The 115343-nt window shown below is 52.8% G+C and carries 105 protein-coding genes and 5 tRNA genes; 40 read left to right on the forward strand and 70 right to left on the reverse strand.

What is annotated here, in order from left to right; all coding sequences use genetic code 11:
- Positions 1 to 157 precede the first annotated feature (157 nt).
- The 5 genes from CWI71_RS01580 to CWI71_RS01600 all read right to left on the reverse strand — a co-directional run bounded on the left by CWI71_RS01580 (position 158) and on the right by CWI71_RS01600 (position 7567).
- Positions 158 to 2098, reverse strand: a complete 1941-nt coding sequence (locus CWI71_RS01580; protein WP_126753514.1) for an alpha/beta hydrolase family protein — start codon at positions 2096 to 2098, stop codon at positions 158 to 160.
- A 54-nt stretch (positions 2099 to 2152) separates the two neighbouring features.
- A complete protein-coding gene (locus CWI71_RS01585; protein ID WP_198678707.1) occupies positions 2153 to 4594 on the reverse strand; it encodes an EAL domain-containing protein in 2442 nt (813 codons plus the stop codon).
- Positions 4591 to 5514 (reverse strand): type 2 periplasmic-binding domain-containing protein, encoded by a 924-nt coding sequence (locus tag CWI71_RS01590; protein ID WP_126753516.1) that lies wholly within the window; start codon positions 5512 to 5514, stop codon positions 4591 to 4593. The genes CWI71_RS01585 and CWI71_RS01590 overlap by 4 nt, the downstream gene beginning before the upstream one ends.
- Positions 5515 to 5623: 109 nt before the next feature.
- The gene (gene ssb / locus CWI71_RS01595; protein ID WP_126753517.1) at positions 5624 to 6166 is read right to left on the reverse strand and encodes a single-stranded DNA-binding protein; all 543 of its coding nucleotides are present in this window, start codon (positions 6164 to 6166) and stop codon (positions 5624 to 5626) included.
- A 15-nt stretch (positions 6167 to 6181) separates the two neighbouring features.
- Positions 6182 to 7567 carry an MFS transporter gene (locus CWI71_RS01600; RefSeq protein WP_126753518.1) on the reverse strand — a complete coding sequence of 462 codons (1386 nt, stop codon included), beginning with the start codon at positions 7565 to 7567 and terminating at the stop codon, positions 6182 to 6184.
- A 129-nt stretch (positions 7568 to 7696) separates the two neighbouring features.
- Here CWI71_RS01600 and uvrA point away from each other — a divergent pair, with 129 nt between their 5' ends.
- Both uvrA and glsB read left to right on the forward strand, forming a co-directional pair.
- Positions 7697 to 10528, forward strand: coding sequence for an excinuclease ABC subunit UvrA (gene uvrA, locus CWI71_RS01605; protein WP_126753519.1), 2832 nt, complete (start codon positions 7697 to 7699; stop codon positions 10526 to 10528).
- A 4-nt stretch (positions 10529 to 10532) separates the two neighbouring features.
- Positions 10533 to 11489 (forward strand): glutaminase B, encoded by a 957-nt coding sequence (gene glsB, locus CWI71_RS01610; protein ID WP_126753520.1) that lies wholly within the window; start codon positions 10533 to 10535, stop codon positions 11487 to 11489.
- On the opposite strand, the gene CWI71_RS01615 is transcribed toward glsB, so the two are convergent.
- From CWI71_RS01615 to CWI71_RS01765, 31 genes are all read right to left on the reverse strand, one after another.
- Positions 11486 to 12262 carry a hypothetical protein gene (locus CWI71_RS01615; protein ID WP_126753521.1) on the reverse strand — a complete coding sequence of 259 codons (777 nt, stop codon included), beginning with the start codon at positions 12260 to 12262 and terminating at the stop codon, positions 11486 to 11488. The two genes, glsB and CWI71_RS01615, sit on opposite strands and share 4 nt — an antisense overlap.
- Positions 12263 to 12472: 210 nt before the next feature.
- Positions 12473 to 13657: an elongation factor Tu gene (tuf, locus tag CWI71_RS01620; RefSeq protein ID WP_126753522.1), complete on the reverse strand. Its 1185-nt coding sequence runs from the start codon at positions 13655 to 13657 to the stop codon at positions 12473 to 12475.
- A 59-nt stretch (positions 13658 to 13716) separates the two neighbouring features.
- Positions 13717 to 15840, reverse strand: a complete 2124-nt coding sequence (fusA, locus tag CWI71_RS01625; RefSeq protein ID WP_126753523.1) for an elongation factor G — start codon at positions 15838 to 15840, stop codon at positions 13717 to 13719.
- A gap of 27 nt (positions 15841 to 15867) precedes the next feature.
- The gene (gene rpsG / locus CWI71_RS01630) at positions 15868 to 16338 is read right to left on the reverse strand and encodes a 30S ribosomal protein S7 (RefSeq protein WP_126753524.1); all 471 of its coding nucleotides are present in this window, start codon (positions 16336 to 16338) and stop codon (positions 15868 to 15870) included.
- Between the two features lie 78 nt (positions 16339 to 16416).
- Positions 16417 to 16791, reverse strand: a complete 375-nt coding sequence (rpsL, locus tag CWI71_RS01635; protein WP_126753525.1) for a 30S ribosomal protein S12 — start codon at positions 16789 to 16791, stop codon at positions 16417 to 16419.
- 171 nt (positions 16792 to 16962) lie between these two features.
- Entirely contained in the window at positions 16963 to 18486 is a 1524-nt protein-coding gene (locus CWI71_RS01640; protein ID WP_157981031.1) for a serine hydrolase domain-containing protein, read from the reverse strand.
- A gap of 217 nt (positions 18487 to 18703) precedes the next feature.
- The gene (gene rpoC / locus CWI71_RS01645) at positions 18704 to 22942 is read right to left on the reverse strand and encodes a DNA-directed RNA polymerase subunit beta' (protein WP_126753527.1); all 4239 of its coding nucleotides are present in this window, start codon (positions 22940 to 22942) and stop codon (positions 18704 to 18706) included.
- Positions 22943 to 22977: 35 nt separating this feature from the next.
- Positions 22978 to 27006, reverse strand: coding sequence for a DNA-directed RNA polymerase subunit beta (gene rpoB, locus CWI71_RS01650; protein WP_126753528.1), 4029 nt, complete (start codon positions 27004 to 27006; stop codon positions 22978 to 22980).
- Positions 27007 to 27221: 215 nt separating this feature from the next.
- Positions 27222 to 27596 (reverse strand): 50S ribosomal protein L7/L12, encoded by a 375-nt coding sequence (gene rplL / locus CWI71_RS01655; RefSeq protein ID WP_126753529.1) that lies wholly within the window; start codon positions 27594 to 27596, stop codon positions 27222 to 27224.
- 53 nt (positions 27597 to 27649) lie between these two features.
- The gene (gene rplJ / locus CWI71_RS01660; protein ID WP_126753530.1) at positions 27650 to 28168 is read right to left on the reverse strand and encodes a 50S ribosomal protein L10; all 519 of its coding nucleotides are present in this window, start codon (positions 28166 to 28168) and stop codon (positions 27650 to 27652) included.
- A gap of 257 nt (positions 28169 to 28425) precedes the next feature.
- Positions 28426 to 29121: a 50S ribosomal protein L1 gene (rplA, locus tag CWI71_RS01665; RefSeq protein ID WP_126753531.1), complete on the reverse strand. Its 696-nt coding sequence runs from the start codon at positions 29119 to 29121 to the stop codon at positions 28426 to 28428.
- Position 29122: 1 nt separating this feature from the next.
- The gene (rplK, locus tag CWI71_RS01670; protein WP_126753532.1) at positions 29123 to 29554 is read right to left on the reverse strand and encodes a 50S ribosomal protein L11; all 432 of its coding nucleotides are present in this window, start codon (positions 29552 to 29554) and stop codon (positions 29123 to 29125) included.
- A gap of 233 nt (positions 29555 to 29787) precedes the next feature.
- Positions 29788 to 30330 carry a transcription termination/antitermination protein NusG gene (nusG, locus tag CWI71_RS01675; RefSeq protein ID WP_126753533.1) on the reverse strand — a complete coding sequence of 181 codons (543 nt, stop codon included), beginning with the start codon at positions 30328 to 30330 and terminating at the stop codon, positions 29788 to 29790.
- Positions 30331 to 30333: 3 nt separating this feature from the next.
- Positions 30334 to 30714 (reverse strand): preprotein translocase subunit SecE, encoded by a 381-nt coding sequence (gene secE, locus CWI71_RS01680; protein ID WP_126753534.1) that lies wholly within the window; start codon positions 30712 to 30714, stop codon positions 30334 to 30336.
- A 123-nt stretch (positions 30715 to 30837) separates the two neighbouring features.
- Positions 30838 to 30914 (reverse strand) — tRNA-Trp (locus CWI71_RS01685).
- Between the two features lie 216 nt (positions 30915 to 31130).
- Positions 31131 to 32315, reverse strand: coding sequence for an elongation factor Tu (gene tuf / locus CWI71_RS01690; RefSeq protein ID WP_126753522.1), 1185 nt, complete (start codon positions 32313 to 32315; stop codon positions 31131 to 31133).
- A 99-nt stretch (positions 32316 to 32414) separates the two neighbouring features.
- Positions 32415 to 32490 (reverse strand) — tRNA-Thr (locus CWI71_RS01695).
- Positions 32491 to 32503: 13 nt separating this feature from the next.
- A tRNA-Gly gene (locus CWI71_RS01700) sits at positions 32504 to 32578 on the reverse strand.
- 60 nt (positions 32579 to 32638) lie between these two features.
- Positions 32639 to 32723, reverse strand: a tRNA-Tyr gene (locus CWI71_RS01705).
- 15 nt (positions 32724 to 32738) lie between these two features.
- Positions 32739 to 32814: transfer RNA gene (locus tag CWI71_RS01710), tRNA-Thr, on the reverse strand.
- A gap of 89 nt (positions 32815 to 32903) precedes the next feature.
- Positions 32904 to 34202: an adenylosuccinate synthase gene (locus CWI71_RS01715; protein WP_126753535.1), complete on the reverse strand. Its 1299-nt coding sequence runs from the start codon at positions 34200 to 34202 to the stop codon at positions 32904 to 32906.
- 81 nt (positions 34203 to 34283) lie between these two features.
- The gene (locus CWI71_RS01720; protein ID WP_241967576.1) at positions 34284 to 35354 is read right to left on the reverse strand and encodes an aminotransferase class V-fold PLP-dependent enzyme; all 1071 of its coding nucleotides are present in this window, start codon (positions 35352 to 35354) and stop codon (positions 34284 to 34286) included.
- 223 nt (positions 35355 to 35577) lie between these two features.
- Entirely contained in the window at positions 35578 to 36462 is an 885-nt protein-coding gene (gene hflC, locus CWI71_RS01725) for a protease modulator HflC (protein ID WP_126753537.1), read from the reverse strand.
- A 3-nt stretch (positions 36463 to 36465) separates the two neighbouring features.
- The gene (gene hflK / locus CWI71_RS01730; protein ID WP_126753538.1) at positions 36466 to 37653 is read right to left on the reverse strand and encodes an FtsH protease activity modulator HflK; all 1188 of its coding nucleotides are present in this window, start codon (positions 37651 to 37653) and stop codon (positions 36466 to 36468) included.
- Between the two features lie 54 nt (positions 37654 to 37707).
- Complete coding sequence (gene hflX / locus CWI71_RS01735; RefSeq protein ID WP_126753539.1) at positions 37708 to 39003, reverse strand: ribosome rescue GTPase HflX; 1296 nt, start codon at positions 39001 to 39003, stop codon at positions 37708 to 37710.
- A gap of 29 nt (positions 39004 to 39032) precedes the next feature.
- Positions 39033 to 39287 carry an RNA chaperone Hfq gene (hfq, locus tag CWI71_RS01740; RefSeq protein WP_126753540.1) on the reverse strand — a complete coding sequence of 85 codons (255 nt, stop codon included), beginning with the start codon at positions 39285 to 39287 and terminating at the stop codon, positions 39033 to 39035.
- A gap of 156 nt (positions 39288 to 39443) precedes the next feature.
- Positions 39444 to 40394, reverse strand: coding sequence for a tRNA (adenosine(37)-N6)-dimethylallyltransferase MiaA (gene miaA, locus CWI71_RS01745; protein WP_126753541.1), 951 nt, complete (start codon positions 40392 to 40394; stop codon positions 39444 to 39446).
- Positions 40391 to 42082, reverse strand: coding sequence for a DNA mismatch repair endonuclease MutL (mutL, locus tag CWI71_RS01750; RefSeq protein WP_126753542.1), 1692 nt, complete (start codon positions 42080 to 42082; stop codon positions 40391 to 40393). Before mutL ends, miaA begins: the two co-directional genes overlap by 4 nt.
- Positions 42083 to 42090: 8 nt before the next feature.
- Positions 42091 to 43404 (reverse strand): N-acetylmuramoyl-L-alanine amidase, encoded by a 1314-nt coding sequence (locus CWI71_RS01755; protein ID WP_126753543.1) that lies wholly within the window; start codon positions 43402 to 43404, stop codon positions 42091 to 42093.
- Entirely contained in the window at positions 43404 to 43880 is a 477-nt protein-coding gene (tsaE, locus tag CWI71_RS01760; RefSeq protein ID WP_126753544.1) for a tRNA (adenosine(37)-N6)-threonylcarbamoyltransferase complex ATPase subunit type 1 TsaE, read from the reverse strand. The genes CWI71_RS01755 and tsaE overlap by 1 nt, the downstream gene beginning before the upstream one ends.
- Positions 43877 to 45388 carry an NAD(P)H-hydrate dehydratase gene (locus tag CWI71_RS01765; protein WP_126753545.1) on the reverse strand — a complete coding sequence of 504 codons (1512 nt, stop codon included), beginning with the start codon at positions 45386 to 45388 and terminating at the stop codon, positions 43877 to 43879. Before CWI71_RS01765 ends, tsaE begins: the two co-directional genes overlap by 4 nt.
- 63 nt (positions 45389 to 45451) lie before the next feature.
- On the opposite strand from CWI71_RS01765, the gene queG reads away from it, so the two are divergent.
- Positions 45452 to 46567, forward strand: coding sequence for a tRNA epoxyqueuosine(34) reductase QueG (queG, locus tag CWI71_RS01770; RefSeq protein ID WP_126753546.1), 1116 nt, complete (start codon positions 45452 to 45454; stop codon positions 46565 to 46567).
- On the opposite strand, the gene CWI71_RS01775 is transcribed toward queG, so the two are convergent.
- The 4 genes from CWI71_RS01775 to CWI71_RS01790 all read right to left on the reverse strand — a co-directional run bounded on the left by CWI71_RS01775 (position 46564) and on the right by CWI71_RS01790 (position 48890).
- Entirely contained in the window at positions 46564 to 47115 is a 552-nt protein-coding gene (locus CWI71_RS01775) for a DUF1415 domain-containing protein (RefSeq protein ID WP_126753547.1), read from the reverse strand. The two genes, queG and CWI71_RS01775, sit on opposite strands and share 4 nt — an antisense overlap.
- Positions 47116 to 47157: 42 nt before the next feature.
- Complete coding sequence (locus tag CWI71_RS01780; protein ID WP_126753548.1) at positions 47158 to 48072, reverse strand: M14 family metallopeptidase; 915 nt, start codon at positions 48070 to 48072, stop codon at positions 47158 to 47160.
- A gap of 109 nt (positions 48073 to 48181) precedes the next feature.
- Positions 48182 to 48601 (reverse strand): MAPEG family protein, encoded by a 420-nt coding sequence (locus CWI71_RS01785; RefSeq protein ID WP_126753549.1) that lies wholly within the window; start codon positions 48599 to 48601, stop codon positions 48182 to 48184.
- 19 nt (positions 48602 to 48620) lie between these two features.
- On the reverse strand, positions 48621 to 48890 hold the full coding sequence (locus CWI71_RS01790) for a YheV family putative zinc ribbon protein (RefSeq protein ID WP_241967577.1): 270 nt from the start codon (positions 48888 to 48890) through the stop codon (positions 48621 to 48623).
- A gap of 27 nt (positions 48891 to 48917) precedes the next feature.
- Here CWI71_RS01790 and CWI71_RS01795 point away from each other — a divergent pair, with 27 nt between their 5' ends.
- Together CWI71_RS01795 and CWI71_RS01800 are read left to right on the forward strand one after the other, a co-directional pair.
- Positions 48918 to 50819 (forward strand): ATP-binding cassette domain-containing protein, encoded by a 1902-nt coding sequence (locus CWI71_RS01795; RefSeq protein WP_126753550.1) that lies wholly within the window; start codon positions 48918 to 48920, stop codon positions 50817 to 50819.
- Positions 50819 to 51040: a YheU family protein gene (locus CWI71_RS01800; RefSeq protein ID WP_126753551.1), complete on the forward strand. Its 222-nt coding sequence runs from the start codon at positions 50819 to 50821 to the stop codon at positions 51038 to 51040. Before CWI71_RS01795 ends, CWI71_RS01800 begins: the two co-directional genes overlap by 1 nt.
- Here the strand turns inward: CWI71_RS01800 and cysQ are convergent.
- Positions 51009 to 51851, reverse strand: a complete 843-nt coding sequence (gene cysQ, locus CWI71_RS01805) for a 3'(2'),5'-bisphosphate nucleotidase CysQ (RefSeq protein ID WP_126753552.1) — start codon at positions 51849 to 51851, stop codon at positions 51009 to 51011. The genes CWI71_RS01800 and cysQ overlap by 32 nt on opposite strands.
- Entirely contained in the window at positions 51838 to 52395 is a 558-nt protein-coding gene (gene nudE / locus CWI71_RS01810; protein ID WP_126753553.1) for an ADP compounds hydrolase NudE, read from the reverse strand. Before nudE ends, cysQ begins: the two co-directional genes overlap by 14 nt.
- A gap of 124 nt (positions 52396 to 52519) precedes the next feature.
- On the opposite strand from nudE, the gene sthA reads away from it, so the two are divergent.
- The gene (sthA, locus tag CWI71_RS01815; protein ID WP_126753554.1) at positions 52520 to 53926 is read left to right on the forward strand and encodes a Si-specific NAD(P)(+) transhydrogenase; all 1407 of its coding nucleotides are present in this window, start codon (positions 52520 to 52522) and stop codon (positions 53924 to 53926) included.
- On the opposite strand, the gene envZ is transcribed toward sthA, so the two are convergent.
- The 4 genes from envZ to CWI71_RS01835 form a co-directional block, all read right to left on the reverse strand.
- Entirely contained in the window at positions 53923 to 55260 is a 1338-nt protein-coding gene (gene envZ / locus CWI71_RS01820) for a two-component system sensor histidine kinase EnvZ (protein ID WP_126753555.1), read from the reverse strand. The genes sthA and envZ overlap by 4 nt on opposite strands.
- 3 nt (positions 55261 to 55263) lie before the next feature.
- Positions 55264 to 55989 (reverse strand): osmolarity response regulator transcription factor OmpR, encoded by a 726-nt coding sequence (gene ompR / locus CWI71_RS01825; RefSeq protein ID WP_126753556.1) that lies wholly within the window; start codon positions 55987 to 55989, stop codon positions 55264 to 55266.
- A 130-nt stretch (positions 55990 to 56119) separates the two neighbouring features.
- A complete protein-coding gene (locus CWI71_RS01830; protein WP_126753557.1) occupies positions 56120 to 57598 on the reverse strand; it encodes a class I adenylate-forming enzyme family protein in 1479 nt (492 codons plus the stop codon).
- 21 nt (positions 57599 to 57619) lie between these two features.
- Positions 57620 to 59290 (reverse strand): isovaleryl-CoA dehydrogenase, encoded by a 1671-nt coding sequence (locus tag CWI71_RS01835; RefSeq protein ID WP_126753558.1) that lies wholly within the window; start codon positions 59288 to 59290, stop codon positions 57620 to 57622.
- Between the two features lie 132 nt (positions 59291 to 59422).
- Between CWI71_RS01835 and greB the strand changes: the two genes are divergently transcribed.
- The gene (greB, locus tag CWI71_RS01840) at positions 59423 to 59914 is read left to right on the forward strand and encodes a transcription elongation factor GreB (protein WP_126753559.1); all 492 of its coding nucleotides are present in this window, start codon (positions 59423 to 59425) and stop codon (positions 59912 to 59914) included.
- Between the two features lie 90 nt (positions 59915 to 60004).
- Positions 60005 to 62341, forward strand: a complete 2337-nt coding sequence (locus tag CWI71_RS01845) for a Tex family protein (protein ID WP_126753560.1) — start codon at positions 60005 to 60007, stop codon at positions 62339 to 62341.
- A gap of 73 nt (positions 62342 to 62414) precedes the next feature.
- Here CWI71_RS01845 and CWI71_RS01850 read toward each other — a convergent pair whose 3' ends face one another.
- On the reverse strand, positions 62415 to 63551 hold the full coding sequence (locus tag CWI71_RS01850) for an acyl-CoA desaturase (RefSeq protein WP_126753561.1): 1137 nt from the start codon (positions 63549 to 63551) through the stop codon (positions 62415 to 62417).
- 186 nt (positions 63552 to 63737) lie between these two features.
- On the opposite strand from CWI71_RS01850, the gene fabR reads away from it, so the two are divergent.
- Positions 63738 to 64361, forward strand: coding sequence for an HTH-type transcriptional repressor FabR (gene fabR / locus CWI71_RS01855; RefSeq protein WP_126753562.1), 624 nt, complete (start codon positions 63738 to 63740; stop codon positions 64359 to 64361).
- Here fabR and CWI71_RS01860 read toward each other — a convergent pair.
- Positions 64327 to 66105, reverse strand: a complete 1779-nt coding sequence (locus CWI71_RS01860) for an SLC13 family permease (protein ID WP_126753563.1) — start codon at positions 66103 to 66105, stop codon at positions 64327 to 64329. The two genes, fabR and CWI71_RS01860, sit on opposite strands and share 35 nt — an antisense overlap.
- A gap of 111 nt (positions 66106 to 66216) precedes the next feature.
- Between CWI71_RS01860 and CWI71_RS01865 the strand changes: the two genes are divergently transcribed.
- Both CWI71_RS01865 and CWI71_RS01870 read left to right on the forward strand, forming a co-directional pair.
- Positions 66217 to 68229, forward strand: coding sequence for a S9 family peptidase (locus CWI71_RS01865; protein ID WP_126753564.1), 2013 nt, complete (start codon positions 66217 to 66219; stop codon positions 68227 to 68229).
- Entirely contained in the window at positions 68210 to 69274 is a 1065-nt protein-coding gene (locus tag CWI71_RS01870; RefSeq protein WP_126753565.1) for a GGDEF domain-containing protein, read from the forward strand. The genes CWI71_RS01865 and CWI71_RS01870 overlap by 20 nt, the downstream gene beginning before the upstream one ends.
- Positions 69275 to 69318: 44 nt before the next feature.
- Here the strand turns inward: CWI71_RS01870 and pckA are convergent, their stop codons facing one another.
- Positions 69319 to 70920 (reverse strand): phosphoenolpyruvate carboxykinase (ATP), encoded by a 1602-nt coding sequence (gene pckA / locus CWI71_RS01875; protein WP_126753566.1) that lies wholly within the window; start codon positions 70918 to 70920, stop codon positions 69319 to 69321.
- Positions 70921 to 71048: 128 nt separating this feature from the next.
- A complete protein-coding gene (gene coaD / locus CWI71_RS01880; protein WP_126753567.1) occupies positions 71049 to 71543 on the reverse strand; it encodes a pantetheine-phosphate adenylyltransferase in 495 nt (164 codons plus the stop codon).
- Positions 71544 to 71656: 113 nt separating this feature from the next.
- Between coaD and CWI71_RS01885 the strand changes: the two genes are divergently transcribed.
- Genes CWI71_RS01885 through ubiA form a run of 6 tightly spaced genes read left to right on the forward strand, consistent with a single transcriptional unit; the run spans position 71657 to position 76507 of the window.
- Complete coding sequence (locus CWI71_RS01885; protein WP_126753568.1) at positions 71657 to 72850, forward strand: glycine C-acetyltransferase; 1194 nt, start codon at positions 71657 to 71659, stop codon at positions 72848 to 72850.
- Positions 72851 to 72877: 27 nt separating this feature from the next.
- Positions 72878 to 73906 carry an L-threonine 3-dehydrogenase gene (gene tdh, locus CWI71_RS01890; RefSeq protein ID WP_126753569.1) on the forward strand — a complete coding sequence of 343 codons (1029 nt, stop codon included), beginning with the start codon at positions 72878 to 72880 and terminating at the stop codon, positions 73904 to 73906.
- On the forward strand, positions 73906 to 74229 hold the full coding sequence (gene glpE, locus CWI71_RS01895; protein WP_126753570.1) for a thiosulfate sulfurtransferase GlpE: 324 nt from the start codon (positions 73906 to 73908) through the stop codon (positions 74227 to 74229). Before tdh ends, glpE begins: the two co-directional genes overlap by 1 nt.
- A 2-nt stretch (positions 74230 to 74231) precedes the next feature.
- Positions 74232 to 75083: a rhomboid family intramembrane serine protease gene (locus tag CWI71_RS01900; protein WP_126753571.1), complete on the forward strand. Its 852-nt coding sequence runs from the start codon at positions 74232 to 74234 to the stop codon at positions 75081 to 75083.
- Position 75084: 1 nt separating this feature from the next.
- The gene (locus tag CWI71_RS01905; RefSeq protein WP_126753572.1) at positions 75085 to 75666 is read left to right on the forward strand and encodes a chorismate--pyruvate lyase family protein; all 582 of its coding nucleotides are present in this window, start codon (positions 75085 to 75087) and stop codon (positions 75664 to 75666) included.
- Positions 75659 to 76507, forward strand: coding sequence for a 4-hydroxybenzoate octaprenyltransferase (ubiA, locus tag CWI71_RS01910; RefSeq protein ID WP_126753573.1), 849 nt, complete (start codon positions 75659 to 75661; stop codon positions 76505 to 76507). Before CWI71_RS01905 ends, ubiA begins: the two co-directional genes overlap by 8 nt.
- Positions 76508 to 76510: 3 nt before the next feature.
- Here ubiA and plsB read toward each other — a convergent pair whose 3' ends face one another.
- The gene (gene plsB / locus CWI71_RS01915) at positions 76511 to 78958 is read right to left on the reverse strand and encodes a glycerol-3-phosphate 1-O-acyltransferase PlsB (RefSeq protein WP_126753574.1); all 2448 of its coding nucleotides are present in this window, start codon (positions 78956 to 78958) and stop codon (positions 76511 to 76513) included.
- A gap of 145 nt (positions 78959 to 79103) precedes the next feature.
- Between plsB and lexA the strand changes: the two genes are divergently transcribed.
- From lexA to CWI71_RS01945, 6 genes are all read left to right on the forward strand, one after another.
- Entirely contained in the window at positions 79104 to 79724 is a 621-nt protein-coding gene (gene lexA / locus CWI71_RS01920; protein ID WP_126753575.1) for a transcriptional repressor LexA, read from the forward strand.
- A complete protein-coding gene (locus CWI71_RS01925) occupies positions 79721 to 80137 on the forward strand; it encodes a hypothetical protein (RefSeq protein ID WP_126753576.1) in 417 nt (138 codons plus the stop codon). The genes lexA and CWI71_RS01925 overlap by 4 nt, the downstream gene beginning before the upstream one ends.
- A gap of 325 nt (positions 80138 to 80462) precedes the next feature.
- The gene (coxB, locus tag CWI71_RS01930) at positions 80463 to 81557 is read left to right on the forward strand and encodes a cytochrome c oxidase subunit II (protein WP_126753768.1); all 1095 of its coding nucleotides are present in this window, start codon (positions 80463 to 80465) and stop codon (positions 81555 to 81557) included.
- 14 nt (positions 81558 to 81571) lie between these two features.
- Positions 81572 to 83179: a cytochrome c oxidase subunit I gene (gene ctaD, locus CWI71_RS01935; RefSeq protein WP_126753577.1), complete on the forward strand. Its 1608-nt coding sequence runs from the start codon at positions 81572 to 81574 to the stop codon at positions 83177 to 83179.
- Position 83180: 1 nt separating this feature from the next.
- Positions 83181 to 83759: a cytochrome c oxidase assembly protein gene (locus CWI71_RS01940; RefSeq protein WP_126753578.1), complete on the forward strand. Its 579-nt coding sequence runs from the start codon at positions 83181 to 83183 to the stop codon at positions 83757 to 83759.
- 11 nt (positions 83760 to 83770) lie between these two features.
- Positions 83771 to 84652, forward strand: coding sequence for a cytochrome c oxidase subunit 3 (locus CWI71_RS01945; RefSeq protein ID WP_126753579.1), 882 nt, complete (start codon positions 83771 to 83773; stop codon positions 84650 to 84652).
- 39 nt (positions 84653 to 84691) lie between these two features.
- Here the strand turns inward: CWI71_RS01945 and CWI71_RS01950 are convergent, their stop codons facing one another.
- The gene (locus CWI71_RS01950; RefSeq protein ID WP_126753580.1) at positions 84692 to 84907 is read right to left on the reverse strand and encodes a DUF2909 domain-containing protein; all 216 of its coding nucleotides are present in this window, start codon (positions 84905 to 84907) and stop codon (positions 84692 to 84694) included.
- Between the two features lie 27 nt (positions 84908 to 84934).
- Between CWI71_RS01950 and CWI71_RS01955 the strand changes: the two genes are divergently transcribed.
- From CWI71_RS01955 to CWI71_RS01975, 5 genes are read left to right on the forward strand one after another with little or no spacing between them, the layout of a single operon-like run.
- Positions 84935 to 85660 carry an SURF1 family protein gene (locus CWI71_RS01955; protein WP_126753581.1) on the forward strand — a complete coding sequence of 242 codons (726 nt, stop codon included), beginning with the start codon at positions 84935 to 84937 and terminating at the stop codon, positions 85658 to 85660.
- Positions 85657 to 86202, forward strand: coding sequence for a hypothetical protein (locus tag CWI71_RS01960; protein WP_126753582.1), 546 nt, complete (start codon positions 85657 to 85659; stop codon positions 86200 to 86202). Before CWI71_RS01955 ends, CWI71_RS01960 begins: the two co-directional genes overlap by 4 nt.
- Before the next feature lie 5 nt (positions 86203 to 86207).
- Positions 86208 to 87191: a COX15/CtaA family protein gene (locus tag CWI71_RS01965; protein WP_126753583.1), complete on the forward strand. Its 984-nt coding sequence runs from the start codon at positions 86208 to 86210 to the stop codon at positions 87189 to 87191.
- A 36-nt stretch (positions 87192 to 87227) separates the two neighbouring features.
- Complete coding sequence (gene cyoE / locus CWI71_RS01970) at positions 87228 to 88124, forward strand: heme o synthase (protein ID WP_126753584.1); 897 nt, start codon at positions 87228 to 87230, stop codon at positions 88122 to 88124.
- Positions 88125 to 88143: 19 nt separating this feature from the next.
- Positions 88144 to 88767, forward strand: a complete 624-nt coding sequence (locus tag CWI71_RS01975) for an SCO family protein (RefSeq protein ID WP_126753585.1) — start codon at positions 88144 to 88146, stop codon at positions 88765 to 88767.
- Positions 88768 to 88771: 4 nt separating this feature from the next.
- Here CWI71_RS01975 and CWI71_RS01980 read toward each other — a convergent pair whose 3' ends face one another.
- On the reverse strand, positions 88772 to 89833 hold the full coding sequence (locus tag CWI71_RS01980) for a polysaccharide deacetylase family protein (protein WP_126753586.1): 1062 nt from the start codon (positions 89831 to 89833) through the stop codon (positions 88772 to 88774).
- On the opposite strand from CWI71_RS01980, the gene CWI71_RS01985 reads away from it, so the two are divergent.
- Positions 89799 to 91166, forward strand: coding sequence for an MATE family efflux transporter (locus CWI71_RS01985; RefSeq protein ID WP_126753587.1), 1368 nt, complete (start codon positions 89799 to 89801; stop codon positions 91164 to 91166). The two genes, CWI71_RS01980 and CWI71_RS01985, sit on opposite strands and share 35 nt — an antisense overlap.
- Here the strand turns inward: CWI71_RS01985 and CWI71_RS01990 are convergent.
- The gene (locus CWI71_RS01990) at positions 91134 to 92534 is read right to left on the reverse strand and encodes a DUF4397 domain-containing protein (protein ID WP_126753588.1); all 1401 of its coding nucleotides are present in this window, start codon (positions 92532 to 92534) and stop codon (positions 91134 to 91136) included. The genes CWI71_RS01985 and CWI71_RS01990 overlap by 33 nt on opposite strands.
- Before the next feature lie 78 nt (positions 92535 to 92612).
- On the reverse strand, positions 92613 to 93191 hold the full coding sequence (nfuA, locus tag CWI71_RS01995; protein WP_126753589.1) for a Fe-S biogenesis protein NfuA: 579 nt from the start codon (positions 93189 to 93191) through the stop codon (positions 92613 to 92615).
- A 144-nt stretch (positions 93192 to 93335) separates the two neighbouring features.
- On the opposite strand from nfuA, the gene CWI71_RS02000 reads away from it, so the two are divergent.
- Positions 93336 to 95948 carry a M14 family zinc carboxypeptidase gene (locus tag CWI71_RS02000; protein ID WP_126753590.1) on the forward strand — a complete coding sequence of 871 codons (2613 nt, stop codon included), beginning with the start codon at positions 93336 to 93338 and terminating at the stop codon, positions 95946 to 95948.
- On the opposite strand, the gene CWI71_RS02005 is transcribed toward CWI71_RS02000, so the two are convergent.
- The gene (locus tag CWI71_RS02005; protein WP_126753591.1) at positions 95945 to 96643 is read right to left on the reverse strand and encodes a ComF family protein; all 699 of its coding nucleotides are present in this window, start codon (positions 96641 to 96643) and stop codon (positions 95945 to 95947) included. The two genes, CWI71_RS02000 and CWI71_RS02005, sit on opposite strands and share 4 nt — an antisense overlap.
- 32 nt (positions 96644 to 96675) lie before the next feature.
- On the opposite strand from CWI71_RS02005, the gene bioH reads away from it, so the two are divergent.
- On the forward strand, positions 96676 to 97458 hold the full coding sequence (gene bioH / locus CWI71_RS02010; protein ID WP_126753592.1) for a pimeloyl-ACP methyl ester esterase BioH: 783 nt from the start codon (positions 96676 to 96678) through the stop codon (positions 97456 to 97458).
- Here the strand turns inward: bioH and mutM are convergent.
- Complete coding sequence (gene mutM, locus CWI71_RS02015) at positions 97455 to 98270, reverse strand: bifunctional DNA-formamidopyrimidine glycosylase/DNA-(apurinic or apyrimidinic site) lyase (RefSeq protein ID WP_126753593.1); 816 nt, start codon at positions 98268 to 98270, stop codon at positions 97455 to 97457. The genes bioH and mutM overlap by 4 nt on opposite strands.
- Positions 98271 to 98338: 68 nt before the next feature.
- On the opposite strand from mutM, the gene CWI71_RS02020 reads away from it, so the two are divergent.
- On the forward strand, positions 98339 to 99004 hold the full coding sequence (locus CWI71_RS02020; RefSeq protein WP_126753594.1) for a 2OG-Fe(II) oxygenase: 666 nt from the start codon (positions 98339 to 98341) through the stop codon (positions 99002 to 99004).
- 49 nt (positions 99005 to 99053) lie between these two features.
- On the opposite strand, the gene rpmG is transcribed toward CWI71_RS02020, so the two are convergent.
- The 3 genes from rpmG to radC form a co-directional block, all read right to left on the reverse strand.
- Positions 99054 to 99209, reverse strand: coding sequence for a 50S ribosomal protein L33 (gene rpmG / locus CWI71_RS02025; RefSeq protein WP_126753595.1), 156 nt, complete (start codon positions 99207 to 99209; stop codon positions 99054 to 99056).
- A gap of 11 nt (positions 99210 to 99220) precedes the next feature.
- Positions 99221 to 99457 (reverse strand): 50S ribosomal protein L28, encoded by a 237-nt coding sequence (gene rpmB / locus CWI71_RS02030; protein ID WP_026861340.1) that lies wholly within the window; start codon positions 99455 to 99457, stop codon positions 99221 to 99223.
- A gap of 160 nt (positions 99458 to 99617) precedes the next feature.
- Complete coding sequence (gene radC, locus CWI71_RS02035) at positions 99618 to 100295, reverse strand: RadC family protein (RefSeq protein WP_126753596.1); 678 nt, start codon at positions 100293 to 100295, stop codon at positions 99618 to 99620.
- A 172-nt stretch (positions 100296 to 100467) separates the two neighbouring features.
- Between radC and coaBC the strand changes: the two genes are divergently transcribed.
- Both coaBC and slmA read left to right on the forward strand, forming a co-directional pair.
- Positions 100468 to 101712, forward strand: a complete 1245-nt coding sequence (gene coaBC, locus CWI71_RS02040; RefSeq protein ID WP_126753597.1) for a bifunctional phosphopantothenoylcysteine decarboxylase/phosphopantothenate--cysteine ligase CoaBC — start codon at positions 100468 to 100470, stop codon at positions 101710 to 101712.
- A 46-nt stretch (positions 101713 to 101758) separates the two neighbouring features.
- Complete coding sequence (gene slmA / locus CWI71_RS02045) at positions 101759 to 102343, forward strand: nucleoid occlusion factor SlmA (protein ID WP_126753598.1); 585 nt, start codon at positions 101759 to 101761, stop codon at positions 102341 to 102343.
- Here slmA and gpsA read toward each other — a convergent pair.
- The 3 genes from gpsA to CWI71_RS02060 are packed head-to-tail and all read right to left on the reverse strand — an operon-like array spanning position 102335 to position 104328.
- A complete protein-coding gene (gpsA, locus tag CWI71_RS02050; protein WP_126753599.1) occupies positions 102335 to 103336 on the reverse strand; it encodes an NAD(P)H-dependent glycerol-3-phosphate dehydrogenase in 1002 nt (333 codons plus the stop codon). The two genes, slmA and gpsA, sit on opposite strands and share 9 nt — an antisense overlap.
- Before the next feature lie 22 nt (positions 103337 to 103358).
- On the reverse strand, positions 103359 to 103862 hold the full coding sequence (secB, locus tag CWI71_RS02055; RefSeq protein ID WP_126753600.1) for a protein-export chaperone SecB: 504 nt from the start codon (positions 103860 to 103862) through the stop codon (positions 103359 to 103361).
- 37 nt (positions 103863 to 103899) lie between these two features.
- Positions 103900 to 104328, reverse strand: coding sequence for a rhodanese-like domain-containing protein (locus CWI71_RS02060; protein ID WP_126753601.1), 429 nt, complete (start codon positions 104326 to 104328; stop codon positions 103900 to 103902).
- Positions 104329 to 104503: 175 nt separating this feature from the next.
- Here CWI71_RS02060 and gpmI point away from each other — a divergent pair, with 175 nt between their 5' ends.
- From gpmI to CWI71_RS02075, 3 genes are read left to right on the forward strand one after another with little or no spacing between them, the layout of a single operon-like run.
- A complete protein-coding gene (gene gpmI / locus CWI71_RS02065; protein ID WP_126753602.1) occupies positions 104504 to 106036 on the forward strand; it encodes a 2,3-bisphosphoglycerate-independent phosphoglycerate mutase in 1533 nt (510 codons plus the stop codon).
- Positions 106033 to 107199, forward strand: a complete 1167-nt coding sequence (locus CWI71_RS02070; protein WP_126753603.1) for a murein hydrolase activator EnvC family protein — start codon at positions 106033 to 106035, stop codon at positions 107197 to 107199. Before gpmI ends, CWI71_RS02070 begins: the two co-directional genes overlap by 4 nt.
- Positions 107200 to 108009: a divergent polysaccharide deacetylase family protein gene (locus CWI71_RS02075; RefSeq protein ID WP_126753604.1), complete on the forward strand. Its 810-nt coding sequence runs from the start codon at positions 107200 to 107202 to the stop codon at positions 108007 to 108009. It begins immediately after the preceding gene.
- Position 108010: 1 nt separating this feature from the next.
- On the opposite strand, the gene CWI71_RS02080 is transcribed toward CWI71_RS02075, so the two are convergent.
- From CWI71_RS02080 to ftsY, 5 genes are all read right to left on the reverse strand, one after another.
- The gene (locus CWI71_RS02080) at positions 108011 to 108262 is read right to left on the reverse strand and encodes a YkgJ family cysteine cluster protein (protein WP_126753605.1); all 252 of its coding nucleotides are present in this window, start codon (positions 108260 to 108262) and stop codon (positions 108011 to 108013) included.
- A gap of 3 nt (positions 108263 to 108265) precedes the next feature.
- Positions 108266 to 109132: an RNA polymerase sigma factor RpoH gene (gene rpoH, locus CWI71_RS02085; protein WP_126753606.1), complete on the reverse strand. Its 867-nt coding sequence runs from the start codon at positions 109130 to 109132 to the stop codon at positions 108266 to 108268.
- A gap of 161 nt (positions 109133 to 109293) precedes the next feature.
- Complete coding sequence (ftsX, locus tag CWI71_RS02090; RefSeq protein ID WP_126753607.1) at positions 109294 to 110274, reverse strand: permease-like cell division protein FtsX; 981 nt, start codon at positions 110272 to 110274, stop codon at positions 109294 to 109296.
- The gene (gene ftsE / locus CWI71_RS02095; protein WP_126753608.1) at positions 110271 to 110948 is read right to left on the reverse strand and encodes a cell division ATP-binding protein FtsE; all 678 of its coding nucleotides are present in this window, start codon (positions 110946 to 110948) and stop codon (positions 110271 to 110273) included. The genes ftsX and ftsE overlap by 4 nt, the downstream gene beginning before the upstream one ends.
- Positions 110945 to 112189, reverse strand: coding sequence for a signal recognition particle-docking protein FtsY (gene ftsY / locus CWI71_RS02100; protein WP_126753609.1), 1245 nt, complete (start codon positions 112187 to 112189; stop codon positions 110945 to 110947). The genes ftsE and ftsY overlap by 4 nt, the downstream gene beginning before the upstream one ends.
- Before the next feature lie 123 nt (positions 112190 to 112312).
- On the opposite strand from ftsY, the gene rsmD reads away from it, so the two are divergent.
- Together rsmD and CWI71_RS02110 are read left to right on the forward strand one after the other, a co-directional pair.
- Positions 112313 to 112948, forward strand: a complete 636-nt coding sequence (gene rsmD / locus CWI71_RS02105; protein ID WP_126753610.1) for a 16S rRNA (guanine(966)-N(2))-methyltransferase RsmD — start codon at positions 112313 to 112315, stop codon at positions 112946 to 112948.
- Entirely contained in the window at positions 112945 to 113226 is a 282-nt protein-coding gene (locus CWI71_RS02110) for a DUF1145 domain-containing protein (protein WP_126753611.1), read from the forward strand. Before rsmD ends, CWI71_RS02110 begins: the two co-directional genes overlap by 4 nt.
- On the opposite strand, the gene CWI71_RS02115 is transcribed toward CWI71_RS02110, so the two are convergent.
- The gene (locus tag CWI71_RS02115; RefSeq protein ID WP_126753612.1) at positions 113223 to 113840 is read right to left on the reverse strand and encodes a YjaG family protein; all 618 of its coding nucleotides are present in this window, start codon (positions 113838 to 113840) and stop codon (positions 113223 to 113225) included. The two genes, CWI71_RS02110 and CWI71_RS02115, sit on opposite strands and share 4 nt — an antisense overlap.
- 133 nt (positions 113841 to 113973) lie before the next feature.
- Here CWI71_RS02115 and CWI71_RS02120 point away from each other — a divergent pair, with 133 nt between their 5' ends.
- The gene (locus CWI71_RS02120; protein WP_241967578.1) at positions 113974 to 114903 is read left to right on the forward strand and encodes a pyridoxal-phosphate dependent enzyme; all 930 of its coding nucleotides are present in this window, start codon (positions 113974 to 113976) and stop codon (positions 114901 to 114903) included.
- On the opposite strand, the gene CWI71_RS02125 is transcribed toward CWI71_RS02120, so the two are convergent.
- Positions 114900 to 115334 (reverse strand): VOC family protein, encoded by a 435-nt coding sequence (locus tag CWI71_RS02125; RefSeq protein ID WP_126753614.1) that lies wholly within the window; start codon positions 115332 to 115334, stop codon positions 114900 to 114902. The genes CWI71_RS02120 and CWI71_RS02125 overlap by 4 nt on opposite strands.
- Between the last annotated feature and the right edge of the window lie 9 nt (positions 115335 to 115343).

A 115343-nucleotide genomic window follows, 5' to 3' on the forward strand; every position in this document is an offset into this window, starting at 1 on the left:
GCCATTGCCAGCGCTGTAGTAAGTTGCATAAAAAAATCCGTAGCCAGTGTTAACTAACTACGGATTCTGATCTATTGGGAGGATCGGTCAAGCGATCGCTAAAATATTTCTTAACTGATCGGCATTAGGCATCCCGTGCCGCTCTTTCTCTGTTTTTCTACTGCATTGGCTCTTGTTTAAGATAAGTGTTTAAGAAGTTCAGGTAAGCTTCTTGTGCTTCTATCCGGTTTTCTTTATTGCGAAAGCCGTGGCCCTCGTCCTCAAACAGAACGTATTCGACCGGCACGCCATTCTCACGAATGGCCGCAACCATCTCATCACTCTCGACCTGCAATACGCGCGGGTCATTCGCGCCCTGTACAATCAACACCGGTGCCTGCACCTGATCGGCATGGAATAGCGGTGATATGCGGCGCAGGCGCTCGGCATGTTCCGCAGGGTCGCCGAGCTCATCGTAAAGGGACTGACGGAAGGTGGCCCACCAAGGAGGAATGCTTTCCAGCGTGCGCACCCAGTTGGTCACACCAAAAATGTTAATACCGGCGTCAAATTCGTCAGTGAACGCAAGTGCCGCCATGGTCAAATAACCGCCGTAGCTACCCCCCATAACAGCTATTTGATCGTTAGCTACCCATGGCAGGCTTTGCAGATACTGCTTACCGTAAACAATATCCTGCAAATCGTCTTCACCGTGACGGCGATCATCAAGGTGGTAAAAGGTAGTGCCATAACCTGACGAACCGCGGTTATTGATACCCAAAATGGCATAGCCATGATTTACCAGGTGTTGCAGCAGCGGGCTATAACCCTTGCGCGTCTGTCCACCCGGCCCACCATGAATGAAAATAACTGCCGGCACGGGGTTTTCTGCACTGGCCTGATGCGGACGGTAAAGAATGTTCGGGATCTCAATACCGTCAAAACTCTCAAAACGCACGACCTCACTGGCAACCAGATGCTGTGGATTGATGGCTGGGCTTAGCGTGTCAGTAAGGCGACTCACCTGGTCACTGCCGACTTGCCAGACGTAAAGGTTTGACGGAGACGTGTCTGAGTTAAGATAAAATATCAACAGTGACTCGTCGTCGGAGAAGTTTACTCCCTGCAAATCGCCCGCCGGGAAGTCGGGCATCGCGATAGGTTCACCAGTGTCCCGATCCAATATCGTGAGTTCAGTACTGGCATCGGCGTTCACGCCAATCACCTGGTAACTGCCCCGATCAGAAAAATAGACAAACATGACATCCCAGTCATCGGCATATTCAACTGCGTGCTGACCGGTGTTCAGCTCATAGGCCCAGGCTTGCACGAATTCACCATATGCATTGGTGCCGTAAATAAGTTGCTGGCTGTTGGGCGTGAAGCTAAAAATAGTATGGGCAACTTCTTTGTCACTGTCAGTGATCAGCTGCGGCTGTGCCGCTTCGCTTGTCATATTTAACAGATAAATGTCCGTATCTTTATTACTGTTGACCTTTGCCAATGCTAACCACTCGCCGTTAGGCGAAAGCTCCATTCCGGCCCAACCGCCTTCATTTTTGAAGACCATTTCACGGCTATAATCACTGACCTGGTAACGGTAAATATCAAAGCTGGCGGGGTCGCGCTCATTGGTCATTACGAAAAAGGCCTGATCATCAGCGCGCCAGCCCAGAAAAGATGCCTTCAGATTCTCACCCGGCGTGAGATCCTGAACCGAACCATCCAACTCACGTACATAAAGGTGATTCAACTCATTGCCGCCCTGGTCGGCGGTATACAAAAAGCGTTTATCGTCCGGGAACCAGCTAATGCCGGCATAAGCGTCGGCAGTGGACTGGGTTAACTGCGTTTTGCTGCCATCATTAACGGCATAGCTGTAGACATTAAAAATGCCATCAGCATCGCTGGTAACCAGGACCTCTTTGTTGTCATGGCTAACGGATGAGCCAAACAACGTCGTCGTGGCAAAAAAAGTTTCAGCGTCGTACTGCGTCACTTGGCGGGTGGGCTCTGACCGGGTCGTGCCAGCGTCCGCCGGGGCGTTCTCCTGTGCTGGGCTACAGGCCAGCACAAGCGAACTTAAGAGAAGAGAAAACAGCCATTTATTGTTAGACATTTGCGTATCCTCCGGTGAAATTCCGACTAAGTTTAGTCCAAATTTCACCCGACGCTAGTCGCCCTGCAGATACTTGCTCTGGAAAACTTTTACCGGTAACGGCTTCTCGTACAAATAGCCCTGTAATACGATCTCGGGGTCGCGTTCGGCCAGGTAATCTGCCTGTGCCTGGGTCTCCACGCCTTCAGCGACAATGCGTAACTTCAGGTTTTTAGCGATGGCAATCACCGAGTCGACAATCGCACGCTGTTCACTGTTACTGATCGCCTGCACGAAGCTTTTGTCTATCTTCAGCTCCTGAATCGGTAGTTTTTGCAGATACGACAACGAGGAGTAACCGGTACCGAAATCATCAATTGAGAATTGCACACCGGTTTGCTGCAAGGCGGTCATTTTACTCACAATGTCTTTCACATCTTCTACAAAAAGGTTTTCGGTCACTTCCAGCACCAGCCGACTGGCATCAACGCTGCTCGACTGTAACTCGCGCTCGATAAAGTACACGAAATCATACTTACGGAACTGCCGCGGACTGATGTTGATTGCCAGCGTGATCGGTTCTGGCAAACGTTTCAGCTCGGCCAGGGCGTGACGGACAATCCACTTGCCCAGGTCAACAATCAAATCGGTCTGTTCCGCGACCGGAATAAATTCAGCAGGTGACACCAGGCCGCGCTCCGGATGATTCCAGCGAATCAGCACCTCTACGCCGACCAATTCGGCGGCTGTCGACATTTTTGGCTGTAAATAAAGCTCCAGTCCGCCTTCATTTAGGGCAGTGCGCAACTCGCGCTCAATGTCGTATCGTTTTTCCAGCTCATGACTAAAGGCAACGTCATAAACAGCGGTCTGGTTGCCGCCCGCGTCTTTAGCTGTATGCACCGCAGTTTCAGCGTGCCGGATAATGGCCTCAGCTGACTCAGAATTTTCCGGATAAATTACGATGCCGGCACTGGCGGTGACCGAAACATGTTCGTCATTGACCATAATTCCCTGATTAATTTCAGAAAGGATCAGCTTCACCAGCACTTGCGTATCTTCTAATAAGGCACGGGTGGTTTTCGGCTGCGGCGCCAAAATCACGCCAAACAGGTCGCCGCCAAGGTTACCAACAAAGCCGTCTTTCTCATTAGCGACAAGATTGCGTAACCGATTCGCCACGGTCTGCAAAATGGCATCACCAAACTGAAAGCCACGTACGTCGTTAATTCGTTGCAGGCCATCAAGATCAAACAGAATGACCGCGCCATGCTGTCCGGTCTCTACCGCCGAGAGAAGTCTTTCCAGATGCCGGGTACAACTGGTACGGTTGGGAAGGCCGGTCAGTACATCGTTATAAGCCAGGTATTCGATTTGGGCCTCAGCTTCGACGCGCTCGGTAATATTCAGTTTACTTGCCAGATAATGCGTCACCCGGCCGTGCTCGTCACGCAGAGGAGAAATCGTCGCCCACTCGCGATACTCAACGCCATCTTTCGTCTGGTTGTACAGCTCGCCCTGCCAGGTTTCGCCACGCAGCAGGCTTTGCCAAAGCTGCTGGTATTCCTCTGCGGGGGTGCGGCCCGATGCTAAAAAGCGCGGGTTACGACCTTTGATTTCGTCAAGCTGGTAGCCCGTGGTTTCTTCAAATGCTGGATTCACATACTCAATATTACCTTTCAAGTCGGTAATCATGATGTTCTCATTGGCCTGCTCAACGGCCGCAGAGAGTTGGCGTAATTTCGCTTCGCGCTGACGGCGCTCGCGAGCGGCCAGCAACAAGGTTTGCGCAAGCACCCCAAACTCATTCGGTACGCGCACCGGCAGCTTACTCGCGGTTAGCCTGCCGTCCTGACCAAACTCTGTCACTGCATCGGCGAGTTGGCGCGCCGGATGGGCGATATTGCGCTGTGAAAGCCACCACAGCACAAAACCAACCACCACAAACAAAAATGCCAGCAGCGTCAATGGTAACCAGGGAATCGCGGCCCACTGATAAAATTGCGGGTCGTGCAAATACTCCACTATCAGCATATTACGCCGGGCCTGACGGTTAATCTGATGGCTCTCAATAATAGGTACCAGGGCAACGATATGCTTATGCTGCGGATGAAACTCAATCAGTGTTTGTCCGGTCTGGGACACGCGCTCAAGCGTGGCGCTTTCGAGCTCACTGACAAAATCTGGTAAGGCCCCCGTCATGAGCTTGGGTTCGTAAACAGCAACGAGCTCCTTATCGGGTTGGATGATAGCGGCATTGTTGACGCGCGGATGCACATGAATCTCACTTAGCAGCTCGGGAATGAGCTGCGTTCGATCATTGCTGTACATGCGGTTCAGTGAGCCCTGCGCGGCCGATAAACTACTGCGCAGCTCCAGCTCTGCAGAGCGCAATGCCGCACGCTGTTGCGCCTCAAGCATGAAATAGCTAAGTCCTGCCAATAGCAGCACTACCGCTACTAAAATAGGAATGGTGATTTGTACGCTTAAGCGCTGCCACCATGCCAGTCGCCTCATGAGTCTGCCCCGCATTGAGTCAGTGGCGTCACCCGATCGTAAACACCAAATTCTACCAGGTGAGCGGCGATTGCCGGTGTTGAGATACCCAAGACATGTTCAAGCGCCTGCATCTGCTGTCCGGCACCAATAAACTCGATGCCCTGCAACCCCGCCTGGAGTTCAGCCTCATTCGTATCGGTCAGTGCTTGCAGGGCCAGCCAGAATTGCGGCGATTGCTCGGCAAGCAGACGTTGCGTTTGTGGCCATGTCTGCTCGCGCAACGACAGAATAGCGCCTGACAGTTCGGGCCAGCGGTGCTTCTCGACAATCAGCACGTCAAAGATTTCCAGACGATGCTGACGCGATGAAAAAATGACATTAGCACCCACCTGCTTCAGCCGTTCGACAAAAGGCTGATAAGTCACAATGAAATCGATCTTATTTTCAGTAAATGCCTGTAATTGCTCGGAAGGCAACATAATGCTGCTTTGCACTTGTCGCGGAGGAATATTTGCAGCCTTTAGCCAACTGGTCAACATATAGCGGGCCAGGGTACTGTCTTCAAGCCCAACACGCAGCGGCCGATGAATGTCGTAGCTCCAGTCAGCGCGAGCCAGAATGGCATCGGCACCGCGCGAGTGGTCAACAACCATAGCGATACAATAGTCGCCCTCGGTCAGCGTGTTGATGCCAAGTGCATTATCCAGCGTAACAATGGCTCCCGCGGCAGCACCGTTGCTCAGCATGCGCAACACACTTACATCAGATGCCAACATCACAGTTTTCAGCTGCGCGGGAAATGATTCGGGCTCGGTAGTGACGGTTGCAAATAGAGGCGCAGCCCCGAGCCACGAGTTAGCAACAATTACAGCTTTTTGCTGCTGTTGCTGACACCCTAACAGTAAGAAACTACACAGAATTAACAGAGTTCGCTGCATGCTATGACTTTACGAGTCGCTTTGTTGATGAATGATACCATCAAGTGTAGCAAGCGCTAAAGATTTCTGCGGCGCCGGCCGGCAAAACGAGAAAAGCCCTGAATCAGGGCTAGAACGGGATATCGTCGTCGAAGTCCTGATCCGGGATAAATGGGTCGTTATCCTGCTGCTGCGGTTGCTGAGCCGGGCGCTGCTGGCCGCCTTGATTGAAGCCGCCTTGTGGCTGCTGAGCAGGCTGACGCTGTTGGCCACCGCCCTGTGAGTACTGGCCACCACCGGATGGCTGGCCTTGATAACCGCCACCCTGGCCGCCGCGGCTGTCGAGCATTTGCAGATCATTAATTACGACCTCAGTGGTGTAGCGTTCAACGCCGTCCTGGCCTTGCCATTTACGCGTTTGCAGACGACCTTCAACATAAACCTTTGAGCCTTTATCCAGGTACTCGCCAGCAATTTCTGCCAGACGGCGATAGGCCACACAACGATGCCATTCGGTTTGTTCACGCGGTTCGCCCGTTTGCTTGTCTTTCCAGGTTTCACTGGTGGCAATCGACAGGTTGGCAATCGCTGTATTATTTTGCGTGTAACGGATTTCTGGCTTTGCGCCTAAGTTTCCGATAAGAATGACTTTATTGATGCCGCGACTGGCCATGCCTTGCTCCTTTGCTCATGATTGATACGGCTTAACAATAGCCGTAACTTGTTCTTCATTGTAATCAGTTTTATGTACTTTTAAATAGGCGATTTGCTCATTCGCCACCAGCCTCACCTCTTCCACACCCGGGGCGTTAGCAAGTGATGTTGTCAGGGCTTCCACGTCGGTGGGCGGTAATTCTTGCAGTTTGAAACTGACATTCTGCCACTGGGGCGGCGGCAACATGCCGAAACTAATCATCAGCCAACATACTAGCAGGATCAGCGCAAAGGCAACAACGCCGATAACGCCTGCCGACTGTAAAATGGCACCGCCAGCGGCACCACCCACAAATGCCCCGGCAAACTGTGCCGTCGCGTAGATACCACTGGCACTGCCTTTGCGGCCAGCGGGCGCGAATCGTGTCAGCGTCGACGGTAATGTAGCTTCGAGAAAATTAAAGCCGGTAAAGAACAGGACAATAGCAGCGACATAAATCAGCCACGAGCCCTGGATAAATCCGATAATGGCGACCGCCAGCATTAACAATACAATGGCGACGCGGAAAAAAGCTGGTTGCTGCCGGCGCTTTTCGGCAACTATCAACATTGGAATCATAAAGGCGAACGATACAATCAGCGTTGGCAAATAAAGCCAGGCGTGCTGCGCGCTTGCCAGGCCTCCCAGTACCAGTTGCGTCGGTACCACCACAAAAAAGGCGGTAAGCAGGCAGTGCAGAATAAATACGCCCGCGTTTAAGCGCGCCAGCTGTGGGTGCTTAGCTAATGAGGCGAACTCTCGTTTATTCGGCAACACATCACCGCGCGGCGCACGTACTTCGACTTTAGGTACCGCAAAATAAAAAACCACCAGACCAAACACCGCACTCACTGCGGTGAATAAAAAGAGTCCCGACAGTCCAATATGCGGACCCAATAAAGGTCCGAGGATTAATGCCAGAGCGAATGCCAGACCGATGCACATACCGATCAGCGCCATTACTTTGGGGCGCTGTGAATCACGGGTAATGTCGGCCGCGAGGGCCAGAATAGCGGCTGCAATCGCACCCATGCCCTGCAAGGCGCGGCCGATCACCACGCCAGTTAACGTTTCTGCATAAGCTGCGACCAGACTGCCCAGCACAAAAACCAGTAAACCGCCTATAATAACGGGTCGACGCCCTATTTTGTCCGACAACATGCCCATCGGAATTTGTAATAACGCTTGCGTTAAACCGTAGGCGCCGATGGCCAGTCCGACCAATAGTGGCGTGTAGTCCGGATAGGCCTGACCGTAGATCGCCATGACCGGCATGATCAAAAACAGTCCCAGCATCCGTAGTCCAAAAACAGCAGCTAAAGCTCCGGACGAGCGGCGTTCAATTGCACTAAGGCGTTGTTCACTGGAAGGTTTTGGCATCAATCTCTCATTTATTTGAAACAGTGTGCTCGAGCTTGCGACAAAATTTTGAGGGTGATTGTACCAGAAGGTGGTCACTGTGCGATAATGCTCGTTTCACATTCGCCAACGGAGTTACAGGTTATTACTATGGACTTTATTGAAGTACGCGGCGCACGCACCCATAACCTTAAAAATCTGCAGCTTAAAATGCCTCGCGATAAGCTTATCGTCATTACCGGCTTATCCGGTTCCGGCAAGTCGTCGTTGGCGTTTGATACGCTTTATGCAGAAGGTCAGCGTCGCTATGTCGAGTCGCTTTCAGCCTACGCACGGCAGTTCCTGTCACTGATGGAAAAACCCGATGTCGACAGCATCGAAGGCTTATCACCGGCTATTTCGATTGAGCAAAAGTCGACCTCGCACAACCCGCGCTCGACCGTCGGTACTATTACCGAGATTTATGACTATCTGCGGCTGATGTATGCGCGGGTCGGCGAGCCACGTTGTCCAACCCATGATGAGCCACTGGCCGCGCAAACGGTTTCGCAGATGGTAGATAAGGTGCTTGAGCTACCTGAAGGCGAAAAATTAATGATCCTGGCGCCGATTATTCAGGACCGTAAAGGTGAGCACACCAAAGTGCTTGATAATTTGGCAGCGCAAGGCTTTATCCGCGCGCGTATCGACGGTGAGCTTTGCGATCTGAGCGATCCGCCAAAACTGGAACTGCAAAAAAAGCATACCATTGAAGTGGTTGTCGACCGCATTAAGGTTCGCGAAGGCCTTGAGTTGCGCCTCGCCGAGTCATTTGAAACCGCGCTTGAGCTTAGCGGAGGCACAGCAATTGTAGCGCCTATGGATGACGACGCAACGTTAGTGCCGATGATCTTCTCGGCCAACTTTGCCTGTCCGCATTGCGGTTACAGCATGCAGGAGCTTGAGCCTCGCCTGTTCTCATTTAACAACCCTGCCGGTGCCTGTAGCTCATGTGATGGTTTAGGTATTGAACAGTTCTTCGATCCGCAAAAAGTGATCAACAATGCCGACCTGAGTCTCACCGGCGGCGCCATTCGCGGCTGGGACAAGCGTAACTTTTATTACTATCAGATGCTGCAGTCACTCGCTAAGCATTACGGCTTTGACCTGAATAAGCCGTTCAATTCGTTGAGTGACAAGCACCGTGAAGTCATTCTTTATGGTAGCGGGCGCGAGAATATCGAATTTACCTATATGAATGACCGGGGCGACCGCGTCGTACGTCGTCATCCGTTTGAAGGTATTATTCCGAATATGCAGCGCCGTTACCGCGAGACCGACTCGACCGCAGTGCGCGAGGAGCTGGCGAAGTACCTCGCGGCACAGCCCTGTAAGAGCTGTGGCGGTACCCGCCTGCGTGAAGAAGCGCGCCACGTATTTGTGCAAAATACTACTTTGCCGCAGGTCGTTGAGCGCTCCATCGGCGAAGCGTTGCAATTTTTCAGCGAGCTTAAACTTGACGGCCAACGCGCTCAGATCGCCGAGAAAATCTTAAAAGAAATTAACGATCGTCTGGGCTTTCTGGTGAACGTCGGTCTGAATTACCTGAGCTTATCGCGCAGCGCTGAAACCCTCTCTGGTGGTGAGGCCCAGCGCATTCGTCTGGCCAGTCAGATTGGCGCCGGTCTGGTTGGCGTTATGTACGTTCTGGACGAACCTTCGATTGGTTTGCATCAGCGTGATAATGAACGCCTGTTGAATACGCTCACCCGCCTGCGTGATCTTGGTAATACCGTGATTGTGGTTGAGCACGACGAAGACGCGATTCGTGCGGCGGACTATGTGATCGATATAGGTCCTGGGGCTGGCGTTCATGGTGGTGAGGTCGTGGCACAGGGCGACATTAATGACATTCTAAAAAGTGAGCGCTCGCTTACCGCTGACTATCTGTCAGGTCGCAAGATGATTGAGGTGCCTAAGCAACGACATCAGCCGGGAGAGAACTGGCTGACGCTCTCTGGCGCCACTGGCAACAACCTCAAAGATGTCACGCTGAAGCTGCCGGTAGGACTGATGTCCTGTGTCACCGGGGTCTCGGGCTCGGGCAAGTCAACACTGATCAATGACACTCTGTTCCGCATCGCCCATCGCGATCTCAACAAGGCAACGGCCAACGAGCCAGCGCCTTATCGTGACATTGACGGCATGCAGTACCTCGATAAAGTTGTCGATATTGATCAAAGTCCGATTGGTCGTACACCGCGCTCCAATCCGGCAACTTACACTGGCATTTTCACCCCTATCCGCGAGTTATTCGCGGGCACCGAAGAGGCGCGCTCACGTGGTTACAAGCCGGGGCGCTTCAGTTTCAATGTCCGCGGCGGTCGCTGTGAAGCCTGTCAGGGCGACGGCGTGATTAAAGTCGAGATGCACTTCCTGCCCGACGTGTACGTGCCTTGTGATATCTGTAAAGGTAAGCGCTATAACCGTGAAACGCTGGAAATTACCTACAAAGGCAAAAGCATTCACGAAGTGCTGGAAATGACCGTGGAAGACGCGCACGGGTTCTTTGCGCCGGTACCGGCCATTGCCCGTAAGTTGCAGACCTTGATGGACGTTGGCCTGAGCTACATTCGTCTGGGCCAGTCCGCAACGACCTTGTCAGGTGGTGAGGCGCAGCGGGTGAAGCTGTCGCGCGAACTCTCCAAACGCGATACCGGTAAAACCCTGTATATTCTTGATGAGCCGACCACCGGCCTGCACTTTCATGATATCCAGCAGTTGTTGACGGTGCTGCATCGTCTGCGTGACCATGGCAATACTATTGTCATTATTGAACACAATCTGGATGTCATTAAGACTGCCGACTGGATTGTCGATCTGGGGCCTGAGGGCGGCGCCGGCGGCGGTGAAATTCTTGCCGAAGGCGCGCCTGAATCGATACTTGATTGTGAGCGTTCACATACAGCGCGCTTCCTGGCACCCATGCTAAAACAAAGTTAGGTTTATGACACAAGATGTGATTAGTGGCGGCCAGCCGATACACGCGCCGGATAATTTGAAGTCGCTGCTGCAGGAAATTCTGCAGCAAGCGCGTGAAATTACTGACGGCAAGGTTGCTGATTACATTCCTGCCCTTGCCGAAGTGTCTCCCGAGTGTTGCGCCCTAACGGTCGCAACGCTCGACGGCAAGGTCACCTCGGTCGGTGATGCCCATCAGCCTTTCTCCATTCAGTCCATCTCAAAGATTTTTGGCCTGATGCTGGCGATGGAGCGCATGGGTGACGCACTGTGGCAACGGGTACAAATGGAGCCCTCCGGACAACCCTTTAATTCCATTGTGCAGCTGGAGTGGGAACGCGGCATTCCACGCAATCCGATGATCAACGCCGGTGCCATTCTGGTTAGCGACGTGCTGGTAAGTCATTACTCAGCCAGTAAGTCAGCCGTTCGTAGCATGGTGCGGGGGCTGTGTAACCGCGACACGGTAACAGCTGATCCGCGCGTGCATGAGTCTGAGAAAAACCATGGCGCGCGTAATGCTGCGCTGGCCTACCTGATGAAAAGCTTTGGCAATATTGAAGCCGATGTTGAAGAGGTCTTAGATCACTATTTCTGGCAATGCGCGCTTAGTATGTCTACCGAAGATCTTGCCCGCAGCTTTGCCTTTTTGGCCAATCGCGGCAAGTGTCCCCGTAGCGGTCAGCAAATTACTTCACACCGTGATGCCCAGCGCATTAATGCGCTGTTGAGCACCAGCGGCATGTATGATCAGTCGGGACAGTTTGCCTTTACCGTGGGCCTGCCAGCGAAAAGTGGTGTGGGCGGCGGCATTGTCGCGATCGTGCCTGACTATGGTGTGATTGCTGCCTGGTCACCACCGCTGAATGCTTACGGTAACTCGGCACGCAGTATGGCGATGATCCGTAGTCTGGCAAATCAGCTTGGCCTGAGCGTCTATTAAAGTTCCAGCGGCCGCGGCGGCCAGGGTAAATGATAGCGGGCCAGTAAGGCGACAAAACTACCGTCGTCAATGCGTGGCTGCAACACGGCTTGCCATTCACTAAGGGTGAAACCTTTCCTGGGGTTAATGACGCTACGCAGGTCATACTCCATGTAAGGTTCGCTTTGCAGTAACAGCTGATCAAACCAGGGCTCATCCTGCAGTTGCACCAGATACTGATCATGGGTCATCACCACATCCAGGCGATTATTCAGCAACATCTTCAGATTCACCTGATGGCTCAGCGACAGATAAACATTGTATTTCTGTTCAAGCAGTTCCGCGTCAGTGCGGTTATTCAGAAATGAGTAGTGATAGCCGATAATACCGCCAAACCGCAGGCCCTCGCGGTTGAAAAACGCCTGATCCCGACGCTGTTGTTTGTTCAGTGCTATCAGCCGGCCCGCCCCCTTCACCAGGGTCTGCCCGAACTCCACTTCAGGCAAACTCTCCGACCAGCCCCATCCCGGTGACTCAAATAGCATCATATGACAGCAGCCAGAGCTGCTTAGCGCTCTAAAGCGTGCCTTCGAGGGGATGTCATGGATAACAAATTCATAGTCGTGCTGCGAGCGATTGAGGAGTTCGACCAAATCACCCAGCAAATGCGTTTCGCTGAAGGTTGAGAAATAGGGAGGGTACTCGTAAGCGGCAATATGGATCCGTTGCGCCGCCCTGCTGGAATTTGGAAGTAAAGCAAGTGCTAGAATAGCGAGTGCTATGAAATAACGCACGATGTCCTCAGCGCCACCTAAATTGAAATTTATCTTCCGCAACCCAACCACAAAAGTCAAGGCAAAAAACCAACCGCGTTATTGGTTATCGGATAATGGATATTGGTTTGCAGTATCTAATATCCAGTAACTATTAACGGGGTTGCCTTTGACAACGAAAAAAGGGAGCCAAGGCTCCCTTTTCAATTGCGTCAGATAAACGCCGCGCTATTAATCTAAGATTTTAGATACAACGCCGGCGCCTACTGTACGGCCACCTTCACGGATTGCGAAGCGTAAACCTTCGTCCATCGCGATTGGGTGAATCAGGTCAACAACAAATTTCAGGTTGTCGCCTGGCATGACCATTTCCACGCCTTCTGGCAGCTGTACTGCACCAGTTACGTCAGTTGTACGGAAGTAGAACTGTGGACGGTAACCTTTGAAGAATGGAGTGTGACGACCGCCTTCTTCTTTGGTCAGTACGTACACTTCTGCTTCAAACTTGGTGTGTGGAGTGATTGAACCTGGCTTCGCCAGTACCTGGCCACGCTGGATCTCGTCACGCTTGGTACCACGCAACAACGCACCGATGTTCTCACCTGCACGACCTTCGTCAAGCAGCTTACGGAACATCTCAACACCAGTTACGGTAGTCTTAGTGGTGTCTTTGATACCTACGATTTCTACTTCGTCACCCGTGCGAACGATACCACGCTCTACACGACCAGTTACTACAGTACCACGACCTGAGATCGAGAATACGTCTTCGATTGGCATGATGAACGGCTTGTCGATATCACGCTCTGGCTCTGGGATGTAAGTATCAAGAGCTTCTGCCAGCTCAAGAATTTTCGCTTCCCACTGCTCTTCGCCTTCCAGTGCTTTCAAAGCTGAACCTTGAATAACTGGCAGGTCGTCACCTGGGAAGTCGTACTCAGAAAGAAGTTCACGAACTTCCATCTCAACCAGCTCTAACAGCTCTTCGTCGTCAACCATGTCACATTTGTTCATGAATACAACGATGAAAGGTACGCCTACCTGACGTGACAACAGGATGTGCTCACGTGTTTGTGGCATTGGGCCGTCAGTTGCAGCTACTACCAGGATAGCGCCGTCCATCTGCGCAGCACCGGTGATCATGTTTTTCACATAGTCAGCGTGTCCTGGGCAGTCAACGTGTGCGTAGTGACGCGTTGGCGTGTCATACTCTACGTGTGAAGTAGAGATGGTGATACCACGCGCTTTCTCTTCTGGAGCGTTATCGATCGCAGCGAAGTCTTTCGCTGAACCACCGTAGGTTTTAGCCAATACAGTAGTGATCGCTGCAGTCAGAGTGGTTTTACCATGGTCAACGTGGCCGATAGTACCAACGTTAACGTGCGGTTTGGAACGTTCAAATTTTTCTTTTGACATGACTTTTCCTTAACTTAAGTTAAAAGTCCGGTCCCGTAGAGAACCGGACCAGACTCTACTTAATCTTTAGCTTGACGAGCAGCAATAACCTGCTCAGCAATGTTGTTTGGTGCTTCGTTGTACTTCAGGAATTCCATTGCATAAGATGCACGGCCCTGAGTCTGCGAACGCAGGTCAGTAGCGTAACCGAACATTTCTGATAATGGAACTTGAGCACGCACTTCTTTCAGATCACCTGGGGCATCTTCCATGCCTTCGATGATACCGCGACGACGGTTCAAGTCACCAACTACGTCACCCATGAACTCTTCAGGAGTAACAACTTCGACTTTCATCATCGGCTCAAGAACCGCTGGGTTTGCTTGCAATGCACCTTTCTTGAAAGCCATGCTACCAGCAATTTTAAACGCCATTTCTGATGAGTCGACATCGTGGTATGAACCATCGTACAACGTCGCTTTAACACCTAGCAGTGGGTAACCAGCAAGTACACCATTTTGCATTTGCTCCTGGATACCTTTGTCTACCGCTGGAATGTATTCCTTCGGTACTACACCACCTACGATTTCGTTGACGAATTCGTAGTTAGGAGTTTCGTCGTCAGAAGCGTCGAATTCCATCGGTTCAAGTTTCAGCCAGACGTGACCGAACTGACCACGACCACCTGATTGACGTACGAACTTACCTTCAACTTCAACCGCTTTGCGGATAGTTTCACGGTAAGCAACCTGTGGTTTACCTACGTTACATTCAACTTTGAACTCACGCTTCATACGGTCAACGATGATATCCAGGTGAAGCTCACCCATACCAGAGATGATCGTCTGACCTGATTCTTCATCAGTCTTCACGCGGAACGACGGATCTTCTGCAGCCAGTTTACCTAAAGCAATACCCATTTTTTCCTGGTCAGCTTTGGTTTTTGGTTCTACAGCAACAGAGATTACCGGCTCTGGGAATTCCATACGCTCAAGGGTAATCACGTTGTTCGGGTCACACAGGGTGTCACCAGTCGTTACGTCTTTCAGACCGATAGCTGCAGCGATGTCACCAGCCAGGATTTCTTTGATTTCCTGACGGTCGTTCGCGTGCATCTGTACCATACGACCAATACGCTCACGCTTGTCTTTTACCGGGTTAAATACGGTGTCACCTTGTGACAGTACGCCCGAGTAAACACGTAAGAAGGTCAAAGTACCAACGAACGGGTCGGTTGCGATTTTGAACGCCAACGCTGAGAACGGCTCAGCGTCGTCAGACTTACGCACGCCTTCTGATTCGTCTGGCAGGATACCGCGAATCGCTTTAACTTCTGTAGGTGACGGCAAGTACTCGATAACAGCGTCAAGTACCGCTTGTACACCTTTGTTCTTAAATGCAGAACCACACAAGCACAATACGATTTCGTTGTTCAGGGTACGCTGACGCAGACCTTGCTTGATTTCAGCTTCTGACAGTTCACCTTCTTCAAGGTATTTGTTCATCAACTCGTCGTTTGCTTCCGCTGCCGCTTCAACCAACTCGTTGTGATACTGTTCTGCTTCATCAACCAAGTCAGCAGGGATGTCTTCATAAGTGAAGGTCATGCCCTGGTCTGCTTCGTTCCAGTTGATCGCTTTCATTTTGATCAAGTCAACAACGCCTTTGAAGTTATCTTCAGCACCGATCGCCAAATGAATGGGTACCGGAGTTGCGTTCAAACGTGATTTGATCTGCTTAACAACACGCAAGAAGTCCGCACCAGCGCGGTCCATCTTGTTCACGAAGACCATACGTGGTACTTCGTATTTGTTGGCCTGACGCCAAACCGTTTCGGTTTGTGGCTGTACACCTGAAGATGCACACAGAACAACAACAGCGCCATCAAGTACACGCAGAGAACGTTCTACTTCGATAGTGAAGTCAACGTGTCCCGGGGTGTCGATGATGTTAACGCGGTGCTCTGGGAATTGTGCATCCATACCACGCCAGAAACAGGTAACCGCAGCTGAGGTAATGGTAATACCACGCTCTTGTTCCTGCTCCATCCAGTCAGTGGTTGCTGCACCGTCATGTACCTCACCAATTTTGTGAGACAGACCAGTGTAGAACAACACACGCTCAGTGGTGGTCGTTTTACCTGCGTCTACGTGAGCACAGATACCGATATTACGGTAGCGCTCAATCGAAGTTTTACGAGCCATAAATTCCTCTTTGGGTTAACTGTGAATTTACCAGCGGTAGTGGGCGAACGCTTTGTTCGCTTCGGCCATACGGTGGACGTCTTCACGCTTCTTCACAGCAGAGCCTTTATTTTCTGATGCGTCTAGCATTTCACCTGCCAGGCGCTGAGCCATGGATTTTTCACCCCGAGTACGCGCGGCATCAACTAACCAACGCATAGCCAGTGCATTACGACGCACCGGACGAACTTCTACAGGTACCTGGTAAGTTGAACCACCCACGCGGCGTGACTTAACCTCTACCGTAGGACGTACGTTGTCCAATGCTGTTTCAAATACTTCTAAGTGCTCTTTCTTGGTCTTTTCAGCCATGATATCTAAAGCACCGTAGATAATTTTCTCTGCGACAGATTTTTTGCCGTCTACCATGACGACATTGATAAATTTAGCCAACAACTCTGATCCGAACTTAGGATCCGGCAGGATTTTACGTTGACCAATGACGCGTCTTCTAGGCATCTTAATATTCTCCGATTAATTCAGGGTATTCCCCAAAACTTACAAATTACAGTGTTTGGCCTTACTAACGGAGAACCGTTAAGACTTCGGCCGCTTCGCGCCGTACTTCGAACGGCCTTGTTTCCGATCGTTTACGCCGGCACAGTCAAGCGCACCGCGCACTGTGTGATAACGAACACCTGGCAAGTCTTTTACACGGCCGCCGCGAATCAATACGACAGAGTGCTCTTGCAGGTTGTGACCTTCACCACCGATGTACGAAGAAACTTCGAAACCGTTGGTCAGACGCACACGACAAACTTTACGTAGCGCTGAGTTCGGCTTTTTAGGGGTGGTTGTGTAAACACGGGTACATACACCGCGTTTTTGTGGGCAAGCCTCAAGTGCCGGAACGTTGCTCTTAACAACCGGCTTTTGACGACCTTTGCGCACCAGCTGATTAACTGTTGCCATTCATAACTCCTGATTTTGTTGATGTCGCTCAACAGAGTGAAAAAATCCAAGTCCCCTGCATCCACGAGCTAAACGCCCGCCAATTACGGGGAGGCCGAATTTTAATGGTCAATAATTGGACTGTCAAGGAAAAGCGATGATTGGCGGCGCTTTGGCCGCCTGTTTTGTGCCTTAGCGGTCGGTTAATCGTTGTTGTGCCTCAGCATTCATTGGCCGGGCCTGGTTATTGAGGAAAATAACGGCGCGCGAGCCATCGGGATAAAAGCCGACGTAACTGCTAAAGCCAGCTGTTTGGCCATTATGCCAAACAAAGGTGTTGCCGTCGTCATCCTCTTGTAAAAACCAGCCAAGTGCCTGTTGGCAACAGTCACCAAAGTCAGCGCGGGGCGTCAGTAACACCTCCCGTAACTGCGGACTATCTGCAAGCGCCTGGTTCAGCCCCTGCACGTAGGCAATCATATCAGGCAAGGTTGCCACCACAGCACCGGCACCGGCCAGCGCCTGAAAACGCCAGGGTGATACCACATTACCTAAGGTATCATGCGGAATCGCCAGGGCCTCACGGTGCGGCGCATCAGGAGTAGCAACATACGCACTGGTCATATTGAAAGGCTTAAATACCCTTTTCCGAACCAGCTCTGCAAACGACATGTCATAGGCAACGGCCAGTGCTTCAGCAAGCGCTCCCACCGCGAAATTGGAATACAAATGTCCCTTGTTGTGCAGCTCAACGCTAGCAAGTGCTTGCGCAAGCATCTGTCGATCGTAATGTGCATAGGGGTCATGCCCCGTGGCCTGAGCAAACAGATCGGCAGGCAATCGCGGTAACCCGCTGGTATGTGTCGCCAGCGACTGCAGCGTTATCCCCTCAGGAGCGGATGGGAAGAAGCGCTGTAACGGCGTAGTTAAAGCAACCTTGCCCTCAACTACCGCACTGGCGAGCAGATAACTGACGATAGTTTTACTTACCGAGCCGATCTCGTACAACGTCTGCGAATCATGCTCGCCAAAATAATTCACCTGCGGGTCGCCACCTGAGATGATTGCTGTGGCACCGCCAAACTCGCCAAAGTCGTGCTGTTTCACTTGCGGTGCAGGAGTGTCTTCGGTTACCCGGGTCAGCGTGAGCGGCATGGGCAGGCCCTGATGCCAGGCGCCCACATAACTGCCCTCGCTTTGTGCTTCCCCCGCATAAGCCGCCTTGATGATCGGCGAAGTGAAGCTCAGACGCATGGCATCGATTTTTACTTCAGCCAGCGGCAGGCCGAAAGTTTGTTGGGCCGGACTGTCCAGGGTTCCCAGGTAGCCGTCTACGAGCACCGCAATATTTACCTGCAAGGGTAATTCATTGCCGTTGACATCAAGCGCGCCAGCGTATTGGCCTTCGTACTGCAGGCGCTGCAGTGCCGTAGCGTCCAGACGGGTCAGCGTTAACGGAAAACTTTGGCCCTGCGTGAACTCGCCGACCATGCGCTCGTGACTGACCACGCCCCGAAAAGCGAGGTTCAACTCGGCCACTTGCACAGTGACGGTGTCGCCATCCACCTCAAATGCACTGACCGGCTGCGCGTACAGGCCCTGATTCGGGCTGGCAAACGTGGCTTCACCATCTTCGATAGTGATGCCTATCACCATACTCAAATTATCCTGGTAGTTAAGCTCGCCTCGCCAGGTGCCATCTAAAGAACTAGCCATCGCAGTGCCAGACACTAGTATGGCGCCCAGCCAACACAGCAGTTTCGAAAGTAAACCTGATTGCGAAGATTGTCGAAGGGAATTCATGGGCCTCGGCTCCTTGTTGTTTGGCGACCACGTTGCATCAACATAGGATTTACGTTAGCCCAATAAAAAAGGCCAGTCGAGTTAGCGACTGGCCTTTTATGTTACAAATTACGTAACAAACTACGAACGCTTATTCTGCGTTATCGCCGTTGTCCTTTTCTTCGTTACCGAAGTTCAGTGCGTCAGCAAGTTGCTGCTCAGCTTCCTCTGCAGTCAGCTTCGGAGCTTCGCCCTGCGCTAATGCTTCCATACGCTTGCGCGCACGGTCGCGGTGGTAAGCGAAACCGGTACCGGCTGGGATCAGACGACCCACGATAACGTTCTCTTTCAGACCACGCAGTGGGTCTTGCTTACCCTGTACCGCAGCTTCGGTCAGAACGCGGGTCGTTTCCTGGAACGACGCCGCAGAGATGAACGACTCGGTCGACAGTGACGCTTTGGTAATACCCAACAGCTGACGCTCATAGGTCGCTGGGATCTTACCGTCGGCTTCCGCCTTCGCGTTCGCCGCCAATACGTCAGACAGTTCCATCATCTCGCCTTCGAGCAGTTCCGTTTCACCCGGGCTCAGGATAATCGCCTTACGCAGCATCTGACGAACGATCGTTTCGATGTGCTTATCGTTAATTTTTACACCCTGCAGGCGGTAAACTTCCTGTACTTCGTTGACGATATAGTTGGCCAACGCGCTTACACCACGCAGACGCAGAATATCGTGCGGCGCTTCAGGACCATCGGCAATGACTTCACCTTTGGTCACTTGCTCACCTTCGAAGATGTTCAACTGACGATACTTAGGAATCATCTCTTCGTACTGGTCGCCACCCTCAGCAGGAGTGATGATCAGACGACGTTTACCCTTGGTTTCCTTACCAAAGCTTACCGTACCGGTAATTTCGGCAAGAATCGCAGGCTCTTTCGGACGACGCGCTTCGAACAAGTCGGCAACGCGCGGCAGACCACCGGTAATGTCGCGCGTTTTCGAGCCTTCTTGTGGAATACGTGCAACCGTATCACCTACTTTCACTTCGGCATTATCTTCAAGGTTAATGATCGCGTTGCCTGGCAGGAAGTACTGCGCTGGCATATCGGTACCGGCGATATTCACGTCGTTACCTTTTTCGTCGACCAGTTTCACCATTGGACGCATGTCTTTACCGGCGCTGGTGCGCTGACCGGTTTCAAGTACTACGATACTTGACAGACCGGTGAGCTCGTCGGTTTGACGGGTCATCGTAACGCCATCAATCAAGTCGACGAACTTCAGACGACCGGCAACTTCAGTGATGATTGGGTGCGTATGCGGATCCCAGTTCGCCACGATTTCGCCAGCATCAACGCTGTCACCTTCGCTCTTCTTCAGTACCGCACCGTATGGCAGTTTGTAACGCTCGCGCTCGCGACCGTACTCATCGATTAACGTCAGTTCCGTTGAACGTGAAGTGATAACGATGTGGCCATCAGTGTTTTCAACATACTTCGCGTTATGCAGCTTCAGTGTACCTTTGTTCTTCACCTGAACACTGCTTGCCGCAGAGTCACGTGATGCCGCACCACCAATGTGGAAGGTACGCATGGTCAGCTGGGTACCCGGCTCACCAATCGACTGAGCAGCAATAACACCCACTGCTTCACCCTGATTCACGATGTGGCCACGGGCCAGATCACGACCATAACAGTGTGAACACACGCCAAAGTCGGTGTCACAGGTAATCACCGAGCGTACTTTCACTTCGTCAATCGAGTTTTGCTCTAACAGGTCACACATCTTCTCATCAAGAAGCGTATTACGAGTAATCAGCACCTCGTCTGAACCAGGCATCAGTACGTCATCACAGACGACGCGACCCAAGACACGCTCGCGCAGCGGCTCAACCACATCACCACCTTCAATCAGCGGCTTGATAAAGAGACCTTCGTGGGTACCACAGTCTTCCTCAACAATGACCACGTCCTGGGCAACGTCAACCAGACGGCGGGTCAGATAACCTGAGTTCGCAGTCTTCAATGCGGTATCGGCCAAACCTTTACGTGCACCGTGGGTCGAGATGAAGTACTGAAGTACGTTCAGACCTTCACGGAAGTTCGCAGTAATCGGCGTCTCGATGATGGAGCCGTCCGGCTTCGCCATCAAACCACGCATACCGGCCAACTGACGAATCTGTGCGGCACTACCACGAGCGCCTGAGTCCGCCATCATATAGACCGAGTTGAACGAGTCCTGCTCTTCTTCTTCACCTTCACGGTTGACCACAACTTCTTTCGAGAGGTTTTCCATCATTGCTTTGGAAACTTTCTCGTTCGCGGTCGACCAGATATCGATAACTTTGTTGTATTTCTCGCCGGCAGTCACCAAGCCCTGCTCGAACTGTTCCTGAATTTCAGCAACTTCTTCTTCAGCAGACTCAATGATGTCTTTCTTCGCGTCCGGAATGACCATGTCATCAATACCAACCGATGCACCCGCCACCATTGCATAATGGAAACCGGTGTACATAATTTGGTCAGCGAAGATAACTGTCGGCTTCAGACCCAGATCACGGTACGAGGTGTTCAACAACCGGCCGATCTGCTTCTTGCCCATCGACTGGTTAATCATTTCAAACGGCATACCTTCCGGTAAGATTAACGACAAAATGGCACGGCCAACCGTCGTATCATAAATCGTAGAAGTATGGGTACGCTCGCCTTCTTCACTGATGCTCACTTCGGCAAGGCGAACCTTGACGCGGGCGTGTAGCTCAGCAACGCCAGTACGGTAAGCTTTTTCTGCTTCCTTGGCGTTTTTGAAGACCATGCCTTCACCTTTCGCGTTTACTTTTTCACGCGTCATGTAGTAAAGACCCAAGACAACGTCCTGTGAAGGGACGATGATCGGGTCACCACTAGCTGGTGACAGGATGTTGTTGGTTGACATCATCAGCGCACGTGCTTCTAGTTGCGCTTCTAAGGTCAACGGCAAGTGAACCGCCATTTGGTCACCGTCAAAGTCGGCGTTATAGGCCGCACACACCAATGGGTGCAGCTGAATCGCCTTACCTTCGATCAGTACCGGTTCGAACGCCTGGATACCCAAACGGTGCAGGGTTGGTGCACGGTTTAGCATCACCGGGTGTTCTTTGATGACTTCGTCCAGCACGTCCCATACTTCAGGGATTTCGCGCTCAACCATTTTCTTGGCTGCTTTGATGGTCGTTGCCAGGCCACGGCCTTCCAACTTACCGTAGATAAACGGCTTGAACAGCTCCAATGCCATTTTCTTCGGCAGACCACACTGGTGCAGACGCAGCTTAGGACCAACAGTAATTACTGAACGGCCTGAGTAGTCAACCCGTTTACCAAGCAAGTTCTGACGGAAACGACCCTGCTTACCTTTGATCATGTCAGCAAGCGATTTCAATGGACGCTTGTTGGTGCCGGTAATGGCACGGCCACGACGACCGTTATCCAGCAGCGCATCCACCGCTTCTTGCAACATACGCTTTTCGTTACGCACGATGATATCTGGCGCAGCCAGATCAAGCAGGCGCTTCAAACGGTTGTTACGGTTGATCACACGACGGTAAAGGTCGTTCAGATCGGAAGTTGCGAAACGGCCACCGTCAAGCGGTACCAATGGACGCAAGTCAGGCGGCAGCACTGGCAGTACCTTCAGAATCATCCACTCAGGCTTGTTGCCTGACTGATGGAATGATTCAAGCAGCTTCAGGCGCTTGCTGATCTTCTTCCGTTTGGTTTCCGAGTTGGTTTCTGGCAGCTCTTCACGCAACTGTTTGATATCGGCTTCGATATCAATGTGGTGCAACAGGCTCAGAACAGCTTCGGCACCCATCTTGGCTTCGAATTCGTCGCCATGCTCTTCAAGTGCGTCGAGGTATTCTTCTTCAGTCAGAATTTGCCCACGCTCAAGCGACGTCATGCCTGCTTCAGTGACGACATAAGATTCGAAATACAGTACCCGCTCGATATCACGCAATGTCATATCAAGCATCAGGCCGATGCGGCTTGGCAATGATTTCAGGAACCAGATGTGCGCTACCGGGCTCGCCAATTCAATGTGGCCCATACGCTCACGACGCACCTTGGTCAATGTAACTTCAACGCCACACTTCTCACAGATAACGCCACGATGCTTCAAACGTTTGTACTTACCGCACAAGCATTCGTAGTCCTTCACCGGACCAAAGATACGCGCACAGAACAGGCCGTCACGCTCCGGCTTGAAGGTACGGTAGTTGATCGTTTCTGGCTTTTTAACTTCACCGTAAGACCAGCTACGGATCATGTCCGGCGAAGCAAGTCCGATGCGAATCGCATCGAACTCTTCAGTCTGGTTTAACGGTTTTAAAAACTTCAATAAGTCTTTCACGATTTATCTCCTGGCAATTAGCGTCCGGTGTGGTCTCAGTCCTGGTCCAACTCAATGTTGATACCCAGTGAGCGGATTTCCTTCAGCAATACGTTGAAGGACTCCGGCATACCAGCTTCCATGCGCAAGTCGTTGTCGACGATATTCTTGTACATCTTCGTCCGACCATTTACGTCGTCCGATTTCACCGTCAACATTTCCTGCAAGGTGTAAGCTGCACCGTATGCTTCCAATGCCCACACTTCCATCTCACCGAAGCGCTGGCCACCGAACTGTGCTTTACCACCCAGCGGCTGCTGAGTAACCAAGCTATACGAACCGGTAGAACGTGCGTGCATCTTGTCGTCAACCAAGTGGTTGAGTTTCAGCATGTACATGTAACCGACCGTTACATCACGCTCAAAGCGTTCACCAGTACGTCCGTCATACAGAGTGATCTGGCCTGACTCAGGCAGGTCACCAAGTTTCAGGAGTTCTTTAATTTCACTTTCAATTGCACCGTCGAATACAGGCGTTGCCGTTGGCAGGCCTTTCTTCAGGTTGTTCGCAAGACGCAATACTTCGTCATCGCTGAAGTCACTGATATCGACTTTCTGACGTGTGTCACCCAGGTCATAAACCTTCTGCAGGAACTCACGCATCTCAGCGACTTTCGCTTGGTGCTTCATCATTTTTTCGATCTTGGTACCGATACCACGAGCCGCTAAGCCCAGGTGGGTCTCAAGAATCTGACCGATGTTCATACGCGAAGGTACACCCAACGGGTTAAGTACGATATCGACCGGGTTACCGTCGGCGTCGTAAGGCATGTCTTCAACCGGCTGAATGGTTGAGATAACACCCTTGTTACCGTGACGACCCGCCAGCTTATCACCTGGCTGGATGCGACGACGGACCGCAAGGTAAACCTTAACGATTTTCAGTACACCTGGCGCAAGGTCATCACCCTGGGTGATCTTGCGACGCTTGTTCTCGAACTTGGTGTCGAAATCGTTACGCAGTTCTTCGTACTGCTGAGCAATCTGCTCAAGCTGTTGCTGTGCATCTTCATTTTTCAGGTTCTGCGTCAACCACTTGCTTTGCTCAAGGCCGGCAAGTTTCGACTCGTCGAAGCCGTTTGCTAACAGCAGGCTGCGCGCACGCTCAAAGATACCGCGCTCAAGAATCTTGAATTCGTCGGTTAAATCTTTCTTCACCTGTTCAAGCTGCATGTTCTCGATATCAAGTGCACGCTTGTCTTTTTCGACGCCGTCACGGGTGAATACCTGAACATCAATAACAGTACCGGTGACACCATTAGGTACACGCAGTGAACTGTCTTTCACGTCCGAGGCCTTTTCACCGAAAATGGCACGCAGTAGTTTCTCTTCCGGAGTCAGCTGCGTTTCACCTTTTGGCGTTACCTTACCAACCAGAATGTCACCACCGCTTACTTCGGCACCCACGTAAACCACGCCCGACTCGTCAAGCTTGTTCAGGGCGGACTCACCGACGTTTGGAATGTCAGAAGAAATTTCTTCTGCACCCAACTTGGTGTCACGCGCCACACAGCTTAATTCCTGAATGTGGATGGTGGTTAAGCGATCTTCCTGAACCACACGCTCCGAGATCAGAATCGAGTCCTCGAAGTTGTAACCGTTCCACGGCATGAACGCCACGCGCAGGTTTTGGCCCAGCGCCAGGTCACCCATATCGGTTGACGGACCGTCGGCCAGTACGTCACCGCGAATCACCGGCTCACCAACATTCACAGTTGGGGTCTGGTTAATACAGGTGTTCTGGTTCGAACGGGTGTACTTAATCAGGTTATAAATATCGATGCCCGCTTCGCCTGGCACCATTTCTTCTTCGTTCACTTTCACCACGATACGGCTGGCGTCAACTTTGTCGACGACACCACCACGTTTCGCCACGACCGTAACACCTGAGTCAACCGCTACCGTGCGCTCTATACCGGTACCTACCAGCGGCTTATCTGCGCGCAAGGTTGGTACCGCCTGACGTTGCATGTTCGAGCCCATCAAGGCACGGTTCGCATCGTCATGCTCAAGGAACGGAATCAGGCTCGCAGCGATCGAAACGATCTGCTGTGGCGACACGTCCATGTACTGAACCTGCTCTTTTGACATCAGGGTCGTTTCGTTCTTGTGACGACACGGCACCAGGTCTTCGGTCAGTTCACCTTTATCATTGGTCTTCACGTTCGCCTGAGCGATAACGTACTGACCTTCTTCAATCGCTGACAGGTAGTCAACGTCGTCAGTTACGACACCGTTTTCAACGCGGCGGTACGGCGTTTCAAGGAAACCATACTCGTTGGTACGGGCAAAGGTCGATAATGAGTTGATCAGACCGATGTTCGGACCTTCCGGAGTTTCGATTGGACATACGCGACCATAGTGGGTCGGGTGTACGTCACGTACTTCGAAACCTGCGCGCTCACGCGTCAGACCGCCCGGACCTAAGGCCGAGATACGACGCTTGTGCGTGACTTCTGACAACGGGTTGTTCTGATCCATAAACTGCGACAACTGGCTTGAGCCAAAGAACTCTTTCACCGCAGCGCTAATTGGCTTCGCGTTGATCAGGTCCTGCGGCATGATGTTGTCCAGATCACCCAGGCTCAGACGTTCTTTCACAGCGCGCTCTACACGCACCAGACCGACGCGGAACTGGTTCTCTGCCATTTCACCCACCGAACGAATACGACGGTTACCAAGATGGTCAATGTCGTCAACCTCATCGATACCGTTACGGATTTCGATCAGCTTGCGCATGACATCAATGATGTCTTCGTTGGTCAGCGTACCCGGACCGGTCAGGTCTTCACGACCTAAACGACGGTTGAACTTCATGCGACCTACTGCCGACAAGTCGTAACGGTCATCACTGAAGAACAGGTTGTCGAATAACGCTTCGGCAGCTTCCTTGGTAGGTGGCTCGCCAGGACGCATCATGCGATAGATTTCAACCAAGGCTTCCAGACGGTTACTGCTTGGGTCAATGCGCAGAGTTTCGCTCATGTATGGCCCATGATCGAGGTCATTCACGAACAGCGTTTCAAATTTCTTAAAGCCTGCTTCACGCAGCTCCGCCAACAACTCAAGGGTCAGTTCAGCGTTCGCTTCCGCAACCACTTCACCGGTCTTCTTGTTAACGTACTCTTTCGCCAGCACTTTACCAACCAGGTACTCAAGTGGTACTTCCATTTCTGGCTGATTAAGGCCTTCAATTTGTTTGATATGACGCGCGGTAATGCGACGGCCTTTTTCGACGATGGTTTCGCCATCATCGTTTTTAATATCAAACTTCGCAGTTTCGCCACGCAGACGCTCTGGCACCAACTGCATAAATACTTTCTTGCCACGGAATTGGAAATACGTGGTCTCGAAGAACATCGCCAGGATTTCTTCGGTAGTGTATTCCAAAGCACGCAGAATAATTGACGCCGGTAATTTACGACGACGGTCAATACGCACGAACACGTTGTCCTTCGGGTCGAACTCGAAGTCTAACCATGAACCACGGTAAGGGATCACACGCGCGTTATACAGAACTTTTCCTGACGAATGGGTTTTACCCTTGTCATGGTCAAAAAACACGCCCGGCGAACGGTGCAACTGAGAAACGATAACACGCTCGGTACCGTTAATAACAAAAGTACCGTTATCAGTCATTAATGGGATTTCGCCCATGTAGACCTCTTGCTCGCGCATATCTTTAACTGTACCTGCGGCAGCTTCTTTATCATAAAGAACCAGACGCAGTTTCACTCGCAATGGAGCAGAATAGGTAATACCGCGAATTTGACATTCCTGAACGTCAAATACCGGCTCACCTAAGTGATAGCTCACGTACTGCAACTCCGAATTGCCTGAATAAGCGGCAATCGGGAATACTGAGCGAAAAGCTGCTTCCAGACCATTGTTGGCTTCTGGATCCAGCTCAATAAATTTTTTGAATGAATCTAATTGGATTGACAACAAGTAAGGTACTTCAAGTACATGAGGTCGCTTACCAAAATCCTTGCGAATACGTTTTTTCTCAGAGTAGGAGTACGCCATGGGGTTCCTCAGCTAGCTGATTGATGACCCTAACCACCGGGGAGTCGATGGTTAAAAACAAACTTGTTAAAGCTTGTCGTTCCCGTTTTTGTCACCGCGAGCATGCACCCCAATAACGGGCAAAAATGATACATGCTTAACAGCGCAAAAAGCCTGGTGACTCAAAAAGTCACCAGGCCCAGGCCTATGCGGCCAGTTTTTGTGTCAGTCGTTGCTTATTTAACTTCAACTTCTGCACCAGCTTCTTCAAGCTGCTTTTTCAGTTCTTCAGCGTCGTCTTTGCTGATGCCTTCTTTAACGGCAACAGGTGCAGACTCAACCATAGCTTTCGCTTCTTTCAGGCCAAGACCAGTTGCTGCACGAACTGCTTTGATCGCGCCAACTTTGTTTGAACCAGCTGATTTCAATACTACGTCGAATTCAGTTTTCTCTTCTGCAGCTTCAGCAGCGGCAGCTGGACCAGCAGCTACTGCAACAGCAGCAGATGCGTCAACGCCGAATTTCTCTTCTGCAGCTTCAATCAACTCTACCAGTTCCATTACTGGCATTTCAGCGATTGCATTCAAGATATCTTCTTTAGTAAGAGCCATAACTCTAAACTCCTGGGTTAAAAATTACAAAAAATTGGTTAAAAAAACCGCTTCTATTTAGCGTCTTTAATTGCCGCCAGCACACGCACAAACTTAGTAGGCACTTCGTTAACTGTACGAACGAACTTACTAACAGGTGCTTTGAAGGTGGCCAGCAATTTCGCCAATGCTTCGTCACGCGTCGGAAGTGATGCTACTGCATCAAGTTTGTCTGCACCCATTACACCGCTACCGATGTGAAGTGCAGTTACTTTCAGGTGCTTGTTTTCTTTAGCGAAGTCTTTGAACAAACGAGCTGAAGCGCCCGGTGCGTCCAAAGAAAAGCCATAAACAAGTGGACCTTTCAGTACTTCGTCCATGTCGTTGAACTGCGTACCTTCAAAAGCACGTTTCGCCAGGGTATTCCGAATAACTTTCAGATATACGCCTTGCTCACGCGCTTTACGGCGCAGCACGGTCATGTCCGCAACTTCCATACCGCGATACTCAGCAACAGCGACGGATAGAGCGTTTGAAGCAACTTCGTTAACTTCTTTAACGATTGCTTTTTTTGCTGCTAAACCTAGTGCCACTGATATCACCTCTTTTTTTAGTTCTTGGCAGAGCCGCGAACTATCGTTACACATAGGCAGACCGGAACTGCATCTGCCACGTTGTCACGGTGAATCTCTTACCCAGAGAGTCTGAGCCGGATTACACCATCTGCGCAGGAAATTAAGTGTCGCTAATCATTTCTTCGCAGAAATCACCGCGAGACACCTGCGGTCTTGGACGGGAGCCACATTCACTTAGCTTCTACACTGAAGTGGCGACTCCAACCCACAAACCTTTACTTAGTCTCCAACGAACCTTGGTCGATGGCTACGCCAGCACCCATCGTTGTCGACAAGCTAACTTTCTTGATGTACTGACCCTTGGCTGAAGAAGGCTTCGCTTTCTTCAGAGCAGCCAGTAATGCTTCTAAGTTTTCTTTCAGTTTGTCGTTATCGAAATCAACTTTACCGATAGTCGCGTGGATGATACCCGCTTTATCGTTACGATAACGAATCTGACCCGCTTTCGCGTTTTGAACCGCAGTGGCAACGTCAGGTGTTACGGTACCAGTTTTCGGGTTTGGCATCAGGCCACGTGGACCTAAGATTTGACCCAACTGACCGACCACACGCATTGCGTCAGGAGAAGCGATAACAACGTCAAAGTCCATTTCGCCTTTCTTAACTTTCTCTGCAAGGTCTTCCATACCTACCAGGTCAGCACCTGCTTCTTTCGCTTTGTCTGCGTTGGCGCCGCTGGTGAATACAGCTACGCGAACGTCACGACCGGTACCGTTAGGCAGTACAGTTGCACCACGAACGTTTTGATCAGATTTACGAGCGTCGATGCCGAGGTTGACGGAAACATCAACGCTTTCTTTGAATTTTGCAGTTGCCAATTCTTTCAAAAGAGTGATTGCTTCGTTGATTTCATAATCACGAGCTTCAACTTTCTCTTTGATCAGGCGAGCGCGCTTGCTTAATTTAGCCATCTTACAGACCCTCCACATTCAGGCCCATCGCACGAGCTGAACCGGCGATAGTGCGTACTGCTGCGTCAAGGTCAGCCGCTGTTAAGTCTGGCTCTTTAACCTTGGCGATTTCTTCCAACTGAGCACGGGTAACAGTACCCACTTTCTCAGTGTTTGGACGACCTGAACCACTCTTGATACCTGCAGCTTTTTTCAGCAAGAATGCCGCTGGAGGAGTCTTGGTGATAAAAGTGAAAGAACGGTCTTCGAAAACTGTAATTTCAACTGGAACTGGCGCGCCTTTTTCAAGCTCCGCTGTTGCCGCGTTGAATGCTTTACAGAATTCCATGATGTTCACACCGTGCTGACCAAGTGCTGGACCAACAGGAGGTGACGGGTTTGCTGCACCAGCTGCGACTTGCAGCTTGATGATAGCGCTAACTTTCTTAGCCATGTTTTATACCTCTTGGTTTGGGTCTAACGCCTTGTAAGTCTTCAATTTTCGCACCTGCGAAAACCAAGGGGTGACTTACTCAAACGGCTCCCCGACGTAAAAAAGGAGGCGAAGTATAGCTCTTCTCGCCCCCAATTGCAATATATAAACGCAAGAGCGTTCCTGGATATTAGTTACTGGTTATTGGTTGCAACTATTAACCAATATCCAATAACGAGTAACGCTTTTGGTTTTTAAGCTTTTTCTACCTGGCTGAATTCGAGTTCTACTGGTGTGGCGCGGCCGAAAATCGAAACCGATACCGTCAGACGGCTCTTCTCGTAATCGACGCTTTCAACGGTACCGTTAAAGTCTGCAAACGGACCATCGTTAACGCGTACCACTTCACCTGGTTCGAACAGGGTCTTCGGCTTCGGCTTGTCGACTGATTCTTGCAGGCGATTCAGGATAGCGTCTGCTTCTTTTTGCGTGATCGGCGTTGGGCGATCTTGTTTACCGCCAATAAAGCCCAATACGCGTGGAATGCTTTTCACCAGGTGCCAGGTCTCGTCGTCCATGGCCATTTCCACCAGCACATAACCCGGGAAGAATTTGCGCTCGCTCTTACGGCGCTGGCCGGCTTTCATCTCGACCACCTCTTCGGTAGGAACCAGAACTTCACCGAACTTGTCTTCCATGCCGTGCATTTTGATATGCTCACGCAGTGACTGCGCGACACGGGATTCGAATCCTGAAAAGGCTTGTACTACGTACCAACGCTTTTTAACTTCGCTCATCGCTTAAAACTCCAGTCCGGTGAAGAAACCAACTACGCGCACCAGAATCGCATCCATGCCCCAAAGAATCAATGACACAATGGCGGTTGCGACAACAACGATAATAGTTGTCTGAGTGGCTTCCTGACGTGTTGGCCATACTACACGACGCACTTCGGTGCGGCTTTCTTTGGCAAAGCTACGGAAACGGCGGCCTTTATCGGTCATACCGGCAACAATACCTGCAATCGCAACAAGCACGACCACGGCGATAGCGCGGTACAGTACTGAAACTGTTTCACCGTAATAGTAGTTGCCTATTACAGCAGCAGCTAACAGACCGATAGCGATGATCCACTTGATGCTATCGAATGAACTGCTTTGCGTTTCGGAAGTAGCACTCATTATTCAATCCTGTATTTATTAAAAACCCGGTTATTCGTTATTCGTTATTCGTTATTCGTTATTCGTGAAAACTAATAACGACAAGCGTAGCGTTCGAGTAACGAATAACGCTTTTGAATTTCATGGCAGGGGTGGAGGGATTCGAACCCCCAACCGTCGGTTTTGGAGACCGCTGTTCTACCAATTGGAACTACACCCCTAACTTTTCCCGTAAAAACGCCGGAAAATGGACGCTGTATTATACCGATCAAGGCGCTTAAAACAAGAGCGTTGTTGGTTATTGGATAATGGATATTGGTTACTGGTTATTGGTTTGCAGTATCTAATATCCAGTAACCATTAACGGGGTTGCCTTTGACAACGAAAAAAGGGAGCCGAGGCTCCCTTTTCAATTGCGTCAGATAAACGCCGCGCTATTAATCTAAGATTTTAGAGACTACGCCCGCGCCTACTGTACGGCCACCTTCACGGATTGCGAAGCGTAAACCTTCGTCCATCGCGATTGGGTGAATCAGGTCAACAACAAATTTCAGGTTGTCGCCTGGCATGACCATTTCCACGCCTTCTGGCAGCTGTACTGCACCAGTTACGTCAGTTGTACGGAAGTAGAACTGTGGACGGTAACCTTTGAAGAATGGAGTGTGACGACCGCCTTCTTCTTTGGTCAGTACGTACACTTCTGCTTCAAACTTGGTGTGTGGAGTGATTGAACCTGGCTTCGCCAGTACCTGGCCACGCTGGATCTCGTCACGCTTGGTACCACGCAACAACGCACCGATGTTCTCACCTGCACGACCTTCGTCAAGCAGCTTACGGAACATCTCAACACCCGTTACGGTAGTCTTAGTAGTGTCTTTGATACCAACGATTTCTACTTCGTCACCCGTGCGAACGATACCACGCTCTACACGACCGGTTACTACAGTACCACGACCTGAGATTGAGAATACGTCTTCGATTGGCATGATGAACGGCTTGTCGATATCACGCTCTGGCTCTGGAATGTAAGTATCCAGTGCTTCTGCCAACTCAAGGATTTTCGCTTCCCACTGCTCTTCGCCTTCCAGTGCTTTCAAAGCTGAACCTTGAATAACTGGCAGGTCGTCACCTGGGAAGTCGTACTCAGAAAGAAGTTCACGAACTTCCATCTCAACCAGCTCTAACAGCTCTTCGTCGTCAACCATGTCACATTTGTTCATGAATACAACGATGAAAGGTACGCCTACCTGACGTGACAACAGGATGTGCTCACGTGTTTGTGGCATTGGGCCGTCAGTTGCAGCTACTACCAGGATAGCGCCGTCCATCTGCGCAGCACCGGTGATCATGTTTTTCACATAGTCAGCGTGTCCAGGGCAGTCAACGTGTGCGTAGTGACGCGTTGGCGTGTCATACTCTACGTGTGAAGTAGAGATGGTGATACCACGCGCTTTCTCTTCTGGAGCGTTATCGATGGCGGCGAAGTCTTTCGCTGAACCACCGTAGGTTTTTGCCAATACGGTTGTAATGGCAGCAGTCAGAGTAGTTTTACCATGGTCAACGTGGCCGATAGTACCAACGTTAACGTGCGGTTTGGAACGTTCAAATTTTTCTTTTGACATGACAGCCTCTCTTTGGACAACGTACGGTGGTTTAACACCAGCAATAGTCAAGTTAATTACGTAACCGAACGAATGAGCTGAGGGGATGGACCGAAGAGATGGTGCTGATAGGCGGATTTGAACCGCCGACCTCACCCTTACCAAGGGTGCGCTCTACCAACTGAGCTATATCAGCACTAACAGATTATTGGAGCGGGTAGTGGGAATCGAACCCACATCATCAGCTTGGAAGGCTGAGGTAATAGCCATTATACGATACCCGCATGCCTTGAATCGGGCCACCTCAAACCATTCTGAACTCACCGCATTCAACAGATGCAAATTGGTGGAGGGGGCAGGATTCGAACCTGCGAAGGCTGAGCCGTCAGATTTACAGTCTGATCCCTTTGGCCACTCGGGAACCCCTCCAAACAAATTTTGAGTTGGTGCCGGCACCAAGAGTCGAACTCGGGACCTACTGATTACAAGTCAGTTGCTCTACCAACTGAGCTATGCCGGCACCCCGGTTAGGTGGAGCGCATTCTATTGTATCGATTTTGATGATGCAATAGCTAATGCCGATTTTTTTACGATTCTGCGTTTGTTTGGTTAATTTGCGAACGGATGGCGCAAAATAATCGTTTCAGCGCGGTCCGGACCTGTCGAAATAATGTCCACAGGAACACCGGTTAAAACTTCAATACGCTTGATATACGCAAGCGCTGCTGTCGGCAATTCTTTATGTTCAGTAATACCTACAGTGCTTTCATCCCAACCTGGCATGGTTTCATACACAGGCTCAACACAGTCGTAGTCTTCTGCCGCCAACGGTGGGTACTCGGTCACCGAACCATCAGGCAGCTTATAACCAATACAGATCTTCAGTTCTTTCAGGCCATCTAAAACGTCAAGCTTGGTCAGACAGAAGCCACTGACGGAGTTAATCTGTACCGCGCGGCGGGCCGCCACCGCATCGAACCAACCGGTACGACGCTTACGTCCGGTGGTAGCACCGAACTCATGGCCTTTTACGCCCAGGTGCTCACCGACATCGCAGTCAAGCTCAGTTGGGAATGGGCCGCTACCAACACGGGTCGTGTAGGCTTTAACGATGCCCAGCACGTAGTCGATATAACGCGGGCCAAAGCCGGCGCCGGTAGACACACCGCCTGCGGTGGTATTCGATGAGGTTACATACGGGTAAGTACCGTGGTCGATATCCAGCAAGGTACCCTGCGCGCCCTCAAACATAATGTTCTCACCCGCTTTACGGGCATCATCCAGTAGCGCCGGGATATCAGCAACCATGCCTTCGAGCTGTTGGGCAATCTCACGACAATAGGCAAGTACTTCCTCAACGTCGACCGCTTCCACCTGATAGTAGTTGGTCAGGGTAAAGTTGTGGAATTCGACCACTTCGCGAAGTTTTTCTTCAAAGCGACTGAAGTTAAATAAGTCACCCACTCGCAGCCCGCGACGTGCAACCTTGTCTTCATAGGCTGGACCGATACCACGGCCGGTGGTACCAATTGCTTTGTTACCGCGCGCTTTCTCACGCGCCTGGTCCAAGGCTATATGGTAAGGCAGAATCAACGGGCAAGCCTCACTAATCAACAAACGCTCAGCAACTGGAACGCCGCGCTTTTCAAGCATTGCGATTTCTTCCATCAGCGCTTCCGGCGATAACACCACGCCATTACCGATGACGCATTTTACGTTGTCACGCAAAATGGCAGATGGAATTAAATGAAGAACGGTTTTCTCGCCATTAATTACCAGCGTATGACCAGCGTTATGGCCCCCCTGATAGCGAACCGCTAACGAAGCTTTGGCGGTAAGTAAATCGACAATCTTACCTTTACCTTCGTCACCCCATTGTGTGCCGAGAATTACGACGTTTTTACCCATGATTTGTGATACCAGCGTTACTGTTGAAAAAACAGGCGGCGATTTTAACAGGTATTTACCGGCTTCGGTAGCCCAACCCGCCTAGCTTAATGCTTTTTTCAAACAGTCAAAGTCGTCTGCGTCATGGTACAGGGCAAAACCAAAACGTAAGCGCTTACCGCGGTAATCAGTTTCCACGCCTTGCGCGCGCAATTGCGCGGCAAATTCGGCAACCTGCCCGGCACTTTCCAGCGCGAAGGTAAAGAAATGCCCATGCTGGTCGGCGTCATGTAAGAGCAAGGTCTGCCGGTTCAATAGCGGATGCTGCACGTCATCAAGCATTGCCAGGAAGTTTTGCTGCAAGCGTTGTACATGCTGGTGAATTGCATTAATCGTCAGGCCGTCGTCGTGCCACCACTGTAAAACCGCTTCAAGTCGATAGAGCGCGCTGTAGTCCATGGTAGCGCCGGCGAATCGCATGCCATCGTCGGCATAGCCAACCGGGCCCTGCTGCGGCTTCGCTAAATTCGCAAAGTCAGCAAACCAGCCGGTATATTCCGGGCGCAATAGTGTACCTTGCGGAACGCTCATAAAGCAGCAGCCTTCGCCGGCTTGCAGATATTTGTAGCTTCCGGCCAGATAAAAAACCCTGTCTGCAACATCTTTCAGCGAGGTAGGTAGTGCGCCACACCCGTGGTAACCGTCGATCACCACCTGCGTCTGCTCAGGTACCAGATGCAGCCAGTCGTCCACCCAGGGCGCAACGACCCCCGAGTTAAAAAAGACCTGGCTGATAAAAATAAGATCATAGCTTCCCGCGCGAAGGGCTTTTTCCCACCGCTGGCCAAAAGTTGCAAAAGGTTCGCAAGCCACGCGCTCGACCGTCACATTGCCGCGCTCTTCAATGCGTCGCAACTGGCGCGAAAAACTATGAAACTCTCCATCGGTGGTGAGAATGCGCAGCGGCTTACCGGCATCAAAACAACTAAAGATACGGTACACCAGCTCATGGGTATTGGGGGCAAACACGAACTGTTCGGGATGTGGATGTCCCAGCATCTGTGCCAGCAATTGCTGCACCCGCGGAATCCGCTCACCAAAGATAATATCCCACTTCTGGTCGGCCCCCTGCGCGCTGTCCTGCCAGTAAGCAAGGTGCGCTGCTCTGGTCACGTCAGGCCAATAGTGATGGCTATGAGGCGAACAATGAAGCGTTTCAGGGTGCTCAGCCAAAAAATAAGAATAAAACTTTTTAAAGGACATAAAAAAAACCAACTGCGTTAGTGGATATTAGATATTGGATATTAGAAAAGTGATTCACCAATAACTAATATCCAATATCCAACAACGCTTTTGCTTTTCAAAAAAGAAAAGCCGGCGTGAGCCGGCTTTGCTGTTAGCTTCCTGAGATGTTCTTCAGGTATTTAAAGAAGTCGCTGTCTGGCTCAAGCACCAGCACATCGTTGCCGCGCTCGAAGCTCTTCTCATAAGCCTGCAGGCTACGGATGAACTGATAGAACTCAGGATCCTGCTGGTAGGCTTCAGCGTAGATGCCGGCAGCTTCCGCGTCACCTTCACCGCGAATCTCGCGCGATTGACGGGTGGCATCAGCGAGCATTACCGTTACCCGTGCGTCGACATCAGCACGGATAAACTCAGCCTGCTCACGACCTTCAGAGCGGTGTTCGCGGGCAACAGCCTCACGCTCAGCACGCATACGCTGGAAAATCGACTGACTGACTTCGGTCGGCAGGTTAATCTGCATCACGCGCACGTCAATCACTTCGATACCTAATTCCTGCGCACTGTCAGCACCACGAATCAAGGCTTCGCGCATCAGGTTATCACGCTCGCCTGAGACGATTTCCTTAATGGTACGGCTACCAAACTCAGCGCGTAGACCACTGTTCACCCGACGGGTCAACAAGGCTTCCGCCTGGGCCTGGTTACCACCATTGGTCGACAGATAATAATTAGCGAAGTCAGAAATACGCCACTTCACGTAGGTGTCGACGATAAGATCTTTCTTTTCACTGGTAACGAAGCGATCCGGGTCACCATCGAGAGTTTTAAAGCGCGCGTCGAGCCGCTTTACTTGCTCAATCAATGGTAGCTTAAAGTGCAGTCCCGGCTCATAAACTGTCGGAAGACCCGTATCTGCATCCCGCTGTACTTTACCAAACTGAATTACAATTGCTCGTTGTCCCTCATTCACCACGAACAGCGATGAGAAGCCGAGAATTACAGCAATAATCACTAATACGGCAATTAAATTTTTCATGATTTAGCCTCGACCTCCGTTAAAACGATCACTGGTGCGGCCGGTTCTGTTCGAACTAGCGTCCTGACGGACGTCAGGGTTACGGGTCTCGCTTGGTGAAGTACTGCCCTGCCCGTCTGCCATGCCTGCCGCGCCACTGACATTTTGACGTTGGCGCTCAAGAATTTTATCTAATGGCAGATACATCATGTTGTTACTGCCCTCAACATCGACCATGACCTTGGCGGTGTTAGCGTAGATCTTTTCCAACGTCTCCAGATACAAACGGTCGCGCGTTACTTTAGGTGCAGCCTCATACTGTGGTAACAGCTCGTTAAAGCGCGCGATTTCACCTTGCGCTTTTAAGATTTGCTGCTCGCGATAGGCTTGCGCTTCTTGCAGAATCCGGCGTACCTGACCCCGTGCAGTCGGTTCTTTTTCCCGCGCGTAGGCTTCAGCTTCGCGGATAAAACGCTGCTCGTCCTCTTGTGCCGCAATAGCGTCATCAAACGCATCTTTCACTGCTTCGGGTGGACGTGCCGGCAACAGGTTCACATCAACAATCTGAATACCCAGCTGATAAGGCGCTACGATATTTTCCAATAACTCAAGGGTTGCGGTGCGAACATTTTCCCGACCCACGGTCAGAACTTCATCCATAGTGGTATGACCGACAACGTAACGCAACGCACTGTCAGTTGCCTGTGCCAGGCTATTATCGGCGTCCTCTACGGCGTACAGATAATCGCGCGGGTTGATAACGCGATACTGCACGTCCAACTCGACATGCACCACGTTCTCGTCCTGGGTCAGCATGAAGCCTTCCGACTGGAACTGGCGGACATTACTTACATCGACCATTTGGACTGTATCGACAAAAATCGGACGCCAGTGCAGGCCTGACTCAACCAGGTTATGGAAGTTACCAAAACGCAGAACAACGCCACGCTCTGCTTCTTTTACGGTATAGAAGCCAGCAATAAACCAGACCACCACCAGTAATACAGCAATGATACCCACGCCTTTACCGGGGAAGCCACCACCTGAAGACGACTTGCCGCCGCCCTTTTTGCCCGAGCCGCCAAGGCCGAGCTTATTTAATAAATTGCGCACCGCTTCATCAAGGTCAGGTGGACCCTGATCGCGGCCGCCTTGGTTTTTCCATGGATCACGGTCATTGTTATTACCGTTTCCCGGTTGATTCCAGGCCATTGACTACTCCAACTATCGATCGAGTTAATAAATAGAAATCTGTATGTATGACAACTATTCTACAAATCCTTGCAAGCTATCGCCATACTCATCGGCAACTTGTTTGCATAAACGTTGCCAGTCTACCGCGGACATGCGTACTTTTAAGGCCAGCGCGCCGTCCTCACAGGTGGCTTCTTCGGTCACGCTGTTAAGGGCATAAAGGCGCCCACGCAATTTACCCATGGAGGGAGGAATGCGCAATACCACATTCACCATATCGGGGCGTAACCGCTGCTCCAGAGCCTGTTTCAGAAGGTCGACGCCCTCACCGGTCTGCGCCGACAACCAGACGCGGACGGGGCGATTCTGATCATCATAATCAATTCGTGCCGCGCCGTCGTCCAAACGGTCAATTTTATTGCAAATCAGCAGTTGAGGTACTTCATCGGCACCAATTTCTTCCAGTACTTCGCTGACCTGCTCCATGTTTTCCTGCTGCCGCTCATCACTGATATCAATAACATGCAGCAACAGATCAGCGTCCTGCGTTTCCTGCAAGGTCGCTTTAAACGCCGCTACCAGCTCGTGCGGCAAGTGTCTGATAAAACCTACCGTGTCAGCCAGAATAATCGCACCCACATCGGGTACCTCAATTTTACGTAATGTCGGGTCAAGTGTCGCAAACAGCTGATCGGCAGCGTACACTTCAGCCTCAGTAATGCGATTGAACAGGGTTGACTTACCGGCGTTGGTATAGCCGACCAGCGAAACCGTCGGTATCTCTGCCCGCTGTCTTGCACGCCGGCCCTGTTGCCTTTGCTTCTGGACTTTTTCCAGACGCGCGAGAATGTTCTTGATACGACCACGAATTAAGCGGCGGTCCGTCTCAAGCTGAGTCTCACCCGGCCCGCGTAAACCAATACCACCTTTTTGTCGTTCAAGGTGGGTCCAGCCGCGAACCAGACGCGTGGAGATATGACGCAACTGGGCGAGTTCAACCTGCAATTTACCTTCATGGGTGCGCGCGCGTTGGGCGAAAATATCAAGAATCAGTCCGGTACGATCGAGCACCCGGCACTGACAAAGCTTCTCGAGGTTACGCTCCTGAGTCGGCGATAAACTGTGATTGAAAATAACAATATTGGCATTGTGCAGCTTCACTGCCTCAGCGATTTCTTCTGCTTTGCCGCTACCGACAAAAAAACGTGAACTGGGCGTTGAACGCGCAGCGGTCACCACCGCCAGTGTTTCTACACCTGCGGAAGCGACCAATAATTTAAGTTCAGAGAGGTCTTCCCGATCTGTTTCTGCGGGAAAATCGACGTGCACCAGGATAGCCTGTTCACCACTTTCAAACCTTTCAAACAAGCTACCACTGCTCCTTCAAGAATCGTTGCTTAATCAATTGCCTCATCGCCCGCCGCTTCTTGTTGCGGCAAGTAGTTTTGCGGTATCCGAGCTGGTACCACGGTGGAAATGGCATGTTTGTAAACCATTTGGCTGACGGTATTTTTCAGTAGAATAACAAACTGATCAAACGACTCAATCTGGCCTTGCAGTTTAATACCGTTAACTAAATAAATAGACACGGGTACGCGCTCCCGTCGTAAAGCGTTCAAAAATGGGTCTTGTAACGTTTGCCCTTTAGCCATCTCTCGCTTCCTTTTCTTGTTATTGTTCTAGAGTGTGGCAGTTTACTACAGACCACAGCTACCCGAGAGGTCTACTATAGTCTAACCGCACCAATTTACCAGCCATACCAAATTTTCTTATTAACTACTTTAACTATAAGGCCTATTTGTCGGCTTTCAAGGTTTAAACCGGGTAAAGTTTTCAGGTGTGCGCTGACAATAGGCCATGACTTGCTCTGACAGGTCCGGTGCCAGACTGTCAAACCACGCTACGCCCGGCCATTTGCGCAGCCAGGTGAGCTGGCGTTTTGCCAGTTGCCGGGTCGCAAAAATACCCTTGTCGACCATGGTTGGGTAGTCATCATCGCCATCAAGGTATTGCCAGACTTGGCGGTAGCCGACACAGCGCAACGCTGGCAGATCCAGATGTAAGTCGTTGCGGGCGCGTAACGCTTCAACCTCGGCAATGAAACCTTCCTCCAGCATCTGCTTAAAACGCTGGGCGATGCGCTCATGCAACACCTGCCTTTCCTGCGGTGCTACTGCCAGTTGAATCACCGGGTAAGGCAGTGCACCGGCACGGGTGGCGGTAAGCTCGGTCATGGTTTTTCCGCTTAAATGATAAACCTCGAGCGCGCGGATCAGGCGTTGTGGATCATTAGGATGAATGCGCTGCGCGCTGGTCGGGTCAACCCGGACCAGTTCATCATGTAGTGCCTGCGCGCCTTCGGCAACCAGACGCGCGGTAAGCTGCTGACGCAGATCTGCATCCGCCTCAGGTAATTGCGACATGCCTTCGAGCAATGCTTTAAAGTAGAGCATGGTGCCGCCAACCAGGAGTGGAATTTTGCCGGTCGCTAGTATTGCCTCAATCTCACGCCGTGCATCACTGGCAAACTGCGCCGCGGAGTAACGCTCCGCGGGGTCACAGATATCGATCAGCCGATGGGGTGCTGCCGCAAGTTCAGCTGCGGTAGGCTTAGCGGTGCCGATATCCATACCGCGATAAATAAGCGCGGAATCCACAGAAATAATTTCTGCGTTCAGGCGTTGGCTAAGTTCTATCGCCAGTCCGGTTTTTCCGGCGGCAGTCGGACCATACAGGCAAATGACATAAGGCTCACTCATCGTAATGGCTCCGGTAACTCGGGTAGCGCCACCGTCAGCAAATAGTCTGCTGCGCTTTGCAGTTGCTGTTGCCAGACCTGCCACCAATGCTCAGCCTGAACTTTTGAGTAGCTAACACTCAGTTGCTGGCTTGCCAGCCAGTCCCAGAATGTATCAGGCGGCTGTTGGTGGTGTTCCAGCATACTGACCACCTCGGTAAGGCTGGCGGTGATATTGGTGTGGCGCAAGGCGCTTGGGACCTGTTTCACCAGCCACTGGCGACCTTCCTGCGCGAGCAGGATACCCAACTGCGCAACACGCACGTTATCAATCGCTTTAAAACGCTGTAACAATGCCTCGTCGGTAATCTTGACGGGAGTCAACAGTGGCTGCCCCGACAGTCCGGTTTGAAACTGGCGCTGCCACTGACGCGCCAGGTAGTCGCGCTCAATCGCCTGCAAATGTAATAGCGCCAGTTGGGTTGATTGCTCGGGCTGATGAATCAGCGCAAAGCGCTGGTCCACCACACTTAACAGGCGCGCAGCGCTTTCCGGTTGCGGCGCCTTCACTGCTGGCTGGGCAGCACTTGTTGTCGGCTGCGTACCGACTGACACAGCGCCGGGCAATGGATTTGCAGAGCGTGGCCGCAACTCGGCGACCTGTTGCTGAAGGTTAGTCGATGCTGCCTGATACTGATGACCCGGCGCTGCCGCCGCGTTCTGATGCAATACCTGACGAATACTTTGCAGGACGAAGTCGTGGATCTCCCGCGCCTGATGAAAGCGTACCTCGTGCTTTGCCGGATGCACATTGACATCAACGTCCTGCGGTGCCAGCTCCAGATAAAGCACGTAAGTGGCCGAGCGCTCATCGGTTAGCCCGTCGTCATAAGCCTGACGAATGGCGTGATTTAACATGCGATCACGCATCATCCGCCCGTTGACATAAAAGAACTGCGCATCAGCCTGATGCCGACAGCCTTCAGGTGGCGCCACCCACCCCCATAAACGCACCCCCAGATGCTCAGCGTCAATGAACCTGGCACAGTCGGTAAAACCTGTACCCACCACTTTGGCGATACGCTCGAGCGCGTTTTGTTTCGTCACCGCGGGGTAATTGCGGACGGTTTTCTGGTTATGGTTCAGCACCAGTCGCACGTCATAACGGCTCAACGCAATGCGTTTTAACAGATCATCGATATGTCCGAACTCAGTTTTGTCGGTACGTAAAAATTTACGCCGCGCGGGCGTGTTAAAAAACAGATCTTCGACATCGACGGTGGTGCCATCAGGATGACTGGCGGGCGCTAGCTCGGCGGTCATATCACGGCCTTCGACCCAGGCCCGCCACGCCTGGCTCTGACTGGCAGGTTTCGAGGTCAGGCTCAGGCGCGCCACCGAGCTGATACTCGCCAGCGCTTCGCCCCGAAAGCCCAGACTCTGGATCGCCTCAAGGTCCGCCAGACTACTGATTTTACTGGTCGCATGGCGCGCCAGTGCTAACGGCAGTTCGTCTTTCACAATACCCGCGCCATTGTCACGAATGCGAATACGGCGGCGCCCGCCTTTCTCAATATCAATTACCAGGCTGTCGGCACCGGCATCGAGACTGTTTTCAATCAGTTCTTTGACCACCGACGCCGGACGCTCAATGACCTCGCCTGCAGCGATCTGGTTCGCCAGACTAATCGGTAGAAGTTTGATGGGCATGGTGAAACCTATTCCGGACTCGGTATTTCCAGCACCTGGCCAATCTGAATGACCGAGCTGTTCAAGTTGTTGCGCGCCTTAATTGCCGCAATAGAGGTGTTGTAGCGTTGCGCCAGCACTGACAATGACTCGCCCGAGCGTACCACGTGCCGGCTGCTACGATTATTAGCGAATATGGTGCCATCTGGTGGGCGGCGCAGAAAGTAACTGCGCACCCCCTGATAGATAGCGCGCGCCAGCTTCTGTTGGTGTTGATTACTGCGCAACAGCTGCTCTTCGGTTGGATTCGAAATAAATCCTGTTTCCACCAGCATGGAGGGCATAGCGGTTGAAGTTAATACCGCCAGGCTGGCATGCTGCGGTTTGGTTTTGTGCATTTTCGTAATACGGCCTAACTCAGCCAGCACTTCGTTGGCTGCTTCGTAACCGCTGGCCATGGCATGATCCATACTCATGGACACCAGGGTTTCATTCAGAAAGCTATCTTCCATCTCCACTGCAGGTACGCCACCTAGCACATCAGACAATCGCTCTTTGTTCTCCAGTAAGCGACCCATTTCAGTACTGGCGCGACGGTTTGATAAGACCCAGATGGAGGCCCCGCGCGGTTGCGGGGTAGTGAACGCATCCGCATGAATTGAAACGAACAGGTCTGCTTTGACGCGCTCTGCTTTGCGCGGGCGATCGTTCAGGTTCACGTAATAATCATCCGAACGAATGAGATAAGCCTGCATGCCCGGATCTTCATTAATCATATTCGCCAGCGCGCGGGAGATTGTCAGTACCACATCTTTTTCGTAAGTTCCGCGCGGACCGATTGAACCCGGGTCTTCGCCACCATGACCCGCGTCAATCGCTACGGTCACTTTGCGTTCCTGTAAATCATCGGCGCTCAGAGCGTGGCCTTCGCGCTTTAATGACGTACCGGGCAAATCGACCACCAACCGATGGCCGTACATATCTTGTGGCGTTAACACCTGTAAGATCGGGTCCACCTGCTTATCCAGCTCCACCACAATACGCGTACTACCCGGTAACTTCGGGGTGCTGGTGCGGATGTTCTTCACCAATAACGAATTAGACTCCAGATAGTCGAGGTTTACTTTTAGTTCTGTGCTCGGAAAGTCGATCACAAGGCGGTACGGATGGGACTGGTTCAGGGTGAAATAGCTGTACTCTGCGGCATTTGCCATATCGAACACAATCCGGGTGTTGTCTGGCGACGGCCACATCCGGATATTTTCAATACTGTTTGCGCCATGGGCCGGAACCACGACCAGCGCCAGCAGTAGTGTGATGACAAAAGCAAAGAAACGTTGCATCAGAGTTTATCGAGAAGCTCCCGACCTCTTGTTGTTAGCGCACCTAATGTCATTGTACGGGCCGTATCGGCATACTCAATGACTATTTTAATATCTGGCTCTGGTAGCATGCCCGCTCCGCGCTGGGGCCACTCGGCCAGTAGAATAGTATTACTGTCAAGGTAATCACGAATGCCCATAAATTCAAGTTCTTCAGGATCAGCCAGGCGGTAAAGATCAAAATGATGAATCTGCCAGGGTGGCAATTCGTAACTCTCTACCAGGGTGTAAGTAGGGCTTTTTACATTGCCCTGATGACCAAAGGCCTGAATAAAACCACGGCTGAAAGTGGTCTTGCCGGCACCCAGCTCGCCAATTAAATAAATTGCAAGCGCCTGTTCAGCTGTCGTCGGTTGCTGCTTAACAACAGTGGCAAAACGCGCTGCCAGCGCCAATAACTCAGCCTCTGACGCCAGGTAAAACTGCTTCTCTTTCATGGATTCACTAACTTCCGCAACGGCCCGAATAAGTCGCTGGGTAGTGTACCACGTTCGCCGTCAATTGCAGCGTGTTCACCGGCAACCGCATGGAGCCAGGTCGCTACCGGAAGTACCGCTTCGGCCGGTAAGCCCTGCGCAATCAGACTGCCGGCAATACCACTTAAAACATCGCCGGCTCCGCCGACAGCCAGTGCCGGGCTACCGCGATGACAAATGCGTAAGTGCCGGGCAACGGGATTGGCAATCAACGATCCTGCCCCTTTCAGTAACACCTGCGCCTGATAACGATTACCCAGTTCATTTACCGCCTGGTAGCGGTCCTTTTCGACCTCACTGCTGGAGCTATTTAACAGCCGCGCGGCCTCTCCCGGGTGAGGTGTCAGCCAAAGTGGCGCTGAACGCTCCTGCCAGGCTTCCTCAGCACTGAGTAAATTCAGGCCATCGGCATCGAGCAGCAAGGGCAGCTCGCTGGCGATCAGAAAATCAAACAGACATTTCGCCCAGTCGCTCTTGCCAAGCCCGGGTCCTAATACTACGGCATCAACACCAGCCAGTGCTTGTTCCAGCTCTGCTGTCGACGCTGCGTCCGTTGCCTGCACCATGAGCTCGGGCTGAGCCGCAGCAATGATGCCCTGGGTATCAGGGTGGGTCAGTACTGAGACCTTGCCGGCGCCGGTTCTTAACGCCGCCAGACCCGCCAAAATAGCGGCGCCACTCATACCTGGCGCGCCACCGACGATCGCCAGATGCCCGTGTCGGCCCTTATGACTGTTGCGCTGGCGCGGCGGCAAATGGCGCGCCACTTCGTCCTGTTCAATCAGCGTCGCAAATGGGCGTTCGAGCTGACGGAACGCGGGAGCGATTCCCAGCTCAGCCAGTTCCAGCTTGCCACAGTAATGCCCCGCCTGCCCGGTAAGCAGCCCCGGCTTAAGCGCAACAAAGGTCACTGTATAGTCCGCCTCAACGGCCACCGGTAAGGCGGTGCCGGTGTCGCTTTGCAGTCCGGTCGGGCAATCAATACTCAGCACCCATAATTTATGGAAATTTTTTGCATCGTTCAGGGTCTCGACAGCCTTTCGGTAGGTGCTGTCCAGCTCACGGCTAAGGCCAGTGCCTAACATGGCATCGACAATAATGTCGCATTCAGCAAGGTGTGCACGATCAAGCTCTTCTAACGGCTCAACATTGCCCTGTTCATCGCGCCAGGCCTTCGCCGCTTGCTTCGCCAGGTCTGATTTTGCCTGCGCGGCTACCACCGTTACCTGGTAGCCGACGCGGCGCGCCAGTCGTGCCAGAACCCAGCCGTCGCCGCCATTATTTCCCGGGCCACATAAAATCATCACCCGCGCCGGCGCCGGATGTTGCCGCTCCAGCGCCGCCAGACAGCTCTGGGCTGCGCGCTGCATCAGTTGGGCTGGGCTTACCCCCAATGTTTTCGCGGCCTCTAACTCGCGTTCCCGAACCTGCTTTGTGCGAAATACCAACTGCTGCATACTTAAACGCATCGGTGCATCTCCATGGCTTTTTTGTTATTTTAAAGACTCCTGTGTAAGCATAAGACGATTTTTATGGATTTGCAGCAACTTGCGGCAGACATCAAGCGCTGGGGGCACGAGCTCGGTTTCCAGAAAGTGGGAATTACCGATCTGGACCTGAGCAGTGAGCGCGCGGCACTGCAGCAGTGGCTGGCAGAAGGCATGCATGGCGAAATGGCCTATATGGAACGCCACGCCGATCTGCGTACCCGCCCCGATGAACTGCATCCCGGCAGCGTCCGCGCAATTTCAGTACGGATGAATTACCTGCCTGCCGAGGCGGGCTTCGCCAAGACCCTGAAAAATCCACGATTGGGTTATATCAGTCGCTACGCGCTGGGTCGCGATTACCACAAATTGATGCGCAAACGCTTGAAGCAATTGGGCGAGCGCATCAAACAAGCCTGTGCCGAACTCGATTTCCGTCCCTTTGTCGATTCAGCACCGATACTTGAGCGCCCGCTGGCCGTGAAGGCCGGACTTGGCTGGACCGGCAAACATACCCTGGTGCTTGATGAACAAGGCGGCTCATGGTTCTTTTTAGGCGAGCTGCTGATCAATTTGCCGCTGCCTGTTGATGCACCTGTCGAGGAGAAGTGTGGCAGTTGCAAGGCCTGCATTACCATTTGCCCGACACAGGCGATTGTCGAGCCCTACAAACTCGATGCCCGGCGCTGCATTTCGTACCTGACTATTGAATTAAAGTCGGCTATTCCGGAAGAGCTGCGGCCACTGATGGGAAACCGTATCTATGGTTGTGATGACTGTCAGCTCATCTGCCCCTGGAACCGCTATTCACAACTCACCGCCGAGGACGACTTCGCGCCGCGCAAAGATCTTCACGCACCAGAGTTACTGACGTTATGGGAATGGGATGAAGCGACCTTTCTCAAACGCACCGAGGGCTCGCCCATCCGGCGTATTGGTTTTGCCTGCTGGCAGCGGAATCTGGCGGTAGCGCTTGGCAACGCGCCGCATGACCCGGCAATTATTGCCGCTCTTGAAGCGCGCCGTGGCAGCGTCAATGACATGGTCGACGAACATATTGACTGGGCCCTAACGCGTCAGCATAACAAAAGTGCCAGCACGTCAAAGCAAGTGTTGCGTTTGACCCGCGCGGTGGAAAAAGGCTTGCCGCGCGACGCCTAATCAGTGTTCCGCAAACGCAGCAGAATGTCATCGAAGAAGGCGGCGCCAAGACGTTCAGCGGTTGCCATATTCGCTGCCGGAATTTGTTCCGGCTGCGGGTAACGTGTCAGTACCTTTTCAAGGCTGGCTTCACGCAGCAGATGTAATACCGGATAGGGTGCACGGTTGGTATAGTTACTGACATCATCCGCTGCAGTATCAGCGAACTGATAATCCGGATGAAAACTGGCGATCTGAAAAGTCCCTTCCAGTCCGCTTTCCTGCAGCAGCAGTTCAGCGTAATCAAGCAGCTCAAGGTAGTCATCGAAATCACTGAATCCCGCGCTGAAAACCAGCAACAGCGTCTCGATCTCCGGTCTGACACTCAGCAGCTCAACAGCTTGCGCGAAATCATGGAGGGCTGGTTCCACCGTGGTCGCGTTGCTTTCATCGTAACGGACGGTGCGCCGCTCAACCTCACGATGCGCAAAAGGACAAAAATTGAGGCCAACGACAATTTCTGCAACCCACTGCTGTACCGCCCTACATGGTGCCGATACGTCGTCCACTTATCGCCCTCTCTATATTAAGAAAGTTACACTCATTGCGCGTCAAAGTTCTTTTGCGGCGTACTCCAGCGCGCCCCGAACTGCGGCAACCTGCGCATCAACACACTCCACCGAATTGGTATTAGCACTATCCGGGTAAACTTCAGTGGTGGTCACAAAACGCGCGTCGGTCATCCCCATACAAAGTCCAAGCGGCTTTGCTTCGTACTCAATCACACCTTCTTGTACCATCGGCGCGCCAATCAGGCAGCCTTCATCATCGGCAGGGGCTATATGCGTCACTGGCTTCACTGTCTCAATAATTGCACGCTGGAAACCAGGTTCACTACGCTGCTTGTCAGCCACCAGGTAAAAGCCGTCAGGAATGTTCCAGTTCGTGTTGGTGGTGCCGTCGCGCGCAGCCTTGGCCGGGCGGAATTCGCTGTTATCGGTATCGGTGGTTTCGTGTAAGTCGATATGTACGTCCGGATTAATCTGATGCTTGTCCAGATACGTCATGATCAATTCGCATTCCTGCGCCCGGCTGTCACTGACAAAGGAACGGTTGGGATCAACTGCGTCGGGATTCCAGCGATTAATGGTTTCGTAACCCCATGGACTGATGCATGGCGCGACTAAAATATTAAACCGCGACAGATGGTTCACCGCTTCAGTTTCCAAAAAGTACAGTGCCCCATGCACGCCGCTGGTTTCATAGCCATGCACACCGCCAGTAACCAGAACGGTAGGATTATTTACGCGCCAGTTACGGCTGCGCACAACAAACAATGGGAAGGTTTTATCGTCATAAATGAGCTCACCGTAGGTTTCCACGTCAAACTGCTCGCGCAGATGATCAATACGGCGAATCACATCATTGGCGTAATCGCGCTGCTTTTCCTGCTGCGCTAACCACTGTTGCTTATTAGTATCATCCCACTTCTCACCGGGGGTTCCGATTGGATAATCCTGGGCCATTAGCTACGACTCCTAGCAAAACTTAACTATGTTCAGGTCTGTGGGTATCTAGTGTAGGTCATTTCAGCTTTGCGCTCCAGACCCCACACAAGCCAATACCGTGCGCCGGTTAAAACCACATGACCATTGCGCATTGCACCAGTATGGCAATATTGGCAATGGCACCAATGACGAAAAACCAACTGCGGGGACTTGGGTTTTTCTCGGTGGCAATGGCGTAGTAGAGCACCATGTGAATAATACGGGCCAAGGCAAAGATGATCACCCAGTAACCGAACCAGTTCGAGGAAAGCCCGAGGAACAGCGCCAGAAATACCGTTGCCAGAAACATTGGCACATTTTCCAGGGAGTTCATAAAGGTGCGGTGGGTGCGAAACACGAACGAGTCGTGGCTGAGTCCTGAGGGCACTTTGCCCGGAATGGCATTGGGCTGCTTGGCTTTGACCGCAGCAGCAATAGCCCACTGCAGCATGAGGGTGACAATGATAATCCAGATACCGCTAAAGACGAGCGGGTTATAGTCAGTCATAACAGTTCCTTAGGGTTGGTTAAGGTTTAAACAGACCAATAATACTGCCATCATTTTTGTCTTTGGCCACATCTTGTTTTTCAGCTTTTGCTTCGCGCTCAGTAAATTTGTGCCCGCACGCCACGCATTTAACCTCTTCGTGGGCGTCGCCCTGCGCGTCGGTCACAATGGTTAGTTGCAAGGTATCCTGTGCGCCGCAGGCGGGACATTCTGCGCCAGCGATAAATCGTTTACGTGTGCGTGCCATATTCACCTCGGGTTGCTTCAGGTATAATTGTCGCAGATTCATTTACTAACACCAAGTACAAGGTTTGTCATGATTTCAATCCGGGGCATGGCGCTCATGCGCGGCGGCAGCGTGTTGCTGAAAAATACCGATCTCACGATTTTCCCCGGCCACCATGTCGGCGTGGTCGGTCGTAACGGTACCGGAAAGTCGTCGCTCTTTGCCTTGTTACGTGGCGAGCTGCAGGTTGAGGAAGGCGAGTGCGAAGTTCCGAGACACTGGCGCATTGCCAGTGTTAAACAAGAAACCCCGGGGCTACCTCAGCCGGCGCTAGAGTATGTGCTTGATGGTGATACTGAACTGCGCGCGCTTGAGGATCAGTTGCGTCACGCAGAAGCCGCCGAAGATGGCCATGCCATGGGCAGGTTACACGATCAGCTGGCCGCCATTGGGGCTTATGAGGCACCGGCGCGGGCGGCGGCATTATTGTCTGGCCTCGGTTTTTCCGACGCTCAGTTTCAACAACCGGTGAAAGCTTTTTCCGGCGGCTGGCGGATGCGCCTGAACCTGGCTCAGGCACTGATTTCCCGGGCTGACTTACTGTTACTTGATGAGCCCACCAACCACCTTGATGTCGACGCTATCTTCTGGCTCGAAGACTGGTTACAACGCTTTCCGGGCACCCTGTTGCTGATTTCACACGACCGTGACTTTCTCGATGCCATATGCCAGCAAATCATCCATATTGAGCAACAGACAGCCACCGCTTTTTCCGGTAATTACAGTAGCTTCGAGCGTCAATACGCCGAGCAACTTGCCCAGCAGCAGGCGCAGTTTGAAAAAGAACAAGCGCAGCGTAAGCACCTGCAAAGCTATATTGACCGTTTCCGCTATAAGGCCAGTAAAGCGCGTCAGGCCCAAAGCCGCATTAAAGCGCTGGAGCGGTTGACCAGTAGCGCTCCGTTAGTGGCCAACAGCCAGTTCCAGTTTCAGTTCCGCAAGCCGGAGCAACTGCCTACGCCACTGTTAGCACTCGATAATGTGCAAGCCGGTTATGGCGACAAGGTCATTCTTGAACATATTAAATTTAATCTGGTGCCAGGTAGCCGTATCGGTTTGCTCGGTCGCAACGGTGCCGGTAAGTCGACACTGGTCAAATTGCTCGCGGGCGAACTCGCGCCGCAACAGGGGCAACTGACGCTGAACCCTGGCATCAAGCTTGGCTACTTTGCCCAACATCAGTTAGAGACACTCGACAGCAAGGCCACTGCCTTACAGCATCTGCAGCGCCTCGATCGCCATGCCAGTGAGCAACAGTTGCGTGACTTTCTCGGTGGCTTTGGCTTTTCCGGTGACCAGGCGACGCGCGAGGTCGCGCCGATGTCGGGCGGTGAAAAAGCCCGTCTGGTACTGGCACTGATCGTATACCAAAAACCCAACCTGCTGTTGCTCGATGAGCCGACCAACCATCTTGACAGCGTCATGCGCGAGGCGCTGGTCTACGCCCTTCAAGACTTTGAAGGAGCTATGGTCATTGTCTCGCACGACCGTCACTTATTGCGCACCAGCGTCGATGAATTTTTGTTAGTCGCCGACGCACGGGTGCAGCCGTTTGACGGCGACCTTGACGCTTATCACGCGTGGTTACAACACCAGCAAAAAGGCTCAGCGCAAGGTACTGATACGAGCACCGCGAATTCAGGCAAGTCGGATCGCAAAGCCGAGAAACGCGAGGCAGCCGAGCGCCGTCAGCGACTGAAACCTTTTAAAGATGCCGTCAGTAAATACGAGTCACAGGTTCAGCAGTTTGAAACTGAGCTGTCTCGCCTCAATGAGCTGCTGGCTGACAACCGTCTTTACGATGAGGCGAACAAAGCCAAACTCACCGAGTTATTGCAGCAGCAGGCCAGTCAGCAACAGGCATTGGCGCGTGCCGAAGAACAGTGGATGGCGGCCGAAGAGGCCTTACAGCAAGCGGAGGCAGCCGACTGATGCAAATTCCCTGGCAACAACTCGACCCGCAAACGCTTGATGCTATTATTGAGTCCTTCGTTTTACGCGAAGGTACTGACTATGGCGATGAAGAAAAGTCATTGGCTGAAAAGGTTGCCGACGTGCACGCACAGTTACGCTCAGGCGAGGCAATACTGGTGTGGTCCGAGCTACATGAAACCGTCAATATTATGCCTCGCGATGACTTCGGTGACGAATAAAAACGTCCTTCCAGGGCACCCCGGGGTCACCTAAAATCATAAAATTGGGGTTCCCCAATTCGGTTTCTTCGTTGTAAGTCAGTGGCTTGAACTGCTCACTCACAATGCTGCCCCCGGCCTCACCGACAATGACATCCGCCGCCGCAGTGTCCCACTCGCCGGTCGGCCCGACCCGTAAGAAGCAATCTGCCTGCCCTTCGGCAATCAAGCACGCTTTTAGCGAGCAGCTACCGGCTGGCAAGGTGCTGAGATCGCGATCGGGATTCATCCGCTGCATGACCCGTTCACGCGGCTGGCGCCGGCTGATAGCGAGAATAATTGGATCAGTTTCAGGCACCGCAAGCTTGCGCACCCGCAGTCGCTGCTCACCGCTGATATCACGCCTGTACGCGCCCTTGCCCCGCTCTGCCAGGTATAACTTATCGCCCGCCGGCCAGTAAATGACACCGAAACGTGGCTGGTGCTGCTCTACCAAAGCAATCACCACGGTAAAATCGCCACTTCGGGCAATAAATTCCTGGGTGCCATCAATCGGGTCAATAAGCCAGTAGCGTGGCCATTGCTGCCGCTCTGCCAGAGTCAGGTGTGCGCCCTCTTCCGAGAGCACCGGGATATCAGGCGTCAGCTTGTTTAATTGCTCAGTGATTAGCTGGTGCGCGGCGTAATCGGCGCTGGTGACCGGTGAGTCATCAGCTTTCTCAAAGGTGGCGTACGCCTGTTCCTCGTACAATTCCATAACCAGGTCGCCGGCGCGCTGCGCGATGGAGGCAGCGCCCTCTAACCACGCGTGTAACTGCTCAGTCGCGGCCACGTTCAAGCTCCCTTAGGGTCATCAGTAGCGCAGCGATACTGCGCGCTTCGGTAAAATCTTCCTGCTCAAGTAAGGCTTCTGCCTTACTCAGCAACCAGGGGACCTGCTCCAGTGGCTCTGGCTCGTCACCGGGCAAACGCTCGGGATACAGGTCGCGGGCAATAAAAATATGCATAGTGGCGGAGAAGAATTGCGGTGCCATAGTGACGCTTTTGAGCGGAATCAGGGTTTCTGCGCCAAAGCCGATCTCTTCTTTAAGCTCACGGTTGGCCGCTTCTTCCGGCGTCTCTCCAGGATCAATCAGCCCTTTGGGAAAACCTAACTGATAGTTGTGTAACCCGGCCGCGTACTCACGCACCAACATGAGGGTTTGCGCGTCGACAAATGGCACAATCATCACTGCGCCGCGCCCGCTGCTCTGCATACGTTCAAACTGGCGCTCCACGCCATTACTGAAGCGTAAATCGACCGCTTCAATGCGTAATAGCCGACTACGGGCTACAATTTGTCTTTGTAAGATTTCGGGAGTGGGTTTTCGGGCCATGATCTTCCGCCAACGGAATCTATTCTGCGAATGTCGGGCATAAGCTTGGATAGCTGGCTCTACCCCGACCGTTTCGGTTACTATAGCGACTCGTTATTTAGGGTACAACCAACAGGAGCTTTTCATGAGCGAAGTTACGACATCATACGACGCGGTAGTCATCGGCAGTGGTCCTGGCGGCGAAGGTGCAGCCATGCAGTTAGTGAAAAACGGTCGCAACGTCGCCATGATTGAAAAGTATCGCTCGTTAGGTGGCGGTTGTACGCATTGGGGCACCATTCCCTCGAAGGCATTGCGTCACTCGGTCAGCCGGCTGATTGAGTACAATACCAATCCGCTCTTTGTTGGCGCCTGCGCGCCACGCAGCATGTCCTTTGCCGATATCCTCAAACACGCCCAGGGCGTGATTGAAAAACAGGTACAGATGCGCAGCGGTTTTTATCAGCGCAACGGCGTAACGGTCATTCATGGCACCGCCAGTTTTGAAGATGCCAACACCATTAAAGTCACCCAGGACGATGGCACCATTGAATACATTGGCACCAAGCAAGTAGTAATCGCCACGGGTTCGCGCCCTTATCACCCGCCCGACGTCGACTTCAGCCACGAACGTATTTATGACTCCGACACCGTGCTGTCGCTGAAATACGAGCCGCGCAGCATTATTATTTACGGTGCTGGTGTGATCGGCAGCGAATACGCCAGCATTTTCCGCGGTCTGGGTGTTAAAGTCGACCTGATCAACACTCGTGATCGCCTGTTGTCCTTCCTTGATGCCGAGATTTCCGACGCGTTGAGCTATCACCTGCGTAATAACGGGGTGGTGATTCGCCATAACGAAGAATACGACCGCATTGAAGGGCATGAGGATGGTGTCACCTTATACACCAAGTCAGGCAAGCGCCTGGATGCCGACTGCCTGCTCTATGCCAACGGCCGCTCGGGCAACATTGAAGAACTCAATGTGGAAGCTTTGGGCCTGAAGCCTAACTCCCGTGGCCAGCTTGATGTGTCTAAACAATACGAGACCGACGTCGATAATATTTATGCGGTGGGCGATATTATTGGCTATCCCTCGCTGGCCTCGGCTGCTTATGACCAGGGCCGTATTTGTGCCACTGCGATGCTCGAGGGCGATTGTGAACAGCGCCTGATCCGCGATATTCCTACTGGTATTTATACGATTCCGGAAATCAGCTCAGTAGGTAAAACCGAAGAAGAGCTGACGCAGCAGAAAGTCCCTTACGAGGTTGGGCGTGCGCAGTTTAAGCATCTGGCGCGCGCGCAGATTTCCAGTATGACGGTAGGCAGCCTGAAGCTGTTGTTTCACCGGGAAACCAAAGAAGTGCTGGGTATTCATTGCTTCGGTGAGCGGGCGGCAGAAATTATCCACATTGGCCAGGCGATTATGGAGCAGAAAAACGGTGGCAATACCATCGACTACTTCGTCAACACCACCTTCAATTACCCCACCATGGCCGAAGCCTACCGTGTTGCCGCGCTAAATGGCCTGAACCGCATTCGCGGCTAACAGGCGTCTTGCTGCATCTGGCTTGGCAGTTCAACCCGAACTGCCAGGCCCCCCAACTTCGCGCTACGGCCAAAAGTGATGCGCCCGCCGTGCCGCTCCACGATACGCTTAACAATCGCCAGCCCCAGCCCTGAGCCCTTGCTTGCGCGCGCCTTGTCGCCCTGGGTGAACGGCTGCAGCACATGTTCAACCTGACCCGCCGGTATGCCCTCGCCATTATCGCTAACGGTAACCCAGACCCGCTCGCGCGCCGCATCGTAACCGGTTTCAACGCTGATTTTGCCATTACCGTAGCGTTCGGCGTTTTCGAGCAGGTTTAGCAGGACACGTTTAATTGAGATGGCGCGTACCGGAATATCCGGCATTTGCTGGTAGGCCACGGTGATCTGCGCCGCCCAGCTTTCCGGAACATGACCGACAACATCCTCAACCAGATAATTGAGGTTTTCACAGTCGTTATCTGCCTGAGTATCAATGCGCACATAATCAATAAACTGATCGATGATCGCATTCATATCATCAATATCGCTGATAATACCTTCAGCCAGATAATCCTCGCTCGCAGGCATCATCTCAGTGGCCAGGCGAATACGGGTTAACGGCGTGCGCAGGTCATGTGACACACCAGCCATCAGTAAGGCGCGATCCTGCTCCAGCTGTTGAACTCCCCGGGTCATCTGGTTGAACGCGCGGGTTACCGCGATAACCTCGGTGGAACCGCGCTCAGGCAACTCGTCAGGGTATTCGCCCCGTCCCACTTGCGCCGCCGCGGCTTCGAGCGACTTCAGTGGGCGGTTCTGCCAGTTGGTAAACCACATGCCGCCCAGCACGCTCAGCCCACCAATTAAAATCAGATAGAATAACAGGGGTGAGAAGCGCGCTTCATCAAAGGTATCGAGACGCAGGCGCAACCAATAGCCGTCGAGTGATTCGGTGCGGATCCAGACGTAGTAAATATCACCCTGTGAGATGCGTACCTCGGTGTCCGCGGCCAGATGCTGGCTCATCTGGTCGGAAAGAAAATTATAGGTAGAGGCATTGGCCAAACCGTTTGCCTGCGCTTCCACCAGGGTAAAGCCATCGATGCCGACGGCATCCGTGTAACGTTCCGCAAGAGCGCGCTTTTCCGCTGCTGACAGGCTACGCTCGCCGAGCCAGCGGTCGAGCACAATAATGCCTTGCACCTGCTTGGCGACTACCGAGCTGATTTGCTGCATACTGGGTTTGACTACGTACACGCCGATCATAATGTACGAAACCAGTTGATTGATTAGCAGCAATAACGCAATGAGCGCAACCGTACGAGCAAAGGCCGAACGCGGTAGGATGCGCATAAATCAGGCTTTTTTACTGCCGTCCGGCACGAATACGTAACCCAGGCCCCAGACCGTCTGAATGTAACGCGGATTGGCAGGATCAGCCTCAAGCATGCGGCGCAAGCGCGAAACCTGCACGTCAATGCTGCGCTCCAGTGCGCTGTAATCACGCCCCCGGGCCTGATTCATCAGCTTGTCACGGGACATAGGCTGGCGCGGGTGGGTGATCAGCGCCTTTAATACCGCAAACTCGCCACTGGTCAGGGGCATGGGCTCATCACCCCGGTACATTTCGCGGGTGCCCAGATTCAACCGGAACTCGCCAAATACAATTTCTTCATCATCGGCAGTCGGCGCCCCGGGTATTTCTTTACCACGACGGCGTAACACGGCACGAATGCGCGCCAGTAACTCGCGTGGATTAAATGGCTTGGCCAGGTAATCGTCGGCACCGAGCTCAAGCCCGATAATGCGATCCACCTCGTCGCCCTTGGCAGTTAACATGACAATGGGAATATCGTTATTGGCCTGGCGCAGACGCTTACAGATTGACAGGCCGTCTTCACCGGGCAGCATCAGATCAAGCACCATCAGATGGAAGTTTTCGCGCTCCAGCAGACGATCCATCTGTTCACTGTGTGCTGCCGAACGCACATAAAAGCCCTGCTCGGTCAGATAGCGCTCAAGCAGACCACGTAAGCGCGCGTCATCGTCTACGACCAAAATTTTGAAGGTTTCCTGTGACATCCCACCGCTGCTCCCAAGGTTATCTTACTGTTGCCACTATAAAATATGGTCTGCTATTTGCCAACGCATTGGCCTGCTGCAGCGCAGCTCTTTTTGTTTCTAAATATGTGACCCAATGATACAGCAACCGTTAAAGCTCATGCTTGAGGACTTTACCGTTAGCGTTGCGCGGCAGTTCATCGAGCTCAGCAAACAGCCGCGGCAGCTTATAGTCGGCCAGCCGTTCGCTTAAATACCTGCGTAGCTCGTCCGCCATATCCGCCATGGGCTCGCGCAAAACCACAAAGGCTTTGACGGTTTCGCCCCACTGGTCGTGAGGTACCCCCACTACCGCAGCTTCTGCCACCTGCGGATGTGTCGCCAGCGCGTCTTCAATTTCGCGCGGATAAATATTCACGCCGCCAGAGATGATAATGTCTTTCTTGCGATCTTTAATCCAGTAAAAGCCCTCTTCATCACGTACAGCAATATCACCGGTTTTCAGCCAGCCGTCAGCGGTAAAAGTATCGGTCGTCGCCTGCGGATTACGCCAGTAGCACTGCATCATGCCGTCGCTGCTGATTTCGACTTCTCCCGGCTCATTGATAACCGGCGCATAGCCCTCTTCAGTACGCAGCCTGACTTCGGTGCCGAAGGCCGCGCGACGTCCGACCGAGCCGGCTTTTTCGCCATGCTCATCTGGCAGCAACAGGGTGCCCGATGGGCCGGCTTCAGTCAGACCATAGACGCAGTAAAACTGATCAGAGCCAAACGCTTTTTGCACCTGTTGCGTATGCTCGGTCGACATCGCGGCGCCGCCATATATCCAGTGCGTAACGCTGCTTAAGTCGGTGTCGGCGATGGCGGGGTCCTGTGCGGTGAGTAAGTAAGCCACCGGGGCGCCAAAAAAGTGAGTGATGCGGTGTTTTTGTACCAGATTCAGCAGCAATTGTGGCGTAAACGTCGGGGCCACCACATGGCTGGCGCCGACCAGGGTACCAGCCATCAGGAACAAATTCAGCGGTGCCGAATGGGTAAAAGGCATTAAGTGTAGGAGTTTACTCTCCGGTGTCATTTTCATTTCCATGGCGATCATGGTGGCGACCGCATGAATCGCCCGGTGCTGGAACAGCACGCCTTTGGGCCGGCCGGTGGTTCCTGAAGTATAAAGAATCAGCGCCGCGCTGGTTTCGGTTGCTTCCATTTCAGGCAGCTGCGGCGCGTCGGGGACCGTATCGGCATCCCAACGGTCAAGCCAGAGCCCGGGCAGCCCGGCTTCAATGATCGGGCTGATGGCAGCGTCAGTGGCCGCTGCGGTAATGACCATGGTGGCCTGGGCATCGGCGATAATGTACTCAAGCTCGGCGGTGGTCAGGCGTACGTTGATTGGCACCGCGATCGCTTCCAGCCGTTGCACGGCAAAAAAGCCGATAACAAACTCAAGGCTGTTAGGCAGTACCAACGCCACTCTGTCGCCCGGTTGCACACCATACTCATGGCGCAACCAGTGCGCGAGTTGCTCTGCCCGCTCGTGCAGTTGCTGCCAGCTAAGTTCGCGTTGGTCGTCGCTCAGCGCAACCTGGTCGTCAAACTTGCGCGCGTTGCGGCTAAGCATCTGATAAATTGTCATCGCAGTTTTTCCTTTCTTGTTTTAATTTGTTGGCCAGGCACGGGCAATGATCTGCATGGCAGCTTTGGCATCAGCCAGCCGGCCATAGCCAAGGTGTCCGCTGGTGCCAAGACGTGACTGACAAAAGGCATCGGCGACAGCATTCGGGGCATGTTGCTGTAACAAGGCCCCCTGAAGCGTCCGTGCCATCAGCTCCACCAACTGACGGCCGAAAAAGGGTTGTTCCTGCGCTTGCTGCAGTCGTTCTGGCAACGCCACGATAGCCTTGTCTAACCCGGGATGAGCGCCTTTGGCCAGCTCCAGCTCACGCATCAGGGCGGCAAATGATTCCGGCTGTTTGCTGACCGCACGCAGTACATCCAGGCATTGCACATTACCGCTGCCCTCCCAGATGGCGTTAATAGGCGCCTCACGATAGAGTCTTGGCATGATGCTGTTTTCCATCACACCACTACCGCCAATCACTTCCATCGCTTCATAAGCATGCTCAGGCGCGCGCTTACAAATCCAGTACTTACCTACCGCCACCGCAATGCGTGCCAGCGCCTGCTCATGTGGGTCCTGCTGCTGATCCAGCGCACGCGCCATGCGCATCGTCAGCGTCATGGCTGCTTCGCTTTCCAGCGCTAGATCGGCCAGCACATTTTGCATCAGCGGCTGATCGATCAGCGTCGCGCCGAAAGCCCGGCGATGCTGACAATGATGCAGTGCCTGCACAGCGGCCTGACGCATGCCGGCGGATGAGCCGATCATGCAGTCATAGCGGGTCATCGCCACCATTTCAATAATGGTGCGCACGCCACGTCCTTCCTCGCCGATCATCCAGGCCATGGCGCCGCGCAGTTCCGCTTCGCTGGAAGCGTTTGCAACGTTCCCCATTTTGTCTTTCAGGCGCTGAATCTGCAGCGGGTTCTTACTGCCATCGGGTCGCCAGCGCGGCAGTAAAAAGCAGCTTAAGCCGCCGTCGGTCTGGGCTAACACCAAAAACGCATCGCACATAGGTGCCGATACGAACCATTTGTGGCCCACTAGTTCGTACATTTGCCCCGGCCCTTGCGCGGCCACCGGATAAGCGCGGGTGGTATTGGCGCGGACATCGGAACCACCTTGCTTTTCGGTCATCGCCATACCGATGGTTAAAGCAGCTTTGTCGGTGTAAGGAATATTGCGTTCGTCGTAGTCAAAGTGCAGGATTTTCGGTAACCATTGAGCGGCGATATCCGGCTGGTGCTGTAGTGCGGGCACGGCAGCAAAGGTCATGGTAATGGGGCAACCGTGCGCCGCTTCCACCTGAGTATGCAGATAATAATTGGCGGCGCGGGCGACATGGGCCCCGGCCCGCGGCTGCGCCCAGGGCGAGGCATGCAGCCCGTGACGGGTGGCGATTTGCATCAGTTGGTGATAGGCGTCATGGTATTCAATCAGATCAACCCGATGGCCAAACCGATCATGAGTATGGAACTGGGGCTTATTAGCATTGGCAAGAAAACCCAGGCGTATGGTTTGCGCTTTGCCCGCCAGCCTGCCCATGTGCTCAATGTCCGCCTGCGCCCACTGCGCGCCTTCGCGCTTGACCGCGGCTTGCAGCGCCGTATCGGCATGGTAAAGATTGTAATTTTCTAACGCCGGCGGCTGGTTCTTCACTTCGTGCGTGCTTGCCAGAAACCGATCTGCTGTTTGCCAGTCCGTCATTGTTTTTCTCCGCAGCTTCGCGAACCTTTAAAATAGTTAACTTAATTAAATTCAGCTTCCATGTCTAAATAAAGATGGTACCTTTTGCCTCATCAGAATGTATCGACTTTTACAGGACAGGAATAAAGTGAAATGGCTCGCACTAATTTAATTTCGCGCCAGGGCTTCCAACAACTACAAACCGAGCTGGACCATCTTTGGCGGGTGGAACGGCGCGAAACGACCGAAAAAGTCGCATGGGCAGCAAGTCTCGGTGATCGCTCTGAGAATGCCGATTACAAATACAACAAGCAGAAATTACGCCAGATTGATCGCCGCATACGCTTTCTGCGAAAACGCCTTGAGGTGCTGAAGGTCATTGATTTTTCACCCGAACAGGAAGGCAAAGTTTACTTTGGAGCGACAGTCACTATCGAAAATGATCATGGCGATGAGCGGACTTTTACGATCGTCGGACCCGATGAAATTTATAACGATAAAACCGTCATATCTATCGACGCTCCCATAGCTCGGGCGGCGCTCGGTAAATCCGTTGACGATGTGGTGAAGGTGAGTACGCCGACCGGCCTGCATACCTGGTATATAAGCGCCATTGACTACGTTCGCACCAAACCAGCGAATTGAGTAAAGGAGGTCGCGCCGGGCGCAGAATGACTGGTATACTGCGGCACCATATTTAGCAGTAACACCAACGAAAACTGAGAGTGAGACCAGATGAGCTCAATTGCCCAGCAGATTGCAAGTGAGTTAGCCGTAGGTTCGCAGCAAGTACAAGCTGCTATCGCGCTGCTCGACGAAGGTGCGACCGTACCTTTTATCGCCCGCTACCGGAAAGAAGCAACCGGTGGACTTGATGACACCCAATTACGAAACCTGGCCCAGCGCCTGACCTATTTGCGCGAGCTCAATGAGCGTCGCGAAGTCATTTTGGCCAGTATCCGTGACCAGGATAAATTAACCACTGATTTGGAGCGCGCCATCCGCGCTACCGAATCAAAAACCGAACTTGAAGATCTGTACCTGCCTTATAAGCCGAAGCGTCGCACCAAAGGCCAGATTGCCATTGAAGCCGGTCTTGCACCATTAGCGGAACTGCTGTTAGCCGATCCAACGCAGGACCCGGAACAGCAAGCAAGCCAGTATATTAATGCTGAGGCCGGTTTTGCTGACACCAAAGCGGTACTCGAAGGCGCACGCTTTATTTTAATGGAGCGTTTTGCTGAAGATGCCGCGCTGTTAAAGAAAGTCCGTGATTATTTATGGAATAACGCGGAAATTACCAGCACAGTTGCCAGCGGTAAGGAACAGGAAGGTGCGAAATACCGTGACTATTTCGCTTTTAGTGAAGCGCTGAAGAAAATCCCTTCGCATCGTGCGCTGGCCCTGTTCCGCGGTCGTAATGAAGGTATTTTACAGCTCAAACTGAATGCTGACCCGCAGCAGGACGATCCTAAGGCGCGTAGCTACGGCGAACAGCTGATTGCCGACCACCTGCAGTTCAGCCCCGCTGATCGCGCCGCCGATAGCTGGTTACAACAAACCATTCAGTGGACCTGGCGCATCAAGTTGTTGCTGCATATGGAAACCGAATTATTCGGTACCGTCCGTGAGCGCGCCGAAGCCGATGCCATTAAAATCTTCGCAAACAACCTGAAAGACTTGCTGATGGCGGCGCCCGCAGGCGCGAAAACAACCATGGGTCTTGATCCTGGCGTACGCACCGGCGTTAAAGTAGCGGTCGTTGACAGCACCGGCAAAGTGCTCGGTACCAACACTGTCTATCCGTTTCAGCCACAGAATCAGGTCGACAAGGCCATACGAACCCTCGCCGGTATGTGTAAGCAGCATAAGGTGGAACTGATTGCCATTGGTAATGGTACTTACTCCCGCGAGACCGATAAGCTGGTCAGCGACATGCTCAAAGCTAATGCCGAAGTGAAAGTCGACAAGGTTATCGTCAACGAAGCCGGGGCCTCGGTTTACTCAGCGTCAGAGTTGGCTGCGCAGGAATTCCCTGATTTGGATGTTGCCTTGCGCGGCGCAGTCTCCATTGCCCGTCGTCTGCAGGATCCACTGGCCGAGCTGGTAAAAATTGAGCCAAAATCGATTGGTGTGGGCCAATACCAGCATGATGTCAGCCAGGCGCAACTGGCACAAAGCCTTGATGCCGTCGTTGAGGACTGTGTAAACGCTGTCGGGGTGGACGTGAATACTGCGTCCGTGGCGCTGCTTGCCCGGGTCGCAGGCTTAAACAAAACCTTGGCGCAAAACATTGTCAGCCACCGCGATGCCAGCGGACGGTTTATGACTCGCAAAGCGCTGCTGAAAGTGGCGCGCATGGGACCTAAGTCGTTTGAACAAGCGGCTGGCTTCCTGCGTATTATGGATGGTGAGCAACCTTTGGACCGGTCAGCGGTTCACCCTGAGGCGTATCCGCTGGTGGAACGTATGGCAGCGGATCATCAGAAACAAGTCGCCGACTTAATTGGTGACAGTGGTTTCTTAAAAACCCTCAATGCCCAAGCCTACACAGACACGACCTTTGGTCTGCCGACAGTACGCGACATTATCCGCGAGCTTGACAAACCGGGCCGGGATCCGCGTCCTGAATTTAAGACTGCCAGCTTTAAGGAAGGTGTCGATACCTTGAAAGACCTGCGTCCCGGCATGACGCTTGAGGGAGTGGTGTCAAATGTTGCTGCCTTCGGTGCCTTTGTCGATATCGGCGTGCATCAGGACGGGCTGGTTCATGTCAGTGCCCTGTCATCGAACTTTGTCAGTGACCCACGCGAGGTCGTGAAAGCCGGCGATATCGTTAAAGTGAAAGTACTGGACGTCGACGTCGCCCGCAAACGCATCAGCCTGACCATGCGCCTTAATGATGAAGTGACCGCAGCCCCGGCTTCGGCTCCGGCAAAAGGCGAGCGCAAGCCAAAGCCAGCGTCAGGAAAGTCAGCGAAAAACAAGCCAGCTGCGCAGAAACCACAGCCCGCTGCTAATTCAGCCATGGGATCGGCCTTCGCTGAAGCCTTTGCGAAGGCAAAGAAATAGCACAAAAAAAACCGGCCGCCTGAGGACAACCCCAGGCGGCCGGCTACTTCTTACTACGCTAACGATTCAGTCGTCAGGCAAGTTGCGGGCGACGCAGTGATGCTTTAAACGCCCGTTTGTGCTCCTCAAATGCAGCGCGCAACTCACTTACCTTGCTCTGCATTTCATCCAGTTTTGGCATATGATCTGTTAATGCCTTGGCTTTGCTGTCGAGCAGCTGCTTGCGTGCCTGATAGTATTCGCGCAAGCGTAAGATCAGTGCGTCATATTCATCATGCAACTTCTGTAGGGTGGTATCACAACTGATCGATGCTTTCGCTTTCGCGTTCTTAAACTGCATTTCCAGCTTTGCTTTTTCGACCTGATAGCCGTTCGTACGCTTCAGGTTTGACGTCAATCCCAACCACGAGCAGGTACGGATCAGCCATTTAGTCGGGTCGAAGTGCCACCAGCGAATACCGTTACGGTAATCGGCCGAAAAAATATGGTGGTAGTTGTGGTAACCCTCACCAAAAGTTAAGAACGCCAACACGCCGTTGTCGCGAGCAGTATTACGATCGGTGTAGGTCTGCTTACCCCAGATATGCGCCAGCGAGTTAATAAAGAACGTGGTGTGGTGATTAATCACCAGTCGCGCGAAGCCGACCAGGATCACCGCGCCCCAGACATCGCCTAGCATCAGGCCAATCAATACCGGCCAGCCAATGGTTGTCAACAACGTCAGCGTTAAGTAATGGCGGTGCTGCCACATGACCACAGGATCATTCTGTAAGTCTTTAACGTTATTATAGTCGTGGTAACGCGACGCCTGGTACTCGCGCAGCATCCAGCCAATGTGTGAATACCAGAAACCGCGTTTAGCCGAATACGGGTCATGATCGTTATCGTCGACATGCTTGTGGTGCTCACGGTGGTCAGAAGACCAGTGTAAAGCACTGTTCTGTACCGCTAACGCGCCACCTAAAGCAAATAAAACACGTAGCGACCAATGGGCATCATAAGCCCGGTGTGACCACAGGCGATGATAGCCCGCCGTAATTGAGATGCCGGCAAAAGCAATGGTACCGATTAACGCAAACCATAGTCCGCTTGAGAAACCGTGGGTGAGACCATACCAGGGCACACCTATGGCAGCGACTGCGAAAGTAATGGCAAAAACGAGGGTATTGAGCCAAATGATTTTTGGCTTAACAACAGAAGACTTGGACATATAAAACCTACTTAATAAAACGGCATATTCGCAGCTAAAAATTTAAGCGAACATGTGTACGCTGAATTTACGCATATTTACCGCCGGATGCAACCTTTATTTGCCTTTTCGCGATAAATTGCGTGAACAGGCGTTCACTGACATAATCGCTTTTTAAGGCAACATTTCTTGTAGGAAGTTCAAATCATGGCGGGTGTAAGAGCGGCGCAAAAAGAAAAAACCCGACGCGCGTTAATTCAGGCGGCGATGAATCAGTTAAGTGCAGAGCACGGCTATGCCTCATTAAGCCTACGCGAAGTGGCCCGCGAGGCGGGTATCGCGCCGACGTCGTTCTATCGCCACTTTCAGAATATGGAAGAACTGGGCCTGACGCTGGTTGACGAAGGCGGTCTGGCACTGCGGCAACTGCTACGCCAGTCGCGCCAGCAAATCGCGAAGGGTGGATCCATTATTCGCTCGTCAGTCACCACCTTTATGGAGTTTGTCGCCAATAACACCGCTATTTTTCGCTTATTACTGCAGGAAAAATCCGGCAACTCACGTGAGTTTCGTCTTGCAGTGCAGCGCGAGGTTGAGCATTTTACTGCTGAGCTGGTCGACTACCTGGTGGACGAACAAAAATTTGACCGTACCATTGCCGAGTTACATGCTGATGCCATTGTTCGCATTGTCTTCAGCGCCGGTGCCGACGCGCTGGACGCTTCGCCGGCGGAACGCAAAGAACTGCTGGAAACGACGATCGCCCAGGTACGTATTGTGGCTCGTGGTGCCGAAGCTACCCGTACATTGGCCAGGTCACAGAAATCATAATTAAGGCCACCACCGACATGACAATCGAGAGTGGCAAGCCGAGCCGCCAGTAATCGGCAAAACGATAGCCCCCCGGACCCATGACCAGAATGTTTGACTGATGCCCGATAGGCGTTAGAAACGGTAATGCAGCCCCTAAAGCCACTGCCATCAGAAACGGATCCTGCGATGCTTCCAGAGTGCCAGCCATGCTGATACCAATCGGCGCCATCAGCACTGCCGCGGCAGCATTGTTAATGACATTCGAGAGTAGCATGGTGACCACCAGTAGCAGACCGATCGCCATCATCCCTGGCGCGTCCTGGCTGACCCACAGCGCTAAATTGGCAATAGTGTCGGCTGCACCGCTGCGCTCGAGTGCTCCACCCAAAGGAATCGTCGCGGCCAATAGCACGATAATCGGCCATTCAATATACTGATAGAGCTCACGTATCGGAATAACATCAGCGATGACCATCAAGCCCGCTGCTAATGTGAAAGCGACCGGCACGCTGAGAAAATCAAGGGCACTCATGGTGATAGCGCCAGCAAAAATGGCAATGGGTAAAATCAGCTGCCGTTTTTTACCCAGCCGTAAGCTACGCTGTGCCAACGGAAAGCAACCAAAACGGTTAAATACATCGTTTAAGACTTCGGCATCACCCTGCAACAGCAGCACGTCGCCCGGCTTAAAGCGCACATCCGAGAGACTGGGCCGCAACGGCTGTCCCTCGCGGGCGACTGCCAGTACATTCACGCCAAAACGATGGCGTAAGCGCAGATCAGCGGCCGAGCGGCCGATCAGGCGTGAGTCATGCCCGACAATTCCTTCAATGACTTTAATCTCATCAGAAACCAAAAAGCGGGTATCGATTTTCTCTTCGGCATTGAGCTCAAATTTGGTTAAATCGAGGATCTCCTGCAAGGTTGCCGCGTCGGCCTCGACAATGAGCACGTCCTCCGCGCGCAAACGCAGGTACCTTGGCGGGGCGCTGATGGTTTGTTTGCCCCGTTTTAATGCCACCACGGCAAAGTTTTCTTTGATTTTCGATTCAAATTCAAACAGCGTATGCCCGACCAGGCTCGCCTCTTCAGGCAGATAAAGCTCCGTCAGGTAAGCACTGACATCATAAGGCGAACTTGAGGTGTCGCGACTTTTACTGCGCGGCACCAGCCAGTGGGCGGTCAGCCACATGGTGATAAGGCCTGCTACCGCTACCACCAGACCCACCGGGGTAAAGTCAAAAATACCAAAGGGTTCGGCGCCATGACTGGCGCGGATATCGGAAATAATAATATTCGGCGGGGTACCGATCATGGTGATGGTGCCACCCAATAAGGAACCAAACGCCATGGGCATTAGCATTAATGAGGCATGTCCGGCGCCATTACGCGACAACTGCAGGGCGACCGGGATCATAATCGCCATTGCCCCGGTGTTGCTGATAAAGGCGGAGACGAAGGTCGTCAGGCTGGTGAGCACAATCATTTGCAACCAGACCCGATCACCCATTTGCTTAACGCTACTGGCCATTTTATCAACCACGCCCGAGCGCCACAGTGCGTGACTTATCACCAATACCGCGGCGACCGTGATGACAGCTGGGTTACCAAACCCGGAGAAAACTTCCTGGCGCGGGATAAGGCCGACAATATAGGCGGCAAACAGCGCGCCCATTGCCACGAAGTCATAGCGCCAGCGTTCTATGACAAAAAGCACCAAAGCTGTGATTAGGATAATTCCAATCCAGATTTGATCTGCCATACTTAAGGTCCCTTGTTATCCTAAGTATTGTTTAGAGTGGCCTGATTTCGTGGGAAGTCAACCGTTTTACTGCTACTATGTTGAAGAAAAATAACACTATAGGAGATAAAGATGTTCCTTCGACTAGGTCTAACCGCACTTTGCGCGACCCTTAGTTTAGCGGCCTCGGCGCGTGATATTACGCTGCAGGAAACCGTAACCACGCAATCCATTAACAGCGTTTCGGTCAGCAACGACGGTCAGGTGGCCGCGTTTACCCGGGTCAAGCCGCGTACTCCCTATGTGGACGAAGACGGCAGCAGTTTTATTGAACTGTTAGTCGTTCGTGGCGAAAAGGACCCGGTGCCTTTTATCACCGACAAAAACAGCGTCAGTGATGTCACCATTCATGGCGATTTCATTTATTTCACCAGCAAACGTGAAGGTGACGATCACACCAGCCTGTATAAAATCTCATTAAGTGGTGGTGAAGCGCAGAAGGTATTTAGCCATGACAATAGCATTTACAGCTACGCCCTGAGTGCTGATGGTCGTTATCTGGCGTTCCGTGCGCGCGAAGAAGCCGACAAGGCCAAAAAAGATCTTGCCAAAAAAGGCTTTAAAGCTGAGGTCTATGAAGAACAACTTGAGTTCACGCATGCCTGGCTGGTAGATCTGAGCAACGAAGCGCCGATTGCCGCGCAAATCACTGATGACCGTCAGGTCCATTCCATCGCGTTTCGTCCGGGCCACGAGCAGTTATTGCTACGCACCGCGCCAACGCCTTTGGTTGATGACAGCTACATGAGCAGCCAGTACGAGCTGGTCTCTTTTGCCGGTGCCCAGGAGAGTGCCTTTGAAACCGTAGGTAAGCTGGGCAAAGCCGAGTTCTCGCCGGATGGCCGCTACCTGGCGGTGATTGGTTCAGCTGATTACAATGACCCGGCTGACGGTCGCTTGTTCGTGTTTGATTTGCAGAACCAGAACACTGTTCGTGAAGTACTACCTGATTATCCGGGTCACGTGCAGGACATCGACTGGCGTCGCAACGACGAGCTGATTTATCTGGGTCATATTGGCACTGAAAGTGAAGTACGCGCGATCACCATGCAGTGGTTGGAAACGCGCACCTTGCTTGAGCCAGGTCAGGCCATCGTGGTCGATATTGAAGCAACACCCGAGCAACCAGGCGTTTACGCTCGCGCGCATCGCGCAACCCATCCCACCGAATTATTCCGGATTGAAAACCAAAGCCTGATCCGCTTAACCAACTCTAACCCATGGCTTGACGAAATCACTATGCCGCGCCAGGAAACCATAGAGTACGCAGCTCGTGACGGCTTAATGCTACAGGGTATTCTGGTCTATCCGACGGATTATCAGGAAGGTACCCGCTATCCGCTCATCACTGTTGTCCACGGTGGCCCTGAGTCGCATTACAGCAATGGCTGGCTGGACCGCTATGGTAGCCCGGCGAAATACGCGGCACAGCAAGATTACGTGCTATTTTTCCCTAACTATCGTGGCAGCACGGGCCGCGGTGTTGAATTCTCAAAATTGGGGCAGAATGATTATGCCGGTAAAGAGTTCGATGACATCGTCGACGGTAAGAACCACCTGGTCGAACTGGGACTGGTCGACACCGAAAAGGCCGGTATCACCGGTGGTTCATACGGTGGTTTTGCCTCAGCCTGGGGTGCGACAGCGCAGACTGAGCACTGGGCAGCCAGCGTGATGTTTGTTGGTATCAGCGATAATATCTCCAAGTTTGGTACCACCGATATTGCCAAGGAAATGCATGCCGTTCACGCGCGCAGCTACCCATGGGAAAAGTGGCAGTGGTACCTGGAGCGCAGCCCTATTTATCATGCCGAGAAAGCGCGTACGCCAATTCTTATTATGCATGGTAAAGAAGATACGCGGGTGCACCCAAGCCAGTCGATGGAGCTTTATCGCTACCTGAAGACCCATGGCAACGTTCCTGTGCGGTTAGTGCTGTATCCGGGTGAAGGACATGGCAACCGTCGTGTCGCGGCACAACTTGATTACAGTATGCGACTGATGCGCTGGATGGATACCTTCCTTAAAGAAGGCGCAGAAGAAGCTCCTGATCACGAACTCCCACATGCGGAACAACTTAAATAACAATCCTCAGGACCCGCTTTACCGGCGGGTCCAATTTCTCTGGGCCCTGCTCTGGGTCATGTTCATCACGTTTTCGCTGATGGGCTTTATTAACCATTTTCTGATTGCTGAATCCGCTATTGCCGTGCTGCATTTCAGTATTGGCCTTATCAGTCTGGCACTTATCGTTTGGCATGCGCGGCGACCGCAAGATACTATTTTGATCTCCTGGCTGGTAGCGGGTGTAAACGCCGCCGTCCTGATTATTTACGTTGTTGCCGCACAGGGGCAGCATTACGCCCTGTACTGGCTGGCGATTTATCCACCCATTACTTTTTTCCTGCTGGGCCGTAAATGGGGTTACCTAACCAGTATTCTGGTCATTGGCAGTTGCCTTATTTACGTGAGTCAGGTGTCGCCACAATGGCAACCGGCGCCGTTTACGGCACGTTCACTGGCCAACATTGTCATCGCCACCGCAGCGCTACTGATCATTTTACGTCACATCGAAAAAACCCGCTCCGAAGCATTTCAGTATCTTGAGGAGCATGGTGAACGGTTGGAATATATCGCCAGTACCGACCCACTGACTGGTCTGGTGAATCGCAGCAAACTGGATAAGGCGTTGAGTCAGGGCTTACGCAAGGCACGGCAGGAGCGCCAGGACTTTTCGGTTATTCTGCTCGATATCGATCACTTTAAACGCATCAACGACACTTATGGTCATCAGACCGGCGACAGCATTCTGGTTGAGCTAGCACAGTTATTGCGCAGTAACACGCGCGGTTCAGACACCCTCGGACGCTGGGGCGGCGAAGAGTTTCTACTGGTGGCAGAGGCCTGCTCGCGGCAACAGAGCAAGGTACTTGCAGAAAAGATCAGGCACGCCATCGAAGCCTATAGCTTTCACGATAATATTCACATTACCGCCAGTTTTGGCATCGCATCTTTTCAACCCGGCGACGATGAAACGACGCTGGTGCGGCGTGTCGATAAAGCGCTGTACGCAGCCAAAGGCCAGGGCCGAAATCGTACGGTTACGGATGCCGACATCAACGCGGAATGAAAAAAGCCCCGCAATGCGGGGCTTCAGAATTACCAGACGAAAACTTACAGTTGCGGGCCAGCCGCGACCAATGCTTTGCCTTCTTCGTTATCGGTAAACTTCTCGAAGTTCGCCACAAAACGACGGGCCAGGTCCTGCGCTTTGATGTCCCACTCCTGCACGTCTGCATAGGTGTTGCGCGGATCGAGAATTTGCATGTCTTCAACCGCTGGCAATGACGTTGGCATCGCCAGGTTAAAGTACGGCAAGTTCAAAAATTCAGCATCTTCAATGCTACCGTCCAAAATCGCGTCAATGATGGCGCGGGTGGCTTTAATTGAAATCCGCTTGCCAGTACCGTTCCAGCCAGTATTGACCAGATAAGCTTCGGCGCCGGCAGCTTCCATACGCTTCACCAGTACTTCCGCGTACTGGGTCGGGTGCAGACTCAGGAAGGCCGCACCAAAGCAGCTTGAAAACGTTGGCGTTGGCTCAGTAATACCACGTTCAGTACCAGCCAGCTTTGCGGTGAAGCCCGACAGGAAGTGATACTTGGTTTGCTCTTTGGTCAGCTTCGATACCGGTGGCAATACGCCAAACGCGTCGGCAGTTAGAAAGATAACTTTTTTCGCGTGACCGGCCTTCGAGACTGGTTTGACGATATTATCAATGTGGTAAATCGGGTAAGACACACGGGTATTTTCGGTTTTCGAACCGTCGTTGAAATCTACGGTACCATCTTCGAGCACAGTGACGTTTTCTAACAGCGCGTCACGACGAATGGCATTGTAGATATCCGGCTCTGCTTCTTGCGAAAGGTTAATGGTCTTCGCGTAACAACCGCCTTCAAAGTTAAATACGCCGTCATCATCCCAGCCATGTTCATCGTCGCCGATCAACTGACGCTTCGGATCGGTAGACAGAGTTGTTTTACCTGTACCCGACAGACCAAAGAAAATAGCCACGTCGCCATCTTTACCGACGTTGGCCGAGCAGTGCATAGAGGCGATGCCCTGCAGCGGCAAAAAGTAGTTCATCATTGAGAACATACCTTTTTTCATTTCGCCGCCGTACCAGGTGCCACCGATCAGCTGAATGCGCTCAGTCAGGTTAAAGGCAACAAAGTTCTCTGAGTTCAGGCCGTGCTCCTGCCACTTCGGGTTGATGCACTTCGCACCATTCATCACCACGAAGTCTGGCTTGAAGGTTTTTAACTCTTCTTCAGTGGGGCGAATAAACATGTTCTTGACGAAATGCGCTTGCCACGCAACTTCAGTGATAAAGCGCACCGACAGACGCGTGTCTTCGTTCGCGCCACAGTAGGTGTCAACCACAAACAGACGTTTACCCGACAACTGCTCAGTAACAGTACCTTTCAGGTCAGCCCAGATAGCTGGTGAAATTGCTTTGTTATCATTTTTGCCCTGGTCGGCCCACCACAGGGTGTTTTCAGTGGTTTCGTCGCGAACAATATATTTATCTTTCGGCGAGCGACCGGTGAAAATACCGGTATCAACCGCAACTGCGCCTAGATTGGTTACGACACCTTTCTCGTAGCCTTGAAGATCGCTACGGGTTTCCTCTTCAAAGAGCAAATCATACGAAGGGTTGTGGACAATTTCAGTGACGTCTGTAATGCCATACTGGCTTAAATCCAGATCAGTCATGTGGTGGACTCCTGCGGGTCTGGTCTGAGCAAAAATAATTAAGAAACGAAAACGGGCGGCGATTTTAACTTGAAATCTATAAAATTGGTAGCCTAAGCCGAGGCTTAGGCTCTAACTTAACGGTTTGTTTATGGTTTTTTTCTTGACTCGGTTTTCTTGTCCAGCGCTTCTGCCACGCTTGGGGCAGTAAACTGGCGCACATCACCGTGATGGAGCGCTACTTCTTTAACGAGTGTCGAGGAAATGAAGGAGTTTTCTTCGGCTGGCGTTAAGAACACGCTTTCCAGCCCCGGATACAAACGCCGGTTCATATTTGCCATCTGAAATTCGTATTCAAAATCGGACACCGCGCGCAAGCCACGAATCAGCACCGTAGCGCCATGCTCCCTGGCAAAGTCCACCAGCAGACCGCTAAACCCCACCACCCGCACATTGGGCAGCTCCGCTGTGACCTGACGCACTAGCTCCACCCGCTCCTCGAGACTGAACATCGGGTTCTTACTTGGGTTATTGGCCACGCCAACAACAATTTCACTGAATAAATTAGCGGCACGCTCGATAAGGTCAGCGTGACCATTGGTAATAGGATCAAAGGTTCCAGGATAAATAGCACGCCTGTGCATGAATTTTCTCCGACAACTGAATTGAGGATGCGCGATACCCCGCAAATCAGGTAAACTATAGAACAAATTCGAACGTTTACGTCTGCGTAGGCTTCTAAAGCACGGAGAATTACATGAAGACTGATTTTTATCAACAACTCGACGCCCAGCTTGAGGAACTCAAAGAAGAGGGGCTGTACAAGAAAGAGCGCGTCATCACCAGTGAACAGGCCGCCGAAATTAAAGTTGGCGACGGCCAGTCTGTTTTGAACTTCTGTGCCAATAATTACCTGGGTCTGGCAAATCACCCTGACCTGATCGCCGCCGCCAAAAAAGGCCTGGATGAACATGGCTTTGGTACTGCCTCAGTGCGTTTTATCTGTGGCACCCAGGATATTCATAAAACACTTGAGCAAAAATTGAGTGGATTTTTAGGCACTGAAGACACGATTCTGTATTCGTCATGCTTCGACGCCAATGGCGGTTTGTTTGAAACTCTAATGGGTCCGGAAGACGCCATTATCAGTGACGAGCTGAACCATGCCTCAATTATTGACGGTATCCGCCTCAGTAAATCAAAGCGCTATCGTTACAAGAACAATGACATGGCCGACCTCGAAGCCAAATTACAGCAAGCCAAAGCCGATGGTGCACGCCATATTCTTATCGCCACTGACGGTGTCTTCTCCATGGACGGCGTGATTGCCAACATGGAAGCCATTTGTGATCTGGCTGAGGAATATGGCGCACTGACCATGATGGATGACTGCCACGCAACGGGCTTCCTTGGTGAAAACGGTAAAGGTACACACGAATACTGCGGCGTGCTGGGTCGCGTCGATATTATTACCGGTACTTTGGGTAAAGCTCTCGGTGGCGCTTCAGGTGGCTACACCTCAGGTAAAAAGCAAGTTATTGACTGGTTACGTCAGCGCTCACGCCCCTACCTGTTCTCGAATTCAGTAGCGCCAGCTATTGTCCAGGCCTCCATTCGCGTATTGGAAATGCTGGAAGAAGGCGACGAATTACGCCAGCGCCTCTGGGACAACGCCAGCCACTTCCGTTCCGAAATGACCAAAGCCGGCTTTACGCTGAGCGGGGCTGATCATGCGATTATTCCGGTCATGATTGGTGACGCTAAGCTGGCCGCAGAAATGGCCGATCGCCTGCTTGCCGAGGGCATCTACGTGATCGGGTTCTCGTTCCCTGTCGTACCACGAGGCAAAGCGCGTATCCGTACCCAGATGTCAGCCGGACATACCCGCGAGCAGCTTGATCGCGCTATTGACGCCTTTACACGTATTGGAAAAGACCTGGGAATTATTTAATTCGCTGGTTGATTGCGGAGGAAGCTGATGAAAGCTTTAGCAAAACTACATGCCGAACCAGGTATCTGGATGACCGACGCCGAGAAACCTGAGTACGGTTATAACGATATTCTGATCAAAATTAAAAAGACTGCGATTTGCGGTACCGACGTACACATTTACAAGTGGGACGAATGGTCACAGAAAACCATTCCAGTGCCCATGGTCGTCGGCCACGAATACGTGGGTGAAGTTGCCGCCATGGGCGATGGCGTGCGCGGCTTTGAAATTGGCGATCGGGTTTCCGGTGAAGGCCATATTACCTGTGGCCATTGCCGTAACTGTCGTGCTGGCCGCCGCCATTTATGCCGTAACACTGTCGGTGTCGGCGTCAACCGCCCCGGCGCGTTCGCCGAATATCTGGTGATTCCGGCTGAGAATGCGTTCAAGCTACCTGATGATATTAGCGACGACTTAGCCGCGATTTTTGACCCCTTTGGCAATGCGGTGCACACCGCACTGGCTTTTGATCTGGTCGGTGAAGACGTGCTGATTACCGGTGCTGGCCCGATTGGCATTATGGCTGCCGCCGTTGCCCGTCATGTCGGTGCCCGCCACGTGGTGATTACCGACGTAAACCCTTACCGCCTTGAGCTGGCAACCAAAATGGGCGCCACCCGTGCGGTGGACGTTAGCAAAGAAAAGCTGACCGACGTCATGCAGGAGCTAGGCATGAAAGAAGGCTTCGACGTGGGTCTGGAAATGTCAGGTGTACCTTCTGCCTTCGCCCAAATGCTGGAAACCATGAATCATGGCGGCAAAATTGCCATGCTGGGTATTCCACCGCAAAGCGTCGCAATTGACTGGAACCAGGTGATCTTCAAAGGACTTACCATTAAAGGTATCTACGGACGTGAAATGTTCGAGACCTGGTACAAGATGGCCAGCCTGCTACAGTCCGGTCTTGACCTGTCCCCTATTCTGACTCACCACTTACCGGTGGATGAGTTTGAAAAAGGCTTTGAAATTATGACCTCTGGTCAATCAGGCAAAGTCGTGCTGGACTGGGAAAGCTGATGAGTGAGTTTACCCGCATTAATATTGCTACCGCTTATGAGTTGTGGCGTAAAGGCGATACGGCATTTGCCGATATTCGCGACGCCCGCTCCTTTGCGGCCGGCCATATTCCCGGCGCGGTTCATCTTACCGACGCAACACTCAATGACTTTCTGGCTGAGCTGGAAGATGAGCAGCCGGTAGTAGTGGTCTGTTATCACGGCCATAGCAGCCAGGGTGCGGCGCAGTATCTGGCGCATCAGGGCATTGAACCCGTTAGCAGCCTCGACGGCGGTTTTACCGCCTGGGCGCATGAACATCCTGATGTGGTGGAGCGTAACTAACCATGCAAAAACTACTGGCAACCCGCAATGAAGAAATGATGAAGCGCTTGCACCATTATTTACAGCAGCGCGGGGTGCCAGTCACGGTTACCGAGCATGGGAATCAGCTGGAACTATGGGTCACCCAGTCGAGCTACGTGGCTCTGGCAAAAGATCTCATCGCTGAGTTTAAGGCTGACCCCGACGGCGTCGAAGCCGAGTTACAACGCCAGGCCGCAGGCACCGACCCGACCACGGCACCACCGCCCAATGCCAGTATTGGCCGCCAGCTGTTGCAGCAGGCCGGCATCGTCACCATTGCCTTCGCGGCTCTGGTCAGTCTGGTGTTCCTGGCACTCAACACGCAACTGGCAATGGGCATGTTTGAAGCCCTGCGTATCAGTGATACCTTCACCGACTTGCCCTGGCAGCAGCCCTGGCGCTTACTGACACCGGTGCTACTACATTTTAGTCTGCTGCACTTTTTCTTTAATGTGTTCTGGTGGTGGTATCTGGGGGGTCGCTTCGAGCGCACTTATGGCTCAAGCTATTTGCTCGTCGCCCTGGTCGTGTGCGGTGTTTTTTCAAACGTCATGCAGTTTATGGTCAGCGGCCCCTATTTCGGTGGCCTGTCCGGCGTTGTTTACGGTTTGTTTGGTATCGCTCTGGTCGTTGCCTGGCAACGCCCGGGACATCCCTTGTTTTTACCCATGGGGCTTATCGCCTTCATGTTGGTCTGGTTGCTGCTGGGTTACACCGACCTGCTTTGGGTGAGTGTTGCCAATACCGCGCACTCGGCCGGTCTTATTTCCGGACTATTTCTGGGTATCGCGCTACGTATTATCGAACATTATAAAAAGCTGAATAACGCATAGCATGGCAAACTTTCCCTTGATCCAGTTCCCGGTCGTGCGACAGGGCGGCGAAGCGTGCTGGCACCAGCCAGCGACATCCGCCTGGTCCGAATGCGCCCGTGATTGGTTGCTTGACCCCAGCTCGCTTACCGCCAAGCTGAAAGCACGCAGCCAGAGCTTTCAGGTCCAGCTACTTGGCCAACATGAGGCGCCGCTATTAGCCGACGAGCGCCACTGGCTCGGTGCTGCGCAAAGCGGCATTGTGCGCGAAGTTATTCTTTGGTGTGACGAGCAGCCCTGGGTCTTTGCCCGTAGTGTATTTCCGTTTAGCGCGCTGGCACAGCAACGCTTACGCCTTGATGAACTTGGCGATAAACCACTCGGTGAGCATTTATTTAAACAACCGGATCTGGTGCGCAGTGAACTTGAAGTTTCCAGTTTTGCGTCCACCTCAAAGGTCGGTCAGCTGCATCAACAACTTGGCTTTGCCGCTGCTACACTTTGGGGACGCCGCAGTCGCTTTACAGCAGCCAACCAGCATGTTTTGGTTGCCGAAGTATTCATTGGGGCTTCCACACTGGCACAGGAGCAAATTCATGGCTAATCCCTATTGGCGACTCATGCGCGCCGACCGTCCCATTGGTACCTTATTGCTCGCCTGGCCCATGCTGGCAGCCTTGATCATTGCCGGTGCCGGTGATCCGCCGTTAAAAGTGGTGGTGTTATTTTTACTCGGTGCCTTTGTCATGCGCTCGGCAGGCTGCGTGATTAATGACTTTGCCGACCGCAATATTGACGGTCATGTCAGCCGTACCCGGCAACGCCCCCTGGCGGCCGGTGAACTCAAAAGCTGGCAAGCGCTCGCCTTATTCGCCGGCTTATTGCTCATTGCCTTCCTGATTGTGCTGCAGTTCAATAAGGCAACTATTTTATTAAGCATCGCTGCGGCAGGCGTGGCTATCTTATATCCCTTTTGCAAGCGCTTTACGCAACTGCCGCAAGTGGTGCTGGGGGTGGCTTTTAGCTTTGGTATTTTAATGCCATTTACCGCGCTAGATCAGGGTCTGCCGTTAGTGGCATGGGTATTGTTTGCTGCCAATATTTGCTGGACCGTGGCGTACGATACCGAGTATGCCATGGCCGATCGCGCCGATGACCTGAAAATTGGGGTGAAGTCGACTGCCATTTTATTTGGTGGCTTCGATCGACTCGCTATCGCCGTGCTGCAACTGGCGACGCTTGCGCTGCTGGTAGTATTGGGTCACTTGCTGAGCTTTGGGCTCATTTACTGGCTTGGTTTAATAGTGATTGCAGGGTTATTTATCTGGCAGCACGGGCTTATCTGGTACCGCGAACCACAACGCTGTTTCCGTGCGTTTTTACACAACAATCATGTTGGTTGGGTGCTCGCGGCAGCGGTTGCCGCGAGCTACTGGTATCGCTAAGCGTTAATCCTCAGGATGGGTCCGGCGCTGCACCGACTGGCGGATGGTCTGTACGACCGGCGCTTCAAGCAAACGGTCAATAATGTCACTGAGCTTGCCGACGCTGGCGTGAGCGACGAAATTACCATCGCTGTTGACTTCAATGTAGTCCTCACGCTTGAGCGTCGAGATCAGCGCACTTAGTAACTTCTTATCGAAGAATTCGGGCGCGTTCACCCCATGCATGGCACTCAGGCGCTCAGCCAATTCTACCGATGCCTGTTCCAATTGCGCCCGGCCCTGCGGTCCACCTTGTTGCAGCAGCTCGAACAAAATTGCGTACCGTTGCAAGGTTTCGCTGGCAGCGCGTGATAATAGCTGCAGTTGGAAAAACGCCTCACTCTCGCGCGTAGCACTGCGATAGCTACCGTCCTCCAAAACTTCTACCATATCTACGCTGACCAAATGCTCAACAATGGCCTGCACCCAAAGCGCCATGCTGTCAGCTTCATGACTGATAAAGAGTTCTTCTTTCAAGAGCGGGTGTAATTGCTCAAGCAAGCTGGCAATACGCTCTACCTTAAAGGTCGGATGCGCACAGGCATAGGCGGCCACAATTGCCGGCACAATCATCATATGCATGATGTTGTTACGGTAATAAGTCATTGCAATCGCTGTGGTGCCGTCCAAACGAATCAGTTCGCCCATAGTGTCACTGACGACAGTGAACTTGTCGTGTCGCTTCGCTAACTGCCATAACTCTTCGCCTGACTCCGCCGGTACATAGGCAAACTTACTGTAAGGAACCTCACGCAGCAGATGCGTATAGACATTCAGTTGCGCGACTAACTCTTCGCGTGACAAGGTATGCTGCTCAGCACTCAACAGTGCCAGAGCGGTAAGGTTCACACTGTTGAGGCCTGCCGAGTCGTTGATACGTTGCATAATCTGGTCGGCAAACAGGTTGACCGTTGGCGTCAGCCAACGCGGCCGCGCCGGCTCTTCAGCACCTACGGTAACCGATTCACGCCAGTCCGGGGTCAGTTTGTCGAGCGTCTGGCCCACATTAATCGGCTCGCCGAAGGTTACATAACCGTGGCCAAAATTTCGTAGGTGACGCAGGCTTGAAACAACCTGCCACATTGACTCTTTTTCTTTCGACTTGCCTTTTAACTCTTTTAAGTAAGTACCCACTTCCATGACGTGCTCGTAGCCAAGGTAGACGGGTACAATTGACATAGGGCGTTGCTGGCCGCGGAGCATGCCCTGGATGGTCATCGCGATCATGCCGGTTTTTGGCTGCAGCAGACGACCGGTGCGACTGCGCCCACCTTCGGTGAAGTATTCGACCGGATAGCCTTTTTGAAATAGCCGGTCCAGGTATTCCCGGAACACCGCCGAATAGAGCTTATTCCCTTTGAAGCTGCGGCGAATGAAAAAGGCGCCGCCACGGCGGAATAATGGACCTGCCGGGAAGAAGTCGAGGTTCACACCGGCGGCAATATGCGGCGGTACCAGACCCTCTTTATAGATGACGTAACTCAACAGCAAGTAGTCCATATGACTACGATGGCAAGGGGCATAAATAATCTCGTGCCCGGCCTGGGCCAATTCGCGAATGCGCTCACCGCCCTCGACGTGAATGCCATTGTATATACGGCTCCACATCCAGCCCATAAAGCGATCGAGCACGCGCACCAGCGTATCGCTGTAGTTCGCAGCAATCTCATCCAGATAGCCGTAAGCGCGCTTATGCGCTTTCTCGAGCGTAATTTTCTTGGCACGCGCCTCATCAGCGATTGCTTTTTGTAAGGCAGCGCTCCGCAGCAGCTCCTGGATCACCCGTTCACGGTTAGCAATCTTCGGTCCCGCGACCGCATGACGTAACCGCACAAAGTGAACCCGCGCGACCCGCGCCAATTTATGCGCGACTTTGCGTTCAGCGCCAAATTGATCGTTCATTTGCCGCAGGCTGACCGGTCGGCTACCACGCACCAGAATATTGCGCCCGGAAAACAACACCAGCCAGAACTTGCGCCAGTGACCGGGGTTGTCGAGATCAGACACCATGGTACTACCTTCGCGACGTTCCTGGCCGGGTTTGCGGCCCCAGAACAAACCTAACGGCACCAGTTGTACGTCCAATGAGCGATCCTTTTCATGGCTTTTCAGCAGGTGCAGAAACTCATCAATGGCCGCTTCACTGGTTTGCGCCTTCGCCTGTTCCAGATACATGACACGAGCGTGGCGCTCACCATTTAACAACAGCGGCTCACTTAACTCCGGTAGACCCGCACGCTTTAATGCCCGCTCTGCTACCAGTTGATCGGTTACGGATGTCGAACGCATTACGTAAACCACGTGCTGAGGGTCACCTACCGCACTGATGGTCTCATCAAAAATTGTCTCGAATCGCGTCAGCCAGCGCACCGGCCAATATAAAATTTTAGCGACGAAGCCTCTCCAACTCATGCAAATCCCCCGCGTATATCAGTCTGTTAAAGGATACCATTGATTCCTCACCTTTGCTGACAGAAAAAAGTTGAACAAAAAAGTTGCGATCTGAAAACACCTGTATATACTCACAGTATCACTGTATGAATAAACAGGTACACCGATGCGACCTTTAACACCCAGACAGCAAGAGATATTGGACCTGATCAAGGACACTATTGAAGCCACAGGTATGCCACCGACCCGTGCAGAAATTGCACAGCGTCTCGGTTTTCGCTCGCCCAACTCCGCCGAAGAGCATTTAAAGGCGCTGGCGAAAAAAGGCGTTATCGAAATGCTACCGGGCATGTCACGGGGCATCCGTCTGATTGGTGCGAACGATGAAGAAATTCCTGAAGGACTGCCGCTGATCGGTCAGGTCGCCGCGGGTGAACCGATTCTGGCGCAGCAGCATATTGAAAGCCATTACCAGGTCGATCAAAACCTGTTTCGCCCCCATGCCGACTTTTTACTACGGGTTAATGGCATGAGTATGAAAGATATCGGTATTTTGGATGGCGACTTGCTCGCTGTACACAAAACCCACGAAGCCCGAAATGGTCAAATTGTGGTCGCCCGGGTAGAAGACGAGGTGACGGTAAAACGTTTCGAGCGTAAAGGAAGCATGGTGCTGTTGCATCCGGAAAATGAAGAGTTTTCACCCATTCAGGTCGATCTAGCCCATCAGTACTTCACTATCGAAGGTCTGGCCGTCGGCGTGATACGAAATGGAGCATGGTTATGAGATACAACTACCCACACGCAAACCGCGAGTTCGTCGCTGATACATTCGCATGGGGCGACGAAACTACCTTATCCAGCACCGAGTTCGCGGTAATGATTCCCCGTATCCAGTCCCTGGCGTTACGCACGAAGCAATGGGTCACCGTGATCGGTGGTTCGCGTGATATTGTCCGACAACTGGTTAATGCCGGCGTTAGCCGCTCACGTATTCGCTGGGTTGGTGGGCGCGATGCCGATCAGCGTGAATGGGCCACTGAGCAAGCTTTACTTGCCGGTACTTCAAGCGTCGTCCTGAGCTTCCTCGATGGCCTGTCATCACCGCGTGTATCACAGCGTTTGAAAATGGCCAGTAAAGTCAGCCAGACGCACAGTTTCGTATTTCAGTCTCTACCTTCTCAATCCCCACTCCACTAAAATTGGGAAGGTTCCCTGCAAGGCTGCTTCGGCAGCCTTTTTTTTATTCTGTCACCAAAAAATTCTTAACTTTAGCGGTGGCTTTTTCAGCTACGCGTGGTATTTTGGAGTAGCAGCTTACTGCTAACACAATAAATAAAAATAATTATTGATACATAACAACAAAGGGTTAGTGGGGAAAGCGATTTTTCTAACCGGAAATGCTGTTCCTTTTTCTGCTCACCTCTTTGTTCTTCAGGCACGCACTTCGGTGTACTCGCGGTAAAGTCCGCGTCGGAAGAATGAGAGGAGATGTCGCGTGAGTATTAGACTCATCACCGCGCTAATGGCTATGCTTCCCATGGCTAGTCAGGCACGCTCGCAATTTAACCTAACTCAGGGCGCTACTGAGATTAGTCAGCGCGTTTACGACCTGCACATGACGATTTTTTATATCGTTTGTGTGATTGGCGTTGTCGTATTCGGGGCCATGTTCTGGTCCATGATCCGACACCGCAAATCAAAAGGCCGTAAGCCCGCACAATTCCACGAAAACGTTAAAGTTGAAATTATCTGGACGGCAATACCCTTTCTGATCCTGATCGGAATGGCTATACCGGCCACTTCAACGCTCATTGCCATGGAAGACACTTCAGAAGCTGACGTGACCGTTTTAGTCACTGGCTCACAGTGGAAATGGCATTACAAATACTTCGACAGTGATGTTGAGTTTTACAGCTTGCTGGCGACCTCGCGCGACGAGATCGACAATAAACTGGAAAAACGAGAAAACTATCTGCTTGAAGTGGACCGTCCTTTGGTTATCCCTACCGACCGCAAGGTACGTTTCTTAGTCACCTCAGACGATGTTATCCACTCTTGGTGGGTACCTGACTTTGCCGTCAAAAAGGACGCCAACCCGGGCTTCATTAATGAAACCTGGACCCAGGTTGACGAACCAGGCATTTACCGTGGGCAGTGTGCTGAGCTTTGCGGTAAAGACCATGGTTTCATGCCGGTGGTGGTCATAGCCAAAGAACCTGCCGAGTTTGACGCCTGGTTGGCCGAACAGGAAGAAATTGCCCGCCAGGAAAAAGAAGAAGAACAACGCCTGTTGGCCATGTCGATGGACATGGACGAACTGATGGAAGTTGGCGAGCGCGTTTATCTGGGAAGTTGCGCAGCCTGCCACCAAGCCAACGGTGAAGGTATTCCCGGCGTATTCCCGGCATTGAAAGGCTCCGAAATGGCGCTTAACGACATGCAGGGGCACATCGATATTGTCGTCAATGGTAAATCCGGCACCTCGATGCAAGCCTTTGGAAATCAACTCAGCCTGAAAGAACTTGCTGCCGTTATTACCTACGAGCGTAATGCCTGGGGTAACAATACCGGCGAAACCGTGCAAGCGGCTGATGTTAACGCGTACATGAACGAATAAGGGGAGACCTGACTATGAGCACTGTTGTTGGCGAGATGGATCACAACGATCATCACCATCATGCGCCGCCGGGTATCACCCGTTGGCTATTTACCACGAACCATAAAGATATCGGTACTTTATACCTATGGTTCTCTTTTATTATGTTCCTGGTGGGCGGTTCAATGGCTATGGTCATTCGTGCCGAGCTATTCCAGCCTGGCTTACAGCTGGTAGAGCCCCACTTCTTTAATCAGATGACCACGGTGCATGGTCTGATCATGGTTTTCGGTGCGGTCATGCCGGCCTTTACCGGCCTGGCCAACTGGATGATTCCAATGATGATCGGTGCGCCGGATATGGCGTTGCCACGCATGAATAACTGGAGCTTCTGGATTCTGCCGTTCGCTTTTGCAATCCTGTTAGCGTCACTGTTTATGGAAGGTGGCGGCCCGGCATTCGGCTGGACCTTCTATGCCCCGCTGTCAACCACTTACAGCAGCGACTCAACGGCGTTGTTCGTGTTCTCAGTGCATATTATGGGTATTTCATCCATTATGGGTGCAATTAATGTCATCGTCACCATTATGAATATGCGGGCGCCGGGCATGACCTATATGAAAATGCCGCTGTTCTGCTGGAGCTGGTTTATTACTGCGTTTCTGCTGATCGCGGTCATGCCGGTACTGGCGGGTGCTGTCACTATGGTATTGACCGACAAGTACTTCGGTACCAGCTTCTTTGATGCCGCAGGGGGCGGCGACCCGGTATTGTTCCAGCATATTTTCTGGTTCTTTGGCCACCCCGAAGTTTACATCATGATTTTGCCGGCATTTGGCGTCGTTTCAGCAATTATTCCAGCCTTTGCGCGTAAACCACTGTTTGGCTATGCCTCAATGGTTTATGCCACCGCTGCGATTGCTGGCTTGTCGTTCCTGGTTTGGGCGCACCATATGTTTACCACTGGTATGCCGGTGTTCGCTGAGCTCTTTTTCATGTACTGCACCATGCTGATCTCGGTGCCCACTGGCGTCAAAGTGTTTAACTGGGTAGCGACCATGTGGCGCGGTTCGATGACCTTTGAAACGCCCATGCTGTTCGCCCTGGCTTTTGTCATTCTGTTCACCATTGGTGGTTTTTCGGGCCTGATGCTGGCAATTACTCCGGTCGACTTTCAGTATCATGACACCTACTTCGTCGTGGCCCACTTCCACTATGTACTGGTCACCGGTGCCATCTTCTCAATTATGGCCGCCGCCTACTATTGGCTGCCGAAGTGGACCGGTCATATGTATGACGAAAAACTCGGTAAACTGCACTTCTGGGCCTCGCTGATTTCGGTCAATGTATTGTTCTTCCCAATGCACTTTGCCGGCCTGGCGGGGATGCCGCGGCGTATTCCGGATTACTCGCTGGCGTTCGCTGATATCAATCAGATCGTCAGTATCGGCGGCTTTGCCTTCGGTCTGTCGCAACTGATCTTCCTCTGGGTTGTTATCAAGTGCATTAAAGGCGGTGAAAAAGCCCCGGCGAAACCATGGGACGGCGCGGACGGCCTGGAATGGGAAGTTCCATCACCGGCGCCGTATCATACCTTCGATACGCCACCTGACGTTTACGATGTCCCACCTGAGGCGAAATGATATGAGTCAGCATCCAACTCAACCCGATAATTCCCGAATCGTCCGTCGGCTTTTGCTGACGGTCGTCGGCATGTTTGCTTTCGGCTTTGCGTTGGTGCCACTGTACAACGTGTTCTGTGATATCACTGGTTTTAACGGCCGCTTTAACGATGGTCAGGCGGCCGCGAATACTAAGGCAGTGGATACCAGCCGCACGGTCAATGTGCAATTTATTACCCGTGTGAATAAAGGGATGCCCTGGGGGTTCGAACCTGAAGTGCGCTCGGTTCGGGTACACCCAGGTGAGACCAAAGTGGTCAACTTTCTTGCCCGTAACCCTACCGGCAAGAATATGGTGGCTCAGGCTATTCCATCGGTTGCTCCAGGGGAGGCTTCCCTCTACTTAAATAAAGTCGAGTGCTTTTGCTTTAACCAGCAACCTCTGGCCGCGGGTAGCGATACCGCTATGCCGATGCAGTTTTATCTTGACCCTGACATTCCCGAACATATTCATACGGTCACCCTGTCATATACGATGTACGACATGACAGAAAAAGCTACACCTGATGCACTGGCTGCCCTCGCGCAGCCGGTGAACTGAGGATTTTTGCAATGGCAGAACAAAAACACGAAAAATATTATGTGCCTGCATCGAGTCCGTGGCCTATTGTCGGTGCCATTGGCTTAGGCCTGATCGCTTTTGGCGCTGGACATACCGTCATCGATATGAAAAACGAAGCCGACGGTTGGGGACTTAACGTCCTGCTGGCCGGTATCGCCGTAATTCTGGTGATGCTGTTTGGCTGGTTCCGTGATCAAATCAACGAGTCAATGTCCGGTTTCTATAGCTCGCAGTTAGGGCACTCCTACCGCCAGGGCATGGCATGGTTTATCTTCTCTGAGGTTATGTTCTTCGCAGCTTTTTTCGGCGCACTCTTTTATGCACGGGTGATCGCCGTTGAGTGGCTGGGCGGAGCGAGTAATAACCTGATGACCAATGAGATTTTATGGCCCGGTTTCGAAGCGATTTGGCCACTAACCGAAACGCCGGGTGGTATTCGATCCGGTGAAATGGGCTGGTATGGTCTGCCGCTGTATAACACCATCATCCTTATCACCTCTTCATTTACCTGCCACTTTGCCCATGTGGGGCTGGAAAAAGGCAACCGGACCCAACTGAAAGTCTGGCTCGGTATTACCATTCTGCTGGGTTGTATTTTCTTGTACCTGCAAGGTGCTGAGTACGTGCATGCCTACCAGGAACTGGGACTGACGCTCGACTCGGGTATTTATGGTAATACCTTCTATATGCTGACCGGCTTCCACGGCTTGCATGTGACCTTAGGTACCATCATGCTTATCGTCATGTTTCTGCGAGTACTCAAAGGTCACTTCACTCCGGACAGTCACTTTGCCTTCCAGGCCACCAGTTGGTACTGGCACTTTGTTGACGTGGTCTGGGTATGTTTGTTTATTTTTGTTTATGTACTTTAAGACCTGATCCAGCTTCCGACCGACTAAGTGCCAAGGCACTTAGTACGGTCGCGGGTTCGGCTCAAGTACACCAGACAGTAATAAGATCACAATAATAGCGATGGCCAGAGCGGAGGCTCCTACCCGGCGGCCTAAGTAACGGGTCATTGGCGGTTTGGTCGGGTCATTGCGTAGCATTGCGATTAGCGCCTGCGCAAGATTGAAGACCATGTAGAACATGAGTAGTACTAAAATGATTTTTGCAGTAATAACCATTCTGTCATCCCTTTTTGGTAGAAGCTGATGCGCATCGGCACCATTTTGATAACTTTACTCACTGTGCTGGCATTTGGCTTTTTGGTCAAGTTAGGATTTTGGCAGCTTGACCGTGCCGCCGAAAAGCAGCGCCTGTTCGATGACTTTGCCAGCGCCCGGCAACAGGCCGATAGCGCCAATTTTACGCCGCTTCCTGTCAATACCGATGGCCTGGAACGTTATCAACCAGTACAGGTCAGCGGCCAGTTTCTGAATGCTTACCTATTGCTCGATAATCAGATATTCCAACGCGAAGTCGGCTATCAGGTCATCGGCTTATTACAGGTAACCGACCGTAAACAGCTGATACCAGTTAACATGGGCTGGGTACCCGTTGGTCCAGACCGTCGCCAGCTACCGCAGCTTGAGGTGCCCGCCGGCACTGTCACGGTGACAGGCTGGTGGTATCCCGCAAATCAACATGCTTTTTCGCTGGCCGATCACATTGTCGAACCCGGTGGCCCACCCTGGCGGGTGCAGCAGTTACGCTTCAAAGAAATTAGTGAAAGCGTAGCGCTTCCCATCGCTACAAGTGTGGTGCTACTCTCAGAAAATGCAAATTATGGCTGGCCGCGACACTGGGAACCACAGGTGATGTCGCCCGAGAAGCATCAGGCTTATGCGCTGCAATGGTTCTCGCTGGCGGTCGTTGGCTTAATTATCGTTCTGCTGGTCCGACGCTCCATAACAAAAACAAAAAAGGAAAGCGCATGACGTCTGTAAAAAAATCCCGCGCCACCTTCATCGGTGTCATTTTAGCTTTCGCGCTGCCGGTGATCGGCGCTAAATTTGTCCTCGATCAGAGCTGGTACCAGGGGGCAGCAACCAATAAGGGCACTATGCTTGTGCCACCGATTGAGCTGGGTGAAACACTGAATCAGCGGTTGCCTGAAGGCTGGAATGTCGCCTTGATTGCAGACAATGAATGTGGCACCCCTTGCGAACAAGCACTGTATGCAATGAACCAACTTGATATCGCACTGGGCAAAGAGACCGACCGGGTCACGCCTCTGGTATTTAGCAAAGAACCTCTTGCTTTTAATCTCGACAATACCCCAATGGTTCAAGCTGTCTACGACAGCGCCATTATTGCCAGGCTGAGTGACTTACCGCCGCATCAGCTGTTCATTATTGACCCGCTTGGCAATGTAATGCTGCATTATGAAACCTACGCCAACGAAGAACAAATGCGCGCCGAAGCGAAAGACCTGTTAGCCGATTTACGCACCTTGTTGAAGCTCTCGCGAGTAGGATAAATACCATGCGTCTATTAGTGAATCTTAGTATTGTTCTCGCTCTTATTGTGATTGTACTGGGTGCTTATACCCGCCTTACCGATGCCGGCTTAGGCTGTCCTGACTGGCCCGGCTGTTACGGCCACTTAACGGTGCCAACTGACGTCGATAAGGTTGCTGCTGCCCAGCAGTTATTTCCAGACGCTCCTCTTGAGCACCACAAAGCCTGGAATGAAATGATTCATCGCTATGCCGCAGGCTTGTTGGGTCTGGCGATTTTTGTTATCGCCGTGCTGGCCCTGGTGCGCCAGCGTAAATATCCGGAAACACCACTGAAACTACCGCTATTCTTGTTGCTATTGGTGATATTCCAGGCGGCATTGGGTATGTGGACTGTAACGCTTAACCTTCAGCCGTTGATTGTTATGGGCCATTTATTAGGCGGCTTCACCACCTTGTCGCTGCTCTATCTGTTACGTCTGCGACTGAAGCGTATTCATTTACCTATGGGCGATCCGAAAGCCCGCCAACTTGCCAACCTGGCCATGTTTGCCTTGCTGGTGGTTGTACTGCAGATAGCCTTAGGTGGTTGGGTGGCCGCAAATTATGCAGCGCTGGCCTGCACTGAGCTGCCCATCTGTGAAGGTAACTGGAGCGCGAATCTTGATATTGCCGGTGCTTTCTCGGTACCAGAGGCGGTCACCTACCAGTATGGAGCGCACGATTACCCCGAGCGCATGACCATGCATGTTGCGCACCGCTTTGGCGCGCTGGTCACCACATTAGTCGTCGGCTTGTTATTGTGGCGCGGCTACGTGAAAGCACACTCCACCGTGATTCGCACCAGCCTGAACTGGGTCGCCCTGGCGCTGATACTGCAACTAGCGCTCGGTATCAGCAACGTGGTGCTAATGCTGCCACTTGCCGTAGCTGTGTCGCATAATTTAATGGGTGCATTGCTGCTGTTAAGTCTGGTAGGGTTAAACTATAAAATCGCACGCCACGCTTAAAACAACAATAACTGCGTGTGAGAGGAAGTAAGTTGTATGACAGAGATGACCTATAAAGCGCACGCACATTGGCGTGACTACCTTGAATTGACGAAACCGCGGGTCGTATTACTACTATTACTGACCGCGCTGGTCGGCATGTGTCTGGCAAGTCCAACCTGGGTCGGCTGGGACGTGTTCATTCCCGCTATGGCAGGCATCGGACTAATGTCTGGCTCCGCGGCAGCGGTGAACCATCTGGTCGATCGTCACATTGACGCGCGCATGGCCCGCACCCTGCGCCGACCGCTGCCATCGGGCAGCCTTTCACCACGTCATGTGCTTGGCTTTGCTGCAGTAATCGGTACGCTCGGCTTTATTGTGTTAGCCCTGTGGGTGAACATGCTAACCGCCTGGCTGACGCTGACCTCGCTGGTTGGTTATGCCATTGTCTATACCATGTATCTGAAGCGCGCCACACCGCAGAATATCGTTATCGGCGGACTTGCCGGAGCGGCACCTCCTCTGCTGGGCTGGACGGCGGTTACCAACGAAATTCACCCCCACGCCATCTTACTGGTGATGATTGTCTTCACCTGGACGCCGCCGCACTTCTGGGCATTAGCCGTACATCGCGCCAAAGACTACGCCAAAGCTGAGATTCCGATGCTGCCGGTGACCCATGGCATTGAATTTACGAAAACCTGTATTTTCCTGTACACCATTTTGCTGGCAATGATTTGTCTGCTGCCGTACATCGTGGGCATGTCCGGACTCATTTATTTAGTCGGCTCAAGCATTCTGAGTCTCTGGTTCCTGGGCTATGCCTGGAAGCTGAAGTTTGCCCCTGAAAAGCATACTGCTTATCGCATGTTTGGCTTTTCTATCTGGCAATTGATGGCGCTATTTGTGCTATTGTTAGTAGACCATTACGTGGCTACACCCGCTATTTAAACGGCCAAGGGAGTACAAAATGCAGAAATTATTAATATCAGTGGTTGCAATTATTGCCTTGGTTGCCGGTGTGGTTATTTTTAATAGCTTGCCCAAGCCACAGCCGCAGGCGCTGGTGTATGATCCGCCGCGTGAACTGAATCCTTTCATTCTTGAGGGGCACACCGGGGCGCAACTGACCAATGCAGACCTGACCGGTCAGTGGACTTTTCTGTTTACCGGCTATACTTCCTGCCCGGATATTTGCCCGACCACTATGGCCGATCTACGTAAGGCTCTGCCGCAGTTAGCATCACTGGCAGAACGTCCGGTACGGGTGTGGATGATTAGCGTCGACCCGAAACGCGATACCATCAAAAAGCTAGCAGACTACAACACCTACTTTGGTAGCGAGTTCATGGGCGTACGCGCCGACCATCAGCAGCTCTACCCATTCGTCAACGGCCTTGGGCTGATGTACTCCATTCCCGCGGCCGATGAGACCGACTATCTGGTCAATCACAGCTCAGCTATTGTGCTGGTCAATCCCGACGGCGAGCGCCACGCTATTTTCAAGGCGAGCCACCAACCGGGTGAGTTGCCCACGGTCGACATGGATCAAATGATCCGCGACTTCCAGCTGATCATCCAGCAGTACGACTAAGAACTTAATCCGGCCAACGCCCGACGTCATTTGGGCGTACCAACGGCACTGAATACCAGTAAAAACGTCCCGGTTCACTTTTACTGGGTACCGTACAGTTCACCCGCGAACGTCCTATCGGTAATTGCTCCAGCTGTAACGCAAAGGTCAATTCCTGCCATTTTGGCGCGACCCGCTCACCTTGATAAAAGCAGCCCAGCTGCGTGGCGTCAAAGTCATCGGTATGTTTCAGACGTACCTGAACTGTAATGCCGTCTGCAGCTTCTTCCGCGTCCAGCACCATCGATGCCGGCGCATGACTGAGCACAGGAAGCGGTAAACTTGCCAGCTTGGTCGCCAGGGTCTTCAGATTGGCGTACTGAGCCGATGCCGGGAAGCGCGGAATTTCAGTCAGGGGCGTTTCGGGTCCCCACGGTCCGCTATGTTGACCAAAGGCAATAAAGTCTTGCTCCGCCAACATTTCCGCGAGCTCCGGATTATACTCGCCGTAAGGATAAGCAAAGTGGCGCGGCTGTGCGCTTCCCATGCCATGCATCAGCGCGGCCTGTGCCGCCAGCACATCCTGTTGTTGCCGTGCCAGCCATTCCCCGGTCGACTCATCGGGTGCCTGCCAGGTCATATGCTGATGATGATTCGAGTGGTTGGCTACGGTCGCGCCGTAATTTTCCAGCTCTTTTAACTGCTCCCAGTCCATATACAAACGCGGCGTTTCTGCCATCAACTGCGGGTTAACAAAAATGGTAAACGGGTACTCATAACGCTTGAACACCGCAAGACCATTGTCATAAACATTGCGCCAGCCGTCATCGAAGGTAATGGCTACCAATTTGTCAGGTACTTCGCCACTGGCGATATACTGCTGCGCCTGCTGCAATGACACCACCTGATAATCGTGTTCCTGCAGGTAAGCAAAATGTGCCTCAAGTTCTGCGGCTGTAATCGAGGTGACGCGCGGTGTATCATCACCCACATGATGGTACTGTAAAATTACAACACCGTGTTGCGCCGCTGCGCCTAGCACAGGGAAGCTCATGAGCCAAAGTAAAGCGAACAACCACCAACGCATAGTTCATCTCCGGAAATTCTGGGGCACCTGGCCGGCACATAAAAAGATCTTCGCCATTGCCTTGCCGATGATCATTTCCAATATTGCCGCGCCATTGCTCGGTCTTGTTGATACCGCAATCATAGGGCATCTGCCTGATTCGATCTACCTCAGCGCCGTCGCACTCGGCGCCATGGTGGTCAGTTTCGTCTTTCTGCTGGCAGTGTTTTTACGAATGACCACGACCGGTGAAATTGCCCGCGCCTTTGGCCGTAACAAACGCGATGAACAACGTCAGATTGCCTTGCATGCGCTAAGTTTTGCGGTGGTACTAGGCGTGCTGTTAACCCTCAGCACCCCCTGGCTATTGCAACTGGCCTGGTGGCTGATTTCCCCAAGCGCGGATCTGCAACACTATGCCGCCAGTTATATTGGCATCCGCATGTGGGCAGCGCCCGCAGCGTTGGTGAATCTGGTGGTACTGGGCATTCTGCTGGGGCGCCAGGAAAGTCGCAAGGCCATGTTACTGGTTATTTTCACTAATGCGGTCAATGTTATTGCCGACCTGATCCTTATCGTTGGCCTCGACTTCAACGTTCGCGGCGCTGCCTGGGCCTCTGCTACTGCCGAGGTCAGCACTGCGCTGTTAGGCCTGTTTATGTTGCGCAAGGTGCTGATGCTACGCCATCACTGGCAATTACAGCGTCACTACTTTGCGCGCTTTTTGGGTATGAATCGCGATGTGTTTATCCGCTCGCTGGTATTGCAGCTATGCATGGCGACAATGACAGGCTACGCCGCGCGCTTTGGCGATTTATACGTTGCGGTCAATGCGGTGTTAATGCAGTTCCTTATGCTGATTTCACTGGGGCTTGATGGCATCGCCTATGCCGTAGAAGCACTTGCAGGCGCGGCGGTAGGACGCCAGCGCCGGGCGGAAGTGCGCTACTGGCTGCGTCTGACGCTGTTATGGTCGGGATTCTTTGCCGTCATCTACAGTCTGGTGTTCTGGCTGGCGGGCGCCGGCATTATACGGCTGCTGACCGACTTGCCGGATGTCATCCAAACCGCAAGTGTTTATCTGCCATGGGTTTACTTTCTACCGTTATTCGGTCACTGGAGCTATTACTTTGACGGTGTCTACATTGCGCTGGGTTGGGCGCGCGCCATGCGCGACACTATGGTGATCAGTGCGGTACTGGTGTTTTTGCCGGGCTGGTATCTGGGCCAGACCTTGCTTAGTAAAGAAAATGCCAACCACGGATTGTGGCTGGCATTGAGTGCGTTCTTACTCGCCCGGGGCGTTAGCCAATGGGTCTATTTATTGCGCCGGCGGCGCCAGATCGTCGAGTAAGATAAGTTGCGGTGGCAAACCACCACCTGTCGCATCGACTGCTGCGGCGGTATAAATACCACCCCCCTCAAGCGTTAGCGGAATCGGGCCGATTGCCGCAGTTTTGGTGCCCGTGGCCGTGACCGTCACGACATAATCGCCCGGTAGCAATGAAACATAACCGGTCGACACCAACGCAGAGGCATTAAAGGGGACATCGCTAAAGGCCGGATCCGCGTTGCTAATGTTATCGCTCGCGGTAACGTAGATATCGACGTTACCGGCACTGGGTGAAGCATGCACCAGTTGCAATTGCGCTTCGGTCGTAATTCGGCGTTGCATATCGCTGACCGCCGCCAACGTCAGCGAACTGTCGCCCAAGGCGCCCACCGCATAGATGCTGAGCATGTCGCTGGTTGCAAGCGCCAAAGGCACGTCGTCAAGTACCACGGGCGAGCCTCCTGCAGCAGCTACATCAACCAGATAGTCCCCCGCCGGCAGATTAACAAAGCCAGTAGCTTCTAAAAATGCCAAATCGGCAATGGCCGGTGACGCAGCATTATTCAGAGTGACATCAACCGCTGGCGCGTCGGCGCTGGCATGCACGACCCGAATATCGGCGCCGGCGTTCACGTCAGGCACGATTACCGCGCCTTCACCATTGGCCACCTGTAGCATGACCGGTGAGCTGCCAGTCATGGTATTGGTGATCGCAGCAACGACCAGGTCGGCACCATCAACCAGATTCAGGGTACCGCTATCGTACACCACCGTCGCTGGTTCGCCGGCTACGGTAATACGTACCTGATAATCACCTGCAGGGACTTCAACCTGCCCGGAATTATCAGTAAAGGCCAGCGTGGTGACCGCAGTCTCGGCCGTTAAATCGGCGCCGGGAGCGGTCACAAAGACATCCACCAAAGGTGCGTCAGGCGCCGCATGCACGACTTCAACGCGCGCATTGCCATCAGTGACCTCGGTGGTCTGATTGGCAAAAATTAGCGGCGCAATGGAACCGTCACTCACTTTACCGACGGCAAAAATCTCATAGCGTAAGTTATCGCCCAGGTTTTCATCGCTGGGACCGATAACGGTTGCGGTTGAACCATCTGGCAATATGCCGTCGACCTGAATGCTATAGGAGCCCTCGTCGAGCTCAAGTACCGCGGACGAAGCGCCAAAGGGTACGCCCTCAAGTGCTGCATTGCCGTCTACTAAAACATTAACGTCAGGCGCGTCGGCCACGCTATGGTGAACGCGCAGGTAAGTGGAGGCAGGCGGAGGGGGTGGTGGCGTGACAATTGGATCAGGGTTGTCGTTGTCACTGCCACAGGCTGCTAGCATTAGCACCGCCAGCGCGGGTATACTGAGTTTTCTGATCCCGTTCATAAGAAGTTCCTCGTTGTGTTATTGGCAAATTACACATACGGAACCAAAAAGTGTTCGGGATCACTTTTTCACCACTTGTTAATAATACGAGTGCTCACCGGGTTGGTGCTCGGTGACATCTTTCACGCCTTTAAGCTCACCGGGGAAGCGTTGCAGAAGTTCTTTCTCGATGCCTTCTTTTAGCGTGACATCGACCATGCTACAACCGTTACAACCGCCGCCAAACTGTAAAATGGCATAACCATCTTCAGTGATCTGGTTAATCGCGACCCGACCGCCGTGGTTGGCCAGTTGTGGATTGATCTCAGCCTGGATGACATACTCGACACGCTCAATCAGTGGTGCATCGTCATCCACTTTACGGGCTTTCGCATTCGGTGCTTTCAGGGTCAGTTGCGAGCCAAGTTCCTGCTCTTCAAAGTCAATCACTGCATCTTGTAAAAATGGCGCACTGCCCGAGTCGACCACGGCATCAAAACCGGAAAACGGCAGCAGCTCATCGTCAGGCTCAACCGAATCGGGTGGACAATAGGAAACACCGCACTCTGCTGACGGCGTGCCCGGGTTCACCACGAACACCCGGATATTGGTGTTATCCGGCTGATCGGCAAGCAATTTGCGAAAATGCGCCTGGGCGCTTTCAGTAATACGAATCATGGGCTTACCACCTCACTGCTATACTTGAGTAATTTAGTAGGGTATATCTTATCGCAAAAATCGGTCATTGCATAGTAACCAGCTTGGGCCAGGCCCGCTATTTTGCTAGCTTGTACCGATGTCTCATTTACTCAGGAAGGTATTATGCGCTTGCTTAAGTTATTCGCGGCGGCTCTACTGCTGGTAACATTCAGTGCCCACAGTGCTTCGCTGCAAGATTATTTACCCGATGACGTGACTTACGACCCAAGTATCCCAACGCCGAAGGAAGTGTTGGGCTATGAAGTGGGTGAATGGCACGTACGCCATGACCAACTGGTCCGTTATATGGAAATACTGGCCGAAAAAAGTGACCGTTTTGAACTGGAAGTCACTGGCCGCACCCATCAGGCGCGTCCATTGCTGCTGGTGACGATCACCACGCCAGAGAATCACAAAAACATTGAAGCATTGCGCGATGCGCATCTCGCTATTGCCGATCCGGCCCGCAAAGGCGATCCGGAAACCGCGCCGCTGGTACTCTACATGGGTTACAGTATTCACGGTGACGAGCCAAGCGGCAGCAACGCCGCACTGCTCTACGCCTATTACCTTGCCGCAGCACAGGGCGAAAAAATTGAGGCCGTGCTACGCGACTCCATTATTCTGTTAGACCCAAGCTTAAACCCGGACGGTCTGGCGCGTTTCGCGCACTGGGCGAATCAGCACCGCAGTGAAAACCTGGTGGCCGATCCGCAGCACCGTGAACATGTGCAGGGTACGCCACGCGGACGGGTGAATCATTACTGGTTTGACTTAAACCGCGACTGGTTATTGTTGCAGCACCCGGAATCGCGCGCCCGTATCGCGAACTTCCAGAAGTGGAAGCCAAATGTGCTGACCGATTTCCACGAAATGGGTACCAACAGCACCTTCTTCTTCCAACCAGGTATTCCTACGCGTCGTAATCCTTATACCCCGGATGAAAACGTGACACTTACCGGAAAGCTGGCTGACGATCACGCCGCAGCTCTGGACGAGCAAGGTCACTTGTACTTTACCGAGGAAGCGTTTGACGATTTCTATGTAGGTAAAGGCTCGACCTATCCAGACGTACAAGGCGCAATTGGTATTTTGTTTGAGCAAGCCTCAAGCCGTGGTCATGCGCAGGATTCCATTAACGGCGTGGTGAAATTTCCGTTCACCATTCAAAACCAGCTCACCACCTCCTTAACAACCATGTATGGGGCACACGCCAGCAAAGCAGCGTTTCTCGATTATCAGCAGCGCTTCTTTGATGAGGCGCTGGAGCTGGCTGATGACGCTGACTTCAATGGTTACCTGATCGGCGAAAACAACGATCCGGCACGCTTGGCCGGGTTACTGGAAATCCTCGATCAGCACGATATTCAGGTGTACCCAATCACTTCTAAGGTGACCGAAAACGGCGTAACTTACACTCCGGGCAGTAGCTATTACGTGCCACTGGAGCAGCCTCAGTACCGCCTGATTCGTGCCATTTTCAGCACTCAGCAGAATTTCCGCGACAATACTTTCTATGACGTCTCAGGTTGGACCTTACCGCTGGCCTTTAACGTTAATTTTGCCAGCACCGACGCCCGCGTACGTCACAGCGACCAGCGCTGGCAGGATCCGGAAACTACGTCTGTCGCACTGGCTGCTAACGCTTATGCCTACGGCTTTGACTGGCACAGTTATTTTGCCCCTCGTGCGCTGCAAGAGCTATTGGCTGCCGGCGTGTATGTCCGCCAGGCGGACGAGAGTTTCACTGCGAAAGTCAGCGATGGTACCCATGCCTTTGCCCAGGGCGCTGTGGTCGTGACGCGTGCCAATCAGCAAAAGAGTTGGCAAGAAGTGCAAGAGCTAGTGCTTGAAGTCGCAACTCGAAACAATATAGCGATCCACAGTATCACTTCAGGTCTGACACCCGAAGGTATCGACTTAGGTAGCCGTAACCTGCGTCCGGTTGAACCGGTGAAGGTCATGATGCTGGTGGGTGATGGCGCTAACATGTACGAAAATGGCGAAGCCTGGTATTACCTCGATCGCCACGTCAGCATTCCGCTTTCGATGATCGATACGGACCGTTTTAACCGCATCGATTTACAGCGCTACACCCATATTATTATGGTGGATGGCAGCTATCGTACCCTTAACGACCGCAGTGTCAGTCGCCTACGCGACTGGGTACGTGACGGCGGTACCGTGATTGGCCAGCAAGGTGGTGCAAAATGGCTGGCAGAAAATGAACTGCTGGCAGCAAGCTTTGTTGACGACAGCGTTTTCGACGAGAAATTCGACAGCAGCGAGTTAAGCTACGCTGACCGCGATAGCTATTATGGCAAGCGTCGTGTTGCCGGTGCGATTTTTGGTACTGAGCTCGACTTGAGTCATCCACTAACGTTTGGCTTCCCACGTAGCAAACTGCCGATCTTTAAAGATAGCCTGAATGCTATGGAAGTACCCGAATCACCGTTCATTACCGTGGCGCGTTACCTTGAGGAGCCGCTGTTAAGTGGTTACGCGGCGAAAGAAAACCGCGAAGTGATCAGTGAGAAAGCAGCGATTGTCGCCCATCGTTATGGTGGTGGCCGGGTCATTGGTTTTGCTGACGACGTTAACTTCCGCGCCTTTTTCTGGGGTACCGCGAAGCTGTTAAGCAACGCTATTTTCACCTCGCCGGCGATTGACGCTTATCCACAGCGTGATGAAGATGAAGCGGCGGCAGCTGCCGAAGCGGCAGAAGCAGCCCACTAACTATCTCCAGCATGAAGCGGTTCGGTGTAGCATAATGTCCAAGCATCGACCGCCTTCGCACCTCGCCGCTGCAATGCCGCAGCGGCGGCGGTGACTGAAGCCCCGCTGGTCAACACATCGTCGACCACCGCAACGGTTAGCCCTCCTACACTGCGCGTGCAGTGCATTGCGTTCTCCATGCTTTGCCAACGTTGTCGACGACTTAATTTATGTTGTCGCTGTTCATCGGTCAGGCGCCGTAACAGGCCCGGTGCATAAGGTCGTTGCAGCTGTTCAGCCACGGCTTTGGCAAGTAAACTGGCCTGATTGTAACCCCGTTGTCGCCAGCGCTTTGCCGTCATTGGCATCGCCACAACACAATCGGGCAGTGCCACCCCATAGCTCTGATAACAAGCCATGACTTGCGCGCTTAACAATGGCGCCAACCAACGTACCAGCTCCGGACTTCGCTGAAACTTAAGACAGGTGACAAGCTGCCTGCTATCCCGTTGCCAGGCAAGCGCCGCGAACCAATAGCGGCCATGGCGTTGAGCCTGAATACTACCGCGCCAGTGCAGGCAGCGCGGCGGTAGACGCGGTAGATCGGCAAAGCAGGCCCGGCAAAAACCGCTCGCCTCCGTGGCCTTAAGTGGCAACAGACAGAGCCAGCAGCAGCCGCCCGGCAACTTGGCAAACATCTGCTCCAGCGGTACCATAGCTCCTCCTTGAGTCGTAATGAGACAGGTAAATGGTAGCTAAGGTTTGGTCGCAGGTCAGTGGTAGCGGAACGGATATTGTTGTACTCCATGGCTGGGGGTTGAATGCCAATATCTGGACCCCGGTGCTACCAGCACTGGAGGCGGTGGGCCGGGTGACCCGCATCGATTTACCCGGTTATGGCGAGTCCCCCTGGCCGCAAGAACTGCCACTTAACTTTGCGAATTTGTGCGATTTGACGCTGCAGGCCTTACCAGAGCGATGTCATCTGGTCGGCTGGTCGCTCGGCGGGCTGGTCGCCACCCAACTGGCGCTGCAGGCGCCGCAACGCTTTCATAGCCTGACCACGGTGGCGTCCTCACCTTATTTCCCCGCAGCTGCGCCTGACTGGCCCGGTATTGAACCGGCTATTCTGACGCAATTTGGCAAGCAACTAAGTAAGGACTTCCGGCGTACCGTGGAGCGTTTTCTGGCGCTACAGTCGTTGGGCAGCCCCCATGCAAAGCAAGACGTCAAAATGATTAAAGAATGGCTGTTCAGCAAGCCAATGGCCGAAGTGAGCGTGCTGGATGCTGGTCTTGATATGCTGGCGAGTGTCGATTTACGCGCCGAATTAGCGCGTCTGAGCATGCCATTTTTACGCATTTACGGGCGCCTTGACGCCCTGGTACCGAGCAAAGTCGTGCCCCGGGTCGATGCACTCACGCCGCAAAGCGAGAGCTATATTGCGCCGCAATGTAGTCACGCGCCTTTTATCAGTGATCCTGAGGCATTTATGCAGGCCCTGGCCAACTTTATTAGACGGGTTGATTAGCGCTGGCAGCGCTTGCAATAGACGGTACTGCGCTGACCTAAACGGATCTCACTTAGCTCGGTTTTACAAACCATGCACTGCTTACCGCCACGACCATACACGTTCAAATGCTGTTTAAAGTAGCCAGGTTGTCCGTCAGCCTGAGTAAAGTCCTGCAAGGTGGTGCCGCCCTGCGCAATCGCTTCGGTCAGCGTCTCTTTGATAATCGGTACCAAGCGCTGATAGCGCGCCAGACTTACGTTACCCGCCGCGCGTTTGGGATGAATGCCCGCTTTAAATAGCGCTTCGTTTGCGTAAATGTTACCCACTCCGACGACCACATGGTTGTCCATAATGAAGGTCTTAACGGCCTGTTGCTTGTTACGTGAACGTTCATATAAATAAGCGGCAGTAAAAGCGTCAGTCAGGGGCTCAGGACCCAGTTCAGCCAGCAACGGGTGCGCATCGCCAGGGTGATTCGGGCTATACAGAACGCAGCCAAAGCGACGCGGGTCGTTAAAACGTAAACACTGGCCATTGCTCAGTTGCAGGTCGACATGATCGTGTTTGACCACCAGACTGTCGCTGGGCACAATGCGCAGCTTGCCTGACATACCCAGATGGAGGATTAAGTAGCCCTTATCGGTATGTAAAATCAGATATTTCGCCCGTCGTTCCACTTTAGCGATACGCGCCCCGGCAAGACTTTCAACCGACGCGGGCACCGGCCAGCGCAAGCGCCGATCACGCACCACGACGCGCGCAATTTGCTCACCTTCAAGGTGGGGCGCAATGCCCATGCGGCTGACTTCAACCTCGGGTAATTCTGGCATTTGAATTCTCTTGTATTTAAGCTAAGTGTTCATTATATTCGCCGAAAAATTCGGAGCCCTGCTATACCATGAGATCTGAGCCGCATACCGACGCAGCATTGCATGTTGACGACTTCGCCACAGAAGCGATCGATCTCGAGCTGTTGGCCACTCAGGGTTATGTCATTGTACCGAACTTTCTCGCCCGCGCTCAATGTCAGCAGCTGTACGACTATGCTTTAGGCTTGCCGTCACAGGCGTGGTACCAGGCAGGCATTGGCCGTGCCGACAAATTTACCACCAATACCGCAGTGCGCCAGGACAAAATTCGTTGGTTACAGGCTGAACAGCCCTACGAAAATGCCTATCTGAAAATGATGGATCGGCTGCGGCTGGAGATAAACCGTAGCTTGTTTATGGGTCTGTTCGATTACGAATGTCACCTTGCCCACTACCCGCCGGGTGCTTTTTATCGCAAGCATCTGGACGCCTTTAAAGGACGTAGCAACCGTATTCTGACCACGGTATTTTACCTGAATCCGCAATGGCAGGAAGCCGATGGCGGACAGCTGGTTATTTATGGCGAGCGCGGTGAAGTGCTGGAGACGGTACTACCTGAAGCAGGTAAGCTGGTGGTTTTTCTCAGTGACGTTTTTGTGCACGAGGTGCTTGCCGGCTTACGCGATCGTTACAGCATTACCGGCTGGTACCGGCTCAACGCCAGTATTGGCGGGCTGGTGGATCCCACCCATTAAAAAACCCGGCCGGAGCCGGGTTTTTGCGTTCTGCTTTAGGAGGCAAAAATTACTTAATTTTCGCTTCTTTAAACATGACATGCTTACGAACAACTGGATCGTACTTTTTGATTTCCATTTTTTCTGGCATGTTACGCTTGTTTTTGTCGGTAGTGTAGAAGAAACCAGTACCGGCAGAAGAAACTAGACGAATCTTATCACGCATGGTTCAGCTCCTTACACTTTTTCGCCACGTGCGCGCAGGTCTGCGAGCACAGAGTCGATACCGTTTTTATCAATAATGCGCATACCTTTAGTAGAAATACGCAGCTTCACCCAACGCTTTTCTGATTCTACCCAGAAGCGGTGAGATTGTAGGTTCGGCAGGAAACGACGCTTGGTCGCATTGCGCGCGTGAGAACGGTTATTACCGGTAACCGGACGCTTTCCTGTAACTTGACATACTCGTGACATCGTTTTTTACTCCAAAAATTGCTTCAAGCTCGCCTGTCGCCCATCGCGGCCTTGCCTTGAATCCGAGGGCGCATTTTATACAGCAATCCGGCTCGGTAATCAAGTGATCGACGTATTTTTTTGATCTTTTGCTGATCATCTGGATGGTGGCGCTACTCTACTACAACAGCCCGCGTTCGGCAAATGAAACCGGCTTGCCGCTGCCGATCACAAAGTGATCCAGCAGCGCCACGTCGATCATGCCCAGGGCTTTTTTCAGCCGTTCGGTAACCCGTTGATCGGCCTGGCTGGGTTCTGCCACACCTGACGGGTGATTATGGGCCAGAATCACCGCCGCCGCATTGTGTTGCATCACCAGCTTTATGATTTCGCGCGGGTATACCGGCGCAGCGTTTATCGTACCGTGGAATAGCTCAACATATTTGAGCAGCCGGTGCTGACTATCGAGCAATAACACCACAAACACTTCACGCTGCTGATGGCGGAGCTGCGCGGTCAGGTAGTCGCCCACCATTGACGGTTGCGTGAATCCCGCGTCACGTTGCAATTGCCAGGCCAGATAACGGCGTGAGATCTCCATCACCACTTGCAACTGCATAACCCGTGCCGGTCCCATACCCAACTGCTGTAATAAATCACTGGCGGGCGCCGCAAGTAATCCGCCAATCCCATCATAACAAGCCAGCAGGTCGCGGGCGTAGGTCACCACATCCTTGCCGCGTATGCCGGTGCCGAGCAAGATGGCCAGCAACTCCGCGTCACTTAGCGCGGTCACCCCCATCTCAGCCAGTTTTTCCCGTGGCCGCTCGCAACTGGGCCATTGTTTCACTGTCGCCATGATTCCTCCCTGAACCCTGATAGTCCTATAAAGTTTGGCCGAAGCAGCTTAACATGCGCAGGAGCAAGTTGCCGGTCAGCGGCTGGCTCGCCGCCGTAAGACATCGATTAAATTCGCAAAAATATCCCGCCTCATGGTATCTTAGCCGGTAAAGATTACGTAAGGACTCACTATGACGGAAAGCCTTTCTACAGCGTTATCGGGACGCCATGTACTGGTTGCAGTAAGTGGTGGTATTGCTGCTTATAAAAGCCCTGACCTGGTGCGCCGCTTGCGCGAAGTGGGCGCTATTGTGCGGGTAGTGATGACTTCTGGTGCGCACGCGTTTATTACCCCATTAAGTTTACAGGCGGTATCCGGTCATCCCGTACATGATGATCTGCTTGATCCTGCGGCAGAAGCAGCGATGGGCCATATTGAGTTAGCCAAATGGGCTGATGTTATTCTGGTGGCTCCGGCCAGCGCCAATACGCTGGCCCGGCTCGCCCATGGCTTTGCTGATGACCTGCTCAGCACGCTGTGCCTTGCTACCACCGCACCTATTATGTTGGCGCCAGCAATGAACCAGCAAATGTGGTCGGCCTCGACGGTGCAGGACAATATGAATCGTCTTGCCGCACTTGGTTTTCATATTATTGAGCCCGATAGTGGCTCCCAGGCCTGTGGTGACGTGGGCGCCGGGCGCATGCCTGAACCGGTTGCGCTGCGCGACGCCGTGGTCGAGCTACTGGCCCCGCAGCAGGGTCCTTTTCGCGGCCAACATATTGTCATTACTGCCGGCCCTACCCGTGAGCCCATTGATCCGGTGCGCTACCTGAGTAATCACAGCTCGGGCAAAATGGGCTATGCGCTGGCCGCGCAAGCGCGGCGCCTGGGCGCGCGGGTGACTTTGGTCAGCGGCCCCACGCAACTCGCAGCCCCCGAGGGCGTGCAACGCGTCGATGTTGAAAGTGCAGAGGAAATGCTCGAGGCCGTGCAAGCAGCCGTTACCGACGCCGATGTCTTTATTGCTTGTGCTGCTGTTGCTGATTATCGTCTGGCGACAGTTGCCGAACAGAAAATTAAAAAATCAGCAGATCGCACGCAACTCGAACTGGTCCGTAACCCTGATATCCTCGCCACCGTCGCGACCAGCGACAATGCACCGTTATGCATTGGGTTCGCAGCCGAGACGCAAGAGGTTGCACACTATGCCGAAGACAAATTAAAGCGCAAAAAGTTAGCCATGATAGCGGCAAATGACGTCAGCGATAGCAGCATTGGCTTTAACAGTGACGCCAATGCCATGACCTTGTTCTGGCACGATGCGCAGGGGCAGTTGCAGCAAAAAGATCTGCCGCGTGCGGCCAAATCCCACATCGCCGAAGCCATTTTACGCCAGCTGGCACAATTACAGAGCCACACCAGGGCGAGCTAAGCCTGCTGTTGCGCCCTAATGAGAGAGTACGGAGATAACAACAACAATGACAACGCAAAAACCCAACCGCAAAGAACAGATTCTTGGCACCCTGGCGCACATGCTGGAAACCAGCCCGGGCCAGCGCATTACTACCAAGAATCTGGCGGCGGAATTAGGCGTATCAGAGGCGGCCTTATACCGTCACTTCCCTTCGAAGGCACGGATGTTTGAGGGCTTAATTGAGTTTACCGAAGAAGCGGTTCTGACCCGCATTAATCAGGTAATGGAAGTCGAGAAAGACACCCTGGTGCGCTGTGAAATGATGTTGCGCGTGGTGCTGACCTTTATTGAGCGTAACCCGGGCATTACCCGTATTCTGACCGGCGATGCATTAATGGGCGAACATGAGCGCCTGCGCTCACGGGTGCAGAACCTGTTCACCAAAATTGAATCGAACCTGAAACAGGCGCTACGTGAGCGTCGCTTGCGGGAAAATGTACAGAGTCGTTTAGATGAGGCGGTACTGGCGAATCTGCTGATGGCTTATGCTGACGGTAAAATCGCGCAGTTTGTGCGTTCTGAGTTCAAACAAACCCCGACCAGTGAATTCGATGCGCAATGGCAGACCATCGCGCACCAGTTACTCTGAGGTTTTTGCCCGGCTCAGCAGGTTCATCGCCGCCTGCTGAGGCGTGGTGTCACCGTACAGCACGTCATAAATCTGCTCGCAGATCGGCATCTCAACATCGTTGCGACGCGCCAGCATGACCACTTCTTTGGTATTGCGGTACCCTTCCACCGCCTGACCAATCTCTTGCATGGCCGCGTCAACACTTTTGCCTTTGCCAAGTGCCAGACCCAGACGTCGGTTACGCGACTGATTATCGGTACAGGTCAGAATAAGATCGCCTAATCCGGCCATACCGGTAAAGGTTTCTGGTTTCGCGCCCAGTTTCAGTCCCAGCCGGGTGAGTTCAGCAAGCCCACGGGTAATCAACGCCGTACGTGCATTCGCACCAAAGCCAATACCATCTGCCATACCGGCGCCGATGGCGATGACATTCTTCACCACACCACCTAGCTGCACACCAATAAAGTCGTCATTGGTATACACCCGGAAGCTGCGATCACAGTGCAAAAGGTCAGAGAGCTCATGCACAAAGTCAGGATCGGTCGATGACATAGAAATAGCCGTAGGAAGCCCTTTTGCCATTTCCATCGCGAAGGTGGGCCCTGAGAGCACCGCAAGGGCGTGATCCTGACCTAAAATCTCGCGCGCTACCTCAAACAGGAGTCGTCCACTACCTGGCTCAAGACCTTTGGTCGCCCAGGCCACACGCGCGTGCTCAGGCATTAAAGGCTTGATTTCGTTGAGTACTTCAGCAAAACCACTGCTCGGCACCACCACCACGATGTTTTGCGAATCGCGCACCGCATCGGCAAGGTCATCGGTTACGGTCAGTGAGTCAGGTAAAGAAATGCCAGGCAGGTAGCGTTTGTTCTCACGTTGCGAAGCCATTGCCTGCACCTGCAGGGAGTCACGGCCCCATAAGCAGACGGGCGTTCCTTTGCGCGCAAAACAAAGTGCCAGGGCAGTTCCATAGGAACCGGCACCTAGCACTGTTACTTTAGCTTGAGTCATTAGTGGTTTATCAACCAGCTAATTAAGCGTCAGCTTGCTCAGACGCCTGCTGTTGACGCTGTTGCAGGTGTTGTGCAAATACCGCGTCAAAGTTAACCGGAGCAAGGTTCAGTTGTGGGAACGTTGCACGGCTTACCAGGCTTGACAAGCACTCACGCGCATAAGGGAACAGGATGTTCGGGCAGAAAGCGCCTAACAGCTGTGCACGCTGTGCTTCTTCAATTGAATCAGCAATAGTGAAAATACCGGCCTGATGAACTTCAGCCAAGAACGCAACATCGTCACCCACTTTGTTGGTCGCAGTGATTTTCAGAACCACTTCATAAGTGTTGTCTTCGAGCTTGGTGTTCTTAACGTTCAGGTCAAGATTCAGCTCTGGCTTCCACTCTTTGCGGAAAATTTCTGGTGCATTTGGAGACTCAAAAGACACGTCTTTGGTGTAGATGCGCTGGATTGCGAATGCTTGTTGCTGTTGGTCTTGTGCGTCGCCTTGTGCGGCGCCATTTACTTGCTGTTCGTCAGCCATGGTCTTACTTCCTATTAACTATCTAATTGATTGAATTTTATTTTTTAACGAGCGGAAAACTGGCGCCTTGCCAGGCAGAGATTCCACCTTGTAATAAGGCAACGTTCTCGTAACCCGCTTTGGTAAGCTGCTGAGCAGCTGCTTTGGCGGTCATACCGGTTGCACATACCACAACGATGGGGACCGATTTGTATTTATCAAGTGCCGCGGTGTCATTTTTCCGGATCCGCTCAGCAGGAAGGTGAATCGCGCCATGGATGTGTCCTTTGCGAAATTCATCAACTGAGCGAATATCAACAAAGACACCGTCGTTACGGTTGACCAGTAAGGTCGCTTCTTGCGCTGTTAACGCTTTAACCTTTGAGGTTGCTGCTGAAAGATAAGAAACGATAATCGCGATCAGCAAAACCACCCATAAGATGCTCATCAAATAGTGGTCGGCGGCAAAAGCAAGAAGTTGCTCCATGGTTATTCACTGCTCCTACTGAAAAAATCAAGCACCAGAGTATACCGTCTGAAATGGCAGTTACCAGCAAAATTTGCCGGCATTTCGACCGACAGCGGGTGCGCTATGGCAGAAAATCGCATAAACTAATGACAGATCAAGCACAACCCAAACCTAACAAATTTGAGGATGTTCAATGGCTAAACCACATACTCTATTAGCCCTGTTAATTCTAGACGGTTGGGGCTACCGTGAAGCAGCGGACGACAATGCCATTGCTGCGGCGCATACACCGCACATGGACAAGCTTTGGGAAAAGTATCCGCATACACTCATTGACGGCTCCGGCGCAGCCGTTGGCCTGCCCGACGGACAAATGGGCAATTCCGAGGTCGGTCATGTCAACCTCGGGGCCGGCCGGGTGGTTTATCAGGAGTTCACCCGTATTAGCAAAGCCATTGCCGACCGCGAGTTTTTCAGCAACGAAGTGCTGGTTAACGCGGTCGACAACGCGCTGGCACATGACGGCGCGGTTCATATTATGGGCTTAGTTTCTCCCGGTGGCGTGCACAGCCACGAGGATCATCTGCTGGCCATGGTCGAATTGGCCGCGTTGCGTGGCGCCAAGCGCGTTTATGTACATGCCTTCCTGGACGGCCGCGACACGCCGCCGCGCTCGGCCAAGCCTTCGCTGGAGCGCTTTGAACAACAGTTCAGTAAATTAGGCGTGGGCCGCTTTGCAACGCTCTGTGGTCGTTACTACGCTATGGATCGTGACAAACGCTGGGATCGCATTGAAAAAGCCTGGCAACTCATTGTCGAAGGCAACGCAGAACATCATTACGACAGCGCGGCTATCGCACTTGCCGAAGCCTATGAGCGCGACGAAAGTGATGAGTTTGTCGAACCAACCCGCGTTGGCGACGCTGCGCCAGTCGCGGACGGTGATACCGTGGTATTTATGAACTTCCGTGCTGACCGTGCGCGACAGCTGAGTCACGCCTTTGTCACCGATGACTTTGACGGCTTTGACCGCAAGCGCCGCCCTGATTTGGCCGACTTTGTGTCACTGACCGAATACGCCAAAGATATCGATTGTAAAGTAGCTTTCCCGCCACAGGAACTTACCAATGTGCTGGGGGAGTACCTTGCGAACAAAGGCTATTCGCAACTACGTATTTCTGAAACCGAAAAATACGCCCATGTCACCTTCTTCTTTAGCGGTGGACGTGAGCAGGAGTTTGACAACGAAACCCGTATTCTGGTGCCCTCACCCGACGTCGCAACTTACGATCAGCAGCCGGAAATGAGCAGTGAAGAGCTGACCGACAAGCTGGTCAAAGCCATCGAAAGCGGTGAGCAAGATGTCATTATCTGCAACTATCCGAACGGTGATATGGTTGGCCATACTGGTGACTTTGATGCTGCTGTTAAAGCTATCGAAGCGGTGGACCGCTCCATTGGCCGCGTCGTTGAGGCACTGGAAAAAGTAGGCGGCGAATGTCTTATTACCGCTGATCATGGCAACGCCGAACAGATGCAGGATCATAGCACTGGGCAGTCGCATACCGCGCATACCAGCGAACTGGTTCCCTTTATTTACGTCGGTCGCGACGCTGAACCGCGTGACGGGGGGCAATTATCCGATGTAGCACCCACTATGCTGCACCTGCTCGGACTGGAGATTCCTGCCGAAATGACAGGTACCCCTATTGTTCGACTGAAATGACCGTAGTTGCCTTGCGTAGCCTGATACTGCTTGCACTGTTGCTTCCCGCGACAGCAGGCTACGCTGGGCCAGCGTTAAACATTGCGACACAGGCCAGCGAAGAAAGCGCCGCACAAACGCAGGCCCGCATTGATGCTATTGCCCGCGAGCTCGAACGCCGTCAGACTGCGATGCAGCAGCGCGCACGTGAGCTCAGCGCTACCGAGCTCAAGTTACAGCAACTTGATCAACGCATTGCCGATGTTGCCAGTCAGCTGTCGCAGCTCGAACAGTCGCTGGCGGCAACGCTCGCGCGCATTGCCACTCTTGAGCAACAACAACGTCAGTTGCGCGCCGAACAGCAACAGCAGCAAAAGTGGCTGGCGCGGCAAATTGACATGGCCTATCGCATTGGCGAGCACGATCTGCTCAAACTCATTCTCAATCAGCAGGACCCGGCAGCTTTTGAGCGCCTGCACGGCTACTACGGTTATTTCAATCGCGCCCGGTTGCAGAAACTTGCTGAGCTTAAGGCCACCGCAACAGAGCTTGAACAGGTAACTGCTGAGGTTGCGGCAGAGCAGCAAGCCCTGGCCAGCCAAAAGCGTGCGCAAGAGGCGCAGCGGCAGCAGTTACAACAACAAAAGGCCGAGCAACAACAGCTGGTCCGCCAACTGCACCAACAGCAACAACAAGACGAGTCCCGCATCGCTCAGCTCGAGCAGGATCAACGTGAGCTTGAAGAAGTACTCGCCGCCATTATTGCGGCCTTGCGCGACGAGCCACAACTTGAGGGCTTGAGCAAGCTCAAAGGTAAGCTAAGCTGGCCCGCACAAGGCAGAGTCCAGCGCCTGTTCGGCCGTGCGCGCAGTGGTGGCGTAAAGTGGAAAGGCGTGGTGATTGATGCTGCCGAAGGTACGCCGGTGAAAGCTCTTGCCGACGGTCGCGTCATTTACGCCAATTGGATGCGTGGTTTTGGCCTGCTGCTGGTACTTGATCATGGCGATGGTTATATGAGCTTATACGGTCACAATCAAACCATCCTGCCGAATGTCGGTGAGGTGGTGCGCCGGGGTGAGGACATCGCCCGGGTGGGGCAAAGTGGCGGCCGTGAAACGCCTGCGCTTTACTTCGAAATCCGGGTGAAGGGCGACCCGGTCAATCCGACCCGGTGGGTGCGCTAAATGATGCGCTTCGGTGTTTTGCTAAGCGGGCTACTGCTCACTGTTCAGGCGTGGGCCGCCAGCGATCAAGGCAGCGGTAATATGCCACCGGCTGAAGCCATTAAGCCATTGCCCCGCATTGCCATTGTGATTGACGACCTCGGCCATAATAGTGGCCATACCGCTTTTACTGAGCTTAGCTTTCCCGTGACACTTGCCATTCTGCCTTTTACCCCCAGCGGGGAACGCCTGGCCCAGCAGGCATACGCCGCCGGTCATGAAGTCATGATCCATATGCCCATGCAGCCGGAAGGCATGACCGAGCAAACACAGGAAGTGCTCGATCGCTTTGACAGTAAAGCTCAGTTCATTGCTACCCTGGGGGCTGCATTCTCGCGCCTGCCGCAGGCGCGCGGACTGAACAATCATCAAGGCAGCTTATTAACCGCCCAGCCACAGCAAATGGATTGGCTGATGCAGGAGCTCAAAAAGCGCAGTCTGTATTTTCTCGACAGCCGAACGACCACAGCGACGGTAGCGGAAGCCGCCGCCCGTACCGCGGGCATTCCCAGTAACCGGCGCCACGTGTTTATTGATAATGCCCCCTCCCTGGAGGCGATCCGCGCACAATGGCAACGCGCGCGTTTGATCGCCGAAAATCAAGGCTATGCCATTGTTATTGGGCATCCTCACACGAGTACCCTGACATTTTTGCAACAGCTCGCCAGCATGCCGAATGAAGACATTGAGCTGGTTTATTTCTCTGAGTTACTTTGCGAAGGGAAAGAAAAAATGGGCAGCACCACTATGATCGGTGACTACTGCTGGTGAATCAGGTCGTTTCCTGTTCCAGACGTGTTAATAAAATCAGCGCTTCATCGCGACTTGTACCGCACACCGATGGCTCGGCGGCAAAAGCAGCGCAAACCTGCGGGCGTTCGGGGTGTTCGAAAATGCCGCAGAGATTCTTTTCAGTCAGGTGAATACAACGAATGCCAGCGGGTTTCCCGGCTGGCATTCCTGGTATGGGGGAGCTGATGGACGGTGCGATACAACAAGCACCGCAACCGACACGACATTGCATGACTTACGCCATTGCCATGCGCAGCTTTTTCATCGCATTCGCTTCTAACTGGCGCACACGCTCTGCAGACACCTGATACTTATCAGCAAGTTCCTGCAACGTCGACTTATTATCTTCATCTAACCAGCGCGCACGAACGATGTCCTGGCTACGCTCATCGAGGGTTTTAATGGCTGAGAACAAACGCTGCTGGGTATGTGCCTGCCACTCTTCCTGCTCGACTTCTTCCGCAAGATCAGAGCGCTTATCTTCCAGATACTGCGCCGGTGAATACGTGCTATTTTCACGTGCGTCATCGTCATCAGAGCTAAGCTCAAAAGCTTGGTCATGGGCACTCATACGCGCTTCCATTTCCATCACTTCGTCGGTGCTGACGCCAAGTGTCTCGGCCACGGTATTCACTTCTTCCTGAGTGAACCAACCCAGACGCTTTTTCATTTTGCGCAGATTGAAGAACAGTTTACGTTGCGCCTTGGTGGTCGCAATCTTCACTAAGCGCCAGTTCTTGAGCACATACTCATGAATTTCGGCTTTAATCCAATGCACCGCAAAAGACACCAGACGCACGCCCACCGAAGGGTCGAAGCGACGGACAGCTTTCATCAAGCCAATATTGCCTTCCTGAATCAGGTCAGCCTGCGGCAAGCCATAACCTGAATAACTGCGCGCCACATGCACAACAAAACGCAGGTGCGACATAATCAGCTCGCGCGCAGCTTCTAAATCGTTTTCTTCAGTTAACCGAACTGCCAGCTCATGCTCTTTCTCAGCAGTAAGCATTGGAATGCGGTTGACCGACTGAATATAGGCCTCAAGACTGCCACCGCTCTGCGGTACTGCTAACGCCATGTTTGTAAGTTCAGTGCTCATGCAACAACATCCTCTCTTGCTGGTGACAGTCTTTTTCAACGTGGTTTTTTTCTGTCACACACTCAGACTGTTTCAAGCCTGATAAGTTCCCTCATTCTAGCAAATCTGACGCTGCTGACAATGGGATCGAATGATCTTCCTATAAGGTACATGGGGCTGTTTTAATGGGGTTCAATAGCACTGACATGTTTTCTTACAGCTATATACGAACCGACCAATCCCAGACCTATCGCCAGGCCCCAGACGACGCCCATTTCAGCTAAATTCAGTCCGCTTAAACGAAATTGACTGGCATAAAGATCAGCAATGTCTGCCACCGCATCGCTTAACCACCATAGTAACAGTGCCGTCGCCAACCAGGTAATGATACCGCCAACCAGACCGTACCATAAGCCGGTGTAGAGAAACGGCCGCTGAATATAGGCGTCGGTCGCGCCAACCAGCTTCATCACCATAATCTCATCGCGTTTACTGCTGATATTCAGGCGGATGGTGTTACCGACAATCAAAACGACAGCAATACACAGTAACAGTGCCAGCCCCAGGAAGCCGTCCCGGATCAGCTGCACAATCGCCTGAAAACGTTGTAACCAGCCAAGATCCAGCCGTGCCTCATCAACCTCCCGTTCCTGCGCCAACTGCTGCTGCAGTTGTTCGGCCGCGGCCGGGCCACGGTGTCCTGCGGCGGGGGTTACCAGCAACACATCGGGCAGCGGATTTTCGGCCAGCGTATCTAGAGCTTCGCCGAAACCAGAACGTTCACGAAATTCAGCCAGCCCCGCTTCTTTATCGATAAGCTCGACTTGCGCAACGGCTTCAGACAGCTGCAGCCGGCGACTGAAGGTAGCAACCTCTTGCTCGCTCAGCCCCTGCTTAAGAAACAGAGTGATTTCCGACGCCTGTTGAAAGTTGGCGCCGACGGCATCGGTGTTTTTGACAATCACATAGAGGGTTGCCGGCAAGGTCAGGCTCAGGCCCAGAACCGCCATGGTCATCAGTGACGCAAACGGATAGCGCGCCAGCTCACCAAGACTGCCGATACATTGCTGCGCATGGTGCAGCCAGAAAGTAACGAAACGGCGCCAGGCGGAAATTCTGACCTGCTTGGCGCCCTGCTGGCGGCCACGGAATAACACACTCATGCTGTGACCTCCGCCAGACCGTCATCAATCATACGGCCGTCTTTTAACGTCAGGGTGCGGTAGCGCATGCGTGCAATCAGGCTTAAGTCGTGGGTTGCAATCAGCACCGAAACACCGACCCGGTTGAAGTCTTCAAACAGCTTGATAATTTCGGCAGAGAGTTTGGGATCAAGATTCCCGGTCGGTTCATCGGCCAGCAGTAACGGCGGCTTGTTGACCACGGCGCGGGCAATACCCACGCGTTGCTGCTCGCCCCCCGAGAGCATCATCGGATAGTGCCTTACTTTGTCCAGCAAACCGACTTTTTCCAGCGCGGCATGCACCCGTTTGCGGGCCTCCCCCAGACTGTAGCCTTCAATTAACAGGGGCAAGGCGACATTGTCAAAAACGGTGCGGTCCATCAGCAGCCGGTGATCCTGAAAAATCATGCCGATGTCACGCCGCGCATAGGCAATCTGTTTACGTTTAATACGCTTCAGGTCATGACCGTTAATCAGCACGCGTCCCGCGGTCGGACGTTCCATTAAACTAATGAGCTTAAGTACAGTACTTTTACCGGCGCCGGAATGGCCGGTTAGAAAGGCCATTTCGCCCGGCTCAATGGCAAAGCTGACATTCTTTAAAGCCTGAAAGCCGCCCGGATAGGCTTTACTGACCTGCTCAAATTTAATCATTCCGCTTGCGGCTCCTCAATGGCCTTCTGAAATAATGCCTGGACAAAAGGCTCGGCGGCAAATGGCCGCAAATCGTCAATGCCCTCGCCGACGCCAATGTAGCGAATAGGCAGCTTAAACTGATCAGCAATGGCGAAAATGACGCCGCCTTTGGCGGTGCCGTCCAATTTAGTCAGGGTAATACCGCTCACTCCGACCGCTTCGGTGAACAGCTTGGCCTGGCTAATCGCATTTTGCCCAGTTCCGGCATCCAGGGTCAACATCACTTCGTGAGGTGCGCTCTCATCAAGCTTTTTCATTACCCGCACCACTTTCTTCAGCTCATCCATCAAGTGCGCTTTGTTCTGTAATCGTCCGGCGGTGTCGGCAATCAGTACGTCAACATTACGGGCTTTTGCTGCAGCCACGGCGTCATAGATAACCGACGCACTGTCGGCACCGGTATGCTGGGCAATGACCGGAATCTCGTTGCGCTCGCCCCAGACCTGTAACTGCTCGACCGCGGCAGCGCGGAAGGTATCACCCGCCGCCAGCATCACTGACTTGCCCTGACGCTTAAATTGTTGTGCCAGCTTACCGATGGTGGTGGTTTTACCGACACCATTCACGCCAACCATCAGAATAACGAACGGCCCTTCCTGCTGTTGCGGAAGTTCAAGCGGCTGCTCAACCTCCTGCAGAATTTCAACCATATTGTCCTGTAACAGCTGATACAGTTTTTCCGCATCTTTTAATTGCCGGCGGTCCGCCTGCTCGGTGAGTCGCTCAACAATGCGCATGGTCGTGGGCACGCCGATATCAGCAGTGAGCAACTGTGTTTCGAGTTCTTCGAACAGATCATCGTCAATTTTCTTGTCTTTGAATACGCCCCACAGGCCGTCACCGATGGCAGTGGAGGTCTTTTTCAGGCCACGGGTCAAACGTTGCCACAGTCCCGGTTTTGCCTGCTCTTGCGGAGCTTTTGCAACTTGCGGAGCTGGTTCTGGCTCCGGTTCTGGCTCCGGCTCGGCGGGGGTCTGCTGGGCCTGGCTTTCGGCGGTCACCTGCGCACAAATTTCCGCGGCATCAGGCGCAACAACTTCAGCGACAGATGGGCGCTCTTCTTGAGCTTCTTCTTGAACGTCTTCTTGTTGCTCTTGTTGTTGCTCTTCTTGTTGCTCTTGTTGTTCACTATCCTGCTGTTGCTCTTCCTTTGCTTCGTCTTTTTTAAAGAGCCGCGAAAAAAATGATCCTTTAGCCATGCCTTGTTTACCTTTGGAAGTTCACTGCGAGTCAGTTTACAATGGCGCCAGTTTAACACGTACGCTGGCCGACGGCACCTGCGCTTGCCGCTCGCGACAGTCTGAATTGAGGGCTACTTTAGCATGCGACGGCAGGCACACAAGCAGAAAAAAGTACCACGCCAGGGCACGAGCCAGTTACGCATTATTGGTGGCACCCTGCGCGGCCGCAAACTGGCCATTGCCGATTTGCCAGGCTTGCGCCCCACTACGGATCGGGTGCGGGAGACCTTATTCAACTGGCTGCAATTTGACATTGCCGGCCAGCGTTGTCTGGACCTGTTTGCCGGTACCGGCGCGTTGGGCTTTGAGGCACTGTCACGAGGCGCTGCTGAAGTTATAATGCTGGAGCAACAGCAAGCAGCAGTGAATATGCTGCGCCAACATGCCCAGCAGCTGAACCCGCAATGCCAGGGCACGCTGGAAGTGGTGCCCGCAGATGCACTGCGTTACTTACAGAGCCCTGCAGCAAAACCATTTGATATTGTCTTCGTTGACCCGCCCTTTCGCAGTGACCTGGCCACCCGCAGTTGCCAGTTACTCAATGACAAAGGCTATCTCGCCGCTGGGGGCTGGGTCTATCTTGAAACAGAAAAAGAGTGGCCCCTTACAGTGCCCGAAAACTGGTCGTTGGCGCGAGAAAAAATAGCCGGCCAGGTTTGTTATCGACTCTTTCAGGTGAGCGAGGCTCACCCGCAATCACATGAGGCTTCATCATGAGTGCATTAGTTTGGGTAGGGCGCTTCGTCTTTGCCATTATCTGGGGTGCCATGCTGGCCAACCTGGTCTGGCCGTTTCCGGGTAAAGGCTTTGCCTTGTTCTTGATTTTATTATTTATTCTGATTGCGCTGCACTTATTGCAGCTGATGATGTTCGCCACTGTCTACCGTGAGCATATTCAGTGGCGACGAGGCGATTACTGGCAAATTCTGTTGTTTGGGGTCATCGGCTGGCTGGCGATTGTGCAAGCGCAGCCACAGCGCAAAGCACAGTCTTAGCTTTCGCTGTCACGCTCCATACCAATATTGGTAATACCTTCGGTCACGACCATTTCCTGCAACTGCCGGACCATCGCCTGATTCGGCGTTGCCTGCGTTGCCTGCATGGCTTCCAGAAAGTCAATCAACGCTTGTTGCACTTCAATTTCATAAACCGCCAGCTCATGCTCCCGCAGCAATTGGCGCCGCGCTTCCGCGTCCATTTCAGCGCCTTCAGTCAACTCCAGGAACTTGGCAACGCCCGCCTGTGACACCTTTGCCACACTCACCAGATCGGCGCTGTTAGTATCAATAAAGCCCTGCAACATAATACTGATAGCGGTGCAGGCATCCATTGCCGGGTACACCCCAAGCATATCGTGTCCATGCTCGCTGGGGGTCACATCGTCGACTTTCTCTTGCCAGCGGGCAAAGTTCACTTTCACCTTTTTGCCCTGCCAGGCCCAGTCCCAACAAGCGTTTAAGGCTCCGCGCAGCGGTTGCGGGTCACCAAAACCTGTCACCTGGTGGAATAATTCATAATTGGGATACATGCGCTCGCTCAAGTACAAAGCGGCCAGAACCTGATAACCAAACTCCAGATCGCGTAGTCGTTGAAAGGTGTTCAGTGCCAAATTTCTTATCCTTTTGTTATGCCCTAGCTAAGGCCACACAGTATAGCAACTGGCGGGGATTGTATCGTGCTATTTTCGCCAGTACACTCGCTCAGTATCATTGTTCTTGTTTTTACTGATGAGTAAATTATCCATGTCTGACGTTGTTGCTGATTTTGGTGCCGTTACTGCCGCCGCTGATCGTATCGCTGCTCGCGCCCTGCGCACGCCGGTCAAACAAAGCGAACGCCTGAATCAGGCATTGGGTTGCCAGGTCTATTTAAAATGCGAGAACCTGCAACGCAGCGGTTCGTTTAAGTTTCGCGGGGCCTGCAATGCGCTGTTACAGCTTTCACCTGAGCAACGCGCTCAGGGCGTAGTGACAGTATCATCGGGTAACCATGGCGCTGCGCTGGCCGCCGCCGGACAATTACTCGGCGTGCAGGTCACGGTCGGCGTCGCGAACAATGCGTCACCAGTAAAACGCAGCAATATGCTCAAACATGGCGCCAGAATCATACCCATCGAGCCGGGCATGGCAGCACGCGAAGCCTTTCTTGCGGGGCAACAGGCGCAGAACGCCATTATCATCCCGCCTTATGATCACCCCGATATTATTGCCGGTCAGGGCTCGGCGGCACTGCAGTTGCTCGAGGAATATCCTCAATTATGGGGGGTGGTAACGCCGCTGGGGGGCGGTGGTTTATTAAGTGGCAGCGCGCTGGTGGCCGAACATTACGGCGCGTTCTGTTACGGCATAGAGCCCGAACTTGCCAGCGACGGCAAACAGTCCCTGATCAAGGGTGAAATACAACCTGCGATGCCACCCACCAGCATTTGCGATGGCCTGCTCACCAGTCTGGGCAAGCATACCTTCGCCATTATCAAAGAAAAGGTAAGTGATATTTTAGTGGTGAGCGATGCGCAGGTAACAGCGGCGCAGGAACTGGTCGAAGCGACCACGGGCATGTGGATTGAACCGAGTTCCGCTACCGTCATTGCCGCCTTACAACGCTACCCGGAGCTGTTCTGCGACAAATCCGTCGGCGTCATCCTCTCCGGCGGCAACGCAGCTCTTCGCTAACTAGCGAAGAGCTGATTCAAGTCGGCAAAAGCTTTGAATTCCAACGCATTACCGCTGAAATCATAGAAAAACATCGTCGCCTGCTCACCTGGCTTGCCTGCAAACCGAATGTGCGGCTCAATGACAAACTCAATACCCGCCGCAGCGACACGATCAGCCAGTGCGCGCCAGTCTTCCATGGTGAGTACCACACCAAAATGCGGTACCGGCACGGCATGACCGTCAACAGGGTTATGGTGGGCGACCCCGGTCTGTTCCGGAGCAAGATGGGTCACTAACTGATGGCCATAAAAATTCCAGTCGACCCACTCCTCAGCAGAGCGTCCTTCACTGCAGCCCAAAATGCTGCCGTAAAACTCGCGGGCACGTGAAATGTTGTCGACAGGAATTGCCAGATGAAAAGGTCGTACTGCTGAATTGCCTGAACTCATGGTGGTCTA

This window comes from Pseudidiomarina insulisalsae (assembly GCF_003987065.1).
Taxonomy (GTDB): Bacteria; Pseudomonadota; Gammaproteobacteria; order Enterobacterales; family Alteromonadaceae; genus Pseudidiomarina; species Pseudidiomarina insulisalsae.

Coding starts and splice junctions, on each gene's coding strand:
- ftsE (WP_126753608.1), bottom strand. CDS start 110,948: ATGATTAAATTTGAGCAGGTCAGTAAAGCCTATCCGGGCGGCTTTCAG.
- CWI71_RS01830 (WP_126753557.1), bottom strand. CDS start 57,598: ATGACAATTTATCAGATGCTTAGCCGCAACGCGCGCAAGTTTGACGAC.
- mutL (WP_126753542.1), bottom strand. CDS start 42,082: ATGCCCATCAAACTTCTACCGATTAGTCTGGCGAACCAGATCGCTGCA.
- CWI71_RS02110 (WP_126753611.1), top strand. CDS start 112,945: ATGAGTGCATTAGTTTGGGTAGGGCGCTTCGTCTTTGCCATTATCTGG.
- CWI71_RS01795 (WP_126753550.1), top strand. CDS start 48,918: ATGATTTCAATCCGGGGCATGGCGCTCATGCGCGGCGGCAGCGTGTTG.
- CWI71_RS01785 (WP_126753549.1), bottom strand. CDS start 48,601: ATGACTGACTATAACCCGCTCGTCTTTAGCGGTATCTGGATTATCATT.
- rpmG (WP_126753595.1), bottom strand. CDS start 99,209: ATGCGTGATAAGATTCGTCTAGTTTCTTCTGCCGGTACTGGTTTCTTC.
- greB (WP_126753559.1), top strand. CDS start 59,423: ATGGCTCGCACTAATTTAATTTCGCGCCAGGGCTTCCAACAACTACAA.
- uvrA (WP_126753519.1), top strand. CDS start 7,697: ATGGACTTTATTGAAGTACGCGGCGCACGCACCCATAACCTTAAAAAT.
- CWI71_RS01985 (WP_126753587.1), top strand. CDS start 89,799: ATGAGCCAAAGTAAAGCGAACAACCACCAACGCATAGTTCATCTCCGG.
- CWI71_RS01755 (WP_126753543.1), bottom strand. CDS start 43,404: ATGCAACGTTTCTTTGCTTTTGTCATCACACTACTGCTGGCGCTGGTC.
- CWI71_RS01955 (WP_126753581.1), top strand. CDS start 84,935: ATGCGCATCGGCACCATTTTGATAACTTTACTCACTGTGCTGGCATTT.
- ftsX (WP_126753607.1), bottom strand. CDS start 110,274: ATGAGTGTGTTATTCCGTGGCCGCCAGCAGGGCGCCAAGCAGGTCAGA.
- hflC (WP_126753537.1), bottom strand. CDS start 36,462: ATGAAAAATTTAATTGCCGTATTAGTGATTATTGCTGTAATTCTCGGC.
- slmA (WP_126753598.1), top strand. CDS start 101,759: ATGACAACGCAAAAACCCAACCGCAAAGAACAGATTCTTGGCACCCTG.
- CWI71_RS01845 (WP_126753560.1), top strand. CDS start 60,005: ATGAGCTCAATTGCCCAGCAGATTGCAAGTGAGTTAGCCGTAGGTTCG.
- CWI71_RS01865 (WP_126753564.1), top strand. CDS start 66,217: ATGTTCCTTCGACTAGGTCTAACCGCACTTTGCGCGACCCTTAGTTTA.
- glpE (WP_126753570.1), top strand. CDS start 73,906: ATGAGTGAGTTTACCCGCATTAATATTGCTACCGCTTATGAGTTGTGG.
- CWI71_RS01975 (WP_126753585.1), top strand. CDS start 88,144: ATGCAGAAATTATTAATATCAGTGGTTGCAATTATTGCCTTGGTTGCC.
- gpmI (WP_126753602.1), top strand. CDS start 104,504: ATGGCTAAACCACATACTCTATTAGCCCTGTTAATTCTAGACGGTTGG.
- rpsL (WP_126753525.1), bottom strand. CDS start 16,791: ATGGCAACAGTTAATCAGCTGGTGCGCAAAGGTCGTCAAAAGCCGGTT.
- tsaE (WP_126753544.1), bottom strand. CDS start 43,880: ATGAAAGAGAAGCAGTTTTACCTGGCGTCAGAGGCTGAGTTATTGGCG.
- CWI71_RS01945 (WP_126753579.1), top strand. CDS start 83,771: ATGGCAGAACAAAAACACGAAAAATATTATGTGCCTGCATCGAGTCCG.
- rpoH (WP_126753606.1), bottom strand. CDS start 109,132: ATGAGCACTGAACTTACAAACATGGCGTTAGCAGTACCGCAGAGCGGT.
- ompR (WP_126753556.1), bottom strand. CDS start 55,989: ATGTCACAGGAAACCTTCAAAATTTTGGTCGTAGACGATGACGCGCGC.
- CWI71_RS01860 (WP_126753563.1), bottom strand. CDS start 66,105: ATGGCAGATCAAATCTGGATTGGAATTATCCTAATCACAGCTTTGGTG.
- rsmD (WP_126753610.1), top strand. CDS start 112,313: ATGCGACGGCAGGCACACAAGCAGAAAAAAGTACCACGCCAGGGCACG.
- CWI71_RS01765 (WP_126753545.1), bottom strand. CDS start 45,388: ATGCGTTTAAGTATGCAGCAGTTGGTATTTCGCACAAAGCAGGTTCGG.
- CWI71_RS01600 (WP_126753518.1), bottom strand. CDS start 7,567: ATGCCAAAACCTTCCAGTGAACAACGCCTTAGTGCAATTGAACGCCGC.
- nudE (WP_126753553.1), bottom strand. CDS start 52,395: ATGGCCCGAAAACCCACTCCCGAAATCTTACAAAGACAAATTGTAGCC.
- rplL (WP_126753529.1), bottom strand. CDS start 27,596: ATGGCTCTTACTAAAGAAGATATCTTGAATGCAATCGCTGAAATGCCA.
- miaA (WP_126753541.1), bottom strand. CDS start 40,394: ATGAGTGAGCCTTATGTCATTTGCCTGTATGGTCCGACTGCCGCCGGA.
- coaBC (WP_126753597.1), top strand. CDS start 100,468: ATGACGGAAAGCCTTTCTACAGCGTTATCGGGACGCCATGTACTGGTT.
- fabR (WP_126753562.1), top strand. CDS start 63,738: ATGGCGGGTGTAAGAGCGGCGCAAAAAGAAAAAACCCGACGCGCGTTA.
- CWI71_RS01925 (WP_126753576.1), top strand. CDS start 79,721: ATGAGATACAACTACCCACACGCAAACCGCGAGTTCGTCGCTGATACA.
- cyoE (WP_126753584.1), top strand. CDS start 87,228: ATGACAGAGATGACCTATAAAGCGCACGCACATTGGCGTGACTACCTT.
- hfq (WP_126753540.1), bottom strand. CDS start 39,287: ATGGCTAAAGGGCAAACGTTACAAGACCCATTTTTGAACGCTTTACGA.
- CWI71_RS01590 (WP_126753516.1), bottom strand. CDS start 5,514: ATGCAGCGAACTCTGTTAATTCTGTGTAGTTTCTTACTGTTAGGGTGT.
- coxB (WP_126753768.1), top strand. CDS start 80,463: ATGGCTATGCTTCCCATGGCTAGTCAGGCACGCTCGCAATTTAACCTA.
- CWI71_RS02060 (WP_126753601.1), bottom strand. CDS start 104,328: ATGGAGCAACTTCTTGCTTTTGCCGCCGACCACTATTTGATGAGCATC.
- CWI71_RS01980 (WP_126753586.1), bottom strand. CDS start 89,833: ATGCGTTGGTGGTTGTTCGCTTTACTTTGGCTCATGAGCTTCCCTGTG.
- CWI71_RS01835 (WP_126753558.1), bottom strand. CDS start 59,290: ATGACGGACTGGCAAACAGCAGATCGGTTTCTGGCAAGCACGCACGAA.
- mutM (WP_126753593.1), bottom strand. CDS start 98,270: ATGCCAGAATTACCCGAGGTTGAAGTCAGCCGCATGGGCATTGCGCCC.
- bioH (WP_126753592.1), top strand. CDS start 96,676: ATGGTAGCTAAGGTTTGGTCGCAGGTCAGTGGTAGCGGAACGGATATT.
- CWI71_RS01940 (WP_126753578.1), top strand. CDS start 83,181: ATGAGTCAGCATCCAACTCAACCCGATAATTCCCGAATCGTCCGTCGG.
- CWI71_RS01850 (WP_126753561.1), bottom strand. CDS start 63,551: ATGTCCAAGTCTTCTGTTGTTAAGCCAAAAATCATTTGGCTCAATACC.
- ctaD (WP_126753577.1), top strand. CDS start 81,572: ATGAGCACTGTTGTTGGCGAGATGGATCACAACGATCATCACCATCAT.
- CWI71_RS02125 (WP_126753614.1), bottom strand. CDS start 115,334: ATGAGTTCAGGCAATTCAGCAGTACGACCTTTTCATCTGGCAATTCCT.
- ssb (WP_126753517.1), bottom strand. CDS start 6,166: ATGGCCAGTCGCGGCATCAATAAAGTCATTCTTATCGGAAACTTAGGC.
- CWI71_RS01780 (WP_126753548.1), bottom strand. CDS start 48,072: ATGGCCCAGGATTATCCAATCGGAACCCCCGGTGAGAAGTGGGATGAT.
- CWI71_RS01870 (WP_126753565.1), top strand. CDS start 68,210: ATGCGGAACAACTTAAATAACAATCCTCAGGACCCGCTTTACCGGCGG.
- CWI71_RS02075 (WP_126753604.1), top strand. CDS start 107,200: ATGATGCGCTTCGGTGTTTTGCTAAGCGGGCTACTGCTCACTGTTCAG.
- rpsG (WP_126753524.1), bottom strand. CDS start 16,338: ATGCCTAGAAGACGCGTCATTGGTCAACGTAAAATCCTGCCGGATCCT.
- tuf (WP_126753522.1), bottom strand. CDS start 13,657: ATGTCAAAAGAAAAATTTGAACGTTCCAAACCGCACGTTAACGTTGGT.
- tuf (WP_126753522.1), bottom strand. CDS start 32,315: ATGTCAAAAGAAAAATTTGAACGTTCCAAACCGCACGTTAACGTTGGT.
- secB (WP_126753600.1), bottom strand. CDS start 103,862: ATGGCTGACGAACAGCAAGTAAATGGCGCCGCACAAGGCGACGCACAA.
- rplK (WP_126753532.1), bottom strand. CDS start 29,554: ATGGCTAAGAAAGTTAGCGCTATCATCAAGCTGCAAGTCGCAGCTGGT.
- CWI71_RS01965 (WP_126753583.1), top strand. CDS start 86,208: ATGCGTCTATTAGTGAATCTTAGTATTGTTCTCGCTCTTATTGTGATT.
- lexA (WP_126753575.1), top strand. CDS start 79,104: ATGCGACCTTTAACACCCAGACAGCAAGAGATATTGGACCTGATCAAG.
- CWI71_RS01580 (WP_126753514.1), bottom strand. CDS start 2,098: ATGTCTAACAATAAATGGCTGTTTTCTCTTCTCTTAAGTTCGCTTGTG.
- glsB (WP_126753520.1), top strand. CDS start 10,533: ATGACACAAGATGTGATTAGTGGCGGCCAGCCGATACACGCGCCGGAT.
- rpoB (WP_126753528.1), bottom strand. CDS start 27,006: ATGGCGTACTCCTACTCTGAGAAAAAACGTATTCGCAAGGATTTTGGT.
- secE (WP_126753534.1), bottom strand. CDS start 30,714: ATGAGTGCTACTTCCGAAACGCAAAGCAGTTCATTCGATAGCATCAAG.
- plsB (WP_126753574.1), bottom strand. CDS start 78,958: ATGAGTTGGAGAGGCTTCGTCGCTAAAATTTTATATTGGCCGGTGCGC.
- CWI71_RS02005 (WP_126753591.1), bottom strand. CDS start 96,643: ATGGTACCGCTGGAGCAGATGTTTGCCAAGTTGCCGGGCGGCTGCTGC.
- gpsA (WP_126753599.1), bottom strand. CDS start 103,336: ATGACTCAAGCTAAAGTAACAGTGCTAGGTGCCGGTTCCTATGGAACT.
- nfuA (WP_126753589.1), bottom strand. CDS start 93,191: ATGATTCGTATTACTGAAAGCGCCCAGGCGCATTTTCGCAAATTGCTT.
- queG (WP_126753546.1), top strand. CDS start 45,452: ATGGATTTGCAGCAACTTGCGGCAGACATCAAGCGCTGGGGGCACGAG.
- CWI71_RS01900 (WP_126753571.1), top strand. CDS start 74,232: ATGCAAAAACTACTGGCAACCCGCAATGAAGAAATGATGAAGCGCTTG.
- envZ (WP_126753555.1), bottom strand. CDS start 55,260: ATGCGCATCCTACCGCGTTCGGCCTTTGCTCGTACGGTTGCGCTCATT.
- rpmB (WP_026861340.1), bottom strand. CDS start 99,457: ATGTCACGAGTATGTCAAGTTACAGGAAAGCGTCCGGTTACCGGTAAT.
- CWI71_RS01715 (WP_126753535.1), bottom strand. CDS start 34,202: ATGGGTAAAAACGTCGTAATTCTCGGCACACAATGGGGTGACGAAGGT.
- ubiA (WP_126753573.1), top strand. CDS start 75,659: ATGGCTAATCCCTATTGGCGACTCATGCGCGCCGACCGTCCCATTGGT.
- coaD (WP_126753567.1), bottom strand. CDS start 71,543: ATGCACAGGCGTGCTATTTATCCTGGAACCTTTGATCCTATTACCAAT.
- CWI71_RS02080 (WP_126753605.1), bottom strand. CDS start 108,262: ATGCAATGTCGTGTCGGTTGCGGTGCTTGTTGTATCGCACCGTCCATC.
- CWI71_RS02020 (WP_126753594.1), top strand. CDS start 98,339: ATGAGATCTGAGCCGCATACCGACGCAGCATTGCATGTTGACGACTTC.
- CWI71_RS01960 (WP_126753582.1), top strand. CDS start 85,657: ATGACGTCTGTAAAAAAATCCCGCGCCACCTTCATCGGTGTCATTTTA.
- pckA (WP_126753566.1), bottom strand. CDS start 70,920: ATGACTGATCTGGATTTAAGCCAGTATGGCATTACAGACGTCACTGAA.
- CWI71_RS02070 (WP_126753603.1), top strand. CDS start 106,033: ATGACCGTAGTTGCCTTGCGTAGCCTGATACTGCTTGCACTGTTGCTT.
- ftsY (WP_126753609.1), bottom strand. CDS start 112,189: ATGGCTAAAGGATCATTTTTTTCGCGGCTCTTTAAAAAAGACGAAGCA.
- sthA (WP_126753554.1), top strand. CDS start 52,520: ATGAGCGAAGTTACGACATCATACGACGCGGTAGTCATCGGCAGTGGT.
- hflK (WP_126753538.1), bottom strand. CDS start 37,653: ATGGCCTGGAATCAACCGGGAAACGGTAATAACAATGACCGTGATCCA.
- CWI71_RS02000 (WP_126753590.1), top strand. CDS start 93,336: ATGCGCTTGCTTAAGTTATTCGCGGCGGCTCTACTGCTGGTAACATTC.
- CWI71_RS01800 (WP_126753551.1), top strand. CDS start 50,819: ATGCAAATTCCCTGGCAACAACTCGACCCGCAAACGCTTGATGCTATT.
- CWI71_RS01790 (WP_241967577.1), bottom strand. CDS start 48,890: ATGAATCTGCGACAATTATACCTGAAGCAACCCGAGGTGAATATGGCA.
- CWI71_RS01905 (WP_126753572.1), top strand. CDS start 75,085: ATGGCAAACTTTCCCTTGATCCAGTTCCCGGTCGTGCGACAGGGCGGC.
- CWI71_RS02120 (WP_241967578.1), top strand. CDS start 113,974: ATGTCTGACGTTGTTGCTGATTTTGGTGCCGTTACTGCCGCCGCTGAT.
- CWI71_RS01950 (WP_126753580.1), bottom strand. CDS start 84,907: ATGGTTATTACTGCAAAAATCATTTTAGTACTACTCATGTTCTACATG.
- CWI71_RS01885 (WP_126753568.1), top strand. CDS start 71,657: ATGAAGACTGATTTTTATCAACAACTCGACGCCCAGCTTGAGGAACTC.
- CWI71_RS01640 (WP_157981031.1), bottom strand. CDS start 18,486: ATGGCTAGTTCTTTAGATGGCACCTGGCGAGGCGAGCTTAACTACCAG.
- rplA (WP_126753531.1), bottom strand. CDS start 29,121: ATGGCTAAATTAAGCAAGCGCGCTCGCCTGATCAAAGAGAAAGTTGAA.
- nusG (WP_126753533.1), bottom strand. CDS start 30,330: ATGAGCGAAGTTAAAAAGCGTTGGTACGTAGTACAAGCCTTTTCAGGA.
- radC (WP_126753596.1), bottom strand. CDS start 100,295: ATGGCGACAGTGAAACAATGGCCCAGTTGCGAGCGGCCACGGGAAAAA.
- CWI71_RS01990 (WP_126753588.1), bottom strand. CDS start 92,534: ATGAACGGGATCAGAAAACTCAGTATACCCGCGCTGGCGGTGCTAATG.
- CWI71_RS01585 (WP_198678707.1), bottom strand. CDS start 4,594: ATGAGGCGACTGGCATGGTGGCAGCGCTTAAGCGTACAAATCACCATT.
- tdh (WP_126753569.1), top strand. CDS start 72,878: ATGAAAGCTTTAGCAAAACTACATGCCGAACCAGGTATCTGGATGACC.
- fusA (WP_126753523.1), bottom strand. CDS start 15,840: ATGGCTCGTAAAACTTCGATTGAGCGCTACCGTAATATCGGTATCTGT.